We start from the raw sequence: 111,811 nt of genomic DNA, 5'->3' as shown, positions 1-111,811 counted from the left end.
ACCCTGGTCCCGCTGCCCTACCACCACGAGACCGAAGCGGTCGAGGTGGTGGAGCAGTCGCACGAGAAGGTCGACGCGATCCTCTTCACCGGCGTCGTCCCGTACACCATCGCCACCGAGGCCGGTGTGATCGACCGCCCGGCGATGTACGTCTCGTACGACGGCGCCACTCTGCTGCGCGCACTCGTCGAACTGCTCCGGCTCGGCCACAACGTCACCCAGTTCTCGATCGACACGCTGCGGCGCAGTGAGGTGCTGGAGACGCTGATCGAGGCCAAGCTGCCGACCGACCAGATCCACGTCCTCCCGTACCGGCCCGGCCTGACCTCGGACGACATCGTCGCGTTCCACCGCACCGCGCGGGAGAAGCACGACACCAAGGTCGCGATCAGCTGCCTCGGCTCGGCCTTCCACCTCCTCGAGAACGAGATGCCCTCGGTCCGGCTCGCGCCGTCGCGGTACTCGATCCGGTCGACACTGCAAGCCTTGGTCCTGACCACGACCGGCCAGCACGTCGGCGACGCCCAGGTCGCCCTCGGCGTGATCGACCTGCCCGAGCCCGACGACAACCTGGCCGCCGACCTGATCACCCTCGGCGGCAGCCTGGCCGCCCTCCCCGACGGCCGCCACCTGGTCGTCACCACCCGCGGCGTCCTCGAGCAGGCCACCGAACAGTTCACCCGAATGCCCCTCCTCGACCACCTCGCAGCCAGGCACAGCACGGCGTACGTCGGCTTCGGCGTCGGACGTACGGCGGCCGAAGCCGAAGCCCTCGCCCGTCGCGCGGTCAGCCGAGCAGCCTCGATCGGCACAGTCGCCGGCGTCGTCTCGATGTCCGACGACGTAGAGATCGTGATCGAACCCACCGGCGACCAACCCGCCACCGCCCGCGGCCCGGAAAGCCTCCCGCTCCTGGCCCGCCGCGTCGGCCTCAACACCCAAACCCTCGCCCGAATGCGCGAACTCGTCGCCACCCTCCCCGACGGCCTCACCACCCAAGACGTCGCCGACCACCTGGCCGTCCAACTCCGCACCGCCCGCCGAGTCCTCAAACGCCTGGAACGCGCCGGCCTGGCCGACCCCATAGGCAGCCAACAACACGGCCGCACCGGCCGCCCACCCACGGTCTACCTGATCCGCCTGTAGGTACTGCGGCCGACCCACACGCGCTACGCAGCCGCTACTCCGTCGCGGCCACTACGCGCGCTCCCACCCCCGGGCTCCTCGCCGGTGCCCCTTGCCGGCTACCTGCGGTGCTATCGCCCCGCGCTTTCGCGGGTGTATCCCCCGCAGCTTGCGGGCCTGTCGCCCACGATCGACTACTCGGCCGGCGCCCGTGCACGAGACGACTGCCGTCATGCCTTCCTGCTTCCTTGACAAGTTAACTGAGTGCACTCATTATTGAGTTAACTCAGATTAACTGATCCAGGTCACGTCATCAGAACGAGAAGGAAAGTCGCCATGCGAGCGTTCGTCGTCAATCGGTACAAGGGGCCGCTACAGCAAGCGGATGTCCCCGAGCCCGCGGTCGGAGAGCACGACGTGCTCGTACAGGTCCGGGCTGCCGGGCTCAACATGCTCGACGAGAAGATCCGGGCCGGCGAGCTCAAGCAGATCCTTCCGTACAAGCTGCCGCAGATCCTCGGCAACGACGTCGCCGGAACGGTGATCGGCGTCGGCCCGAAGGTGCAGGGATTCAAGCTCGGCGACGAGGTGTATGCCCGGCCCGACAAGGACCGCATCGGAACGTTCGCGGAGCGCATCGCGGTCGCCGAGTCCGACCTGGCGCTCAAGCCGGCATCGGTCAGCCTCGAGGCAGCTGCCTCGCTACCGCTGGTGGCCTTGACCGCATGGCAGGCGCTGGTCGAGCGGGGCAACCTGCAGCCGGGGCAGCGGGTCCTGATCCACGGCGGCGCCGGCGGAGTCGGGACGATCGCGATCCAGCTCGCCAAGCACCTCGGCGCCACGGTCGCCACCACCGTCAGTACCGGCAACGTCGACTTCGTGCGCGAGCTCGGGGCGGACTTTGTCATCGACTACCGCAGCCAGGACTTCGAACAGCTTCTCGACGGGTACGACCTGGTGCTGGACAGCCTCGGCGGGAAGAACCTCGAGAAGTCGCTCCGGGTACTGCGCCCCGGCGGCAAGGCGATCGGGATCGCCGGGCCGCCCGACGCGGCGTTCGCCCGCGAGCTCGGCGCGAACCCGGTGCTCCGGCTGGTGATGACCGTCCTCAGCAGCCATATCCGCCGCCAGGCCCGGCGCCTCGGCGTGAAGTACGAGTTCCTCTTCATGCGCGCCAGCGGTGATCAACTCCGTCAGATCACTGCCCTCGTCGACAGCGGCGCCCTGCGCCCCGTCGTCGGACGGGTCTTCGACTTCGACCAGACCGTGCGGGCAGTGCAGTCGCTGGCAGTGCCGTCGATGGAAGGGGGCGGCATCCGCGGCAAGGCCGTCATCAGCAGGACCTGACAAACCCATCTCATCAGGCACGAACCAGGAAACAGGAGAACACCATGAGCACGAACAGGCAACCACAGGACGACGTCATCACCGCCTACAAGGACGCGCCCGTCCGCACCGTCGACGCCGGCGGCGTCACCTACGCATACCGCGAGCTCGGGCCGAAGGGCGGGATCCCCGTCGTCTTCTTCGTCCATCTCGCCGCGAACCTCGACAACTGGGACCCCCGGATCATCGACCCCATCGCGGCCGAGCACCACGTCATCGCCTTCGACAACCGCGGCGTCGGAGCCTCCACCGGCAGCGTTCCCGACAGCATCGAGGCGATGGCCGACGACGCCGTGACCTTCATCAAGGCGCTCGGCTTCGCCAAGGTCGACATCTTCTCCTTCTCCCTCGGCGGCATGATCGCCCAGGCCCTCGTGATGAAGCACCCCGGCCTGGTCCGCAAGCTCGTCCTCACCGGCACCGGACCTGCGGGCGGGAAGGACATCGACAAGGTCGCCGGCATCACCTACTACGACATCCTGCGGGCGACCCTGACCCGGTCGGACCCGAAGGAGTTCCTGTTCTTCAACCGCAACGCCACGGGCAAGCCTGCCGCCCGCGCGTTCGTGGAGCGTCTCGAAGAGCGCACCGTGGACCGCGACGCACCGGTCTCGGTGAAGGCGTTCCAGACACAGCTCAAGGCGATCAAGAAGTGGGGACGCTCGGCCGCCGCCGACCTGTCGAAGATCACCCAGCCCACCCTGATCGCCAACGGAGACAACGACAGGATGGTGCCCTCGGTGCTCTCCGAAGACCTGCACCGCCGCATCAAGGGCTCGGAGCTGGTCATCTACCCCGACTCCGGCCACGGCGGCATCTTCCAGTTCCACGACAAGTTCGCCCCGGTCGCCGTCGACTTCCTCGCCCGCTGACCGTCACCGCAGCCGAACCAGCAAAGGAATGCGTGACATGAGCAAGTCACTGTCGAAAGCGCAGGTCAGACCGAGGAAGCAGTTCGCGTCCTCCATCCTGCTGTGGGTACGCGCCGATCAGCCTCGGGAAACCGGGATGGGCTACTGGAAAGGGCCGCACTCGAAGATCATCTCGGCGACCAAGGGCTTCCAGGAGTACCGGCAGATCCACCTCGCCGCCGTCAATCCGGGGCTGTGGCCGGCAACCCGCGGCGTCGAGACGGAAATACCCGTCGACCGCAAGATCGACGGAGTCGCGGAGGTCACGTTCCAGTCCGCACTGTCGCCGCTGCGGGGCCGGAAGCAGACCCGGCTGGCGTTCAAGGACGAAGTGAACGTCTTCCGTCGAACGCTGCTCTACCTCGGACCGCCGAACTCGTCGCGCCGGTACGACGTGGCCGAGCCCGGCGAGCAGGTCGGCGCCCGAGCCCTCATCTACCTCAGGCGGCGGGATGGCGTACGGGCCGGCGATTTCCGCAGACACCTCCTCGAACTCGCCAGCGCTCTCGCCGGAACGGGCGTGCTGACGGAACTCAGAACCCAGACGTTCCTGCCGTGGATCGAGAAGCTCTGGGACACCCCCAACGTCGCGCACGACAACCCGGCAGACCAGCGGTTCCACGCGTCGCTGATCCTGGGCTTCGCGGATCCGGCGGCGCGAGCGGCCTTCTTCACAAGCCCCGAGCTCGAGAGCCTGTCCGACGCGCTGGCGCCCTTCGCTTCCGCCGTACACGCCTACGAAGTGTCCGAGGCCCTGACCTTCGTGAAAGACGGCGCGGCACTTCCCCACTACCAGCAATAGTGCGGCATCGCTCACCCCCAACAGGAAGAAGCCGCCGTGGAAGAATGAGCGCCAGCACGTTCGAGCCCATACAGGAGCCCACAGCAGAGAAGGACAGCAGCCATGCCACTCGCCTCCCAACCAGCCGGGCGTCGCGAGCGGAACAAGCAGCAGAAGCTCGACCGCATCACCGCCGCCGCCCAAGAACTCTTCGCCGAGCGTGGCGTCGACGAGGTCACCACCCAGGAGATCGCCGACAAGGCCGACATCGGTGCGGGCACGCTGTTCCTCTACGCCAAGACCAAGGGCGAGCTCCTCCTGCTGGTGCAGAACTCCACCTACGCCGATGCGCTCGCACAGGGCAGGTCGGCGGCCGAGAGCATCCCCGACGTGGTCGACGCGGTGATGGCGATCGTCCGCCCGGTCGTGGAGTGCAACCGCAAACAGATCGACAACGGTCGGACCTACCTGCGGGAGATCGTCTTCGGCGACCCCGAGGAGCCCCACCACCGCGACGCGCTCGGCCTGACCGTACAGACCGAACAGGCGATCGCCGACGTACTGCAGCGAGACGAGCGCATCAACTCCACCGACGCCGCGACGCTCGCGCACATCGTCTCCGCGATCATGTTCCTCAGCATGGCCGCGACAATCAACATCGCCAACCCGGTCGACGCCGTAGTGCAGGAGATCCGAGAACAAGTCCGGGTTCTGCTCTCGACGTGATGCTTACGGAGACCGTCGCCCACGGCGGTGAGCGGGTGGTCCTGGTCGTCAGCATCCCGACGCATGAGGAGATGCTTCGTGGCCTCATGCGCAGGCAGGCGGATCTCGGTCGTAAGACCCTGCCGAAATCCACCAGCTACGGGGTCGAGTGGCCGATCTTCGGAAGGAAAGTACCGCCTGGTGGCGAAAAGTCTCCGCAAAGCCGACGCGACTTCGAGCGGAAGTGATGGCCGTTGCCGGGTGTCCACGTCCTGGTCCGCGCCGACCACCTGAGCGCGGTTTCGGCTCCGCGGCCCCAAAGAACAGCCGCCGCCGAAGGCGGTGGGCTCGTGCGTGGGGAGGCCTATCGGGAGCCGGTGGCGTCGAGGGTTGCTGCGATGGGCTCGAGGTCGGCGATGAGTTGGTTGAGGTCGCTTGGGTCCAGGGCGTCGTACGCCGGTGCGGCGAGTTCGTCGGTGCGTGACTCGATCTCCTCCTTGGTCTTTCGGCCGGCGTCGGTGAGCCAGCCGGAGTCGTCGATGAGGCCGCGGGCGTGCATCCCGTCCACGACCGCGGTCAGCTGGGCCGCGGGGAGGTGATGGACCCGGCCGAACTTCGCTGCGGGCGTTCCCTCGGAGAGTGCGTGGAGCACGTGGGCCTCTGTGCCGCCGATGCCCGCGGTGACCAGAGCGGCGATATGACCGTCCCCGCGGTGCTCGCGGAGCATGGTGGCCGCGTGCCACAGCCTGGCCACGGGATCTTCGGGGACGGGGAGCGCTCGGAGTGCGGCGTACAGGATCCGGCCCTCTGTCGGGGCGCTGGAAGCCGCCTTGGTGGCGAGTTCGGCGGCGCGGGCGAGGCCGAGGGTGTCGGCGAGATCGCCGAGAATCCGCCTCAGCGCGGCGACGCTGCCCTGCTCGCGAGCGGCGAGCGCGTCCTGGGGAGTGGCCGTCTTCCACACGCGAGGGATGTGACGCGCGACCTCGCCGTCGGCGAAGTTGTAGAAGATCGCATGGACCACCTCGGGCGGGACCATGCCCAGCGGTGCGGCCCGTCCGGCGAAGTAGCCGTCCCAGTAGTTCCGCAGGCCCAGCGCCATGAGCGCATCGGTCGGCTCGTCGGAGAAGTAGGTGACCAGGTGGATCGGCTCGACGAGCCGATGCAGGCGGCGGGCGGTGGACTCCATGGGGTTCTCCTCGGTCGAGCCGCCCCTCGTGGACGGCCACTCACCCTTGCTACGAACACGTCTGCCCCGATCCGACACCGCAACCTGCAACCAAAGTTCTGTACGGCGCACCACGTGACGGCGCGCTCTCGTGGGCCAGCGGTTCTCTGGAGGATCGCGCGCACGCGCGCGTAGCGACGGAGGAGGACCGCGTGGCACGCGTGGGTCAGGCGCGGATGATGGTGACGCCGGCGGGGGTGCCGTTGGAGAGGGCGGCTAGGGCGGTGGGGGTTTCGTCGAGCGTGATCGTGCGGGTGATCAGGTCGGCGGGTTTTAGGTTGCCGTTGGCAACTAGGGCGAGCATTTCGGGGTAGGCGTGGGCGGGCATGCCGTGGCTGCCCAGCCATTGCAGTTCCTGGCCGATCAGGCGGCTGACGTCGAGTTGGACGCCGGACGGGAGCAGGCCGACCTGGAGGTGGCGGCCGCGGGGGCGCAGCGACAGCAACGCCTGCTGGACGATGCCGTTCGCGCCGAGGGCGTCCATCGTCACGTGCGCGCCGCCGCCGGTGAGCTCGCGGATCTCCCGCACCGTGTCCGACGACGCCTGCACCGCATCCGAAGCGCCGTACGAACGGGCCAACCGAAGCGCGTCGGGGTTCATGTCGACCGCGATCACGCGCGCGCCGAGTTCGGCCGCGATCATCACTGCCGACAGGCCGACGCCGCCGCAGCCGAAGATCACCACGTTCTCGTCCGCCGCGACCCGGCCGACCTGCCGCACCGCTCGGAACGAGGTCGCGAACCGGCATCCCAGCCCGGCCGCGGTGTCAAAGTCCATCTCATCCGGCAGCCGCACGAGATTCACGGCCGCGTACGGCAGGGCGACGTACTCGGCGAAGGAGCCCCAGTAGTTGAAGCCGGGCTGGAGTTGGTTGGGGCAGACCTGGTGGTTGCCCTCCAAGCACTGTTCGCACGAGCCGCACGCGCAGATGAACGGTGTGGTCACCCGATCACCGATCTGCCAGCCGAGCACGCCGGCACCGACCGCGGCAATCGTTCCGGCCAGTTCGTGCCCAGGGACGTGGGGCAGGACGATGTCCGGGTCGTGCCCCATCCAGCCGTGCCAGTCACTGCGGCACAGCCCGGTGGCCTCGACCTTCAGGACGACACCACCGGGCTCCGGCTCAGGGGCCGCTACGTCAGCAACCGTCGGCAGGACGCCGTACTGCTCAACTACGACAGCGCGCATCCGGCAATGATGTCAGCCGCCTGCTACCGCGGGGATAATCGAGACCTCGCCGCCGTCCTTGATCGACGTCTGCAGGCCTTCGGCGAAGCGTACGTCGTCGTTGTCGACGTATACGTTGACGAAGCGGCGCAGTTCGCCCGACTCGTCCAGCACCCGGGCCTTGATGCCGGGGTAGGAGCTGTCGAGCGACTCCAGCACCTCGCTCAGCGTCGCCCCCTCGGCACTGACCGCGGACGCGCCCTGGGTGTAGGGCCGCAGGATGGTCGGGACGCGGACACTCACGCTCACTGCAGGCCTGCCTTCACGAAGGCGTCGTACGACGCGGGGATGGTCACCTTGGGGCCGACCCGGTCGGCCACGGCGTCGAGCGTCTTCAGCCCGTCGCCGGAGTTGATGATCACCGTCTCGGCCTCGGGGTCGAGTTGGCCGGACTCGATCAGCTTCTTCAGCGTCGCGACGGTCACCCCGCCCGCGGTCTCGGTGAAGATGCCCTCGGTCCGGGCCAGCAACTGGATGCCCTCGACGACCTCTTCGTCGCTGACGTCCTCGATCACTCCGCCGGTACGGCGGGCGACGTCCAGGACGTACGGTCCGTCCGCCGGGTTGCCGATCGCCAGCGACTTCGCGATGGTGTCCGGCTTCACCGGCTTCACCACGTCGTACCCGTCGCGGAACGCCTGGGCGACCGGCGAGCAGCCGGTGGCCTGGGCGCCGTACACCTTGTAGTCGGTCGCGTCGACCAGGCCGAGCTTGCCCAGCTCGGTGAAGCCCTTGTCGATCTTGGTCAGCTGCGAACCGGAGGCGACCGGGATGACGATCTGCTGCGGCAGCCGCCAGCCGAGCTGCTCGGCGATCTCGAAGGCGAGCGTCTTGGAGCCCTCGGAGTAGTACGGCCGGACGTTGACGTTGACGAACGCCCAGCCCTCCTCCTCGCCGGCGATCTCGGAGGCCAGCTTGTTCACGTCGTCGTAGTTGCCCTCGACGGCGACCAGCGTGCCGCCGTACACGGCGGTGGTGATCACCTTCGGGCGCTCGAGGTCGTGCGGGATGAACACGACCGAGCGGATCCCGGCCCGGGCGGCGGCAGCGGCCACGGCGTTGGCCAGGTTGCCGGTGGAGGGGCAGGCGAAGACCTTCATGCCGAGCTCGCGGGTGGCGCTCAGGGCGGACGCGACGACCCGGTCCTTGAACGAGTGCGTCGGGTTGCCCGAGTCGTCCTTCACCCACAGCTTGCGCAGGCCGAGCTCGCGGGCCAGGTTGCCGGCGTCGATCAGCCGGGTGTAGCCGGGTTCGGTGTTCGGGAAGCTGGCCACGTCGACCGGGACGGGCAGCAGCGGCTGGTAGCGCCAGATGTTCTTGGGGCCGGCCTCGATCTGCTCACGGGTGATGGTCGGGTACTCGTACCCGACCTCGAGCGGACCGAAGCACTCGGTACAGGCGTAGAACGGACCAAGTGGCGACTTCGCCCCACAGGCGCGACAGCTCAGGTGCGTACCGTTGCCGAAGGCACCTTCACGGATGGTGTGGGTGGTCGAGTCGGCGGTCAGGCTCATGGAGGTTCCCTCCTCATCTTCCCCGGCACCGGATCTCGGCGTGGGACGGATTTGGCACCGTTCCACCGCGAGTCACCCCCAGGACGGGGGCTCGACGGGGAGGGTTGCCGGGACTTCAACGGGCCGTTTCCCTCAGTCCCTCTGGATGAGCTCCCCCGAGGTTACCCAATCGGGTCCATATTGTGTCTTCGGTTCCCACCATCCGAGACAGTCGATCTCAGCCGTGCCGGGCCCGGAAGGTACGACGGTACGCCGACGGCGACGTGTGCAACTGCTTGGAAAAGTGGTGGCGGAGCGTGACCGGCGTGGCGAACCCGGCCGCCAACGCGATCTCCTCCACCGGCGCATCCCCGGTCTCCAGCATCGTCAGGGCCGCCTGGATCCGCTGGGCGATCAGCCACTTGCCGGGCGTCGTACCGGTCGCCTTCACGAAGTGACGCAGGTACGTCCGCGGCGACAGCCCGGCCTGCTTGGCCAGATCGGGTACGCCGATGGGCTCGGCGAGATGTTCGAGCGCCCAGCCGAGGCTCCGGGCGACCGAGGCGTCGTCGGGGTCGGGCGGCACCGGGGATTCGATGTACTGCGCCTGACCGCCGGACCGGTACGGCTGGATCACCAGTCGCCTGGCGACCGAGTTCGCCACGGCCGCGCCGTAGTCCTTGCGAACCAGGTGCATGGCCAGGTCCAGCCCGGCAGCACAGCCGGCACTCGTGAGTACGTCGCCTTCGTCGGTGTAGAGCGGCTCTGGATCCACGACGATCTTGGGGTAGCGCTTGCGGAGCATATCGGCGTACCGCCAATGGGTAGTCGCACGGCGGTCGTCGAGGAGGCCGGCGGCGGCGAGAGCGAACGCACCCGAGCAGATCGACACGATCCGGGCGCCGCGACGATGGGCCTCCTGCAGCGCGGCGATCAGCTCGGGAGAGGTCTCGCCGCGCGGGTCGGCGACGCTCGGGATGACGACTGTGTCGGCGGCGGCGAACTCCTCCAGGCCGTGTGGGCTACTCAGAGTGGCGCCGCCGAGTACGCGGATCGGGTCGGGTGTCTCGGTGCAGACCTTCAGCTCGTACCAGGGCTGGTCGATATCCGGCCAGGCCAGCCCGAAAACCTCGATCACGATGCCGGCTTCGAAGGCCGTCATGCCGTCGTACGCGAGGACTGAAACGCTGCGCTGATCCATGTGTCACAATCTTAGCGATAGTCGTCGTTCACGCCACTTCTGAGCGCGGCTCGACTCTCGGACGATGGAGTCATGTTCAAGGGATTGAAGGAATTCGCCGTCCAGGTCGCCGCCGGAGTCCACGCCGCCTCCGCGATTCGGCACGGCCTCGAGCCGCCGGCCGCCGCGCTCACGAAGTCCGGTCGCGGCGGAGGTCGAGCATCCGCATCAGAGGTGTCGCCGCAACGCCGTGAACAACCACGCTCAGGACGACGGTGAAGCCGACCGTCGCCCACAGCCACGGCAGGTCGGTGCTGAACTCGGCGCCTGCGTACGCCAGATAGAACACAGACCCGACGCCCCTGACCCCGAACGCCGCGGTCACCCACCGCTCGGAGCGGCGCATCGGTGCTCCGGCCAGGCCGATCCACGCGGTCAGGGGACGGATCACCAGCACCAGCAGGACCCCGAGCGCGGCACCGGCGAGGGTCAGCGGCTTCAGCAGCCCAGCCGTGATCGCGACTCCGAGCAGTAACAGGATCGCCCAGGTGAGGATGTGTTCGAGCTGCTCGATGAACCCGTGCAGCTCCTCGTGGAAGTCGTGGCTTCGCTCGGCCGCTCGCAGGCACAGGGCCGCGACGAACACCGCGATGAAGCCGTACCCGTGCAGCACCTGGGCGAGACCGTAGACGCCCAGTGTCATCGCCAGCGCCAGCACGGGTTCACGCTCACGCGAGTCGGCCAGGCGGAAGATCCGCGAGGGTGCGGAGAAGACCATCTTGCCGAGCAACCAGCCGACTCCGGCGCCGACTGCGACTCCGATCACGGTCCTGCCGATCAGATCCCAGGCGAACCACTCGAGTGCCCAGTTGCCCACCGCACCCTTGGTCGCCGCGAACACAGCGGCGTACACGAAGGGAAAGGCCAGACCGTCGTTCAGGCCGGCCTCCGAGGTGAGTGCGAAGCGGACCTCGTCGTCCTCTTCCGGCTCGGCGCCCGCACCGGTCGACGGTCCTTGCACCTGGACGTCCGAGGCCAACACCGGATCGGTGGGGGCGAGGACGGCACCCAGCAGCAGAGCGGTCGCGGGAGCCAGCCCGAGCAGCCAACCGACGCCGGCGACCGCGGCGATGCAGGCAGGCATGGCAACCAGCAGCAGACGCCAGGTCACCTTCCAACGGCCCCACCCGATCGGCCGGTCGATCGCCAGGCCGACGCCCATCAAGGCGACCAGGATGGTCAGCTCGGCGAAGTGCTTGGTCAGCCCGGGTTCGGCGATCGGGCTGAGGTGGGTGCGGTCCACGGCCAGGCCGAGCAACAGTCCGGCGCCGACGAACGCGATCGGCGCGGAGACGGCGTACCGGCGGAGCAGGCGTGGCAGTACGGCGCCCAGCAGGAGGGCCAGCCCCGCGACCAGGTAGAGGCCGTCCCCGTCAATCGTCATGGTGGCAGTCCGGTGCCCACAGCGGGCTACCTCAAGCGATGGGTTGCGCCCGGCGTGTGAGTGGGCAGGGCCTTGCGGGGGCCGTAACGCGGGTGGCCGATGCCGGTGAGTTCGAGGAGGCGCTGGACGCGGAAGCGGTGGCCGCGGTACGGCTCGATGAGCTCGGCGCAGCCGTCGTCGTCGAGTTCCTCGCCGATCAGCGCGTACGAGACGTTCCGGGACACGTGGTAGTCCGCGAACGAGAACGCATCCGCGTCACCATGCGCCCGCTGCCGCACCTCGGCCGCCGTCCACACTCCGACCCCGGGCAGCGACCGCAGCCGCCGCTCGATCTCCGCCGAGTCAGTCAGCTCCAGGGTCCGCTCCAGCGCCTTGGCCCGCGTTGCAGCCGTGATCACGACTCTCGACCGACGGCCCTCCACGCCGGCCCGCAACCACTGCCAGGACGGGATCAACCGCCACTCTTCCGGCGAAGGCGGGACCATCATCACGCGTCCGTCCGGTGGCTGCGGTCCTGGCGCCGGTTCGCCGTACTCGCGGAGAATCACCCGCCAGGCCCGGAACGCCTCCTTACCGGTGACGACCTGCTCGATCCCCGCGGCAGCCATCGCCTCGAAGACAGCCCGCGTCCGCGGCACCCGCACATGCGGGAACCGTCGCGCCGCATCCACCAGCGCCGTGTGCTCCGGCAACGGCTCGAACCCGTCCCAGCTGTCCGCCTCCCCCAACAACTCCGGCACCCCGTCCAGCGCCCACTCAGCCCCGGGCCCCCACGCCTCCGCCTCCACTTCCCCCAGCGAGGCGTACGGCGTCAGCCGCAAGAGCACCGGCCCTTCGGGCGTCCGCGTGGCCCGCCAAACACTCCGCCGTACCGGATCGAACACATACGCCGGATCCCCCGGCCCCTTCCGCAACCCCCCAATCACCGAATGCGGATCCACCACCCGCCCAGCCCGCCAGACCCGCACTCCCGAACTCACGCCCCAAGTCTGACTCACGCGACGGACACACATGGTGCCGCATCCAGGAAGGCTGAGGTTGTCACTGGTCCGGTCTGATTGGTGCAGTTCGACAGGAGGTGTCCGGCGATCGAGTCGGATACCCGGTGGGTTCAGGCGGGGAGAGGTCGGCAGTGGGCGTATACGTCCTGTCGATTTGTCCCTCACCGAGCCGTGGCTGAAACACGCGTGCCGGGCCAGGTCAGGTGGAACGGGTTACGACCCCACCTTTCTTGACGCGGCAACCGCCCCCATGTCCTAAGAATTGCGACATCGAGACATCGGGTGGGTGACGGGCCGATACTGAGGCATGACTGGGTGGCATTGGGTCAAGGTGGTGGGGAACTTCCTGAACTTGTCGACGGTCGCTGGGCTGTTGGTGGGGGTGATTGGGCGGGCCACGTTCAGCCGGGGGCCGCGGGGCCTGTTCTTCGCGAACGGGTACAAGGTGAAGTTTCCGGTGGCGGGGGCGTTCACGGTGGGGAACGTGGTGCTCAGCAAGTATGAGCGGGCGTATTTCGATGACGAGGCGCTGGTGCGGCATGAGGAGCGGCACTCGTGGCAGTACTTCTGCCTGATCGGGCTGCCGTTGTGGCCGTTGTACGTCGTCGGGGTCGTCGTCTCGTGGTTCCTGACCGGCGACCCGGCGTCGCGGAACCCGTTCGAGCGGCTGGCGAACCTCAAGGACGGCGGATACGTCGAGCGACCGATCCAGTCGTTCGGTCAGACCCTGACGCAGACGTTCAGCGCGCGGCGATCGCGTCAGAAAGAGCAGTAAGCACAGTCACGACGCCGGTCGGGTCGTCGACCACGATGTCCGCGGCCTCGATCAGCTCGGTCGCGTTCGAGGAGCGAGTGGCCAGCAGTACACCGCGCAGACCGGCCTTGCGCTGCTCGTCGATCGCCCGGTACGCCGCCAAGTCGCCAAGGTCATCACCGGCGTACAGGATCGACTGGGCACCGGTGGACTCGAGCAGGCGGCGCAGAGCGACCCCCTTGTCGATACCCGGCGGCCGCAGCTCTAGCACCAGGTTGCCCGGCTCCAGGCGCAGCTCTGCCGCCTCGGCCAGCTCGGTCAGCGGCGTACGCAGCGTCTCGAGTGCACCGACCGGATCGGCCAGCCGACGGGTGTGAACCGCCAGCGAGCTCTCTTTGTCCTCCACGAAGGCGTCCGGCAGCCCATGCTCCTGCAACAACCCTGGAAGCCGATCGCGAGCTTGGGCGACACCAGCCGGCACCGGGTCACTCGTGACCTTCCCGGTCGCCGCTTCCCACCGCTCCAGCCCGTAGTGCCCGAGTACGACGAGCTGCCCGAGGCCAGGGTGGCCGGTGACGCCCGTGAGCTCCGTGGCGACCAGGGCCGGGCGACCGGTGACGATCGCGACCTGGTTCACCGAGCGGGCCAGCCGGGCGAGCGCGTCGAGAGCGCCCTCCACCGGGCGGGACATGGCCGGGTCCTCGACCAGCGGCGACAGGACGCCGTCGAAGTCGGTCGAGATGACCGCGGTGGCCGGGTCGGCGACGATCGCCTCCCAGCCTTCGCGACCGGCCTCGGTCTGGATGGTCGGTGTGCTCATCCGGCGTAGTCCGAGGTGAGGATCACGGTGAGGCGGTCCTTCTTCATGTTGTCCAGCGCACCCTTGGTCCGGCCGACACCGATGTCCCGAGCGAGCTGGTTGGCGGCGGCGAGCATGCCCGGCGGGTAGTACACGGTGCTTTCGGCGATCTTCCCGTGCCAGTTGTCGGCACCGGCCACGGTCCAGCCCGCCTGCCGCGCGCGGCCCGCGACAGAGTCGGCCAGGCCTTTGCGCGCGGTGTTGTTGTAGATCTCGACCGCCGGACGCTGGGCCGGCGGGATCGTGGTCGGCTGCGTCGCCGGCGGCTGAGTGGCCGGGGGCTGGGTGGTGGCAGGAGGCTCGGTCGGCGTCGGGGTGGGCGTCGGCGTGGGTGTGGGCGTGGTGCCCTCCGCGGTCGGCTTGGGCACGCTGGCGACGACCGTCGACGGCCCACCGGTCGGCTTCGGTTTCGGCGAGGGGGTACTCGTACCGGCCCCTTCGTCCGCGGTGCTGTCGTTGCCGCGGGTGCCGAACAGCACCAGCAGGCCGGCGACGATCGCGACGACGGCGAGCACGGCGACGAGGGACGAGAGGACCTGGCCCTTGTCGTCCTTCGGGGAAGCCAAGATCAGACCTCGATACCCAAACGGCGTGCGGAGCGGGCTCGCTGCCGGGCGGCGCGCAATCGGCGCAGCCGTTTCACCAGCAACGGGTCGTGAGCGAGCGCCTCGGGCCGGTCGATCAGCGCGTTCAGCACCTGGTAGTACCGGGTCGCGGACATCTGGAACTGGTCCCGGATCGCCTGCTCCTTGGCACCGGCGTACTTCCACCAGTGCCGCTCGAAGGCGAGGATGGCACCGTCCCGCTCGGAGAGTCCCGAGACCATGTCCAACTCCCCCGCCCCGCCACCCCGGTCAGTCGACGGCGCAGCTTCGGCGGGGCCGGGAGAGCTGGCGTTGGCGCTGTCCATCTGCTGCTGACTCCTGTGCGGTCGGTGATCGTCCGTCCGCGCTCCACTGTACGTGCTGAACAACAGCGATGTCATTCACCGGTCAGGCGACACGGACCGTGTCGTCAGGCGGACTCCCGGACGCGCCCACTCTGGCAGGATCGAGGGGGTGAGCTCAACTCTCTCCAGCGTGGCGCTGGTGGAAGAGCTGCAGGCCAGGAGCCGTGAGGTGGACCCGCTGGTCAACGCCATCTGCACGCCCAACCCCGCCGCTCTCACCCATGCCGCCCAACTCGACACCGAGCGTGACGAAGGTCGAGTCCGTGGTCCGCTGCACGGCGTCCCGGTCCTGGTCAAGGACAACATCGACACCGCCGATCTGCTGACCACAGCCGGCTCACTCGCACTGGCCGACCAACCGCCGCCACCAAAGGACGCTCCACTGGTACGGCGGCTCCGTGAGGCCGGCTGCGTCGTACTGGGCAAGACCAACCTGAGCGAGTGGGCCAACTTCCGCGGCTCGGCGTCCTCGTCCGGCTGGAGCGCGTACGGCGGCCTGACACGCAACCCGTATGCCCTGAACCGCTCTGCCGGCGGCTCCTCGAGTGGATCGGGCGCAGCGGTCGCCGCCGGGCTGGCAGAGTACGCCATCGGCACCGAGACCAACGGGTCGATCGTCTGCCCGGCCGCACTCAATGGCATCGTGGGCCTGAAGCCCACAGTCGGCCTGATCCCGCAGCAGGGCATCGTGCCGATCTCCCACTCGCAGGACACCGCCGGACCGATGACCAGGACGGTCACCCAGGCTGCGGCCCTGCTGACCGTGCTGACCGGTGGCAGCACCGACTACACCGAGCACTGCCTTGGTGCAGACCTCACCAACGTGCGCATCGGCGTACCGCGGGGACCGCTGTGGGGGTACTCCCCTGGCCTCGATCAGGCCACCGAGCACGGGCTGGGGATCCTCAGCCGGTGTGGGGCCACGCTGGTCGACCACCTGTCGCTGCCGACCCCTGGTGGCGACGAGGACCAGTTGCAGGTGCTTGCACATGAGCTCAAGGTCGACATGGCGGCGTACCTGGCCACCCGCGTTTCCGGCGGCCCACGCACGCTGGACGATCTGATCGCCTTCAACAAGGAGCACGCGGACGTCGAGCTCCAGTGGTTCGGCCAGGAGCTGTTCGAGCGGGCCGCGGCCACCGAGGGCCTCGACGCCCCGATTTACGTGGCTTCCCGGCTGACAGCGCTCCGGGCGGGCCGGGACGGGATCGACAACCTGCTCCGGGACAACCAGCTCGACGCCCTCGTCACGCCGTCGTACTCCCCGGCCTGGACCATCGACCTGATCAATGGCGATCACGTGCTCGGCAGCTCGTCCTCCCACGCCGCGTTGGCGGGTTATCCGCTGCTCTCGGTGCCGTCCGGGCTGGTCGCCGGACTGCCGGTTGGGATCACGTTCAGCGGTACCGGCCGAAGTGATACCACGCTCATTCGCTTGGCTCACGCCTTCGAAACCGCGAGAATCAGGGCAGACGGACCGTTCCCGACCCCGGAGTTCACACAGTGGGTGTAGATCGCGTCAGGTGGGGTATCGTTGCTACTGGCAACATCTCCACGTCGTTCACGAGGGATCTGAAACTACTACCCGACGACGCCGTGGCGACCGCTGTCGCGTCCCGTTCACAGCACAACGCCGACCGGTTCGCCGCCGAGTTCGGTATCGAGCACGCGTACGACGACTATCGCCGATTGATTGAATCCGGCACGGTCGACGTGATCTACATCGGTACACCACATCCACAGCACTACGCGGTCGCCCGGGCCGCATTACAGGCCGGGATCGCGGTTCTCTGCGAGAAGCCGGTGACTTTGACAGCCAAGCAGGCGCGGGACCTGATCGCGGTCGCGACCGAGCACAAGACGCTGTTCGCCGAGGCGATGTGGATGCGGACCCACCCCGTCATCCAGGCGTTCTTCGCGGACCTGGAGACCGGCGTGATCGGCGATCCGCAGCAGGTCGTCGCGGACTTCGCCTTCCATAAGCCGTCGTTGCCCGCCCGGCTGCTCGACCCGGCCCTGGGCGGCGGCTCGCTGATGGACGGCGGCATCTATCCGATGACGTTCACGTACATGGCGCTTGGCCGTCCGGCCGAGGTCAAGGCGGTCGGCTCGCTCAACCAGGACGGTGTCGACCTCAACGTGGCGATGGCCTGGCGGTACGACTCCGGCGCGGTCGCCGCGCTGACCTGCGGCCTGCGCTCGCAGAACCCGTGGACCGCCGCGGTGAGTGGCCCGGACGGCAGTCTGTTGCTGCCGCACCGCTTCCACCACCCGGAGTACTACGTGCGCCGTACGGCGGCCGGCGACGAGCGGATCGACGTACCGACGCATGGGCTTGGGTACCACTATGAGGCGGGGGACGTGATGCGCGCGCTGCGCAACGGGCTCATCGAGGTCCCGTCGCTGCCGCATGCCGCGACGATCGAGATTCTCGAACTGCTCGACGAGACCCGCAGCCAGATCGGGGTGCGGTACCCCGGTGACGACGAAGACCTGGGTGGATGAGCACATATGCCTGACGGACGTAGTTCCTTCGTAGTGGTGGCCAACCGGCTGCCGGTCGACCGGATCGAGATGCCCGACGGCAGTACGGCGTGGCGGCGCAGCCCAGGCGGGCTGGTGACCGCGCTGGCACCGGTGATGCAGGGTCACCACGGTGCCTGGATCGGCTGGACCGGCAGCGCCGACGAGAAGGTCGATCCTTTTGACAACGACGGCATGCACCTGGTCCCGGTGATGCTGTCGGCCGAGGACGTGCAGCTGTACTACGAGGGGTTCTCGAACGCGACGCTCTGGCCGCTGTACCACGACGTGATCGTGGCGCCGGAGTTCCACCGGGAGTGGTGGGAGTCGTACGTCGCGGTGAACCGGCGGTTCGCCGAGGCGGCCGCGGACGCCGCCGACGACAACGCCGACGTGTGGGTGCACGACTACCAACTGCAGCTGGTCCCGGCGATGCTGCGCCGGCTGCGTCCCGACGTCCGGATCGGGTTCTTCCTGCACATCCCGTTCCCGCCGACCGAGCTGTTCGCGCAGATGCCGTGGCGGCGGCAGATCCTGGACGGGCTGATGGGCGCGGACCTGGTCGGCTTCCAGCGGCCGGGGGCCGCGTCGAACTTCGCCCGCCTCGCCCGCAACCGGATGGGCCTTCGCACCCGCGGCGACCGGATCCATCTACCCGACGACCGGATCGTCCGGGCCAAGGCGTTCCCGATCTCCATCGACGTCGGCGAGCTGGAGACCCTGGCCCGCAAGCCGGAGACCCTGGCCCGCGCCGCAGAAATCCGCCGGGAGGTCGGCGACCCAGCCCACATTCTGCTCGGGGTGGACCGGCTCGACTACACCAAGGGCATCCGGCAACGGATGCGCGCGTTCGGGGAGCTGCTGGACGAGAAGCGCGTCTCGGTCGACGACGCGGTGTTCGTCCAGGTGGCGACGCCGTCCCGCGAGCGGGTCGAGCAGTACCGCGTACTGCGGGACGAGATCGAGCTCCTGGTCGGCCGGATCAACGGTGAACACGGCCGGATCGGTACGCCCGCGATCAACTATCTGCACACGTCGTACTCGAGGACCGAGATGGCCGCCCTGTTCCGCGCCGCCGACGTGGCCGTGGTGACACCGCTGCGCGACGGGATGAACCTGGTCGCCAAGGAGTACGTCGCCTGCCGGTACGACGACACCGGCGCGCTGGTGCTGAGTGAGTTCGCCGGTGCGGCCGACGAGTTCCGGCAAGCGTTCCTGGTGAACCCGCACGACATCAACGGGATGAAGGACACCATCGTCGACGCGATGAACACCGACGACCGCCAGCTCGGCCGCCGGATGAAGGCGATGCGCAAACATCTGGCCGCACACGACGTGAACGTCTGGGCAGCGAGCTTCCTGAAGGCGCTGCATGCCGAAGACTGATGGCCGGATAGTCGCACTCGATCTCGGTACGTCGTCCGCCCGCGCGCTGGTGTTGTCGGCCGCCGACGCCAGCCCGGTCCCGGGAGCGCTGGCGCGGTACAAGATCTCGCCGACGTACGCGACCGGCGGCTCGGCGACGCTGGACCTGCACGAGTACGTCGAAGGGCTGCTGGGCTGCCTGGACGAGCTGCAGCAGAACGGTCATCTCGACGACATCGGCGCGATCGTGCTCTCCTCGCAGTGGCACTCGATCGTTGCCCTCGACAACAAGGGTGCGGCGCTGACCCCGGTCATCACTTGGGCGGACACGCGGTCGGTGGAGCTGGACCTGGGATCGTCGTTCGACGAGCACGCGTTCCACGCCCGCACAGGGTCCTGGCTGCACCGGCTCTACTGGACCCGGCGGATCCCGTGGCTGCTGTCCGAAGGCTCGCCGGCCGGCTTCGCTGGTCTGCCGGACCTGGTGCTGGAGCGGCTCACCGGCGAGCGGGTCACGTCGGTGTCGATCGCGTCCGGGACCGGGACGCTCGACCTCGCTCGCGGTGTGTACGACGAGGAGGCGCTGGAGATCGCCGGCGCCAAGGCCGAACTGCTGCCGCCGATCGTCCCGACCGGGTGGACCGGCTCTCTGTCTGCGGAATTTGCGCGTCGCTGGCCCGGATTGGTCGGCGTACCGGTGCATCCGCCGACCGGTGACGGTGCCGCGTCGAACGTCGGGACCGGTGGGTACGACGAGACGACTGCAGCGGTGACCGTGGGGACGTCGGCCGCCGTACGGGTGGTGCATCCGATCGCGGACGCGCCCGAGTTGCCGTGGGAGTTGTGGCGGTACCGGGTGGACGACAAGCGAGCGGTGACCGGGATGGCGTTCTCGGCCGCGGGGAATCTGCATGCGTGGCTGACCGGCGTACTGCAGCTGGAGTCCGACGAGCCGGCCGGGGTCGAGATCGGGTCGTCGCGGGTGATCGCGATCCCGCTCCAGGCGGGAACTCGGCCGCCGGCGACCGTACCGAGCGGCTCAGGCGCGTACTTCGGGCTGTCCTTCGACGACAGCGGCGAGGATCTGCTCGCGGCCTCTCTGCAGGGCGCGTCGCTGGAGATCGACCGCGGGTTGCGGATGCTGGATTCCCTCTTCGGCCTCGAGCTCTCCGTCGTACTCGGAGGGGGTGGGATCGACGCGTCCGCCTGGTGGCGGCGATGCCTGACCGCAACCTTCGCCCGGCCGACCACAGTGTGCGCGGAGGCCGAGGTCGGCGCCCGAGGCGCGGCAGCCGTCGCCCTCGGTCTGTCCCCCGAACCAGGCGGCGAACACCTGACGCCGGTCGACGCCGAAGTCTCTCGGGTGGCGGAGCTCCGGCCGCGCTACTCTGCGCTCCGGGAACTGGCTGTCCGAGCGTCGAGGGAGCTGGGTTGACGCCGTACCAAACCGCAAACATCTGGGAGCCACCTTCGGCCGTCCCAAGTGGAACGCGCCTGACACGCGTGTCTACGACGCAGTGGTGCTGCAGATCGTCCTGCTCTGGGAGCGAGCCGGCGTGGCCGGCCGGGCCCACGGCCGCTTCCTGATGCTGCTTCCGCGCGGTGCCCGCCTGCTCCAGGCTCCCGATCCGGATTCCGCTCTGCGCGAGCTGCTCTGACCGTCGTACTGCGTCCGCGGTACGGCGAGGATACGGCTGCTGGACGACGTGGTTTCGGTGCGTGACCACGTACTGTGAGGGAATGGGCGCGCTCCTGCGGTTCTGCCGCGACTTCAGGTGGCACCCGTTGGCGCTGGATCACGGCCTCGCACTGACTCTGCTGGCCATCACCCTGCTGGTGCCGGGCAGCCGGCACGTCGGTGAGCGGATCCAGTTGACGCCGACGGTCGTGGTGCTGTCCGTCGTGGCCGCGATCGCGCTCGCCCTGCGCCGACTCGCGCCGTTGGTGGTGCTCGGCGCGACCACGATCGTGACGATCGCCTACCAGGTGATCGAGCAGGGGAAGAGCCCGATCGTCCTGTTCATGGCGTGCGCGGTCTACACGGTCGTGATGGAGAAGGACCGAAGGACCCGTTCGATCGCGGTGGTAGTGGTGGCGGTGGTGACGCTGATCTCCGATGCCCCGGTCTCCGACGGCAATGTGCTCGACAACCTCGGAGTGATGCTCCTGGTCCTGTTCGCGGGCGCGACCGCTGAGGCGGTGCGGTATCGGCGGGCTCTCCAGCAGGAGCTGGAGGAACGGGCTCTCCGCGCGGAGCAGTCCCGTGAGGAGGAGGCGCAGCGGCGAGTGATGGAAGAGCGGCTGCGAATCGCGCACGAGCTGCACGACGTGATCGCTCACCACATCGCCCTGATGAACGTGCAGTCCGGGGTCGCCGCGCATGTGCTGCGCAGCCAGCCGGAGGAGGCCGAACGAGCCCTTGCCCTGGTCCGCGAAGGCGGCCGGACCGTCCTGCAGGAGCTCACTGTCCTTCTCGGCGTACTGCGACGTTCCGGTACGTCGTTGCCGACCGCACCCACACCGTCATTGCACGAGGTGGGTGCCCTGGTCGACTCGTTCGCGGCCGCCGGGGTCAAGGTCGACTGGCAAGTGCCGGACTCACTCGGCCAACTCCCCGACGTGATCGAACTGACGGCGTACCGCATCGTGCAGGAGTCCCTCACCAACGTCCTCAAACACGCCCCAGGCGCCGCCGCCCACATCCGCCTGACCCGCCACCCAACCGCCCTAACCGTAGACATCACCAACACCACCCCATCACCCCACGCCGCGCCCCCACCCCCCACCACCACCCGGCCCGGCCCCAGCCCCACACCTTCCACAGAACCGTCCGGCGCCACACTCAACGGCTCCCACCCCGGCCCCACAACCCCCGGGAGCCAGCTCAACGCGACCAACGCCGCAGGCCGCCCCGACACCGCACTCTCCGGGGACCACCCCGGCTCCACACCTTCCAGTGGGCAGCCCGGCGCCACACTCACCGGGGCCCAGCCCGGCTCAACAGCCACCGGGACTCGCCCCGGCTCCACACCCTCCGGGGGCACTGGCTCATCCCCCTCCGGACGCCCTTCCGGCTCCGCCTCACACCGTGCCGGCGCCGGGCACGGGTTGTTGGGGATGCGGGAGCGAGTCGAGGCTGTGGGTGGGGAGTTGCGGACCGGGCCGGAGGCGGGTGGGGGTTTTGGGGTGCATGCTGTTCTTCCTCTCGAGACGGGAGTCGTAGGTGACGATCCGGGTGCTGCTGGCCGACGACCAGACGCTGATCCGCAGCGGGTTCCGGGTGCTGGTGAGCTCAGCACCCGATTTGGAGGTCGTTGCTGAGGCGTCGAACGGCCGCGAGGCGATCGAGCGGGCCCGCAGCGAGCGGGCCGACGTGATCCTGATGGACATCCGGATGCCGGAGGTCGACGGGCTCGCGGCAACCAGGCTGATCACCGCGGACGAGGCGCTGGCCGGGGTGAAGGTGCTGATCCTGACCACCTTCGAGGTGGACGAGTATGTCTTCGAGGCGATCCGGTCCGGCGCCAGCGGGTTCCTCGGCAAGAGCGTCGAGCCGGCCGAGCTGATCAACGCGATCCGGGTGGTCGCCCGCGGCGACGCGCTGCTCTCACCGAAGGCGGTCCGCGGCCTGATGAACCGCTTCCTGGCCGAGCCCCGGATCGGCCAGGACCTCGGCCCGTCCGCTCTCGACGTCCTCACCGACCGGGAGCGCGAGATCGTCAGCCTGGTCGCTCTCGGGCTGACCAACGACGAGATCGCCGAGCGCCTGGTCTTGTCGCCCTCGACCGCGAAGACGCATGTCAACCGCGCGATGATGAAACTCGACTGCCGCGACCGCGCCCAGCTGGTCGTGCTCGCCTACCAGACCGGCCTGGTGCGTCCGGGGACGACGCTGCCGGCCGACGTACCGCAGACGCAGTAGTTCGTACGGCATCCGCAGTACGTCGAGAAGCCCACGACTGACCGACGCGGGCTACAACCCCCGGCCGGAACGATCGGCAGCATGGCTACCTTCCTCTACCGGCTCGGCCGGTTCGCTTTCCGCCGGCGTCGGCTGGTGGTGCTCGTATGGCTCGGTCTACTGGCCACCGGAGTCGCCGGTGCGGCCACGCTCTCCGGCCCGACGTCCGACGCCTTCTCGATCCCGGGGACCGAGTCGCAGCGCGCCGCCGACCTGCTCGGCGAGCGATTCCCGCAGGCCGGCGCCGACGCGGGAACGGCCCGGATCGTCTTCCAGGCACCCGACGGCCAGAAGCTGACGGACACGGCCAACGCCGCGCAGGTCCGGCAGACTCTGGACCGGATCACCGACGCCCCACAGGTGGCCAGAGTCCTGGATCCCTTTACCGCCAAGGCGATCTCCCCCGACGGCCGGACCGGCTACGCCCAGGTCACGTACGACGTACAGGCCCAGGAGGTGACACCCGAGGCCCAGGAAGCGGTCGCCACCGCGGTCGAGCCGGCACGCGCGGCCGGCCTCACAGTCGAGTACGGCGGTGACGCCATGCAGGTGCAGGACGAGCAGAGCCTGACCGAGGTGATCGGTCTGGGCGTGGCCGCGGTCGTCCTGCTGATCACCTTCGGCTCGCTCATCGCCGCCGGCTTACCGTTGCTATCGGCAATCATCGGGATCGGGATCGGGGTCACCGCGATCACCGCCGCGACCGGTTTCATGGACATCGGATCCGGTACGCCGATCCTGGCGCTGATGATCGGGCTCGCGGTGTCCATCGACTACGCCTTGTTCATCATGTCGCGTTACCGACACGAGCTGAGCACAGGTCTGGAGCCCGGGGAAGCGGTCGGGCGCGCGGTCGGCACGGCCGGGTCGGCGGTGGTGTTCGCCGGTCTGACCGTGGTGATCGCGCTGGCCGGGTTGTTCATCGTCGACATCCCGTTCCTCACCCAGATGGGGCTGGCGGCCGCGTTCACCGTCGTACTGGCCGTCGCGATCGCACTCACGCTGCTGCCTGCTCTGCTGGGCTTCGCCGGACGACGGGTCCTCGGCGGCCGGATCCCAGGATTGCGGTCCGGTGATCCCGAAGCCGCTGGTCGCATGTCCGCCGGGCGTCGGTGGGGTCGGTTCGTCACCCGCCGACCAGTGGCGGTGCTGCTGGTGACGGTGATCGGCCTCGGTACGCTGGCGATCCCGGCGACCGACCTCGAGCTCGGCCTGCCCGACGACAGCTCCGCAGCTCCAGACTCCACCCAGCGCAAGGCGTACGACCTGCTCTCCGAAGGCTTCGGCCCCGGGTTCAACGGTCCGCTGATGGTGGTCGTCAACGCCGGTGGATCAGCCGATCCTGGTACGGCGGCCAACGCTACGGCGACCGCCGTACGCGGGCTGCCGGACGTGGCGATGGTGACGCCGCCGACGTTCAACCCGGCCGGGGACACGGCGTTGCTGACGGTGATTCCGGCCAGCGGTCCGAGTACGACGCAGACGCGCGACCTGGTCCAGGCGATCCGGGCGTTGCCGGAGAACGACAGCACCGAGGTGGCCGTCACCGGCGCGACCGCGATCAGCATCGACGTCTCGGACAAACTCCGCGACGCATTGGTGCCTTACCTCGCGCTCGTGGTCGGACTCGCGTTCCTGCTGCTGATGCTGGTGTTCCGGTCGATCCTGGTGCCGCTGAAGGCGACTCTCGGCTTCCTGCTCACGGTTGCGGCGACGTTCGGTGCGGTGGTCGCGGTGTTCCAGTGGGGCTGGCTGGCCGGTCTCTTCGGGATCGAGGGCCAGACCGGGCCGGTGATGAGCATGCTGCCGATCTTCCTGATCGGCGTGGTGTTCGGCCTCGCGATGGACTACCAGATCTTCCTGGTCACCCGGATGCGGGAGGAACACGTCCACGGCGCCGAGCCGCGCGCCGCCGTCGTCGACGGGTTCGCCCACGGCGCCCGCGTCGTCACCGCGGCCGCGATCATCATGACCGCCGTCTTCTCCGGGTTCATCCTGTCCAGCCAGACCCTGATCCGCGAGATGGGCTTCGGCCTCGCGCTAGCGGTCGCCATCGACGCCTTCGTCGTCCGGATGACCCTCGTCCCCGCCGTCATGGCCCTCCTCGGCCGCTCCGCCTGGTGGCTCCCCCGCTGGCTCAACCGCCTCCTCCCCAACGTAGACGTAGAAGGCGAATCCCTCCGCCGCCAGCTCACCACCACCCCCCACGAACCCGAACTAATCTCCCGCTGATCCCACGGATTTCCGGAGGTTCAGTGCCACGTGGTGGCACTGAACCTCCGGAAACCGCACAGGTGCTGGGGGCCGCAAGCCATCAGGCTTAACCCGATAGATCCAGGGCGGGTGGCAGAGCTTTCCGTGCTTCCCGAAGACGATCCGGCTTGTCGCCTCATGGCTCCTGGTGCTGAGGCTCACGGCTCTGGCTGACGCAGTGGGTGATCCGTCCCTGGCACACCGGCGAGGAGTCGGCGCCCTGCCTGCTTCACCGCGCCAACACGAGCCCCTGTTATCGGGTGGCGAGGCGGCGGAGGGCGTTGGCGTAGCGGCGGGCGGCTAGGGATTGGGCTTTGCGGGTGGCGGGGCCGCCTAGGCGGGTGTACCAGGTGGCGGGGCGGCTGTAGGCGCGGATGGTGAAGTGGATGCCGTCGGGTTCGCGGGTGACGACGAAGGACTCCTCGCCGGACTCGGGGTGGCCCTGGAGGGTGCCGTAGGCGAAGCCGACGCGGTCGGGTTCGTCGACGATCCAGACCACGCGGCAGGGAACCGGAAGACCGAGCATGCCCAGGGGACTCACGGTGCGGAGGCGGCCGATCAGCATGCCGGCGCCGAGCCGGCCGAGCGAGTTGGCGCCGATGGCCACCGGGCTGTCCGTCGACTTCATCGGCAGGCCGGCGGTGCGGTGCATTCGCCAGTTCAGCAGGGCCTCACCCGCACGGCGGAACACCTCGTCACCCTCGCCGATCCGGGCCTTGTACTCCAGCCGGTGATAGCCGGGCGGCGTCTCGTCGTACCGGGTGGAGCCGACCACGTCGTACGAGAACCGCAGGCCAGTCAGGTCCTCGAGCTTCATCAGGTCCCTTCCGTCGTACCGAGTCGTCGCCAGGCCAGCAATCCGCACAGTGCGAAGCCGACAGCGTTCGCCAGCCCGTGGGTGGCGACCATCCACTCCAACGGTAGATAGGGCGTCGGAGCCACATGTCCCAGGGCCCAGCTCAACGCCAAGATCATGGTCACGACGAGCACAGCGGCGGAGATGGTGAGCAGTACGGCGGTAGCCCGGTCGGCCTGGCGGGCACGGCGCCAGAGGTTCCACCCGACCAGCCACATGCCGGCGGTCAGTACGGCGGCGCCGGCGAGTTCGACCGGGTCGCCGAGGAAGAAGCCGAGCAGGACGATCCCGGTGCCGAGCGGGACGCTGATCGCGGCCGCGTCACCGGCGGTCGTGCGCGGTCCGGCGATCAGGAAGGCGATCAGCGCGGCCGCGAACCCGGCGAAGTGGAAGTGGGCGACCGTAAGCGAGAGGACGGTCAGCTTGAAGCCGAACAGTTGGTACGACGATCGTTCGGCGACCAACGAGAGTGCGGCGATCGACGGAGTCGCGAGCGCGGTGTAGAGCGCGATCTCACGGGGCCGCAATCGCTTGTGTTGAAGGAAGTCGCGGGCGGCGAGCCCGATCAGGACGAGAGTCCCGGCCAGGTAGATCGACGCCAAGGTGATCGAGGCGGGACCACGGGGAAGCCAGAGGGCGATGACACCGGGCACAGCGAAAAAGAACCACCAGCGTGGGCCGGTGGTCCTGCCGAGGCCGAGCCGATCGGACAGCACGGTGAGCCCGAGCCGGTCCGACAGCACGGTGAGCCCAAGGCGGTCCGAGAGCACCGTGAGCCCGAGGCGGTCCGACAGCACGGTGAGGCCGAGGCGGTCGGACAGCAGGGTGAGCCCGAGCGGCACGATGACGAGCATGCCCAGGCTCACCACTGCATGGACAACAGCGATCAACTGCTCTTCAGACCGCTGGTCTTGTCCTCCTTGAGCGCCTGGAACAGCGCCTTGGCCTTGGCGGTGTCCCACTTGACCGAGGACCCCTTGTAGCTGGTGTCGGAGACCGGGACCGTGAGCGTGACGCCGTCACCGCCGCCGGAGACCGACTTCATCGCCATCGCGAACTTGACCAGGTCCATCGGGCCGGTGTCGTTGTCGATGGTCAGCGCGTCGGCGCTCGCCGTACCCAGCCGGTAGTAGCGGATCGGGTTCAGGAACGTCCAGGGCGACACCGCCTTGTCGGCGACCGCGCCGATCATCTCGCGCTGCCGCTGGACCCGGCCGAGGTCGCCGAGCGGGTCGGACTTGCGGGCCCGGACGTACCCGAGCGCGTTGGTGCCGTTGAGCTGCTGGCAGCCGGCCGGCAGGTCGATGTGCGCATCCTTGTCCTTCATTGCCTTAGGCAAGCACATCTTCACGCCGCCGACGCTGTCGATGATCCCGGCGAACCCGCCGAAGCCGATCTCGACGTAGTTGTCCACCCGCAGACCGGTGACGCCCTCGACCGTCTGGATCAGCAGCTTCGGCCCGCCGAAGGCGAACGCGGCGTTGATCTTGTTGTGGCCGCGTCCGGGGATCGGCACGTAGCTGTCCCGCGGCAGGCTGATCAGTGCGGTCGGCCCGGACTCGGGGACGTGCAGCAGCATGATCGTGTCCGTGCGCTGCCCGGCCGCGCTGCCGGTGCCCAGCTTGGCGCGCTCGGCCCGGCTGAGGCCCTCACGACTGTCGGAGCCGACCAGCAGGTACGTCGTACCGGGCGTCTCGGCGGGGCGCTCGCCGGCCGGCATGGCGTCGACCTTGTCGATCCGTCCCCACGCGTACAGGGGTACGCAGATCAGGGTGAGGATGAACAGCAGGACGATCAGACCGATGATGCGGCCGAACCAGTTGCGCCGCTTCTTCGGCTTGGCCGGCGGCCGCTGGTTCACGTAGCGCGGGTCGATGGGCTGCGGTTGACTCATACCCACGACCGTATCGGGGTCGGGCGTTCAACACGTCACCCCAGTGAACGAATCTAGCGGTCGGAAAGTAGCTCCCGCCTCCTTCAGAAGGAGGAGATCCGCCCGGAAATCGAACCAGACCGCCGGAACGCGCGTGGTGACAGGCCGACACGCGCGGTGAACAAACGGGTGAAGTACGCCGGATCGTCGTACCCAACCCGCCGTGCGACGGCGGCCACGGACAAGTCTTCCTCCGCGAGCAAAGCCTTGGCTGTGTTGAGTCTGGTGGTCAAGACCAGTTCCTGCGGTGTGGAGCCCGTAGTACCTCGTACGGCCTCGCGCAGCTCTCTCACACTGAGCCCAAGCTCTGCGGCATAGTCCTGAACGCTCAGCGCTCTGCACGCCAGGCCAGCCAGTCGAGCGGCCACATCGTCATCCGGCGGCGGTGCAGCCTGGGCGATGAGGTCATACAACGCAGCAACAGTCTGTACGGCGTTGTGCGTGGTGCTGACGCGTAGCAGCCGAGTGAAGGCTCGGTCGATCGGTCGTGGATCGGAGTACCGCCGTACAGGCTGACCGGGGTCCAGATGGCCCAGTGTGGTGAGTGCTGCCGTGGCTGGACCGCTGAAGAGCGTCCAGGCCTGCCGCCAGCGAGTAGTAGGTCGGTAGCCGTGCAGGACACCGGGGTAAAGCCAGAGCATCGCCGGTGCTTGTACCTCGAACAGTTGGCGGTCGGGACCATGCAACAGGTGGCCACGACCCTCCTTGATCCAGACGAGTGCGTGACAGCCGAGCGCGCGTTCCGGCACCTGTCCTCGCGGGTTCTCCTGCTCGCCGGCGCCTAGGCAGAAGAGTCCAAGTTGATGTTCAGGTTGACCAGGAGTCAGGTAGATCGACCAGTTCAGCACCTCACAAGAGTCCAAGAACCGGGTCGCTGGTGTCCATTCCGGCGTCCGCCAACTGTGGGTGGAATGGAGGTGTGCTGACTTCCAATGGCTATGTGCTTGACCAGAGTCGACTCGCGGAGCTGACCGTCGTACCGGACCGAGAGCGTGCGGACCGTCAGGCACTGCGGGAGCGGTTGTGGCGGGACGGGTACTTGTATCTGACCGGATTGCTGGATCCCGAGGTGGTGCTGGGGTTTCGGCGGTACTACTTCGAGTTGACCGGAGCTGTCACCGATCGAGCGTCGTACCGGAAGGTCCTGTTCGACCAGATCGTGCCGGGACCTGAGTACGCCGCCTTCTGTGCGCAGCCGCGACTCAGAGGATGGTTCGAGTGGTTCCTGGGTGGTGAGCCGTTCCTGCACAAGCGGAAGATCATCCGGCAGACCGCACCGGGTGAGAACGGCATCGGTACGGCGACACAGGCCCATTACGACCTGGTCTACCTCCGAGAGGGCAGCGACCAGGTGCTGTCCGCGTGGATCCCGCTAGGCGACTGCCCGGTCTCACGCGGCGGCCTGACGTACCTGGAAGGCAGTCACCACCGGGTGCTCGAGGAGGAGGCTGCAGGACGGCTGAAGCACCCGGCCGCATCGATGACCGCCGACCTGCCCGGACTAGCGGACGAGTACGACGCCCGGTGGCTGGTGACCGACTACGCAGCCGGCGACGTGGTCATCCACACCGCGCACACGATTCACGCAGCACTCGACAACGTCTCCACCGGCATCCGGCTGTCCACCGACATCCGCTATCAGCGATCCGCCGACGCTGTCGACAGCCGCTGGCAGAACCACTGGCATGACCAGGACGGGCTGTGATCGGTGCATCGACGACCGTGCGGACCGCAAAGTTCCCGCCATCACGCGGTTGACCGGAATGCGGGCGCTTCTCGCTAACGACAATCATTTCGGTTAAGGTGCTGGCGATCGACCGGGCCGCGTCTGAGCTGCGGCCCGGCGGCACGAGTCTGAGGAGAGCCGTGAATCGCAACGAGCTGGTCGCCGGCGTGGCGCAGAAGGCGGGCATTCCGCGGAACCAGGCCGAGAAGGTCCTCGACGCGCTGGGCGACGTCGTCACCGAGGCCGTGCACAAGGGCGACAAGGTGTCGCTCACCGGGTTGCTGAGCATTGAGCGGGTCCTGCGTGCGCCGCGCACCGGCCGCAATCCGCAGACCGGCGAGCCGCTCTCCATCCCGGCCGGCTACTCCGTCCGGCTGTCCTGCGGCAGCCGGCTGAAGGCCGCCGCCCGTGGAGACCTCCGCACCGTCTCCTGAGGTCAGCGCCGGACGGCGGTCACCCAGTACGGCGTCGTGGCCGTCGGCGGCGTGTTGAACCGGGCATTCGGCAGGTAGAGACGCTTGCCGAACGCGGCAACGGTCGTCGGTACGTCGAAGCCCGGGTCCTCGATCTCACGGACCAGTGAGCCGTGGGTCCCTGCCCGGTCGAGCCTGACGACCGCGACCTTGTTGAGCTGGTTCTGTACGACGTACAGCGTCCGGCCGATCGTCAGCAGGCCGTCGCCGTTCGTCATCGGGGCACTGAGGTCCACCCGCTGCGTCACGCCGTTCCGCGGGTTCACCTTGAACAGCAGCCCGGTCGCCGACTGCACGATGATCAGCGCACGATGGTCCGGCGTCAGCGTGATGCCGTTGGCATTGAACATGCCTGGCTGGTGCACGTAGTCGCCGGTCAACGGGATCGTGCGTACGGCGGACTGCCCTGGCAGCGAGCCGTTACGGCCGAGCGGGATCTTGTAGATCACCGCCTTCTGCGAGTCGGTGAACCACGCCGCGTTCCGGCCCAGGACCACGTCGTTGACGAACGTCGGAGCGCCCGCCGCCAAGGTGTACGACGCCAGCACCTCGCCGGTCCGGGTGTCGACCACCCGTGCGTTCCCGGCGGGACCACCGGCGACGAACAGCCGGCCGCGGTTGTCCACCTTCAGCCCGACCGACGGCGTACCCGGCCCCTGGCTGATCACCTCGCCCTCGCCCGTCCGCAGGCTGGCGGCATAGATGTCGCCATCGGCCAGCGAGCCGAAGTACGCCGTACCTCCGCGGATCGCAATGCCTTCGGGCCGGAACCCGTTCGGCAGGTCGATCCGGGCCGGGAAGGCGTGCGACGACGGGGCGGCCTTGGCGCTGAGGAAGCGGATCGGGTCGCAGATGCCGCCGTCGACCGAGTGTTTGACGGTTGATGGTCCCGATGCTGGGACCGCAGGGGCGCTGGTGGCGGCCGCCGACGCGGTGACGAGTCCCAGGATCAGTGCGGGCAGGCCGAGTGCGGCCGTGAGGCTACGGATGAACATGATGCGTCCTCCCCTGGAGAATTTCACCGTAGGACAACCGGCCGCACCCGGGAACGGTTCAGCGCGGGACCGCGGTGACCCAGTAGGGCGTGGTCGGAGTGGGCGTGGTGTTGAAGCGGGCGTTCGGTAGGTAGAGCCGGGACCCGAAGGCTGCCGCGGTGGTGGGCACGTCGAAGTCCGTGCTGGTGATCCGGTCGACCAAGTGACCCTCCGTGCCGGACGGGTTGATCTTGAGTACGGCGACGGTGTTGAGCCGGTTCTGGACGACATACAGCGTGGTGCCGATGACCAGCAGGCCGTCGCCGTTCGTCATCACGAGGTCGCCGATGTCGATCCGCTGGGTCACGCCGGTGCGCGGGTCGACCCGGAACAGGAAGCCGGTCGACGACTGGACGATGATCAGGGCTCGGCCGTCCGGAGTGAGCCCGATGCCGTTGGCGTTGTTGACGTCCGCGACGTGCTGGTAGTCACCGCTGTACGCGATGGTCTGGACTGCGGACTGGGCGGGCAGTTGGCCGTCGGGCCCGAGCGGGACCTTGTAGAACACAGGCTTCCGCGAGTCGGTGAAGTAGGCCGCGTCCTTGCTCACGATCACGTCGTTCACGAAGGTCGGGGCCGAGGTGGCGAAGGTGTAGCTCGCGAGCACCTCGCCGGTGCGGGTGTCGATGACGCGACCGTTTCCACCGGCGGCACCGGCCACGAAGAGCCGGGCGCGGTTGTCCACCTTCATACCGAGCGAGCCGGTGCCCGGTCCCTGGCTGATCACCTCGCCCTGACCGGTCTTCAGGTCGGCGGCGTAGATGTCGCCGTCGAGCCGCGAGCCGAAGTACGCCGTACCGCGGTCGATCGCGATGCCTTCCGGCTGGAACCCGGCCGGCAGTTCGAACCGGCTGGGGAAACTCGTCGGTTGTGCGGAGGCCGAAGTGCTGACGAGGCCGAGCATCAGCGCGGGGACGCTGAGTACGGCGGTGAGCCGACGGACGAGGCGTGGCATGGGCGGGTCCTCCTGATCCGGGTGTCTTTACCTGGAACAACGGCATCGCCCTGTGGATAGTTCAAAGCCGCCGCCGGATCTACCGGGTACTGTCGCTGGCAGCAACATCCCGCGACCGGGGTGGGGAACCGAGAACGGCTGAAGGAGCAGGCAGGAATGACAGTAGGGATCGACATTTCAGGTCTCTCCGACGACGTGCGGCCGCAGGACGACCTGTACCTGCACGCGAACGGGCCGTGGCTGGAACAGCACGAGATCCCGGCGGACAAGGCCATCTACGGCGCCTTCCACGCGCTGTCGGACACGGCCGAGCAGGACGTCCGCGCCATCGTCGAGAAGACGGTCGCCGCCGGTCATCCGGAGGGCAGCGAAGCACGCAAGGTCGCCGACCTGTACAGCAGCTTCATGGACGAGGAGACGATCGAGCGGCTCGGTGCCGAGCCGATCGCCGACCAGCTCACCCTGGTCCGCAAGATCCAGGACACCGGCGACCTGGTCGCCGCCCTCGGCACGCTCGAACTGCAGGGTGTGTCCGGCGTCTTCCACACCTGGATCGACGCCGACGCGAAGAAGTCCGACGAGTACGTCGTCTACCTCATGCAGGGCGGGATCAGCCTGCCGGACGAGGCCTACTACCGCGAGGACACCTTCGCCGAGATCCGTACGGCGTTCGTCGCCCACGTCGCGCGGATGCTCGAGCTGGCCGGGCTGCCCGACGCGGCCGGCGCCGCCGACCGGATCCTGGAGCTTGAGACGCGGATCGCGTCCGGGCACTGGGACCGGGTCAAGGATCGCGACGTCACGCTGACCTACAACAAGCTCGACCGGGCCGGGCTCGACGAGCTGACCCCTGGCTTCGACTGGTCACGCTGGCTCGAGGGTGCCGGCGTACCGGCGAGTGCGATCGAGCAGGTCGTCGTGCGGGAACCGGACTTCTTCACCGCGGCCGCCGGGGCGCTGCAGGAGATCGAGCTCGACCGGTGGAAGGAATGGCTGAGCTGGCAGATCGTGCACGACGCGGCACCGCTGCTGAGCAAGGCGTTCGTGGACGAGAACTTCGCCTTCTACGGCAAGACGCTGACCGGTGCGCCCGAGCTGCGCGAGCGGTGGAAGCGCGGTGTCGGCGTGGTCGAGTCCGCGCTCGGTGAGGCGCTCGGCAAGCTGTACGTCGCCGAGCACTTCCCGCCGGCCGCGAAGGCCCGGATGGTCGACCTGGTCGCGAACCTGGTCGAGGCGTACCGGCAGCGCATCGACGCGCTCGACTGGATGGGTCCCGACACCCGGCGGCGCGCGCTGGACAAGCTCGGCGCGTTCGTGCCGAAGATCGGCTACCCGGACAAGTGGAAGGACTACAGCGCGCTCGAGACCGACCCGGCCGACCTGTTCGGCAACGTCCGCCGGTCGATCGCGGTGGAGACCGCGCGCGAACTGGCCAAGCTCGGCACCCCGGTCGACCGGACCGAGTGGAAGATGACGCCGCAAACGGTCAACGCGTACTACAACCCGCGGATGAACGAGATCGTGTTCCCGGCCGCGATTCTGCGGCCGCCGTTCTTCGACCTGGACGCCGATGACGCGGTCAACTACGGCGCGATCGGCGCGGTGATCGGGCACGAGATCGGGCACGGGTTCGATGACCAGGGTTCCCGGTACGACGGTGACGGCAACATCAACGAGTGGTGGACCGACGACGACCGGGCCGCCTTCGAACAGCGGACCGACAAACTGGTCGCGCAGTACGAGGCCCTCGAACCGGCCGAGACACCAGGGCAGCACGTGAACGGCAAGCTCACCCTGGGGGAGAACATCGGCGACCTGGGCGGGCTGTCGATCGCGTACGTCGCCTATCAGCTCTCGCTGGACGGAGCCGAGCCGCCGGTGATCGACGGACTGACCGGAAGCCAGCGGTTCTTCCTGTCCTGGGCGACCGCCTGGTCGACCAAGACCCGGCCGGAAGAGGCGGCCCGACGGCTCGCGATCGACCCGCACTCGCCGCCGGAGTTCCGCTGCAACGCGGTGGTGAAGAACATCGACGAGTTCCACCAGACCTTCGGCATCACCGAAGGCGACGGCATGTGGCTGGCCCCCGAGGACCGCGTCCGCATCTGGTAAGCGCAGTCACCCGGCAGCTTTCCGCCGCAGGCGGTCAGCTGCCGGGTGTGGTGGTGTTCTAGGAAGCCATCCAGTTCTGCAGGCCCTCGACGTCGCGGGGCATGGCGTCGGAGAGGTTCTCGGCGCCGTCGTCGGTGATCAGGATGTCGTCCTCGATCCGGATGCCGATCCCGCGCAGGTCCTCCGGCACGGTCAGGTCGTCGGCCTGGAAGTACAGGCCCGGCTCGACCGTCAGCACGTACCCGGTCTGCAGGTTGCCCTTGCGGTACTTCTCCTCGCGCGCGGCCGAGCAGTCGTGCACGTCCAGCCCGAGCATGTGGCTGACGCCGTGCAGGGTGTAGCGCTGGTAGAGCATGCTCTCCGGGTCCAGGGCCTCCTCGGCGGACACCGGCAGCAGGTCCATCGCGTCGAGACCGTGCACGATGACCTCCATCGCGGCCTCGTGTGCGGTCCGGAACGTGACGCCCGGCCGGAGCGAGTCGATGCCGGCGTTCTGCGCGTCGAGCACCAGCTGGTACAGGTCACGCTGGCGCGGGGTGAACTCGCCGCTGACCGGCAGCGTGCGGGTGATGTCCGCGGTGTAGAGCTGACGGTTCTCCACACCCATGTCCAGCAGCATCAGGGTGCCGTCGTTGACCGCGCCGTCGTTCTCGATCCAGTGCAGCGTGGTCGCGTGCGGTCCGGCCGCGGCGATCGAGGTGTACCCGACGTCGTTGCCTTCGGCCCGGGCCCGGCGCCAGAAGGTGCCCTCGATCCAGCGTTCGCCGTACTCGCGGACCTTGTCCATCTCCGCGAGGACGTCGGAGAAGCCGCGGTGGGTGATCGCGACGGCGTTGCGCAGCTGCTCGATCTCGAACGGGTCCTTGACCAGCCGGAGCTCGGACAGCGTCGCGGCCAACTCCCGGTCCCGGTCGGTGTCGGTCTTCGCACCGCTCAGCAGCGTGGCGATCGACGCGTCCTCACCCCGCCGTACCCGGGTCGGTACGTCGCTCTTGAGCGCGTCCGCGAGCCGGTCGACGTGCCGGGTCTCGATGCCGAACTCCTTGGCGGTCTCGGTCAGCGACGGACGGCGGCCGGCCCAGAGTTCGCCGTACATCCGGTCGCGCCAGAATTCCTCGCCCTCGCTGCGGTCGGCGCGCGGGCGGAAGTACAGGACCGAGTCGTGGCCGCTGGCGCCGTTCGGCTCCAGCACCAGGACCGCGTCGGAGGTCTGGTCGCCGGCCAGCCAGACGTAGTCGGTGTGCGGGCGGAAGACGAAGTCGGTGTCGTTCGACCGGACCTTGTACGTGCCGGCCGGGATCACCAGCCGCTCACCCGGGAACGCCTGCGACAGCGCGTCCCGCCGCTTGGCCGCCCAGACCCCGACGTCGCTGAGCGTCACGTCCTGTCGCTCGGAATCGGCCCAGCCCGAGTTCATGAACGCCCGGAGCTTCGGGTTCGGCTCGTTGTCGTGCGACGCGGTCTTCGGCGCGGCGGCGGTGGCCTCGGGAGCGGTCGCCTCGGTGGTCTCGGCTGCGGTGGTCTCGGTCGTGTCGGTCATCGTCGACCAGTCCTCATCTCGGCGCGGGGTATGCGATTCAGGTGTGCAGTTGATCGCCGCGGAGCGTGCCGCTGTCGGGCAGCGCCTCGGCGGGGTCCGAGCCGATGCGGGTGATCGCATTGTGCTCGTCCACGAAGACTACGCTCGGCTCGAACACCTTCGCCTCCGCGGTGTCGAACATCCCGTACGCGATCAGGATGACCAGGTCACCCGGATGGATCAGGTGCGCCGCGGCCCCGTTGATGCCCACCACCCCGGACCCGCGCGGCCCTTCGATCAGGTACGTCGACAGCCGGTGGCCGTTCGTGATGTCGACGATGTCCACCTTCTCGCCGGGCAGCAGATCCGCCGCCTCCATCAGCTCGGCGTCCAGCGTGCAGGACCCCACATAATCCAGATCCGCCTGCGTCACCGTCGCCCGGTGAACCTTCGCCCGCATCATTTCTCTCAGCACAGGATCATCTCGCTCCACATGCCCGCCATGATCCAGCCCACCCCGCACCCCGTCAGTAACCCCCATCACCCAACCGGTTCAGCCCAAGGCAAAGGCCCCGCAAGCTCATACCTTTGCGGGGCCGCCACCTTTGTACCGTGGGTGGCAAACCGCAGGGTTGAGCGACACGCGAACAGTGGGTGACAACCCGGGATGCGTGCGGACCACGGGTGCTGCGAAACTGTGGCGGGTGAGTCCTAAGACGTTGACGGATCTGGTGGCGAACGACTGGGCCGAGGCGCTGGCGCCGGTCGAGGACACGGTCGCGAAGATGGGCGAGTTCCTGCGGGCCGAGATCGCCGCCGGGCGGCCGTACCTGCCGGCGGGTGAGAACGTACTGCGCGCGTTCCGGCAGCCGTTGCAGCAGGTGAAGGTCCTGATCGTCGGCCAGGATCCGTACCCGACGCCGGGGCACCCGGTCGGCCTGAGCTTCTCGGTCGCGCCGGACGTCCGGCCGATCCCGCGCAGCCTGGCCAACATCTACCGCGAGATGATGGCGGACGTCGGCGTACCGGCTCCGTCGAACGGCGACCTGACGCCTTGGACGGAGCAGGGCGTGTTGTTGCTCAACAGAGTGCTGACCGTGCAGCCGGGCAAGTCGGGCGCGCATCGCGGCAAGGGTTGGGAGACCGTGACCGAGCAGGCGATCCACGCGCTGGTGAAGCGCGGCGGGCCGCTGGTCGCGATCCTGTGGGGCCGCGACGCCCAGACGCTGAAGCCGATGCTGGGCAGTACGCCGTACGTCGAAAGCGCCCACCCGAGTCCGATGTCGGCCGATCGCGGCTTCTTCGGTTCCCGCCCGTTCAGCCGGGTCAACGCTCTTCTGGTCGAACAGGGCGCCACCCCGGTCGACTGGCGCCTGCCCTAGCCACAACCCTCCAGAGAACTCGCCGGATCCACGCGGTCACGGCGAGTTTTCGCATGCCCTTTTCCGAACTTGTTTGAATGATCCATTGCAGGATCGTTCAACAATCTCTTATGGTGGCCGAACGCGTCATCAAGCGCACACCGTCCGTCCCCGGGAGGAACCATGTGGGTTCTGCTCGCCATCGCGGTCGTCGTCATCGGGTTCGCCCTGCGGCTGAACTCGATGCTGGTCGTCACCGCCGCCGGTATCGTGGCCGGCCTGATCGGCGGCCTGTCACCGGTCAAGATCCTGAACGCCTTCGGCGACGGTTTCGCCGGCAGCCGGTCCGTCACCGTCTTCATCGTCACCCTGCCCGTGATCGGGCTGATCGAGCGCTACGGCCTGCAGCAGCAGGCCCGCAAGCTGATCGGCAAGCTGAAAGTCATGACCACCGGCCGGTTGCTGGCCATCTACCTGCTGATCCGGCAGGGTACGGCGGCCCTCGGCCTGACCAGTATCGGCGGCCCGGCCCAGGCGGTCCGGCCGTTGATCGCCCCGATGGCCGCCGGCGCCGCGGAGCGACGCTACGGCGGCCCGCTGCCGGAGAAACTGCAGGAGAAGATCAAGGGCTTCTCCGCCAGTGCCGACACGGTCGGGCTGTTCTTCGGTGAGGACATCTTCGTCGCGATCGGCTCGATCCTGCTGATCACCGGTTTCGTGGACGCGACGTACGGGCTGCACCTGGAGGCGATCGACATCGCGCTCTGGGCGATCCCGACCGGTATCTGCGCGCTGCTCATCCACGGCACCCGGCTGCTGCTGCTCGATCGCCAGCTGGACAAGCTGCACGCCGCCGCCAAGGCCGAGACCGAGCAGGTGATCCGATGATCAAGGTCGAGTGGTTCTACTGGCTCTGCGGACTGTTCTTCGCCCTGATCGCGCTGCAAGTGGTCAACGACCGCAGCAACCCGAAGCGCCTCGGCAGCGCGGCGTTCTGGGGCATCCTCGGGGTCTCGTTCGGCTACGGCACGTTCGTGGTCAACAAGCAGGCGCCGGCCTGGCTGCTCGGCATCGCGGTCATCGGTCTGGCCGTCCTGGCCGGCTCCGGTTTCCCGGGCCGTGGTCACGAGCAGACCACCACACCGGCCGAGCGGGTCCGCCTCGCCGACCGCTTTGGCAACAAGCTGTTCCTGCCCGCGCTGGTGATCCCGGTGGTCGCGGCGATCTTCGGCGCCTGGCTGGCGAAGGTGAAGCTCGTCGACGGCAAACTCCTGCTGCAAAGCGGATCCGCGACCATCATCGGACTCGGCGTCGCATCATTGCTGGCCCTCGCGGTCGGCATGGTGATCCTGAAACAGCGGTCGCCGGCCGTCCCGATGCACGAAGGCCGGCGGTTGCTCGAACACATCGGCTGGGCCGCGATCCTGCCGCAGATGCTGGCCACGCTCGGCCTGCTGTTCAACGCGTCCGGTGTCGGCAAGGCGGTCGGCCGCGTCACCGATCACCTGGTCCCGAAGGGCTCGCTGATCGCGGCGGTCGCGCTGTACTGCATCGGGATGGCGGTCTTCACGATCATCATGGGCAACGCCTTCGCCGCGTTCCCGGTGATGACGGCCGCGGTCGGCTGGCCGCTGCTGGTGCAGCAGTTCGACGGCACGCCGGCAGTCGTGTTCGCGATCGGCATGCTGGCCGGCTTCTGCGGCACCCTGTGTACGCCGATGGCCGCGAACTTCAACCTGGTTCCAGCGGCGTTGCTCGAGATGAAAGACCAGTACGGCCCGATCAAAGCGCAGATCCCGACCGCGATCCCTCTGCTGGCCTGCAACATCGCCCTGATGTACGTCTTCGCCTTCTGACCAAGGAGTCCCATGAAGTACGCCGCCGACTGGGCCGCGATCGCCTGCGAGGTGCTCGAAACCCCTTATCCGTACGGCGCCGCGCACGCGTCACTCGGTCCGGACGACGTGGACGTGACCCCGGAGCGGTTGCATCCCGCCTTCCACGGCTCGTACGACTGGCACTCCAGCGCACACATGCAGTGGTCCCTCGTCCGGTTGCTCACCCTCGCACCGGACCAGGTCGGCCCACGCCCGATCGAGGTCCTCGACCGGCGCCTGACTGCTGAGGCGATCGCGACCGAGGCGGCGTACCTGCGCGATCGGCCGTCGTACGAACGCCCGTACGGCTGGGCCTGGGCGGCGATGCTGGCTGCCGCGGGTCGGGACAAGTGGCCACTTGCCCCGCTCGCAGACACGATCGCCGACCTCGTCCTCGGCTGGCTGCCGCGGCAGGCCTACCCGGTCCGGCACGGCGTCCACCTGAACACCGCCTTCGCCCTCGCCTTGCTCCTCGAGGCGTACGGCGACCTCGGCCGGACCGACGTGGTCGACGCGATCCGCGGCCGAGCGATCGAGTGGTTCGGTCAGGACACGGCGTACGACTCGCGGTTCGAGCCGTCCGGGACCGACTTCCTGTCGCCCGCACTGACCGAGGCTGAGTTGATGCGTCGCGTGCTGCCGGAGGACGAGTACAAGACCTGGCTGACCTCCTTCCTCCCCGGCCTCGGCACCACGCAGCACCTGCATCTGCTCGAGGTGCCGACGACCGATGACTCCGGCGACGGCCAGCTGGCTCACCTGTCCGGTCTGGCGCTCTCGCGAGCCTGGCAGCTCCGCACGATCGCGCCGGTGCTCCCAGACGTTGCCGACGTACTACGGGCAGGTGCAGACCGTCAGGTCGAGGCTGTCCTGCCCACAGTGACCGAAGGCGACTTCATGTCGACGCATTGGCTGGTCTCGTTCGCCCTGCTGGCAACGCTGGCTGACTAGTACCCGTCCAGCTGTGCCACAGCTGGGCATACCGCCCACCGTCGGCCAGCAACGACTCATGCGTCCCGGACTCGACCACCCGGCCGTGATCGAGTACGACGATCCGGTCCGCCTGCTGGGCCTGCGTCAACCGGTGCGCCACGACCAGCGTCGTACGCCCCTCCGTTGCGGCAACACTGGCCCGCTCCAGCTCGCGAGCACCAGCACTGCCGGCCTCGGCGGTCGCCTCATCCAGTACGGCGATCGGCGGGTCAGCGAGCACGAGCCGAGCGAAAGCAACCTGTTGCGCCTGCGCACCGGTCAACTGATGACCGCTCTCACCCACGACAGTGTCCAACCCGTCAGGCAGCGCTCGTACCCACGCCAGCGCCCCGACGCGGTCCAGCGCCGCCTCAACCTCAGCAGCAGTCGCATCGGCCCGTGCCAGCCGCACGTCGTCCACCAGCGGCCCGGAGAATACGTGCACCTCTTGAGACAGCAGAGCCACCTGCGCACGAGTCCGATCCTCACCCAACGAGCGCAGATCCACTCCACCCAGCAGCACTGTGCCGGTAGAAGGCGTCAGGACCCCAGCCGCGATCGCAGCCAGCGTGGTCTTCCCAGCACCTGAAGCACCGACCAGTGCGACCCGCTCACCTGGTTCAAGCCGTAGCGACACCCCGTCAAGCACAAGTGGTCCGTCGTACGCGTGCCCAACGTCCACCAGCTCCAACGAAGCATCAGCCGGGGCAGGACCATCAGGCGGCTCTTGCACCGGCGGAATCTCCAGTACGCCGGCCAGCCGGGCGAGACCCGCGGACGCGGTCTGGATCTGGTCGAACTCCATCAACAGCATGCCGATCGGGTTGAACAGCCGGTGGAAGTACAGCGCAGCCGCCGTCACCGCACCGACGCTCACCGAATCGCCACGCACCAAGAAGAACCCAGCCACCAGGATCGAGGTCAGCCCGACGAACTCGGCGTGGTTGATCCGCGACGAGAAGAAGCTGAACAGCTTGAAGACCCTGAGCGACAGGTCTCGCGCGGCCGCCGACGTGTGCTCGATCTTGCCCAGCTGCACGTCTTCCAGCCGATACGCGCGGACGGTCGCACTACCCCGAAGCGACGCAATGATCGCCTCGGACCGCTCACCCATCGCCACCCGCTCGTCGCGGTAGAACGGCGCCGACCGCGGCAGGTACCACCGCAATGCCCACAAATACATCGGTACGGCAAGCAACCCGGCCAGCCCCAGTCGCCAGTCCAGCGCGAACATCCCGACCGCGGTCAATAGGATCGTCAGCGAGGCCGACAGCAACGCCGGCCCGACCTGGGTCAGCGCCGTCGCAACCGACGCCACGTCGTCGCCGACCCGGGACAGCAGGTCACCCGTGCGCACCTTGTCGAGCACCGGCGCGGGCAACTGCAGCACCCGGTCGATCACCTTCTCGCGGATCCGCGCCAGCACCGTCTCACCCACTCGCGCGACCAGCGTCACGCCAACAGCGGTGAGCAGTCCGGACACCAACGCGGCACCGCCGATCAACGCGACCACGCGTACGACGGCCGATCGGTCTGCACCACCGGCGATGTCGTCGACCAGTACGCCGAGCGCCCACGGCGCAACCAGACCGGCCGCACTCGCAATGGTGATCACCACAGACGCGAGGACAGACAACCCGGGCAGCCGGCGGAGCTCCTGCCACAGCACGGCCCAGGTCGCCCGGGGGCCCGGCGATCGGCAGCAAATTCATCGCAGCACCGCTTCCTGGTAGGCCGCGTCCTTGACCGCGAGGTCCGCATGGATGCCTTCAGCAACCACCGAACCGTCCGACACCACGATCACCCGATGCATCTTGCCGAGCAGTGCCGGACTACTGGTGAGCACCAACGTCGTCAGCCCGTCGCGCACCTCGGCAAGACCTTCCGCCAACAGCTCCTCGGTGACCGCGTCCACCGCCGTACTCGGGTCGTGCAGCACCAGCACAGGCGGCTCCGCCAGCAGTGCTCTGGCCAGGCCGAGCCGTTGACGCTGTCCGCCCGACAGTGACTGACCACGGTCGGCCAGCGGGCGGTCGAGTTCGTCGATCAGGTCTGCCGCGCCCGCAGCGGTCATCACCCGCTCCAACTCCCCCGACTCGACCAGCAGGTTGCTTCGAAGAGTCCCCTCGAACAGGTCCGTGTCGTGTTGCTCCAGCAGGACAGTCCGTCGTACGGCGTCGATGTCGAGCTCCTCGATCGCCGTACCACCGACAAGCAGCTTGCCCATGTGTTCCGGGGCACGGCCGGCTACGACTGCCAGCAGGGCATCAGCATCACGCGGGTCATAGCAGAGCACTCCCACGAGCTCTCCCGGTCGGAGAACGAGGTCCACCGAGGACAGGGACTTGTAGGACACCCCCACCAGCTCGAGCAGCGGTCTCGACGGGTCCAGCGTGGTCGCCGTACCGGAGGGGATCAGCGGGGGCGACGACAGCACAGACGCCAACCGGCCGGCAGATGCACGAGCCATAGCCGCTACCTGGCTCGCATACCCGAGTGACCCGACCGGCTCCGCGATGAACTGCGCCAGGCCGACCACCGTGATCAGCTCACCGATGGTGATCCGGTCAGTCAGCGCGAACCACCCAGACACACCAGCAACGGCTGCAAGCAGCAACCCGCTCAGTGCAGTGGTCACACCGTCCTGGAGCCCATTGGTGTTGGCTGCACGCAGAGTCGCGCGCAGTGTGTCCTGACTGGACCGCCGATACCGCGCTGCCGCATTGTGCTGCGCACCGATCCCCCGCAAGGTCCGCAGCCCGCCGACCAGGTCTGTAGCGAGCGCAGTGGTCTGCGCGACTGCCTCCTGCTGACTGGACGTACGACGGGTCAACAGCGGCGACAGAGCCTGAATCCCCAACACCAGCAGCGGTACGCCAATCAGCACACCAAGCCCCAGTGGTACGTCGACCAGCAGCAGCGACACCGACGACACCACCAGCGCCGTCGACGCGGCCAATCCGATCGAGACTGCCCGCATCACCAGAGCGGCCTTCTCTGCGTCCGACGTCGCGATCGACAACAGCTCACCGGACCGCAAGCCGGTGCGCTGCCCACGTGGGTCCAGCACCCGCTGGGCGACCTCGAGCCGCAACGCATGGGTCTCGTACTCGATCGCCCGCACCACCTGACGCGCACCGGTCTTCCACGCGTTCGACAGCACCGCGAACAGCACGACCATCATCAGCACGCACCACAGCAACGGCTGGACGTCGCCACTGGCCACCGCCCGGTCCACGAAGATGCCGATCGCCACCGGCACCGCTGCCTCGGTCGCCTGATGAAGCGACAGCACCAGGACTCCGGTGATCATCCGGCCGCGATGCCGTCGTACCGCCCGCCACAACAGTTCCCCACTCGACATAGTTAGGCAACCCTAACTCACGCGAATCCGTTGACACCGCCGTCTGTCCGCCGTACGGTCTCGCATCAATAGGAAACTTTCCTAACAGTTCACGTCATGAGCGCGGCATCGCCACGGACAGCGCGAAGGGAGGCAGGGTTATCCCATGGCCAAAACATCTGGGACACCTGGTACTCCCCGCCTGCTCCGCGCGATGAACGACCGCGCCGCCCTGGACCTGCTGCTCGCGCAGGGCCCGCTGTCCCGCACCACCCTCGGCAACCTCACCGGTCTGTCCAAGCCGACCGCGTCGCAGCTGCTCGCGCGGCTGGAAGCGGCCGGTCTGGTCCGCGCTAGCGGCACCACCGCCGGCCGTCCGGGCCCGAACGCCCAGCTGTACGAGATCAACGGCGGTATCGCGTACGTCGGCGGCCTCGACGTCACGCCGGCCCGGATCCGCGCAGCCGTGGCGGACCTGACCGGCAAGGTCGTCGGCAGCTACGAGCTGCCCACCCCGGGCCGCAGCGCCAAGGGCACGGTCGAGCGGGTGCTCAAGGCGATCGACGGCGCCGCCGGCGAGGCCGGCCTGAACCGCGGCCGGCTGCACCGCGTCTCGATCGGTACTCCGGGCGGTTTCGACCCGACCACCGGCCGGCTGCGGTACGCCACCCACCTGCCCGGCTGGCACTCGCCCCACCTGCTCGACGAGCTGGCGGCGGCGATCGCCGTACCGCTGGAGGTCGAGAACGACGTCAACCTCGCGGCCATCGCCGAGCAGCGGGTCGGCCACGCCAAGGACAGCGACAACTTCGTGCTGCTCTGGGGCGAGGAAGGCATCGGCGCCGCGGTCGTGATCAACGGCCGCCTGCACCGCGGTGCCACCGGCGGCGCCGGCGAGGTCGCCTTCCTGCCCCTTCCCGGTACGCCGCTCGTCCGCAACGTCAGCCGGAACAACGCCGGCGGCTTCCAGGAGCTGGCCGGCGGCGAACCGGTCCTCCGGCTCGCCCGCGAGCACGGCCTCAAGGCGCGGACGGCGGAAGCCGCGATCGCGGCCGCGTTGCAGACCGAGGGCGCCGGCGACGCCGTACTGACCGAGTTCGCACACCGGCTGGCCGTCGGCCTGGCCGCCATCGTCGCGGTCGTCGACCCCGAGCTGATCGTGCTCGCGGGCGGCGTCATCACCGCCGGCGGTGAGCGCCTGCGCGGCCTCGTCCAGGACGAGCTGGCCGAGCTCGCCGTACCGCGACCACGCCTGCTGATGACCGCGATCCAGGAGGATCCGGTCCTGGCCGGCGCTCTGCAGTCCGCCCTCACCACCACCCGAGACGAAGTCTTCGACACCGCAGGTCCACCCATCCCCTAGGAGTACGGATGCCACGCTTCAACCGCGCCCTACTGGCCACCGCCGCCGTCGCATTACTCGCGACCGCCTGTACTGGTACGTCGAACGCACCGCAAGCCAGTGACGACGCAACCAAGGACGTCACCATCACCTTCTGGCACGGCTGGAGCGCACCCAGCGAGGTGGCCGCGATCAACGCGAACATCAAGGCGTTCGAGGCGAAGCATCCGAACATCCATGTGAAGGCCGTCGGCAACATCAACGACGACAAGATCAAGCAGGCACTGCGGGCCGGCGGGGCGAACGCGCCGGACGTGGTCTCGTCGTTCACCACCGACAACGTCGGCACGTTCTGTGCCTCGAACGTGTTCGCCGACCTGAAGCCGTTCCTGGACAAGTCCGGCGTCGACCTGGACAAGACGTTCCCGAAGGCGCTGCAGGACTACACCCAGTTCGAGGGCAAGCGCTGCACGCTGCCGCTGCTGAACGACGCGTACGGCCTGTACTACAACAAGGACGCGTTCAAGGCCGCCGGGATCACCGCGCCGCCGAAGACACTGTCCGAATTCGACGCCGACGCGAAGAAGCTGACCAAGGTGAAGGGCGACTCGTACAGCCAGCTCGGCTTCATGCCGAACTTCCACGGCTACGAGTCGACCACCACGCACTTCGCCGCGCAGTGGAACCCGACGTACTTCACCGCCGACGGCAAGTCGAACCTGGCCGCCGACCCGGCGTTCGCCAAGATGCTCACCTGGCAGAAGAACCTGGTCAACTCCCTCGGCGGGTTCGCCAAGCTGGAGAAGTACCGGTCCACCTTCGGTGACGAGTGGGGCGCGAAGAACCCGTTCCACACCGGCCAGGTCGCGATGGCGATCGACGGTGAGTGGCGGCTCGGGATGGCCAAGGAGGCCGGCGTCAAGTTCGACATCGGTGTCGCGCCGTTCCCGGTGCCCGACGACCAGGCCGACAGCTACGGCAAGGGCTACCTGTCCGGCACCATCATCGGGATCGCCAGCACCAGCCAGAAGCAGAACGCGGCCTGGGAACTGGTCAAGTACATGACCACCGACACCGAGGCCGTGGTGAACTTCGCGAACGCGATCCACAACGTGCCGTCCACCCTGGACGCGCTGAAGTCGCCCAACCTGGACGCCGACCCGGCCTTCCGCACCTTCCTCGAGATCGCCCAGCACCCGAAGAGCAGCACCACCCCGGCCAGCCCGAACGGCGGCGCCTACCAGCTCACCCTCCAGGACTTCGGCTTCTCCTACGAGTCCGGCAAGGTGACCGACCTGGCCGCCGGACTGGCCAAAACCGACCAGCAGATCGACAAGGACCTCGCGCAGGTCAAGTGATGATCTCAACCGGCCTGCGACAGAAACGGCGCCGGGAGGCACTCCGCAACGTCGCCTTCCTCTCCCCCTGGCTGATCGGCGTCAGCGTCTTCTTCCTCTACCCGCTCATCTCCACCGTCTACTTCAGTTTCATGCGGTACGACGGTTTCACCGCACCGACGTGGACCGGCCTGAAGAACTGGCAGTATGTCTTCACCGACTACCCGTTCTTCTGGCCGGCGCTGCGGAACACGCTGTGGCTCGTCGTCGTGATGGTCACCCTCCGGGTGATCTTCGGGCTCGGCATCGGTCTGCTGATCACCAAGGTCAAGACCGGTGCCGGGTTCTTCCGGACCGCGTTCTACCTGCCGTACCTGGCGCCCCCGGTGGCCGCGACGATGGCGTTCGCGTTCCTGCTCAACCCGGGCACCGGGCCGGTGAACAACATCCTCGGCAGTATCGGGTTGCCGCAGCCGGGCTGGTTCAACGATCCGACCTGGTCAAAGCCCGCACTCACCATGCTGGCGTTGTGGGGTATCGGCGACCTGATGGTGATCTTCATGGCGTCGCTGCTCGACGTACCGCAGGAGCAGTACGAGGCCGCGTCCCTCGACGGAGCGGGCCCGTGGCAACGGTTCCGGTTCGTGACGCTGCCGAACATCTCGCCGATCGTGTTGTTCGCGGTCGTCACCGGCGTGATCCAGACGATGCAGTACTACACGCAGCCACTCGTCGCCGGGAAGGTGGCGAGTGGGGTGATCGGTGGCTCCGGGCAACAGTTCGAGCCGGGCTATCCGGACAAGTCGACGCTGACGCTGCCGCAACTCGTGTACCACCTGGGCTTCCAGCGGTTCGACACCGGCGGCGCGTCTGTGATCGCGCTGGTCCTGTTCGCGCTGGCGATGGTGTTCACCGCACTGCTGATGCGCCGCGGCAGCGGTTTCCTGGCGACCAACGACTGAGGGGCGGCAATGACTCTCTCGCTAACGGCGGCCCCGGTCCGACTTACCGCGGCCGGCCGGGCAGCACGTCGTACCAAGGCTCTGGAATGGGTCGCGGTGCACTCACTGGCGATCGCGGCGGCCTTGTTCTTCGTGCTGCCGTTCGTGTTCGTCTTCCTGACAGCGGTGATGAGTGACCAGCAGGCGCTCACCCGCGACCTGTGGCCGAACAGCTGGCACTGGGAGAACCTGCGGACCGTGTGGGAGACGCCGGGCTTCCTGACCTGGTGGAAGAACACGCTGTTCTATGCCGGTCTCGGTACGGCGCTGACGCTGCTGTCCAGCATCCCGGTCGCGTACGCGCTGGCGCGGTTCAAGTTCCGCGGCCGCAACCTCGCGTTGATGCTGGTCATCTCGACGATGATGCTGCCGCCGCAGGTGGTGATCGTGCCGATGTACTTGTTCTGGGCCAAGCAGATGCACCTGTCCGGGACGTTGTGGCCGCTGATCATCCCGATGGCGTTCACCGACGCGTTCTCGGTGTTCCTGTTGCGGCAGTTCCTGCTCACCATCCCGAAGGACTACGTGGACGCGGCGAAGGTGGACGGCTGCGGCGACTTCCGGGCTCTGGTCCGGATCGTCCTGCCGATGGCCAAACCCGCCATCGCCGCGGTCGCGCTGTTCCAGTTCTTCTACTGCTGGAACGACTACTTCGGGCCGCAGATCTACGCCAGCGAGAACCCGGCCGCCTGGACGCTCAGCTACGGCCTCGAGTCGTTCAAGGGCGCCCACCACACCAACTGGAACCTCACCATGGCAGCCACCCTGCTGGTGCTGGCGCCGGTGATCATCTTGTTCTTCTTCGCTCAGAAGGCCTTCATCGAAGGCGTCACACTCACAGGGGTCAAAGGTTGAAACTCACAGTCGTAGGCGGCGGATCCACCTACACTCCCGAACTCGTCGACGGCTTCGCCCGGCTGCGCGACACACTGCCGGTGACCGAACTCGTCCTGGTCGACCCGGCCGCTGACCGGCTCGAACTGGTCGGCGGCCTGGCCCGGCGGATCTTCGCCCGGCAAGGCCATCCTGGCCGGGTGATCACCACGTCCGATGTCGACGCGGGGATCGACGGTGCAGACGCCGTACTGCTGCAACTGCGGGTCGGTGGTCAGGCCGCACGCAACGAAGACGAGACGTGGCCGTTGGAGTGCGGCTGTGTCGGCCAGGAGACAACCGGGGCCGGCGGGCTGGCCAAGGCGCTGCGGACGGTCCCTGTCGTGCTGGACATTGCAGAGCGGGTACGACGTACCAATCCGAACGCGTGGATCATCGACTTCACCAATCCGGTCGGAATCGTGACGCGGGCGTTGCTGTCGCGCGGGCACAAGGCGGTCGGGTTGTGCAACGTGGCGATCGGGTTCCAGCGGCGGTTCGCCCAGTTGCTGGGGGTCTCGCCGGAGCAAGTGTCGTTGGACCACGTCGGACTCAACCACCTGACGTGGGAGCGCGCCGTACGGGTGGATGGCGAGGACATGCTGCCGAAGCTGCTCGCCGAGCACGCGGCTTCGTTGGCTGACGTCCTGAAGCTGCCGGCTGAGCTGCTTTTGCGGTTGGGCGTGGTGCCGTCGTACTACCTGCGTTACTTCTACGCGCACGACGAGGTGGTGCAGGAACTGCTGTCGAAGCCGTCGCGGGCGGCCCAGGTGGCTGCGCTGGAGAACCAGTTGCTCGACATGTACGCCGATCCGTTGCTGGACGAGAAGCCTGCACTGCTCGAGCAGCGCGGTGGGGCGTACTACTCCGAGGCGGCGGTCGCGCTGGCGTCGTCCCTGCTGAACAACACGGGCGATGTGCAGGTGGTGAACACACTCAACAACGGGACACTGCCGTTCCTGCCGGACGACGCGGTGATCGAAGTACCTGCTGTTGTTGATGCTCTTGGTGCTCGGCCGGTCGACGTGAGTCCGGTGGAGCCCTTGTACAGCGGGTTGATCAGCCATGTGACGGCGTACGAACAGCTGGCGTTGGACGCTGCTGTGCACGGTGGTACCGACCGGGTGTTCGACGCATTGCTGGCGCATCCGCTGGTCGGGCAGATCTCGTTGGCTCGTGAGTTGACCGACAAGCTGCTGGCGCACAACGCCGCCTACCTGCCGTGGGCGCAGTGATCGTCCCGGGCGGCGTGCTCGCCTTCGACGCCGGCAACAGCAAGACCGACGTCGCCCTGGTCGCCGCCGACGGATCAGTTCTCGGTACGGCGCGAGGCGGCGGATTCGAGCCACAGAACATCGGGGCCGCCGCGGCAGTCGCCGGACTCGAGCCACTGGTGATCGCGGCCGCGGCGTCGGCTGGGCTCGAGGTTGGCGACGTACCGCTGGTGCAGCACGTGTCCGCGTGCCTGGCGAACGCGGACCTTCCGATCGAAGAGGAGTGGCTGACCGCGGCCTTCGAGTCTTACGGCTGGGGGCAGTCGGTGTACGTCACCAACGACACGTTCGCGTTGCTCCGTGCTGGAGTCGACGAGCCGCGTGGAGTGGCGGTCGTGTGCGGGGCCGGGATCAACTGCGCGGGCTTGTTGCCTGACGGACGGACGGCGCGGTTTCCGGCGCTCGGGAAGCTGTCCGGGGATTGGGGCGGTGGGCAACAGCTTGCCGAGGAGGCGATCTGGGCGGCCGCTCGGGCGGACGACGGCCGGGGCCCGGCGACCGCGTTGGTCACGGCGCTGACCTCGCACTACGGCGTTGCGTCGCTGACCGACTTGCTCGAAGGCTTCCACCTTGGTGACATGCCTTCGACGCGGAAGCTCGAGGCGACTCCGGTGCTGTTCAATGTCGCCGCCGCGGGTGATGTGGTGGCTCGGGAGATCGTGCGACACCAGGCCGAGGAGATCGTCACGATGGCGACCGTCGCCCTCCGCCGCCTGGACCTGCTCGACGACCCGGTCCCGGTGGTGCTCGGCGGCGGGGTGCTGACTGCCGGACACCCGTTGCTGGTGGAAACCGTCGTACGCCTGCTGTTCGAGGCTGCTCCGAAGGCGGTCCCTCGCGTGATCGACGTACCGCCTGTTGTCGGAGCCGCTCTGCTGGGGTTGGACCACACTTCCGCATCGCCGTCGGCTCAGGCGGCCCTGCGGGCCGCGTTCGCGTCTCCGTCCGCAGCCTGAGAATCCGTCCTGGTGCGGTACCACCGCTGCGGTGGCTGCTTGAAAGGCGCTTTGCGTGGGTGTAATCATGATTACATGAGTACACAGACTGAGGTTGAGCGGGTCCGGGGCTGGTTGACCGGTCGATTGCCGGCTGAGTGGTTCGAGGGTGAGCCGGAGCTGACGATCGACCGGGACGAGATCCTGATCGTCGGGCGGATTCCCGCGCCGGAGCAGAAGGGCGACGTGAGCGCCGCCGAGCGGTCCGCCGCCGAGGAGGGCCGGATCAAGCAGTACCGGGAGGACACCCGGGAGCGCCGGATCGAGATCGCGCGCGAACTGGAGCACGCGACCCGCCGCAAGGTCGCCTGGGGCGTTCTGTGCGGCGACACCCGGACCATCTTCACGTCACTGTCCGCGCCGGTGATGACCCGGCTGCGCCAGCCCGAGCGCCAGGTCCTCGACACCCTGGTCGACGCCGGCGTGGCCCGCTCACGCAGCGACGCCCTCGGCTGGTGCGTGAAACTCGTCGCCCAGCACAGCGAAACCTGGCTCGCCGACCTCCGCGAAGCCATGACGAAGGTCGAAGACGTCCGCCGAGCCGGCCCGGACGCAGCGAACAGCTGACCACCCCCAGCCCCCGTCACACCTCATGCCTGAGCGCGCCTGCACCTGACGGCAGGTGGAGCGCCGTCGTATCGTCGACTGTGGGGAGATTGCCGCCAACGAGCGGTTACCGGCGACACGGTGGTCACAGTCGATGATGCACTAGGGGACAACCCACTACTCGCCATGTCTGGCTTTTGCAGCCGCACGCCTCCGCGTGGGGGGCGGAGGCGTGCGGGGTTGTGGGTTGTTGTTAGCGCTGGCCGGGCTGCCAGTTGCCGTCGGGGGTGGTGCCGTTGGACCAGCCACCGGACTGCGGGGCGGCGTGGGTGGCGGGGTGCTGCTCCTGCGGCGGGTAGTTGCCCTGCTGCTGGTAAGCACCCTGGTCGTAGCCGGTCTGCTGGTAGGTGCCGTTCGACGGCGCGGTGCCGTTGGACTGCGTCGTCGGCTTCATCATGGTGTCGCGGTCGAACAGGTTGCCGAGCGCCCGGCCCGCCATCTCACGACCGCCGAGACCGAAAGCGAGACCCATCGCCAGCGCGGCGCCGGCGAGCACGATCAGCAGGGTGTTGCCGGTCAGCTGGACCGCGATACCGAGCTGGGTCAGTGCGGCAAAGGCGGCGTACACCAGGATCGCGTACTTGCCCACCTTGGCCAGCGTTTCGTTGCCGGTGGCACCGCGGATGATCGCGGCCAGGAAGTTCGCGAACAGCGCGGCCAGGCAGATGATCACGATCGCGGCGAAGATCCGCGGGATGTAGCCGAGCATGTCGCTCATGAACGCCGAGATCTCCGGTACGCCGAGCGCAGAGGCGAACATGGTGAAACTGATCAGGAACACGAACCAGAACACGACCTTGCCCAGCATGTCCGAAGCGGTCAGCCCCGTGCCGGACCGCTGCAGGACGCCGGACACACCGGCTCGTTCCATCCACTGGTCGAAGCCGACCCTGCCGAGCAGTTTGCCGACGAGCTTCCCGAGCACCTTGGCGACGAAGTAGCCGACCACCAGGATGACGAGACCGCCGAGCAGGTTCGGGATGAATCCGAGAAGCTTGCCGAAGGCATCTTCAAAGGGCTGCGTGAAGTCGATCGCTAACGCGGACATCGAAACTTCCTTCCGGAAAAGGCCCGCATCCGCTGCCGCGCAACACCGCACACGACCCCGGCACGGGCGGATGCAGTGGTGTCTAGTATTCCCCGTGCCCTGCGCCGTGCACCCCAAACAGTTGTCTCAGGCATGTAAAGCCCTGATTGCAAAGGCAAAGTCCTTGCATAAGGCAACCGCACCGACACGGGTGTCTTTTGCATAAGGCAACGACCGTTACGGTGGTTTGCTGGTTACCCCGGCGGCTGAACCGGTCCAGCCGGTTGAGAAACTGGGCCCATGACCTCTGCCCAGCCCACAGCCGCCGTGATCCGGCGCGCCACCGCCGCCGATGTCGCCGGGATCGTCACCATGATCGCCGACGACCAGCTCGGCACCACCCGCGAGTCGGTCGACGACCTGGCGCCGTACCTGAAGGCGTTCGAGGCCATCGACGCCGACCCGAACCAGGTCCTCGTCGTTGCCGAACGCGATGACGCGCTGATCGGCACCCTCCAGCTCACCATCATCCCTGGCCTGTCCCGCCGCGGTTCTTCCCGCGGCCTGGTCGAGGCGGTCCGGGTGGCCGCCTCCGCCCGCGGTTCAGGTCTCGGTACGACGCTGATGGAATGGGCAGTCGAGGAGTCGCGAGCCCGCGGCTGCAGTCTGGTCCAGCTCACCTCGGACAAGACCCGCACCGACGCGCACCGCTTCTACGAACGCCTCGGCTTCACGAACTCCCACGAGGGCTTCAAACTCAAGCTCAACTGACCCGCTTCGCCGGGGCGGAGAAGGTGTTGCAGGAGGACGGGTTGGTGGAGTCGAAGGCGCGGAGGCTCCAGTAGCCGTGGTTCTTGCGGGAGCCGTGGTCGCGGATCTTGTCCGGGTTGTACTCGTCGCCGGTGTGCTTGACCATGTCTTCCCAGAGGTCGAGGCGTCCGCCGGTCAGCCGGAGCGACCGCTTGTGCGCGCCCAGGAAGGCCGCACCGAGACAACTCGCCTGCAGTTCCAGGCGTCGCTCGTCCTCGAGCTGCACCGCCTTGGATCCGCCGGGGTGGACGAACACGTACGTCCGCAGAATGTCGACCGTGTCCTGCAGATGGTGGCCGTACTCGTGCGCCAGCATCTCCTGGAAGTCGATCTGACTCCAGACTGGGTCGCTGTCCGGATCGGCGTACTCCTGCCACTCGAAACAGATCACGTTGCCCGAGCTGCGGTAGAACGCATCGGTGCTCCGGGGCGGATTCGCACAGAGCTGGGTGCCGGACGACTTTCCTGCCGCGTACGCCTCGATCCGCGGCGTCGGCAGGTAGAAGCCGGCCCGGAAGACCAGCGGGGTCCACGCTCTCTGCATGCAGCCCACCATGAGCTTCGCGTAGGTGAGCAGCCCCGCCTGCGTCCGCGTCATCTTGCTGGGCAGCTTGCAACTCACCGCCGGCACCCGGCCCGCCGTGTACAACCCGTTCTTGATCGGCACCAGCGTCGGATCGTTGGAGATCGACGGCGACGGTGACGGCGCCGACCGGGCCTTGGCCGACGGTGTCGGTGCCGAAGTGACGGTGGGCTCCGCGATGGCGGGTGACGCCGGGTGGGTGGCGACGCCGGCGACAGCGGCAACCAGTACGGCGACGATCGCCAGCCCGGCGCCCTTCGCCGTACGGTGCGTCAACTGACCTTCTTCGCCGGTGCGATGTAGGTGTTGCAGGAGGCGGGGCTCCCGGACTTGAAGGCGGGGCCGGCCCAGACCCACTGGTTCTTGCGGGAGCCGTGATCGCGGACCTTCTTCGGGTCGTACTCGTCGCCGGAGTGCTGCACCATGTACTCCCAGTAGCGCAACTGCTCACCGCGGAACCCGAGGCCCTGCTTGTTGGCGCCCAGGAAGGCCGCCGCGAAACAGCTGGCCTGCAGCTCCAGGCGGCGGCTCCACTCGAGCTTCGCGGCATTCGACTTCGTCCAGCCTTCGCGGGACTCCGACGAGATCATGATGTTCGTCAGCATCTGCACGTGGTGGCCGTACTCGTGGGCCAGCGTGTCCATCATGATCACCCGCGTCGCCCGCGCGTTCTGGCGGTAGGCCTTCACCGTGTCCTGCCACTGCATGCTGATGGTCTCGTCGGCCCCGCAGTAGAAGGATCGGTCGGTGACGCCCAGGCAGGACGACGTGTTCTTCGTGACCAACTGAAGCTTCGGCGGGCGGAACGGGTAGCCGGCCCTCTTGACCAGCGGTTCCCAGGCCTTGTTCAGGCACGGCAGCAGGGCTTGGTAGTACCGCAGGATCGCGGACTGCGAGGTCGGCTTGATCGTCGGTTCCTTGCAGTTGACCGCTGGGATCTTGCCGACGACGTAGATCTTGTTCTTCTGCAGGCGTTCCATGTCGGGGACGGGGGTGACCGTGACGGTCACGGTGGGGTCGGCCGGGACCGGGAGCGGAGCCTCCGACTCCTTCACCGAGGGATTGGTCATCGGCTTGTCGACGGTGTCGTAGGAGTCGATGAGCTTCAAGGCTGCGATGCCGCCGCCGGTGACCAGGAGCAGCGTGAGCGCGGACAGCCCGGCGATCACGGCCTTGGAGTACTCCCGGGACGGCGCGATCGGCGGCGGCTCGTCGGAGAACCGGCCTCCGGCTCCGGTCTGCGAGGACGGCGAGTGCCAGCCGACCGGACGAGTGCGGCCGGTACGACGGGTGCCGACCAGCGGCGTGAGAGGGGCGCCCGCCATCGGCGCGGGCGGGGGTGCACCGAAGCCGGGTTCCGTGCCGGGGTCGGACGGGAGCGGGCGTGCCTTCTTCCGCAGAGCCGGGTCGAGGGGTGCGGAGAGGGCGCGGGCCTTGCCCAGGTCGAGCGATTGCCGGCGCTCGGCGGCCCGCGCGCGGTCGCCGTCGGTCAGGATGTCGCCGGCGCCGCCCGGCAGGAAGTGCCCGGGCCTCGGCAGGCTGCCCCCGGACCGCACTGTCCCCGGGCCCGAGGTGGCACCGGCGGCAACGCCTGGGTCGGCCGGCGTGGATGCGCCGGCCCTGGACGATGGTTCAGTGTCCGGGTGCTCCTCAGGCATCGCTCGTCCCCATCGTTCGTTCCCGTTCCGTCAGCCGACCTTGGCGGATGCTGCCACGAAAGTGTTGCAGGTACCCGGATCGGCGCTGGCAAAGCCCTGGTTCATCCACAGCGCGAGACTCCTGGCGGACCCATGATCGCGGATCTTGTCCTCGGCGCGCTCGTCGCCGCCGTTCCTGATCAGCCTGGTCCACTGGGTGAGCAGTTCGCCGCGGAGCGGGAAACTCGCCTTCGCCGCACCGAAGAACGCGGCCGAGAAGCAACTGTTCTGCAGCGCCTGCCGCCGGTCCATCTCCAGCCGCGCGGCCTCGGTCGGCTCGGTGTCGCGCAGGTTCTCGGTCGCCTCGAAGATCCCGGTGAGGTTCTGCAGGTGGGCGCCGTACACGAAACCGAGGGACTGAGCCATGGCGACCCGAACGTACGCCTTGTGCTTCGGGTAGTCCTCGGTCAGCTTCTGCCACGGCATCGTGACACTGCCGCCCTGCTCGTCGGCGCAGTACGACGACACGTCCTTCTGGATGCCGCACGCCGTCTCGTCACCCTCGTCGAACACGATCAGCCGGGGCGAACGGAACTCGAACCCGGCCTCGGCGACGAGCGGTTGCCACGCTTTGTCCATACATGCGATCAGGGCCTGGTAGTACGACTCGACGTTCTCCTTCGAGGTCGGCCGGTACGCGGGCTCCTGGCACTTCACCGTGGCCAGCGGACCGGTGGCGTAGAAGGGGTTCTCTTTCTGTACGACGAGGTCCGGGGTCGGCTCGCCGGTCGGTGTGGGGATGCCGGACGGGTGGTACGACGGCGTCGCCCCGAGCGGGTTGGCGATGTAGTCGTCGTACGACGTGAACACCTTCGCGGCGAGGGCGACACCACCGCCGACGACCAGGAGCACGGCGACGACGATGACGGCGATCAGTGCCTTGGAGCGCTGTTTGGGGACGTACGGGAGCGGCTCAGGTGCGTAGACGGCTCGGAAGGCCGCGGCCGCCGGATCGTTGGGCGGCGGCGGGCCGAACCGGGTGCCGGAGAGCTGCACCGACCGGGGCGAATCGAGCCGGGACCCCGACAGTTGCGGCCCGGCCGGGGTGTCCGCTCCGAGCCGTGGCGTCGGCGCGGCCAGTGGAGCCGATCCCGGTGTGGATCCGCCGTCGGTCGAGTCTGTCGCGCCCGCACCTCCGGGCAAGAAATGGCCAGGCTTCGGCGCCGGCTTGTCCGCCATGATCCCCGCTTCTCCCCAGTCCCGGACTCCGCCGGTCCCCACCCATTCACCTCGACCGCGGTCCGAGACCCCCTCCCGGAACCGCCGCAAGATGGTAAGCCCTCTGACACCACCCCGTGTACTGGATTGCAGCTATTGACACCGTTTCGCTGACTTACTCCGAGTAACAACCACCGAGGAGCACTGGATGAACGCGCTGGACACCTTCCGCCTGACCGGCCGCCGGGCCCTGATCACGGGCGGCAACCGCGGCCTCGGCCGCGCCTTCGCCCTCGCGCTGGCCGAGGCCGGCGCGGATGTCGCGATCGCCGCGCGGGACGCCGAGAAGAACGCCTCGGTCGTCGCCGAGATCGAGGCGCGCGGCCGCCGGGGGATCGCCGTCGAGGCCGACATCACCGCCATGGACGACGTACGACGACTTGTCGCCGAGGTGACCGCTGAACTGGGCGGCATCGACGTACTGGTGAACAACGCGGGGATCGCGATCCACCGCCCGGCCCTGGAGGTACCGCCCGAGGAATGGCAACAGGTCCTCGACCTCAACCTGACCGCGCTGTGGAACTGCAGTACGGCGGTCGCACCCGGCATGATCGACGCCGGTGGCGGGGTGATCGTCAACGTCGGCAGCATGTCCGGCCAGATCGTCAACCGGCCGCAATGGCAGGCGTCGTACAACGCGTCCAAGGCCGGCGTGCACCACCTGACCAGGAGCCTCGCCGCCGAATGGGCGCCGTACGGGATCCGCGTCAACGCGATCGCGCCGGGCTACGTCAAGACCGAGATGGCCCCGGTGGATCGCCCCGAGTTCCGGCAGAACTGGATCCTCGACGCCCCACTCCAGCGCTACGCCACCCCCGAGGAGATCGCCCCCACCGTCGTCTACCTCGCCAGCCCCGCCACCTCCTTCATGACCGGCTCAGTAGTCGTCATAGACGGCGGCTACTCGGTCTTCTAGGGTGGCTCCCCATGGATCTGGGGTTCGTCTGTTCTTGTTGCGGTGAATCGCATTCGGAGCTGCCGATGGCGTTTCACATCGAGGCACCGGTGTACTGGACGCCCGAAATGGCCGACGCACCCGGCTGCGAGCTGGCCTCCGACCAGTGTGTGATCAATGGCGAGCATTTCTTCGTCCGCGGGCTGATCGACATCCCGGTGATCGACACCGGCGAAACCTTCACCTGGGGTGGTTGGGTGTCGCTCAGTCAGGAGAGCTTCAAGCACGCCAGCGACCACTGGAACACGGACGGACGCGAGCAGCACGAGCCGTACTTCGGGTGGTTGTCGGTTTTGCTGCCGTACGAACCGACCACCCTGAATCTGAAGACGAAGTTGCACAGCCGTCCGGTCGGTGAGAGGCCATTCATCGAACTGGAGCCGACCGAGCATCCACTGGCGGTCGAACAACGGCAGGGGATCACGCGGGCCCGCGTCCAGGAGATCGCCGAGCAAGCCCTGCATCCCTGACCTATATCTGGTTGCGGCGGGTGGCTTCTGGGCGGTTGGCTGGGCGCGTGGTCGAGCTGAAGCGGGACGCCTATTCCCGGTCCAATGGGTACGACGCTGAGTGGGTGCTGGCTGGGGACATGGGGCCGAATCCCTTGTGGATGCTGGAGGATCTGGCCAAGGATCTCGATCTTCAGCCCGGAATGCGGGTGCTCGATCTCGGGTCCGGGAAGGGTTCGACGTCGGTGTTCCTGGCGAAGGAGTACGGCGTCCAGGTGTGGGCGGCCGATTTGTGGATCGAGCCGTCCGAGGCTGCTGCGCACATCGCGACACAGGGCGTGGACGGCGTCGTACCGGTGAAGGCGGAGGCGCATGCGCTGCCGTTCGCGCACGGGTTCTTCGACGCGATCGTGTGCATCGACGCGTACGAGTACTTCGGGACGGCCGACGGTTATCTCGCGTACATCACCCAGTTCCTCAAGCCCGGTGGTCAGCTCGGTGTCGCGACGCCGGCACTGCGGACCGAGATCCGCGACCTCGGGTACATCCCCGGCCACATCAAGAAGGAGGTCGGCTGGGAGGCGATCGCCTGGCATACGGCCGACTGGTGGCGGTTCCAGTGGGAGATCACCGAGCTCGTCGAGGTCACCGCGGCCCGGCTGCAGGAGTCCGGCTGGCAGGACTGGCTGGCCTGGGCCCAGGCGGTCTCCGAGTACCGCGGCAGCCGTGACTCCGCGCTCGACATGCTCGAGGCCGACCAGGGTGAGCACGTGACATTCGCCCTGCTGGCAGCCCGGACTGTTGCCGGTGAACCCGGGTAGGGGATGCTGGGGTGCATGAGCTGGGCTGTGTACGCAATGCGAGGACCAGGAGGCGTACGCCGCCTCGACGACATTCCGGACGGATACGAGCCGCCTTCCGTCGGTACGTCGGAAGACGTGGTGGCGAAGGTCCGTGAGCTCGTTCCGGACGTCGACGCGAGCAAGCCGTCCTGGCTGCAGCTGCGGAGCGACGAGTTCGACGTCGAGATGACGATCGGCAAGGGCGTCGAGGTCCGCGACATCACCTTCTACCTGAACGACGGCCCGCGTTCGATCCCGATCGTGATGGAGATCAGCCGCCTGCTCGGCGTCACGCCGTACGACACCGAGTCCGGCAACTTCCTCACCGAGGAGTCCCGCCCGCCGGTTCCGCCGCCGCTGACCGACGACGAGATCAAGGCCAACAAACCCAAGTGGTGGAAGTTCGGCCGCAAGTAGTCAGGCCGGGCGGGTGGCGACCAGGGTGCCGATCTTGTTGATGCGGTGTTCGGGGTTGCCGAGGGCGTCGCTCCAGTAGTTGCCGGCGGCGTGGTCCTCGGGGGTGGCGCAGGTGGAGAGAGTGATCACGGCCTGGGTGGGAGTCACGCCCGGGCGGCCGGGGACAGCGGCGTTCTGCTGGGCTTTCTCGGCCGGCTTGCGGAACGAGATCGTCATCGTCCGGCTCACCACGTAGTCGTAGACGAACCCGTTCGCGGTGACCAGGATATGGTCGCCGTTCTTCAGCTCCGGAACCCGGCCGAACGGGCGGCCGTGCGTGGTCCGGTGCGCGGTGATGATGTAGTTGCCGATCTCGCCGGGCCCGACCCCGCCGGCCTTCCCCCGCGGACTGGCCGCGACCCCGCGATCCTGGATCACCGTCCCAGGCCGGTCGTCCGCTGTCCCGACGTACGGAACCACCCGAAGCCGCCGTACCCCGAGCGCCGGAATCGCCATACTCGCCACGGTCGTCGTCGTCCGCTTCGCCGTCGGGCTGGGCGTCCGCGGCACAGTCGGCGAGGTCGTGGGCGCTGACGCCGGCCCCGCGGTCGGCGTACCCGAGGGTGTCGCACTCGACGTACCGGCACTGGGCGTCACTCGACCGGACGCCTCACCCGCCGGGCCCGCAACATCAGCACACCCAACCAGCCCAGCCGCCGCGACAACCGCACCAACCATCCACCGCCCCACCTTCCGACGGTAACCCCACCCACCGAAAACCACCCGAAAACAGCTCAGTCGAGCACGGTGAGGGTGGCGGGGCCTAGGTGGAGAGTGCCGGAGGTTAGTGGGGTGGTTCGGATGCCGGCGTGGCCTCGGAGGGCTTTGAAGGCGCCGGGAGTGAGTACGGCGTCCATCCAGGCGCAGGGGTTGGCGGGGCGGTGGGCCTGGAACTCGATCGGCCCTGCTCCGGAGTCGAGGGTGAAGCGGCGGCCGGAGACTCGGGTGCCGTCCGGCGCGCGCTGGGCCGCGAGGGTGTCGACCGAGAATCCGCGCAGAATGATGTTGCGGCGGAGAAGCAGGGGATCCGGTGCTGCCGGCAGCTGCAGCGTCGCGGCCAGCTCGTCCATGGCTCCGGCGTCGAGGAAGGTGACTGCCGCGTTCCGGTGCACCGTCTGACCGAAGTACCGATCCCCCACGAGCCCGAGCCCGGCGCGCACCTCCACCTCCGAACGCGCCACCGACACCGGATCAGCCTGCGGACCGTCCTCCGGTCGCCCCTGGAACGCATGCACGGAGGAGACCATCAACCCGACGACCTCCACCGCGATCTGCACGTCCTCCACAGTACGACCTGGCTGCAGTTCGACAGGACGTATACGGCCACTGCCGGCGACGCACGACTGAGCAGACCGGCAACACGACTCGAATCGCCGGACACCTCCTGTCGAAATGCACACGTCACCCCGGGCTAGGCCACGTTGCGTCTGCTGCTTCCGTCCAAGCCCCAGCTGAGGATGCGCTCGGGGTAGATCCGGATGATCTCCCGGCTGAAGCCCTTCATCGGCGGTTCGACGTCAGAGATCGCCTCGGAGCGGCCGCGGATCTCGATCCCCCGGACCTGCCAGCCCTGCTCGGTGGAGAGGTCGTCGACCACCAGACTCACCTGCGGATCGGCCTGCACGTTGTGGAACTTCCGGCTGGCACCCATGCCGTGCCCACCGATGTCGATGTAGCCCTCCTCAGCGTTCACGAAGTACCCCACGGGGTTGTTCTGCAGCGCCCCGCCGGGCGCCTTGGTGGCGAGCCGGCCGAGCTTCTGCTCAGCCAGATACGCCAACTCCGATGCGGTGAAGATACTCATGCCGCAGAGTGTGCAACCTGAACCGAAGTTGAGGTCAAGTCCATCGGTCAGCCCCAGGTCAGGGGGTCCAGGAGGCGATAGAAATCCAGGCGGCGCTGGTCCGGCGAAGGGAGACCGTAGGCGGCGAGGAAGGGTGCGGGGTCGGCGGACCATTCGTCGTGGAGTTGGATCGTGGCGAGGGCGAGGTCGGAGTAGCGGTCGGCGATGCCAAGGCGGCCGAGGTCGATGAGGCCGGTGACTTCCAGCGTGTCCGGATCGAAGAAGACGTTGGGCAGGCAGGCGTCGCCATGACAGACGGCGAGGTCGGCACCCTCTTCGATATAGGGGCGCTCGGCAACCACTCGATCCAGCAGCTCTGCCGGAGAAAGCTTGCGCCACTCGTCAGTGAGGAAGGCAGGATTGACAGCATCCCATCGTACGACGTCCGCCGCCAACGCGATCACCGACGCCAGGGGCCGCTCGAAGGGGCAGTCGCGCAATGAGTGCAAGGATCGCAACGTCCGCCCGAGACTCTCCATTGCCTTCAAGTGAACGGATTCCGGCAAATCGTCGCCCGCCACCCCAGGCACAGCCGTCGTCACCAGGCACGCACCGTCGGACGACTCGACCCAGTCGGCAACCGTTGCCCCGGGCAACCCAGTACCGGCGAGCCACGAAATCCGATCCCGTTCGTCCCGCAACTCGGCGATGCCGGACGGCGCACAGCACTTGGCGAAAACGTCACCCCGCCGGTAGACCGAAGTGTCGGACTCGCCGATTGTCACCGGCTCCCAGTCATCACTGTTCAGCTGGAACACGAGACGAGTCTCGCACGATCAGTTGCCAGGGAAAATCGAATACCTCGCCGGGTGCACCCTCACGATCGCTCAGCCGGCCAACGATGATCCCGGCCAGCGCCTCGTTGAATCCCACCGGCCCGACCGTCGACAGCGACGGGTCCAGATGCTCGCCCTCAGGCGTGTTCCCGACGCCCACCACCGCCAGATCCCGAGGTACGTCGATCCGCAGCCGATGCGCAGCCCGGACCGCAGCGATCGCCGCGAAGTCCGTCGTGCAGTAGATCGCCGTCGGGCGGTCCGGCTTGGTCAGCAACGTCATCGCGGCCCGGTACGCCCCCTCCGGGTGACGCTCGAAGATCTCGATGTCCTCGTCCCGGATCGGCAGACCGGCCTTCCGGAGGGTGTTGACGTACGCGTCGTACCGAGCGAACCCCGACGTCCGCGAGGTCAGCGCGCCGACTCTGGTGTGGTGCTCGAGCAGATGCTCTACGGCCAGATGACACGTCGGCTCAGCGCCCGACCGGATCACGTCGAACCCACGCGGCTCGAGCGTCTCGCTGAACGCCACGATCTGTACGCCCTGCGCGGCAAAGGCCTCCAGTTCGGCGATCTGCGCCGGGTCCTGGCTGACGCTGTCGATGAAGATCACATCCGGGGTCCGGTTCGACAGCACCGTCCGCCAGTCACCGTCGGCGACGATCAGCGCGGTCTTGCCGAGCGGGCTGACCGCCTCGCTGACCGTGGCCGCGACGGCCTGCGACCACGGGTCGGCGAGCACGCTGAGCGACAGCAGGACGAGGTCCGACTTGCCGGTGCGGATCGCGCGCGCGGCGTCGTTGCGCCGGTAGCCGAGCCTGGTCGCCGCCTCGCGGACCCGGTCCGCGGTCGAGTCCTTGATGGTGTGGCTGCGATGCCGGCCGGACAGCACGTACGACACGGTCGCGACCGACACACCGGCCTCGGCCGCGACCATGCGCAACGTAGGCCGGTCAGCCGCAGAAGGTTGCCCCATCGCCATGTGATTGATTCTTGCAGAAGCCGTCAGACCCGGCCTAACCCTTGACGGCCCCGGTGATGACGCCCTTGGTGAAATGGCGCTGCAGGAATGGATAGACCAGCGCGATCGGCACCAGCGCGACCACCACGACCGCCATTTGCAGCGACTGCGGTTGTGGCAACGGTTCCACCCCGAGTTGGTCGGCCGACAACGACTTCCCCTGCAGCACGTACGTCCGCAGGATCACCTGGACCGGCCACTTCGACGTGTCGTTCAGGTACAGCAATGCGTTGAAGAAAGCGTTCCAGAACCCGACCGCATAGAACAGCCCGACCACCGCGATCACCGCCTTCGACAGCGGCATCACGATCCGCCGCAAGATGGTGAAATCGCTCGCCCCGTCGATCCGCGCACTCTCCAGCAACTCACCCGGCACGTTCATGAAGAACGTCCGCAGTACGACGAAATTGAACGCACCCAGTGCACCCGGCAGGATCAGCGACCACAGACTGTCGAGCAGCCCGAGTTGCTTGACCACCAGGAACATCGGGATGATCCCCGGCGCGAACAGCAACGTGAACAACACCATCAACAGCACCGGCCGCCCGAACAACACCGGCCGCGACGTGGCGTACGCCAACGCGATCGTGACGGCGAGAGCGATCGCCGTACCGACGACCGTCACGAAGACACTGACCAGGATCGCCCGGCCCATCAACCCGCCGCTGAACAACGTCTCGTAGGCCTTCAGCGTCGGATGCGACGGCCACAGCACATACCCGCCCGCGTCGATGATGTCGCCGTCACTGGCCAGCGACGTCGAGATCACCACCATGATCGGGATCACGATCACCAGCGCGAATCCACCGAGTACGACGGCCTTGACCGACTGGTAGAGCGGGGACGGGTTCTCTTTCCAAATGGGTCTCATGAGCGCCTCTGAAAGATCCCGGGCTCACCGAGCCGGTGAGCGAGCGAGTTGGCACCCCACAGCAGCAGCGCCCCGACCACACCCTTCGCCAGACCGGCCGCGGCTCCACTGCTCCAGTCGCCGCCGACGACACCCGCGTAGTACGTGAAGGTGTCCAGTACTTCGGCCGCACCCGGACCGACCGAGTCACGTTGCAGGATGAACTGCTCGAACCCGACGCTCAGGATGTCGCCGATCCGCAGGATCAACAGCAACACGATCACGGTCCGCATCGACGGCAGCGTGATGTGCCAGAGCCGTCGCCAGCGCCCGGCGCCGTCCGCCGCGGCCGCCTCGTAGAGCGAGACGTCCACGGCGGTGAGCGCGGCGAGGAAGATGATCATCGCCCAGCCGGCGTCCTTCCAGATCAACTGCGCGACCACCAGCAGCGGGAAGGTGTCCGGGTTCGTCATGAACGGGATCGGGTCCAGCCCGGCCTGCCGAAGCAGGTTGTTCACGAACCCGGCCCCGCCGAGCGACTGCTGGAACAGCGTGATCACCAGCACCCAGGACAGGAAGTGCGGCAGGTACGCGATGGTCTGGAACCAGCGCCGGAGCCGGTTGCTGACCAGGGAATCCACGATCAGGGCGAGCGCCAGCGGCACCGGGAAGAACAGCAGCAACTGGACGGCCGCGAGCAGCAACGTGTTGCGCAACGCGTCCCAGAAGTCGGGGTTGCCGTACAGGTTGACGAAGTTCTGCAGACCGTTCCACTCGCTGTGCATGATGCCGAGGTACGGCTGGAAGTCCTGGAACGCGACCACGTTCCCGATCACCGGGAGGTAGAAGAACACCAGCAGGAAGACGACGCCGGGGATCATCAGCAGGACCATCTGCCAGTCCCGCCGCCATCGCACCGCGAGCGGCAGGTGGCCCTTGACCTGCCGCCGGGTGACCGCTTTCTTCAGCATCTATCAGGACCCCGTGACCGGGACGCTCGACGGCAGCACCGCCTCGAACTCGCCGCGCATCTTGTCGCCGCCGCCGCTCTTCCAGCGCTTGAGTGCTTCGTCGTACGCCGAGATCTTCTGCCGGCCGGTGACGATGTCGACGATGGTGTCGCGGAACGCCGCGGTCAGCTTCGGCCCGACCTTGCTGGAGGTGTCGGAATACGTGCCCGCGGTCGGGTTGCGCATCGCGTACTCGAGCAGCTTCTGCTCGGTCGCGTAGATCTTCTGGGTGTCCTCGGGGAACGCCGGGTTGAAGATCACGCTCTCCGGCGACGTCATGATCTGCAGCGCGCTGACCAGGCCGGGTGCCTGCTGGGTGCCGGCCTTGGTCAGCACCGGGTTCTTCTTGGCGTCCAGCTGGTACTGCTGGCCGGCGACCCCGAAGTTCTTCTGCAGATACTCCTTGGTGCCGAACGGCGCGGACAGGTAGTCCATCAGCGCGAGCAGCTCGCGAATCCGGCCCTCGTCGGTCTTCTTGAACGGCGTGAAGCCGACTGTACCGTAGCCCATGTCGTAGACCGGCTTCGCCTTGCCGTCGTGGCCGAACGGGATCAGCGTGTCGACGAACAGGGTCGGGTCGAGCGCCCGGAAGTCCGCGGTCGCCCGCGGCCCCACCACGACCTGCGCGGCGATCTGGCCGTTCACGGTCTTCGGGGTGGCGTCGGCCAGGTTGAGGTCGGGGTAGAAGACCTTGGCCGCCCACAGCTTGGCGGCGTACTCGACCGCGGCCTTGTAGTTGTCGGTCTCGTACAGGTGCGTGAGCGAGCGGTCCTGGTTCACCCGCCAGCCGTTCGGGGCGCCGAACCACTCGCCGAACATGTGCAGCATGTTGATGATGGCCGGCTCGAGCGCGTAGTTCGTGCCGTTGGTCAGTTCCTTGCACTTGGCAAAGAACTCGTCCGCGCTGGTGCTCTGCAGACCGCCGACCTTCTGCCAGGTCCGCGGATTGCCCATCATCACCTGGCCGAACGGCGTCGACGGGATCGGGGCGCCCCAGATCTTCCCGTTCACCACCGCGGTCCGCCACGACGCCGGCTTCAGCGCGGCGAGGTTCGGATACTCCAGTACGGCGTCGCCGGACAGGTACTTCGTCAGGTCCTGGAACTTGGCCTCGAGCATCGGGCCGACGTTCGGGATGCCCTGGTTCGGCGGCAGCCACATCAGGTCCGGCAGCGAGTCGCTGGCCAGCAGGGTGGCGAACTTCTCCGGGTAGCCCGGGTCGGTGCCGATGGTGAGACGTAACTCGGCGCCGAGGGCCTGGTTGAGTGACTGCCACATCGGGTTGCTGCCCATCGGGGGCGGCGGCGTCGCGAACGTCTCGGTCAGCGCGCTCACCGCGTTCTTCAGCGGCGGCGCCTTCACACTCGAGATCGCGTCCGGCGGGAACTGCAGGAAGCCGGGCTCCAGGCCCGACTCGGCACCGGCCAGATCGGGCCGGAGGCCCTCGAACGGCTTGTACGTCGGCAGCGTGAGCTCACTCGACGCCTTCGCGCCACCGTTCGCCGTACCGCCGTCGCCACAGGCCGCCAGCGCGGGTCCGGCGACCGCGGCGCCGACCACGGCACCGCCCAACCGCAGGAACCGCCGACGACTGACCTGCTCACCCACTGACATCGATGGAACCTCCGTGCCGATCGTTGATGGTGTTTTGCGTCCAGTAGCAATCACTTATGATCACTTAAACGTTAACCCGGACCGTAAACCCCGCCCGGCCCCGGACGCAAGGCATCAGCACGAAAAGAGCCGGCGGCCGCGGGGTACGACTCCCGCGGCCGCCGGCCGGACACCAGGTCTCGCGACCTGATGGAGCTGGATCAGTCGATCAGCACCTGACGATCAGGCTGGTGAGCGCGGTGCAGCTACGGCTCGCCTCGTCGTTCGCCGCATTCGGGTCGCTCGGCGAGCTCGCCGTACGCGCGGCCGTCGCGACCAGGGATCCGACCGTGAGCAGGCCGGCGTCGGCCGCGAACGTCCGGGTGGTGCTGGCACCGCTGGCCAGCGCCGGAATGTCACAGTTGACCGTCCTGGTCCCCGCGACCCGGGTGCAGGCCGACGACCCGGCATAGGCCAGACCGGCCGGGTAGGTGGCGGTCACCCGGATGCCGGTGGCATCGGAGGGGCCGTCGTTCCGCACGGTGATCGTGTACGTGATGCGCGAGACGAGCAGCCCGCGCGCCGCCGCGTTCAGGGATACCGCGATGTCGGCGTCCGGTGGCACGAAGGTGAGCGTCGGTCCCTCGAAGAGTTCGAAGGCGTACTCGTCACCGAGGAACTGATGCTGCAACGTGACCGATCCGGGCGCGATGGTGTCCTTGACCCTGAAGGTGAAGACCACCGTCCGGCTTTCACCGCTCGGCACGTTGCCGAGGGCACCCCGGAACTCGATGTCCAGCGGGAAACAGATCACCGCACCCGTACAGGACACCAGGTCGAACATGTCCGGCAGCGATACTCCGCCCTTGCCGAACAGCGCGGCCTTGCCGCCCACGATCGTGAACGACGCGGCGTTGTAGACCGTGTGCGTGACGGTGAACTCGTCCCCCGGACCCAGCGAGGTCGAACTGACCTCGATCGCACTCGTAGGCGGTGCCGCCGAGGCGATCCCCGGCACCGCGACCAGACCCGCACCGACGACAGCCGTCACCAGCGCAGCACGAAGCATCCTCAAGGCATGCATAGCAAAGCCCCCCACTCCCACAGATAAACCCCAGTTGTGCCCCCACGGACCGCCGACGGCGGTGACAAGAGTATGGAGGGCTGATCCGGAGAGGGCAACAACTCGGGTCCGGAAATGCAGGTTGCGGACAGCAAGTATCCCGATTACGCCGGAGCCGCCGACGAATGGTGTTCGACGATCAGCCACCGGCCGTCGATCTTCTCGTAAACGTAGGTGAACCGGGCCCCGACCGAGGGTCTTGCCGCCGTCCTTGCCGGTCAGGCTGAACCGGTAGTTCCCACTGTGTACGGCGTTCTCGTCGTCGAGAATCCGGATATGCGACTCGGTGATGGTCCCCTGCGGCTTCTTGAGCAGGGAGTCGTCCTCGAAGTACTCCTTGATCTGGTCCCGGTTCGACCGGACGACCGGGCTCAGCGTCGGCAGGAGTACGCCGTCCGCCGCATAGAGATTCGCCACGGTTCCAGAGTCACCGCTGGCCAGGGCCGCGTTCCACTGGTCGAAGAGGCCGGCGATCTCCTGCTCGGTCGGACGGTCGTTGCTGCTGCACCCGGTCACGGCGATCGCCAAGGCGGCGGCAACTGTCAATGGGCGGAGGTTTCGCATCAAGCTGCTCTTTCTGGAGGGCGGTCGGTACACCATCCAGATTGCTGTTGCCTACAGCAACAGCATGCAAGGAGAGAGTCAGGTTTACGTCAGCGTTTGGCAGGACGCAGTACGACGTGCACCGCAAGACCTCCGCCGGATGCCTCGCGCAGCTCGACCTGGCCGCCGTCGTGCTCAACCAACTGCTTCACGATAGCCAGTCCGAGACCTGTACCGGTGCCCGGCGGACCGGCCAGCCAGAACCGGTCGAACGCGCGACTGCGCTGCTCCGCGGTCATCCCAGGACCTTGGTCGCTGATCACCAATTCCCCTGTTTTACGGGCTTTAAGGCTGATCTTGCTGGCCGCCGGAGCCGCCGCCAGCGCGTTGCTGAGCACGTGTCGAGCACCTGCTCCATCGCCCCCGGCGTCGCGGTGATCCAGCAGGGCCGATCGAGGTCCACGACCAACTCGACCCCGGTTTCCTTCAAGGCTGCCGACCAGGTCGAGACTCGCTGGTCGATGATCGCGGCCAGGTCGATCGGCTGCGGAGCCGCAGTCGATCCCTTGGCGGTGGGGTCGTTGCGGGTCTTGAGCAGGCTGGCGACGACGACGATCACCAGGATCGTGATGATCACACCGAGGCTCAGCGGGGTGGGGACCTCGGGGATGCGGTCGTCGATGTCGACGTGGGCCCAGTGCAGGATCAGCTTGACGCCGATGAAGGCGAGGATGACGGCCAGTCCGGCGGATAGGTAGACGAGCCGGTCCAGCAGACCCTTGACCAGGAAGAACACCCACGCCGGCTCGCTGCACGCCCACCGTGACGTGCAGCACGCCCCAGCCGAGCGGCCGGGGCGTGCTGACGCTGACTGATCAGCTGATGGTGAGGATCTTGTTCACGGAGAACGCCTGCGCGTGATCCGCATCGGCCGGGAACCAGACCCGGTAAGCGATCTGACCGCGGATGGCCGGCTTGATCCCGAACGCATACGCGCCCGAACTGCTCAGCTTCACCGAGGCGATCGACTTCCACGTCCTGTTCGCGTACTGCTGCAGGTACACCGGCTTGCCATAGTGCGCCGGAGCGACGTACCCACTGAACTTCGTGATTCCGCCCAGCCGGATCGAGGCCGGTGACAGCGCCGCCGAGATCGTCGGCGCCACGTTCACGGTGATGTCCGCGGTCCGCGTCCCCATCAGGTCGGCGTTACCGGGGAACGTCAGCATGTACACCGACGACACCAACGGCTTGTGGACAATCGACACGGTCCCGGTCGAGGACGTCTTCAGCGCCGCCAGCAGCTTGAACGTGGACACGTTCTTCGGCCGCACATACACGTTCACCGGCAACCCGGCATACGCGACGTTGTCGATCCGCAGCGTGCTGCCCTTGATCGTGATCGATCCGCCGTACTTGATCAACGTCGACGTCGTCGCGATCCCGGACTTCATCCCGAGCAGCCGCGTCACCGCCACCGGGCTGACCTTGCCACTACGATCCTTCACCCAGGCAGCAAAGGTGTACGTCGTCCCCTGCGCCAACCCGGTGTTCTTCACCGCGGACGCCGTACCCGCGTACACCAACGTCCCGGTCGTCAGCGTCGGCACCGTGGAACCGGCGTTCCGCCGCACGATCACCTGATCGAGATCCGGGGTCGCCGGAATCGTCCAGGCCAGGTTCGCCGCCAGGTACGCACCACTCGCATCGAACGCGCCAACCGGCTGCGGCGCCAAGTCGACCGTGGTGAACACGCTGCTGAACGGTTCGAGCGGCGTACCGTCAGCCTCGTCGACCCCGTCGACGACGATCCGGTACGACGTGTTGTCCAGCAGCGGCGTGGTCGGCGTGATCACGGCTTGCTGGGTTGTGGCGTCGAAGCCGACCGTCCCGGCGATCGAAGCGCCGGACTTGGCGTTGACCAGCCGAACGGTGTCGGCGTCGACCGTGTCGGCATCGACGGCTCGAGCGAACGTCACCGACGGCTTCGTGGCAAATGCCGCACCGGACGACAGGTCGGCCGGGGCGACGTCCCGAACGGGATAGGCGTCACCGGTCACCGGACCGGGGTTGGTTGCGCTCACCAGTTCCAACTTGTAGTTGCGACTGTCCCGCGAACCGTTGTAGTTCCGTACGGCGATGTAGGCGGTCCCAGCCGGCAGTGCCACATCCTGCTCGGCCAGCAGGTCCATCGGAATCTCGTAGCCGTCGGAGTCAAGCGGAGGCACCGGACGCTCGGCGTGCCCGACCGGCTTCAGGTCGCTTCCGAACACCGTGAAGACCGGGCCGACGTTCTGCGCAGAGGTAGCAGAGTCGTAGAACGGGCCCTGCAGATACACCCGGACGACCCGGGCCGCGTCGGAGTGGACGGAGTACCAGTCGACATCGCCCTCGGTACCGAAGTTCGACGACGCGATCGTCGTCAGCGGCGTCGCCCGGCTCGGCTGGTCGTTGCCATCGGCGGCACCGCCCGGGAAGTCCGGAGCGAACCGGCCGCCGAGAGCCGCGTAGGCGTCGAGGATGCCGGCGCCGTAGTACGGGTCGGTGCCGCGCGGACCTGCGTCCCGGGACAGGACCTTGAGCCGCGTCGCGACCTGGGCCGGGGTGAAGGTCGGCCACCTGTTCTTCACCAGGGCGGCCACACCCGCGACGATCGGCGCCGAGCAGGACGTGCCAGTGCAGTACCAGTACGGGTCGTAGCCGGCCGGGGTCATCGACCGCACGCCCGTGCTGAGGATGTCCCAGCCCGGCGCCGCGATGTCGACCCAGTCGCCGTACGAGCTGAAGCTGGTGAGCGCGCCGCTCGCGTTGGTGGCGGCGACCGCGATCACCTCCGGGTACGACGCCGGGAACTGGACCTCTTCGCTGCCGTCGTTGCCGGCCGCGGCGACGACGACTACGCCCTTGGATACGGCGTACTTGACCGCGTCGTGCAGGACGACGTTGTCGCCGGGACCACCGAGGGACATGTTGATCACCTTGGCGCCGTGATCGGTTGCCCAGGTGATGCCTTCGGCGATGTCGGCGTCGTACCCGGAGCCGTCGGCGGCGAGGACCTTGACCGGCATCGCCTTCGCGGACCAGCCGACGCCTGCGACGCCGATGCCGTTGTTGGCCGAGGCCGCGATGATGCCGAGCGTCATGGTGCCGTGACCGTTGTCGTCGATCGGGCCGCGGTTCGGCGAGGTCGCGTTGTAGCCCGTGACGAGCCGGCCGACCAGGTCGGGGTGACCGGCGTCGACGCCGGTGTCCAGGACCGCGATGATCTGGCTGCCGGTCGTCTTGGAGAGATCCCAGGCCTGCGGGACCCGGACCGTGTTCAGGGGCGCCGCCTGGTCTTCGGCGTACCACTCGTCGTTCGGGACGGCCGAGATCCGGCGCTTGTAGTTGAGCGACGCCAGCTCGACCGTCGGATCGGCCTTGACCTTCTTCAGCAGGTCGGGCGCCGACAGCTTGCCGGTGAGCCGTACGACGCTCGAGGTGACCGACTGCTCGGCGGTCGCGCCGGCCTTCGACACCGCGGCCTTGCGGGCCGCGGTGGTGGCCTTCTTCTTGAACTTGACCAGCACCGCGTTCGGCTCGAACTCTGCCTTCGCGGTGTTGTGATGGGCCTTGAGCGGCGGGCGGTATGGACCGGGCTCGGCCGCGGAACCGGACGAACCGGTCACGACGACCAAGCCGGCCGCGACCAGAGCCGCGGGCACGGCCAGGCGCAGCAAACGGGCAGGGCGGGACAACAACGGAGGAACCCCCAAGAGCCTGAAACGGGCGGTAGCCGGACCGCGGGTCCGGTGGACCGCCAGACAGCGGCCCGCCTCTAGATCGTTCGAATACCTCTCGGCGTTACATCGTTGGTCAGGTGAGTTCGCGCTGGATCATTGTGACCAGGGCGTCGACGTCGGCGGCGGCCATCGGCTCGCCGGTCATGCCCATCCGGTGCAGCAGGGTGCCGATGACGACGTCGACGAAGAAGAGGACCCGCTGCTCCGATTCACCCAGGGCCTCCTGGAGGACGAGCCGGTAGGGGTCCTGCAGCTGGGTGGACAGGATCTCGCGCAGGGCCGGATCGCCGATCGCGTCGGTGAACACGCCCGCGAACGCCGCGGCGATCCCGGGTTCGGTGATCCTGGCGGCGCCGTACCGGATCGCCGTCTCCATGACCTCGGCCCGACTGGCGCCCTCTTTCAAGGGCAACGGGCCGAACGCGTCCACCAGGCAGGCGGTGATCAGCGCGCCCTTCGACGGCCAGCGCCGGTAGATCGTGGTCTTCGCAACGCCTGCCTCAGCGGCGATCCGGTCGACGGTGGCGCGGGTGTACCCGAGCTCGTGGACCGTGCTCAGCGTTGCCGCGAAGACCGCGGCGTCGACGCTGGAGCGGGGGCGGCCGGGTGATCGGCTGGGGGTCGTTGCTCGGGCCATGGTCCCACCCTAGCGAGTTATGCTACTTTCGGTATCGATACTTCTAGTAGCGAAATCCCCGAGGAGCAGAGATGAGCGACACCGCTGCCGTGCGGCAAGCACCGCTGGGCATCCGATTGCTGCACGCGCTGAGGAAGCAGCCAGACTGGTTGACGATGCCGGCCGACGCGCTGGTCGCCTTCCGCGACGCGGAGAATCGCAGGCGCGCTTCTGGTCTGATGCGCGTGATCACCGGTTTCCCGGACCGCGGGGTCACCATCGGCTGGCAACAGGTGGCGCTGCCCGACCGAGTGGTCAAGGTCCGGGTGTACCGGCCGTCGCGCGGCGGCCCGGAGGCCGGCTTGCCGCTTGTGGTTCACGTCCACGGTGGCGGATTCGTCGGCACCGCGGCCCAGAGCGACTGGATCAACAGCCACCTCGCTGCACAACTGCCCGCAGTGGTCGTGTCGGTCGAGCACCGTCTCCTCGGCCCGGACACTCCGATGTCAGCGGCTGTCGACGACGGCTGGGAGGTACTGCGTCACGTGATGCGGCACGCCGCGCAGTGGGGAGTCAACCCGGCCTGGACCGCAGTCTTCGGAGAGAGTTTTGGTTCGATGGTCACTGCGCTGGCCGCGATCCGGGCCAGGGAGTCCGGGCTGCTTCTGCGTGCGCAGGTGCTGGTCAATCCCTGTGTCGATCTGTCCCCGATGGCGTTCGACTACGTCTCGATGTCCGAACACGCCGACAGCCCGACCCTGACCATGCCGCAGATGGAACTGCTCATCCGGTTGGCCGTTCCGCAAGGTTCGGATCCTCGTGCGGTGTCCCCGCTGTACGCCGACGACCTGAGCGGCCTCGCCCCGGCACTCGTGGTGGTGCCGACACTCGACCCGCTGGCCGATCAGGGACGTGCGTACGCCGATCGACTGGATGACGCCGGGACACCGGTGCAGTTGTCCGAGCACCCTGGGGCGGGGCACGCGTTCGTGAGCATGCCGGGAGTGGTGCCGCAGGCCAAGGCGGCACGGGCGCGGATCACTGAATTCCTCCGCGCCCGTCTCGCCGGCTGACGAGTCTGTTGATCCTGCAGGTCAGTGCAGGACCTTGACGACCGTGCGGCCGTAGATGAGGAGCAGGTGGCCGTCGTCCCGGACTTGCGCAACGCTTCCGGGGCGGCGGGTGTCGAAGACGTAGGTTTCCTCACCGTTCTTGTTCAGGACACCGAACCTGCCGCCCTGCGAAATCCAGGCGGTCGATTCCGGATGGCCCGCAGTGTTCGAGCTCCACAGCACAGTCGTGCCGTTCCGCAGCAGCACCAGGTTGCCGTCGGTGCGCATCTGCAGCGTGTACACGCGGTTCACCGAGTACATGGTCACGTCGCGGCCGTAGGTATCCACAGGCCGGATCTTGCTGCCCGGCATGAGGGTCCCGATCACCATGTGACGGTTCCAGACGGCCTTGCCACGGGTGTTGTAGATCGCCAGGTTGCCGGTGTCCGGCAACACCAGCTTCGCCCCCGGGCTGTAGGCACCGATCGACCAGATCCTCGTCCGGCCGTAGATGACCTCCAGACTGCCGTTCTTCCCCATCACCAGGACGGAACCCGGCTTGGTGGTCCCCGAATTCCAGAACTGCACCGTGTATCCGCGCCTGGTCAGCGTGACGTCGCCGTACCGGCTCATCTGCAGCGTGTACTGCCCGTTCTTCGAGCGGATGTACTGCGTGGCCATCAACTTCTGGCCTGGCAGCAAAGTGTCGGAGACCGCCGCTGCCTGCGTCGCCTGATCAGTCGAGGCGTTGGCCGATCCGGCACTCACGAGCGCACCGGCGGCCACGATCCCCACAGCTGCGCACAGCCGAGCGAGCTTGTTCATGTATCCCCCTCATCGAGTCAAAAGCCCTCGGAGGATACGACGCACCCGGCTCAGCGGTTGGCTACCTCGAAGGCAACGACCGCAGCGGCGATGGCGACGTTGAGGGACTCGACGCCGGGGTGGAGGGGGATCTGGAGGTCGGAGTCGGTGGGAACGGTGAGGCCGTTGGTCTCGCCGCCGAGGACGTAGACGGCGCGCGGCGCCAGGTCGGCCTTGAAGAGGGACTCGTGCGAGCGGGCCGAGAGTCCGTAGATGTGGTAGCCCGCGGTACGGAGCAGGTCGACGGCCGTCTTCGCGGTGGACGTGTTCACGATCGGCGCCTGGAAGGCGACCCCGGCCGACGCTTTGATCACGAGTGGGCCGACGTGCGGCGTACCGGCGCGCGGCAGGATCACCCCGTCGAATCCGGCACCGGTCGCGGTCCGCAGGATCATGCCGACATTGCCCGGGTTCGTCACCCCGTCGAGCAGAAACACGTTCGTCGGCCGCTTGCCGCGGGACCGGACGAACTCCTCCAGCGGCGTCATCCGCGGCGCGTCGACGTCCGCGACCACGCCCTGATCGTGCTTCCCGTTGCCGGCCAGCCACTTCACCCGGCTCGCCGTCGCCCGCTCGACCGGTACGTCGACCTTCGCGGCCGCCCGGAGGATCTCCTGCAGCGAGCCGCCGGTCGCGTTGTCCGCCACGACCACCTTCGCCACCGACAGCGACGAGTCGTGCAGTGCCTCGAGGACCGGCTTGCGCCCGTAGATGGTGATCCACTTGTCCCGCGGCGACCTCTTCTCTTCCACTCAGACATCTTCACACCACGGCAACAGGCGGGCAATCTGCGTCCGTCACGCTGAGTGGCATGGAACAGTTGCGTACGGCGCTCATCGGCGGAACCGCCTGTGAGGTGTGTGGGCGACTCCCGCATCCACGGCGGCTGCGGTTGACCTTGGCCAAACTCCTCGCGATCTTCCCGGTGGAGTTCGCCCTGCATGCGCTCGTCTTGGCGCTGCACCCGCCGTACGTGGTGGCGGTCACTGTTTTGGTGGTCGCGACGACGGCGCTGGTGATCTGGGTGATCGAGCCGTCGACGATGCGGCTGCTGCGGTCGTGGTTGCACGCGCCGCGGACCCAGCCGGCGTCCGGGATCGACGCGCTGTGGCGGATCCGGGTCACACTCGCGGACCGGACCGGCGCGCTGGAACGGCTGACCCATCAGCTGGCCGAGCTGGACGCGAACATCCTCGGGCTCCACGTCCACCCGGTCGACGACGGCGTACGCGACGAGCTCGTCGTCTCGACCCCGGACACGGTCGACCCACAATCGTTGCTGGAGGCAATCGAGGCGGCCGGCGGGCGCGAGGTGCACGTCTGGCCGACGACCACGCTCGCACTGGTCGACGGCCAGACGAAGGCGCTGAGCCTGTCGGCGCAGGTGGTCAGCGACCCGAGCGAACTCCCGCACGCGGTCGCCGAACTCCTCGGCGCCCAGCTCGTCACCGACCGGGTCGCCCTGGCCGGTCCACTCCCCGCCGACGGCACCGTCCTCAAGATCCCGTCCCCCTGGACTGGCCTGTTCGCCTTCACCCGCCCCGGCGAACCGTTCACCCCGGCCGAATCCGCCCGAGCCCACCGCCTCGCCCAACTGGCGGAACTGACCCTGCTCAACCGGCTGGGTTAGTCGCCTTGCCGTCGAGCCAGAGAACGTTCGACGGGTCGCTGTGGGTGCCCTTGCTGCCGACATGCTTGTCGCTGATCACCGGACCGTTCTTGATCACGTGCACCAGCGCCATCGCGTGTCCGCGGCCGAGGTCGTAGTCGGCCTTCAGCCAGTCACAGATCACACCGGCCTTGACGTCCGGAGCGTCGTACCCGAGCTGCTTCGCCTGCTCGACCAACGCCCGCGGGGTCCGGCCGGTCTTCTCCTCGATCTTGTCCAAGTACGCCTGGAACGACATCTGGTGCCTCCTTCAGAAGTGTCTTCACCAGTGCGTCGATCAGCGGGGCCGGAAATCGACACCCTCAGTCGCCGGTTTGCAGACCGTACTTCCGCAGCGCCTGGGACAGCTGGCCCTGGTTCTGGGCCTCCACCAGGTCGGAGGACAGTTGGCGGAGCTTGATGTTGGCGTCCTGCGAGCCGCGCTTGAGTACGTCGAAGGCCACGCCGGACGGGATGCCGTACCGGTGCATCAGCAACCCCTGAGCCTGACCGATGACTGTCCGGGTGCTGATCGCCGTACGCAACTGCTCGACCAGCGTCCGGCTGTCGTTGAACAGCTGTATGTTGTCGAACGCGACCCCGGCGTGCATGGCGAACAGCAGGACGATGTCGTACGACGTACTCCCGAAGGCATCCGGCTTCATCGAGAAGAGGCTGAACGCGGCCGCGGATTCGGTCACCCCGGGCAAGGGGAGGAACAGGCAACTGCGGTACCCCGCGTTGATCGCCGCCGCGTCGAACTCCGGCCAGCGCTGGTCCGAGGCCAGATCGGTGATCCGGCGCGGTTCGCCGTAGGTGAGCGTGTCGAGCATCGGCCCGCCCGGCTTGACCAGTTGCTCGGCCAGAGTCGCCCGGACCGGCTCGGAGAGGTCGTCCGCGGTCTTGTGGTAGCGCGCGACGATCTCGGCCTCGCCGCCGGCCAGCACGGTGATCGAGGCCTCCTCACAGTCCGGCACCGTCCGCACCACGCGACTGACGATTCGGCCCAGCGTGGTGGCGACATCATCGTCCTCCACCAGCCGGCTGACCTCGACCAACTCCTGCGCCAGCTCCAGAATCCCCTCACCCATGGATCCATCATGCGCCATCGACAGCGTTCTGGGTTGGAGAACCCAGACGGCGCTACGCTCGATCTCATGGACGAGCACCGCCTGACTGCGAAAGGTCGGGCGACCCGTGAGCGGATCCTCGCTGTTGCGGCCGATCTGGTCCAACGGCAGGGCGTCGCCGGCACCCAGCTCGACGACGTACGACGGGCCGCCGGGGTGAGCGGTTCGCAGTTGACGCATTACTTCCACGACAAGCGGACTCTGATCGACGACGTCATCGCGTGGCAGGCTGACACCACCTTGGAACGCGAGCCGGTGCTCAACTCGTTCGCCGCCTGGCACCGCTGGGCCGACCACGTGGTCGCCCGGCAGACGGCGCGGAAGTTCCGGGGCGGTTGCGAGTTCGGCTCACTCGCCGGTCAGCTCGCCGAGACGAGCCCGGAGACGCGCGCCCACCTCGCCGACGGCTACGACCGGTGGCTGGAACAGTTCCGGTACAACCTGCACATCATGCGCGACCAGGGCCTGCTCCGCCCTGACGCCGACCCCGATTCTCTCGCCAACACGTTGCTCGCAGCGATGCAAGGCGGCGTACTCCTGTCCCAAACCCTCCGCCGCCCCGAGCCGCTCCGCGACTCCCTCGACGCGGCGCTGGCCCGGTTAGAGTCTTTCGCTTAAACACTTGAGTACGGCGGCTGCCGAGCGGTCGATGTCCTCTTCGTTCGTCGTCCAGTTGCTGACCGAAATGCGCATGGCGGCCTTTCCTTGCCAAGTCGTGCCGGACATCCAGCACGTGCCCTCCTGCTGCACGGCCCGCACAACAGCCCGGGTGAGCTCGTCGTCGTCCCCGAAGCGGACGAGTGCCTGGTTGAGGACGACGTCGTTCAGTACGGCGACCCCGTTGGCGGCCAGCGTGTCCGCGAACCGGCGGGCCATCGTGTGACACCGCTCGACGATCTCGGCGATCCCTTCCCGCCCCAGTGCCCGGATCGCGGCGTACACCGCGAAACCCCGCGCCCGGCGGGAGAACTCGGGGTTGAACTCGAGCGCATCGCGTTCCCCATGCTCGTCATGGATCAGGTACGACGCTCGCACGGACATCGCGGCGTGGTGGGCTTCGGGATGGGCGCAGAGGACGAGGCCGGAGTCGTACGGGACGTTCAGCCACTTGTGCGCGTCGGTCGCCCAGGAGTCGGCCTGGTCAATGCCTTGTGTCAGCGGCTGGAGCGCCGGGCTGACCGTGGCCCAGAGGCCAAAGGCCGCGTCCACGTGCACCCAGGCCCCCTTTGAATGCGCTATGTCGCAGATCTCCGCGATGGGATCGATCGCGCCGGTGTTCACGTTGCCGACCTGGGCGCAGACGATGGTTGGTGTGGTTGCTTCGGCTAGGGCTTCGGCGAGCGCGTCGGCCCGCATCCGGCCCTGGTCGTCGACTTCGATCGGCACGATGCAGCTCGTGCCGAGGCCGAGGAAGCGCAGCGCCCGGTCGACCGTGTCGTGCCGCTCGGCGCCGGCCAGTACGCGGATCGCCGGGGCACCGCTGAGCCCGTCACGCTCGACGTCCCAACCTTCTCGTCGGAGTACCTCATGCCGGGCCGCTGCGAGTCCGGTGAAGTTCGCCATCTGCGCTCCGGTTACGAAGCCCACCGTCGTACCGCGGGGCAGTCCGAACAGCTCGACCAGCCAGCTCGCCGCGATCTCCTCGACCACGGCCGCTGCGGGTGAGGCGGCGTATAGACCCGCGTTCTGGTCCCAGACCGTGGTGAGCCAGTCGGCCGCGAGCGCGGCGGGTGTCGCGCCGCCGAAGACGAACCCGAAGAAGCGGCCGCTACCGCTCGGCAACAGGCCATCCTCGACGCCTTTCGCGAGGTGTGCGATCACCTCTTGCGGGTCCGTTGGCTGCTGCGGCAACTCGCCGCCGAGCGCGTGACGCAGCTCAGCCGCCGTGGCACGCGGCCCGACCGGACGCTCCGGGAGATCTTTGAGATATGTCGTTGCCCGCTCGAACGCTTCCCCGAGCGGCCCTTCCCAATCCGTCGTACTCATGGTCCTTTTTGTACGCCGATCGCGTGTGATCCGGCGTGTGACGGCACTACAGTTCGCTCAGGCCGGGCTTTGGGAGGACGTGGATGGCGCGATCGGTGACCGGGAGTCGCTGGGCGGCGATCGTCGGTTATTCCCTGGTCGGCGCGGCCACCCAGCTCGTCTGGCTCAACTTCGCCGGCGTGACCACCGTCGCGGCCTCGCACTACGGCGTCTCCGAGAGCGCGATCGGCTGGCTCGCCCAGGTGTTCCCGCTGCTGTACGTCGTACTCGCGATCCCCTGCGGTCTGGTGCTGGACCGGTGGTTCCGGGGCGGCCTGATCGCCGGCGCTGTGTTGACGGCAGTCGGTGCCGCGGTGCGGTTGATCGGCGACGACTACGGGTGGCTGCTGGCCGGACAGATCGTCGCCTCGGTCGCCCAACCGCTGGTGCTGAACGCGGTCACCGGCATCACCGGCCGCTACCTCGACGAGAAGGACCGGCCGACCGGGATCGCCGTCGGCACCGCCAGCATCTTCGCCGGGATGGTGATCGCCTTCCTGCTCAGCGCGGTCTTCCCGTCCTCGGTTGATCCCATGTTGACGGTCACCGCCGCCTTCTGCGTTGCCGCGGCCGGTGTGCTGATCGTTGCCCTTCGCACTGAGGGCGTCTATGAAGCGACCCGACCCCTCGAGCGCGGTGCGCTGCGGATCGCCTGGGGCGACTCCCTCATCCGCCGGCTGTGCGTGCTGGCGATCTTCCCGTTCGGCGTCTTCGTTGCCCTTAGCACCTTTGCGCAGGCGCTGCTGGAGCCGGCCGGGGTCAGCGGCGGTACGGCGAGCACCATCCTGCTCGTCAACGTCGTCGCCGGTGTACTGGGCAGCGCGGTGATCCCGATCCTCGTCGTACGGCGCCGGGCCGAGTCGACCCTACTCATGGTGAGTTTGGGGACGACCGCGATTGCGTGTGTGGTGTTGGCGGTTGCTCCAGGGGTGGTCACGGGCTTCATTGCGATCACGCTGATCGGCCTGCTCCTGCTCCCGGCGCTCCCGATCGTCCTCGAACTCGTCGAACGCCGTACCGGCGAGGCCGAAGGAACCGCGGCCGGCCTGATCTGGATGGCCGGCAACCTCGGCGGCCTCCTCGTCGCCGTCGTCGTCGGTCTGCTCGTCGACCACCCGTTCGCGGCCTTCGTCGTGATGGCCGGCATCGCGCTGGTCGCCGTACCGGGCGCACGTGCACTCAACCGGCCGATCGCCGAACTCCGATCGCTGTCGCGGCTGTAGCCAGCAGCCCACCGATGCCCGCGGCAACAAACGTGACCCTCGCGTCAGTTTGTTGAAGAAGGAGCCCGCCGAAGACGTACGACACCCCGGCCGCCAGCCCGACGGCGCCGTACAGGTTCCCGAAGACGCGGCTCAGCATGCTCGCCGGCACGATGCGTTGCAGATGGGTGTTGATCGCGACGTCGAGGGCCGCGATGCCGAGGCCGCGCAACACCTGCAGCGCGAGCGCCGCCCACACCGCCCAGGCGAGGCCGGTGAACAGGTTCCCCGCGCTGCTCACCGCGAACCCGGCCAGCATCAGCGCGGGCATCCGGAAGCGGCTCGCATACCTGGTAAGTACGGCGAACCCGACCACGAGCCCGATTCCGACACCGGCGTACAGCGTCGCCGTCGCCGAGTCGCCGCCGTGGAGCTCGTCCTTCCCCAGGAACACCATCGCGACGTCGTCCACCCCACTGAACGCAACCACGCCGAAGAACCCCAACCCGATGACCCGAACAGCCTTGGTCCGCCAGATGTACCCGAGCCCGTCCTTCGCATCTTTGATCAAACTGTGCCCCGACGGCTGCTTCTTCGGCAGCTTGGGCAGCCCGCTCAGCAGCACTGCCGACACCAGGAACGTCGCCGCATCGATCAACAGAATCCCGCGCACGTCGATCACCAGGAACAGCAGGGCAGCCACCAGCGGCCCGATCGCCTCCAGCCCATACGTCCCCGCCCCCAGCGCCGAGTTCGCCCTCTCCAAGTCCTCGTCTTTGACCAGCGCCGGCACCGCACTCCGCGAACTCGCCTGGAACACCTGCGCCACCAAACTCCGTACAGCGACCAGCACGAGCAGCACCGGCAGCGGCGGCAACGCGACCGCCATGGCAAACACCAGCCCACCCTGCACCACATCACAAACCACCATCACCCGCCGCAGATCGAACCGATCCCCGACAGCCCCCGCGAACGCCCCGAACAACCCCGGCGTAAAGTCCCCCGCCAATAAGAGGAGCGCCACCGCAAGCGCGGCCCCCGTCGACTCCTCGACGTACAACAACAACGCCACCAACCCCAGCGAGTCCCCCAGAAACGAAACCGCCCGAGCCACCCACAACCGCCGAAACCCCGCCCCCAACGCCCCCACGCCCCCATCCTCTAAGATGGTCCGGCACGTTACACCCAGCCGGTGTGGCGCAACTGGCAGCGCACCGCTCTTGTAAAGCGGTGGTTAGGGGTTCGAGTCCCCTCACCGGCTCTCTCACCAGGCAATATGCCTATCCAGGCATGGAGTTTTGGGCCTCCACTCATCACTTACTCATCACATTGACCTTTCGACGCCCATCGAGTCGTCGTCAAAAGCTCAGGCCCTTCCGTCTCTTGCCGATGTTGATCGTGGATGCCTCGAAAGGCTTCCTCGAGGTGGCCGGCCGCCTCCGAGTTGCGCGCCCTCCGCGCACGTAGTCGTTCATGGCGGTGCTGGTGAAGGCGTGGCCCAACTGATCGGCGATCTGCCTCGGCGTCTGCCCAGAGCTCTCCAGAACAGTCGCGATCGTCTTGCGGAAGATGTGCGATGTGACCCACGCCAGTTCGTCGGCCAGCGACCTGAGTCCCGCGAGTTCGGCCAACTCCATCAACGCTGCTCGTTCACCTCCAGAGACGCCGTACAGGGCTGCCAGTTCATCCAACCCGGATGGTTCCACTGCGACTCGGGCGGTCTCGATCAGGCTGATGCGAGTCTTTCGCCAGCCGAGTTTCTCGACGACGGCTGTTTGGATCATCCCGGCCTCGCGCCTGAGAGTGCGGAGTGCTTGACCCAGCTCTACTCGCCGCTTGTCGCCGACCGGTCTGCGGACGTCGCGGATTGCCTTCCGGACATTGTGAGGATCGCGGAATCCGCCAGTGGCGCTGGGGAAGATTGGCGAGGTCAGCGGCGTGTCAGGTGTCCATCGTGCACGCAACATCTCCAAGCACCACTGGGGTAGCGACAGGACTCGTTCACCCGCCAGCGACTTTGGACGGCGCCGTACCAGCCCCTGCCCTTTGATCCGCTGAATCTGGTGGCTGCAGTCGATCTCACCAGTCTCCCAGTTGAGGGCCTCCCAGATCACCGCGAGGCATTCCCCGATCCGCTCGGCAGTGGAAAGCATGAATTTGCATAGGTCGACAAGGTCCGCACGGACAGCCCGTTCGTCCTGGGCCAGCAACTCGCACCATTGCTCGACCTCTCCTCCTTCGAGCGCCCGCGGAGGTTTTCGTTTGCTCTTGCGCCCCGACCTGAATCTCGCGGACAGGATTCGATTCCAACGCGCCATGGCGAACGGCCAGACCAAACGTCCCGGTGAGGATGCTCTTGCATGTCCTCGCCGTCGCGGCGCCGACCTCGTTCAGCGCTGCGATCAATCAGCACATCAACGCGCCGGGCACACGCATGATTCAGGGCACCTACCGCGGACAGTCGGTGACGCACCACATGGATCCGGCAACAGGCTTGGACGTAATCTCGCGTAATGGCGAGTTCGTCAGCGGCTGGCGGCTGAATCCGGATCAGCTCGCCAACGTCCTCAGCAATGGGAGCCTCGGCGGTGGCTAACGAGATTTCGATCGTGTTGACCAGAGACCAAGCACTCGTGCTCTTCGAGTGGCTGGGGCGCACCGGCGCGGCCGAGCAGCCAGCTGCCTTTGAGGACCAAGCCGAGCAGCGTGTGCTCTGGGACCTGGAGGCGGCACTGGAGTCAGTTCTGACCGAACCGCTCCGCGATGACTACCAGGAGCTAGTGGAGACCGCCCGCGCTCGTCTCCGCGACTCTGTCGACTGACCCAGCCGGTGATGAGGCGGGCCGTGGTCTTGGTGACGAGGGCGTCGATGACGTTGGTGATGGTGGCATCAATGAATGCAGGTCCACGACGGTCACGCCTACTGAGCGTGGGTTCGCAGGCGGTGTTTGGCTGCTCGCTCGACGAACAGTGGCACGAAGTCACGGATCGGAGCCTGCTCGAACTCGGGCCGACTCGCCCGTACGGCGACCGCCACCTCGTCGACCGCTCGGTCGGGGAACTGCTTGGCCAGCCGCTCCACGACCTCGGAAATTGCACGGTTCTCCTCTGACCTGTCCATTCCCCCACCATCGCGCGCACCCCCAGCCCAGACAACCCACTCGACGGTCCTACGCTGCGGCCTCGTCCTCGCTGGATCGGGCCTGGCCGATGAGCAGGCCGCGTGGGGTGTCCGGGAAGCGGTCCAGCATGGCGCGGACCTCGCTGGCGCGGACGTTCGCGCCGAACAGTTCGGTGTCGGGTCCGAACCGCACGCCCTCGGCCAGCGGTCCGGCGACGACCGGGTCGAACCCGAGTGCGTCGACGATCGTCGCGACCGCCGCAGCGTCGTCGGCTTCGCCCGCGATCGCGATCGCCTTGCGGTCCGGTGCCCCGGCCGGGCGGGCGCCGTCCTCGAGGTCGTGGTAGCCCATGTGGTTGAACGCCTTCACCACGCGCGCCCCGGGCAGGAAGGCCTGGACGATCTCGCTGGACGACGTGCGCGGATCAGTGAGATCGTCGCGGATGCCGTCGACCTCCCACCAGTAGTTCATCGCGTCGATGACGAGCTTGCCGCGCAGCGCCTCGGCCGGGATGGTGCGGTGCTTGCCGAGTGGGAGCGCGAGGATGACGACGTCGGCCCGCGCGGCTGCGTCGGCCGCCGTGGTCGCGACGGCTCCGGGTGTGACGACGTCGACGATCAGCGCGATCTTCGACACCTCACCCGAGCCGGCGATGAGCACTTCATACCCGGCAGCGACCGCGAGACGGGCGAGCACCGTGCCGACCTTGCCCGCGCCGAGGATGCCGATCGTGGCCTTCATGATTGGCTCCGGAACGACTGCTCCGTGCGCGCGTCGGCGAGCAGGTCGCGGACCATCGGGATCACCTTCGTGCCATACAGCTCGACCGCCCGCAGCCGGGCACTGACCGGCAGCGAGCCGGACGTGTAGATCAGGTCGAATCGGCCGACCCCCAGCGTCTGTACGGCGCCGGCGATCCGGCGGGCCACGGTCTCCGGCGAGCCGACGTACATCGAACCCTGAGCCACCTCCGCGTCGAACTCCTCGCGACGAATCGGCGGCCACCCGCGCAACGCTCCGATCCGGTCACGGACCACCTTGAACCGCGGATAGAACAGCTCCTTCGCCTCCTCGTCGGTGTCCGCGACGAAGCCCGGCGAGTGCATCCCGACTGGGTGCGCGACCGTGCCGAACTGCTCGGCCGCACGCTGGTAGAGATCGACGTACGACGCGAAGCGGCCAGGAGATCCACCGATGATCGCGAGCATGAGCGGCAGACCGTAGTACGCCGTACGCACCACCGACTGCGGGGTACCGCCGACGCCGACCCAGGTCGTCAGACGGCCGGATTCGGTCTTGGGGTAAACATCGGCGTTGTCCAGCGGCGCCCGGGTGGTTCCGCTCCAGGTGACCGGTTTCTCGTCGAGCAGTTGGGCGAACAGCTGTAGCTTCTCCTCGAACAGGACCTCGTAGTCCTGCAGGTCGTAGCCGAACAACGGGAACGACTCGGTGAACGAGCCTCGGCCGAGGATGACCTCGGCGCGCCCGTTCGAGATGGCATCCACCGTCGCAAAGCGCTGGAACACCCGGACCGGATCATCCGAGCTCAGCACGGTCACACCGGACCCGAGCTTGATCCGCGAGGTGCGAGTGGCGATCCCGGCCAGGACCGTCTCCGGCGTGGAGATCGAGTACTCCGGGCGATGGTGCTCACCGAGCGCGATGGCGTCGACACCGAGCTCGTCCGCGAGCACCGCCTCCTCGACCACCTGACGGATCGCGGCGGCATCCGAGACGAGCCGGCCCTCGTCGTCCTCCGGAATGTCACCGAAGGTGTCGAGGCCGAACAAGAGGTCGCTCATCAACGTCACTTCCCATCTGAACTGCCATGTCAACACGTGAACTAGGTTGACATGTCAACACAGATCGGTGTCAGGTTCATTCCCCGCACGTCGCACACCCAGGGGAGTCCACGGTTCGATCGAGTGTGACGGTCTCGACGATCCTCCGGGCCAGCAACCGGGCCGGGTCGACGACCGGGACGCGGCGATGCGGGTCAGAGGACGTAGAGGCCGGTGACTGCGGTTGGGAGGAGGCCGGCGAGTAGCCAGAAGGACAACAGCGAGCGTTGGAAGATGAGGAGTATGCCGGCGATCGTGAGGAGTCCGATGACTCCGGACATGATCCACAAACCGACGCCCTTTCCATAGTCGGTCTCTGCGACCCCGATGCTGTAAACGGCCAGCGTGATGGCGGGGACGGCTGCCGACGTGGAAGAGGACGGCAGAGGCGACCCATCTCTGAACCGTCTCGATCCTCATCGGTCTTCTCCGACTCATGGTGGTCTCCTGTGTGCAAGGCGACGCTGTGAACATCAGGCCGATGCTCAGTTCTGTGGGCGGGTCCATCGTGCGGCGACGAGACGACCGCGACCGGGCTGATCGATGCAACAGCCCGGTCGGCGACTGAACACGAGCAGGGCAGGATGGTGGCCTGGGCTACCTACGCGAGCTCTGTTCTGCACAACGGTCACGGCCGCTACGAGGCGGCCCGTGACGCCGCCCGGAAGGTGTTCGACCAGGACATCGTCGGGTACGGCGTCCTGGTGGTCGGTGAATTGCCGGAGGCCGCGTCCCGGACCGGTGACACCAAGCTGGTCGAGAGCACACTCAGCTGGCTGACCGAACGCACCGCGGCCACACCGACGGACTGGCGCCACGGCCTGGAGGCGCGCGTCCGGGCACTGTTGCACTCCGACGAGGACTCCTACCGCCGATCGATCGAGGTGCTCGGCAGGACCAGCCTTCGGATCGAGCAAGCCCGTTCGCAGCTCGTGTACGGCGAATGGCTACGACGCGAGGGACGTCGCATGGACGCGCGCGAGGCGCTGCGCACAGCCCACCAGCGGCTGGACCAGATGGGGCTCGAAGCGTTCGCCGAACGGGCTCGTCACGAACTCCTCGCGACCGGCGAGACGGTCCGCAAACGCAGGCCGGAAACGCTCAACGACCTCACCGCGCAGGAGGCACAGATCGCCGGGCTGGCCCGCGACGGCCTCACGAACTCCGAGATCGCGGCCCAGCTGTACATCAGCCCACGCACCGTCGAGTGGCACCTGCGCAAGACGTTCTCCAAGCTCGGCATCACCTCGCGCCGGCAGCTACGCGGCGCACTGGCCCACTCCGCCTGACGCGGGTGCCTGGGAGCGGACCAGGGTGTTCACTGGTGCGACCAGTCGGGTCGCGAGTGAACCTTGAGCACCATGCGCTCTTGCGCATGAGCAGGTTGAACGTTCTGCGGCCCGGTCGCGTTCAACCTAGCTTCGTGAACGCGATGCGCATCCATGGCTCCCAGGTGCGCCCGTCCGGGGAACGCTCCCAGAGCGCCGTCATCGAGCCGCCACCTGCGGCGAGCGTCAGCGTCGATCGGACGCCTGCGTCTCTCCGTCGGCCGGGCGCGCTGCCGGGGCGACTTCGGGGCCGCCGGCGAAACGGAACACGCCCTCGTCATCGATGGTCACCCGCATGATCTCCCAGGTCCCGGTGTTGTCGAACGATCTGGCGAGGAAACCATCGCTCGAGGGGTCCGGCTCACCGATTATCTCGATCGCCTGCACGGACTGGTCGCCGACCTGCACGTCAACGTGGTGAACCAGGAAGTATCCACCGGCGAGGACCTCGTACGTATCGAAGCCGGTCACCGGCACCGGAGGGTCAGCGATCACATAGCCGTCGGTCGCCCACCGACCGGCAATACTCCAAAGCCGGTCGTGGTGGCGGCCGGCGCCCCCTCGCCGAGTCGTGGCCATCGTGGCCCTCCTTCCCCGGGTGGCTGGGTTGCCGCAGGCTGTCTCCGGCCGCCGCATGACCATTGACCGTGAGCGGCCTGGGATCACGTCCAGCATCCGGCCGCGGCTCGTGCCCCGTCCATACTGCGGCGATGTGCTATGTCCTCCATAGACGCCGTCGGACGCCCTGACATCGGCATGACCGCTCGGATCGCTGCTACTTGTTGACTTTCGAAGCTGCCCGGGTCGGAGAGGCTCGGGTGAGGTGCCCTGCCGGACGCTCCTATTGCGGCTGCTGCCCGCCCGGTTGGTGTGGCTCTTCCGTGGCGTGCGTCCTGATCGGGTGCCATGGCGAGCCGTTGCTCAAGAAGGGTCTGCTCAGCTCGAAGTAGCGTTGCCCGTCCTCGCCGACAGTCGGGTTGCTGCCGCCATCCGCCACCTTGAGCACGGCCATGCGAGCGGCAAGGTCGTCATCACCATCTGAACGTCAGTCAACCCGACCAACCATGTCCGGGGTCGCGCCGTGGCGGGTCGACTTTGTCAGATCGGTCGGCCGGCGGGTGTTCGCCCGCTCGCAATCGCGCCTCCACGCCGTCGGCGATGGCCAGCAGGTACGGCGCGCGGAACCGGTGCACGGCGGCGTTGGGTGAGTCGGGCCCGCGGCGGCGCAGCATATCCGCCAGCCGGTCCGCAATGGGCAGCGGCTCGCCCCGGGCGCCGACCGTCTGATCGGCGTACGCGAGTGCATCGGACACAGCGGAACGCTCGTCCGGGTTCGCGCCGATTGGCGTCGGTGAAGGCGCTGCTGACCATGTGCAGACCTGTGTGTCAGGGTGGGGTTTCGCCGGGGCGTATGAGGCCGTTCTGGTAGGCGATGACGACGAGTTGGGCGCGGTCGCGGACGGCGAGCTTGGTCATCGCGCGGTTGACATGGGTCTTGGCGGTCAGCGGTGACAGGCGGAGGCGGTCGGCGATGTCTTCATTGGACAGGCCGTGGGCGACGAGGACGACGACCTCGCGTTCGCGATCGGTGAGCTGGTCGAGTGCGGCGGTCGGCTGAGGGACGGTTTCCGGCTGGTCGAGTACGTGCTGGACGAGTCCTCGGGTGGCCTTCGGTGAGAGCAGGGCGTCACCGGCGGCGACGACGCGGACGGCGTGGATGAGTTCGTCCGGGCCGACGTTCTTGCCGAGGAAGCCGCTGGCGCCGGCACGGACCGCGTGCAGGACGTTCTTGTCGTTCTCGAACGTGGTCAGCACGAGGATGCGCACGCCGGCGAGGTTGTCGTCGGCGGCGATGCGGCGGGTGGCCTCGATGCCGTCGACCTCGGGCATGCGGATGTCCATCAGCACGACGTCGGCGCGGGTGGTGCGGGCCAGGAAGACGGCATCGCGCCCGTTGACGGCCTCGCCGACGACCTCGAGATCGGGTTCGGCGTCGAGGATCATCTTGTAGCCGGCGCGGATGAGGGCCTGGTCGTCGGCGAGCAATACCCGGATGGTCATTCTGCGGCTTTCAGTGCTGGGGCGGGCAACTCGGCGTGCACGGTGAACGGGCCGTCGGGCCGGGCGTGCGCGTCGAGGGTGCCGCCGGCGGTGGCGGCGCGTTCCTTCATGCCGAGGATCCCGTACCCGGACCCAGTGGGGATGTGTGCGGCGATGGAGTTGACGACATCGAGGGTGACGGCGTCGGTGGTGTAGGTGATGGTGAGGCAGGCGGTGCCGGTGCCGTACTTGTGGGCGTTGGTGAGCGCCTCCTGCAGGATGCGGTACGCGGCGAGGTCGACCACGGCGGGCAGTTCCCGTGCCTCGCCGAGCTGCTTGCGCTCCACGGTGAGCCCGGCGGCGGCGAGCGCGTCGAGCATGTCGGTGAGGCGGGCCAGCCCACGCACGGGTTCGGTGGTCGGGTCGGGGTCGTCTGCCTCGCGCAGGATACCGACGATCGAGGCGAGTTCGGCGAGCACGGTTCCGCACGCGGCACGAATGTGGGTGAGTGCCCGGTCGGCCTGTTCGGGCTGTCGGTGCAGGATGTGGCTGGCGGCGCCCGCCTGGACGTTGATGACCGCGATGTGGTGGGCGACCACGTCGTGCAGCTCCCGCGCGATCCGCACCCGCTCCTGGACGACGCGCCGCGCGGCCTCCTCCTCGCGGGTCTGCTCCGCGCGCCGGGCCCGCTCCTCCACCGCGGCGACGTAGGCACGGCGGCTGCGGACGGCGTCACCGGCAGCGGTGGCCATGCCCATCCAGGCCACCAGCGCCGCGCTCTGCGGGGACCACGCCGAACCCGTGCTGACGAATGCGTCGACGAAGTACAGGCCGACCGCGATCGGGCCGGCCAGCAGAACTGCGGAGCGGCGATCGGTGCTAGACGCCATGGTGAACGTGACGATCACCATGGCCGCGAACAGCGCAGGCTGCTCGACCTCGGTCACCACCAAGAGCACCGCCGCGGCGACGGCCGTGGCCACCAGGGTGCGACGCGGCCGCACGCGACGGGTGAGGATGGCAACCAGCGCGATGGCCAGCGCCGCGACGTCGCGGGTGTTGATGACACCATCGGTCTGGCCACGCATCCCGCTCAACTCGCCGACCACACCCGCGGCCACCACGGCGCAGGCCAGCACGACGTCCAGGTGCAGGGGATGGCACCCCACCCACCGCCTGACCGCCGTCTGATCCATACCCGTCAAGGTAGACGTTCGCGGTGGTCCGCGTCGTCGTCCGGCCGTGGTAGCCCGCACCGCGCGGCCTACCATGAACGTCGTACTCCAACCGTGCGAAGTGTCCGCAGCGAGACGACGCGGACCAGCCCCGGTCTCCCGCACCGTTGGAGACATGATCGAGCTAGAGCAACTCACCAAGAAGTACGGCGACAAGACAGCCGTCGACGGCATCACCGCGACCATCAAGCCGGGCATCATCACCGGGTTCCTCGGGCCCAACGGGGCCGGCAAGTCCACCACCATGCGCATGATCGTCGGCCTGGACCGGCCGACCTCCGGCACCGCACTCGTCAACGGGCACCCCTACGCCGCGGCGCGCGCACCGCTGGCCGAGGTCGGCGCGCTGCTCGACGCCAAGGCAGTCGACGGCGGTCGCAGCGCCCGCAACCACCTCCTCGCCCTCGGCGCCACCATCGGCATCGGCAAGCGCCGGGTCGACGAAGTACTCGCGTCGGTGGGACTGACCGAGGTGGCCGACCAGCCGGCGAAGTCGTTCTCCCTCGGGATGGGACAACGCCTCGGCATCGCCGCCGCGCTGCTCGCCGACCCGGCCGTCCTGCTCCTCGACGAACCCGTCAATGGCCTCGACCTCGACGGCATCCAATGGATCCGCGACCTGCTCGGCGACCTCGCCGCCGAGGGCCGCACCGTGCTCCTGTCCTCCCATCTGATGAGCGAGATGCAACTCGTCGCCGACCATTTGCTCGTCATCGGCCAGGGCCGCATCCTCGCCGACACCTCGATCCAGGACTTCATCGAGGAGTCCGGGGGCGGCGGCGCGGTCGTCGTGGTATCCCCCGACGCCGGCACGCTGGCGCCGCTTCTCGCCGACGACGGCGTGGCCCTGACCACTCGCGAACCCGGCCGATTCGAGGTCCGCGGCCTGACCGCCCCCGAGATCGGCGACATCGCCACCGAGCACCGCCTCCGCATCCACGAACTGACCCCGATCACGGCCTCGCTCGAGTCCGCCTACCTCGAACTCACCCGCGACAGCGTCGAATACACCGGCACCACCAGGAGGGCTGCCTGATGACCACCAGAGTCGAACGACCGACCCGCCCAATCGAGAAGGCGGCGACCACCACTCATCACCCCCAGACACTAGCCCGGGCCATCCACGCGGAGTGGATCAAGATCCGCAGCCTGCGCAGCACCTGGATCGGCATGGCCTCCATCGCCGCCATCATGATCGGGTTCGGTGCACTCGCCGCGGGCATGACCACCGGCTCCGTCGCCGCTCCGCAGGACGGCGACGGCCCGTTCGGTGCCGAGGGCCCGCTCGCGACCGTCCTCACCGGCGCCAACTTCGCGGTGCTGCTGATCGGGGTGCTCGGAAGCCTGGCCGGCGCCCGAGAGTACGGCTCCCGAATGATCACTGCCACGGTCGCCACCGTGCCCCGGCGCTGGCAGGTCGTCATCGCCAAGACCGTCGCGCTCGCCGCCGTGGTGACCCCGACCGCCCTGATCGCGGTCTTCGGCGCCTACGGCGCCGGCATGGGCATCCTGTCCGCCAACGACTCCGCCACCGTGGCCCTCACCGACGACGGCGTCGTGACCTCACTTCTCGGCATGGCCGGCTACCTCACCGCGATCGCGTTGCTGGGCCTGTGTCTCGGCATCCTGCTGCGCAGCGTGGCAGGCAGCATCGGCACCGTCGTCGGCGGCATCCTGATCCTGCCGAACCTGGCCGGAGCACTGCTGCCGGACAGCTGGGACACGATCCTGAAGTTCCTCCCCAGCTCCGCCGCCGCCTCATTCACCGAGGTCATGGCCGCAGGCGACAGCACACTCAGCGCAGGCGCCGGGGTCGCCGTCCTCGCCGCCTGGGTCGCCGCCGTCACCGCCGCCGCCATCCTCACCATCCACCGAAAAGACGTGTAAGTGCCCGAAGCCGGGGGCACGTCGCGGAAGACCTGGCCCCGGCTTCGGTGACACTTGCGAGTCACGCTGTCCGGCTGCGGCGCTGACGGTCGATCAGCCGAGCCCCGGGCGACCCAGCGACTGCCAGAAGCCGCATCGGTGTTCGCCCGGTCGTCCGGCATGACCGAGATGTTGTTCGGCCGAGCTGCGGCGAGAACCCGCGCTCACCGGGCCGGCGACGGACGGCTCTAGACCTCGACAAGCCCCAGGACCGCGCCCGCAACAGTCAGGGCCGACGACTTGACCGCGATGAGCAAGGTCGCAAGGGCTATCGAGTCCCTTGACGTAGGCTTTGGCGTTCTGGCGGATCGCGTAGCGCCCAGCCGCCATCCGATGGGAGCGCCGAAGCCCTGGACGCTACGGAGCCGCCCTCGACGGGCTGTGCAGGAATAGTTGACCGGAACGTCATCCCGCCGTCATGACTGGATGAATTCCAGCAGGTCCGCGTTGATCGTCTCCGCCTGGGTCGTCGGCATGCCGTGCGGGAACCCGGGGTAGGACTTCAGCGTGCCGTTGGACACCAGCTTCACGGCACGGGGCGCCGTGTCCGCGTACGACACGATCTGGTCGTCCTCGCCGTGCATCACCAATACAGGCACGCTGATCCTGGCCAGGTCCTCGGTGTAGTCCTCGCGCGCGAAGGCGAACACGCAGTCGTACTGGGCGTTGGCGGCACCCATCATGGCCTGGCGCCACCAGTTGTCCACGATCGCGTCGACGGTCTCGGTGCCCGGGCGATTGAAGCCGTAGAACGGGCCGGCCGGCAGCTCCCGGAAGAATGTCGCCATTCCGGCGGCGAGCTGGGCCTGCAGCCCCTCGAACGCCGACTGCGGCAGGCCATCCGGGTTCGCGTCGGACAGTGCGGTCGAGGGGGTGGCGGCGCTGATCAGCACCACCTTCGCGACCCGACCCTCCCCGTGGCGGCCGATGTAGCGCGCCACCTCTCCGCCCCGCGGAGTGCCCGACGTGGACGGCGTCGCGAACGTCGAGGTGCTCGGCGAGCGCGGCCAGGTCGTCGGCATAGTGGTCCATGTCGTGCCCAGCGGCAGGTTGGGCCGACCGCCCGTGACCGCGCCGGTCATGGGCGATCACGCGGAACCCGTGGTCCTTGAAGAACAACATCTGGTTGTCCCAGTCATCCGCGGACAACGGCCACCCGTGGCTGAAGATGATCGGCTGTCCGGAGCCCCAGTCCTTGTAGAAGATCTCCGTGCCGTCCGGGGTCGTGAAGGTGCTCATCGTCGTGCCTCTCTCGTGGTGCGCCCGGACCGGCGGTCCTCGGCTCTGCTCGCCCATCGTGGGAGGCCGCTGTTGACGGCCGGTGGACCCCGCGGTGGAAGAGGAGCTACAGACCCCGCCGGGTGAGCCAGTCCAGAGCCGCGTCCGCGAGCGTGCGCCAGCCCTTGTCGAACGGCGCACTGTGCCCGCGTTCGGGGTACTCGACCAGCTTCGTGTCCGCGGTCGAGGCGGAGTAGAGCTTGTACGCGGCCCTGACGACGACGGCGGGCACGGTGTGGTCCTTGCCGGCGGCCATCAGCAGCAAGGGTCCGCGGTCAGCCCGGCGCGAGTCGACCGTCGTGGGCGCGTGACGAGTGAAGTTGGCCGACGCCGCCTCGAACAGCGGACGCCCCGGCCCGGGGATGGCGACCCGCCGGTGAAGCTGGTCCGACTCGGCCCGGGGCAGAGCGTTGCCGAAGGAGTAGGCGAACTGGTTCTCGGTCAGCGCGACCGTGCGATGCCTGTTCCGCGGATCGGACAGCACCGGAAAGCTGGACCGCAACTGGCTCAGCGGCAGCACCCGGATGCCCTTGATCGGCGCCGGAGAGATCGCAACGGCAGCTGCCGCCTGGCCTCGCTCGAGGAGCTTCTGGGCGACGAGCCCCCGAACGAGTGCCCGACGACAATCGGCGGAGCCCCTAGGCCGGCAATCACTTCGGTGTAGGCGTCGGTGATCCGGTCGACACCGACGTCGATCATCCCGGTCGGGTCGGAGTGTCGGCCCGGTTCGGTCCGTCGGCGACCGACGGTTCGCGGGCGAGGCCGCCAAGTTGCTGCTGGCAACCAATTCGCAGCATGCGGACATCGCGCCGAACGCCCCGGGTTCGGGCCTGATGGGCGCGGATACGAGGTGGAGATCCACCCGAACATTCCGGGCACCAGAAAGCAGCCTGACTTCTTGGTCCATGCAGACGTGCCGTTCTATCTGGAAGCGGTAGCGGTGAGTGCTCGGCCCGAACGGAAGGCTAGAGAGCGTCGCCTAGCTCAGGTGCAGGCCATCCTGGACGAGGTGCGGGTGGACGGCTGGTCCTTGAGCTTCGACTGGTACGTCATCGGGTCAGCTCCCATCAAGAGCACCAAGCTGCGTGACGGCCTTCTGCGGTGGCTCGATGGACTCGACCCGGCAGACATTGCCTGGCGGCTCGGCCGGGCGCATGACGACGAAGACGACGCAGGCTGCTTTCCGTTCATAGAAGGCGGGTGGCACTTGGAGTTCAGGGCTCTGCCAACCGGGTTCCAAGACTCACCTCTCGTTCTCATGCGTGGAACGGGTCGAGCTGCCGGTGTCGACAATGTGACCGGGGTGACCAGGGCGCTCGACAGCAAGGCCAACCGCTACGGCCGCAACCTGCCGCACCCGCTCGTTACAGCCGTACTGAGTAACACTGAGGCGCGCACGAAGGACTTCGAGTTCAGGTCGGCGCTCTACTGAGACCCGTTTCTGCCGCCGACTCAGATCCGTGACGCCGATCTCCATGCGGACGCTCACTGGCGCACGGCGCGTGGCTGGCGGCGCGCTCACAACCCGAACGTCGTTTCTGCTTCCTGGTTGACCTGGCGGTCTCTGATCAAGCAGGTGCCTCGTCTCTGGGCCACCGCGGAGCCGGGCATCTCATCAATTCCACCCCTCTCGTGGGCCGACACTGCGGATGTATGTGGCTCGGAGGCCCCAGAGCCGGCCATCGAACCCGCACTGCGGGCGCTGGGCAAGTTGCGTCCAGCAGAGTGGTGTACGGCGAGATCCCGGTGGCGCGTCGCGGGAACGTGAACGCGGTCATCGGGTGATCCTTCGAGTGATCTCTCACAACCGACTCGAAGAAGGAAACCGCGATGACCGCTGGCTCCAGTATCGACCCTGCCGACTTCTTGCACGAACACCTGGCCGAGGCCAGCCCGGATCTGCTGCGTGAGCTGATGCAGGGCTTCGTCAACACGTTGTTGTCCGCGGATGCTGATCGGGTCTGCGGAGCCGCGTTCGGGACCCGCGATCCGGAACGGGTGAACAGCCGTAACGGGTATCGCCACCGCGAGCTCGACACCCGGATCGGGACGTTGGATGTCGCGGTGCCGAAGCTGCGAGAGGGCAGCTACTTCCCGGACTGGCTGCTCGAGCGGCGTCGCCGTGCTGAGGCGGCACTCACGTCGGTGGTGGCGACGTGTTACCTGCTCGGGGTGTCGACACGCCGGATGGACCGGTTGGTGCAGTCGCTGGGCATCACCGGGTTGTCCAGGAGTCAGGTGAGTGTGATGGCCAGGGACCTCGACGAGCTCGTCCGCGACTTCCGCGAACGGCCGCTGGACGCCGGGCCCTACACGTTTGTGGCCGCGGATGCGTTGACGATGAAGGTCCGCGAAGGCGGCCGGGTGATCAAGATCGCGGTCATGGTCGCCACCGGTGTCAACGCCGACGGGTTCCGCGAGATCCTCGGCGTCGCCACCTCCACTGCCGAGTCCGGGGCGGGCTGGAACACCTTCTTCAAAGACCTGGTCGCCCGCGGCCTGAACGGCGTCGCCCTGGTCACCTCCGACGCTCACGCCGGCCTGGTCGACGCCATCGGCGCGGCGCTGCCCGGGGCCTCCTGGCAGCGCTGCCGCACCCACTACACCGCGAACCTGATGGCGACCTGCCCGAAACACGCCTGGGGTGGGGTGAAGGCGATGCTGCACTCGGTGTTCGACCAGATCGATGCCGAGGCCGTGCACTCGCAGTACGACAAACTGCTGGACCAGGTCGAGCACACCCTGCCCGAGGTCCATGCCCACCTCGACGCTGCCCGCGAGGAGATCCTGGCCTTCACGACGTTCCCCAAGGCCGTCTGGCGACAGATCTGGTCCAACAACCCCAACGAACGCCTCAACCGCGAGATCCGGCGCCGCACCGACGTCGTCGGGATCTTCCCCGACCGCGGCTCCATCATCCGCCCCGTCGGCGCCGTCCTGGCCGAACAACACGACGAATGGGCCGACGGCCGCCGCTACCTCGGCCTCGAAGTACTCCACCGCAGCCGACTCGTCCTCATCACCACCAAGCCAGAGGAGAACCAACCCGCCGACGCGATCAGCGCCTAACCAAACACGACGAAGGACCAGACGTCGTACACCACTCATTTGGACTTGACCGCTGGGCATCCCAGCCGATTGGTGCGCCGGCGAGCCGGACTTCGCCCGACGAACCTCTACCTAGCTGCTTCATCTCAGCACGTTGTTGCCGCAACCCGCCCTCATCGCGGCGATGTGACGCTGGCCGGATCCGCGTGGGTGGCGGCACAGAGCGGGCCAAGGTCCCCAGGGTCACAGGTCCACCGACCCTGGCCCGGAGCCGTCTGGAGAGTCAGGCTGAACGTGAGGGCATGATCGATGTGCCGCGCCTCGGAGGAGGTCTGGACGACCGGTCCGTCCCTCGGAGGAGGTCACGATGGCGACCACGATCAAACGACTGCCGGAGACGCTGCCTCCTGAGGCTCCAGAGAGTCCCAGGAGGAGGATCGTCCCCTTCATCAGGCGACACGCCGTGGCGACGTACTACGCCCTCACGTTCGCCATCTCGTTTGGAGGGTTCCTCCTCGTCCTTGGTCCCGATGGGTTCTTCGCAACGGGTTCAGCGATCGCCGGCGGCGGCGCGGTAGCACTCATGGGGCCGGCCGTCGCAGGCGTCCTCCTGACGGGTCTGGTCGATGGAAGGAGGGGCCTTCGCCGACTCGTATCTCGACTCCGGCGGTGGCGGGTCGGCGCCCGCTGGTACGCGGTGGCGCTCCTGACCGGTCCGCTCGTGATGGGCGCGTCGGTGTTCGCACTGTCCCTTGCGTCCCCGGACTTCCGCCCTGACATCGTCACGGCCGACAACAGGCTGAGCATCGTTGCGGTCGGGATCGCGCTCGGGCTCGTGGGTCCCTTCCTGGAAGAACTCGGCTGGACCGGGTATGCCCTGCCGCGGCTGCGGGAACGTTACGGCGTTCTCACCACCGGGCTCGTGATGGGCCTGCTGTGGGGGGCGTGGCACTTCCCACTCTTCGCGGGGGAAAGGGATCCGGAAGGCTCGGTGCCGGCTGCTCTCTTGGTCGGGGTGCTCCTGCTCGCGTGGCTGCCTCCGTACAGGGTGCTGATGGTGTGGGTCTACGACCGGACCCAGAGCCTGCTCGTGGCATACCTGATGCACGTACCCATCAGCACAACCACGATCATCCTGGCCTCCGACGCGACACCGGGCGACGCAACCGTGACCAAAGCGCTGGTGTGGGGCGCGGCGTTCTGGGCGATCCTCGGAGTGGTGGCGTGGGCGAACAAAGGCCACCTCACCCGACGTCAGCATGGCGTGCCGCACGAAGCCTTGCCGGGCTGACGCGGAGTGCCCACCGAAACGGCGGCCTCGTCGAGCACGGTGTTGGTCACGGGCTTCGCCAGCAACCGGTAGCGCGGCGGCCTGGCGACCCTGAGGACCCGGCACCTCAGTCTTCCAACTGATTCGCCAGGCTCGATCTGATCGATCATCTCGGGCCGGGCGGATGAGATGGTCCCAGATGCGGTGCGCTTCTCGGGACCAACGGACCGGGCGCGGGAGGACAGTTGCCCCTGTCGCCGGACGGGCATGGGGGACGACGCTGAGATCATCGACCGCATGGTCGTTGGTGAAGGGATGTGATCGACATGGTCACCAGGCGAGGGCCTTCCACGCGCCAGCTGCTTGCCGAAGTCGGCGATGTCGTGCACGACGTACCGTCCTTTCTCACCTCGCCGCTGTACCGACGCTGGCACCGGCACTGGGGTTCCACGCCGGCCGAGCGGACCGGGTCCATGCCCGGCGACGAGCTCCTCCGGCATGCCCAGTTCCGCGCGACCCGAGCGATCACGATCGCCGCGCCGCCGCAGGCGGTCTGGCCATGGCTGGTTCAGGTCGGCGCTCTTCGGGCCGGCTGGTACAGCAACGACCTGCTCGACAACCTCGGCCATCCCAGCGCGACCGTGATCGTGCCAGAGCTGCAGCACCTCGAGGTCGGCCAATGGGTGCCTATGGCGCCCTCGGGGCCGCCCTCGGACCGCAACGCGTTCAAGGTTCACTCCTTCGAGGTCAACCAGTGGCTGCTGTGGACCAAGCCCGACAGCACGTGGGCGTGGCGGCTGACGCCGACCGCAGGCGGCACCCGTCTCTTGACCCGGGTCCATGCCGTCTACGACTGGCGTCGCCCGCTGGACGCGGTGCTGGGTGTGGTGCTCATGGAGTTCGGGGACTTCGCGATGCAACGCAGGATGTTGCGCGGCATCAAGGCGCGGGCCGAGGCCATGGTCGGGAGCGACGGATGAGGCCCGCCTCCAGCCCCGCTCGTGTGGCCAGGGGTGGCTCGCCGAGTCGGCTAGCGCATAGCAGGTCTCCGCAGCGGCGCAGCGGCCAGCTGCGTCGTACTTCTGCGGTGGCCCTCTTGGGCGGCTTCATGGTGCTGGCGTCGGTGTTGTACGTCGTCTCCGACGTCATCGAGGTGATCCAGGGCGGATTCTCGGATGGCCAGTTGTGGCTCACGCTTCTTGCCGAGGCGGCGATACCGATCTTCGTCATGGGGCTCGCCGTCTGGCAACGGCCTCACCTGGGACGACTCGGTGTGCTCGCAGCCGCGGGCTACGCATACAGCTATGTCGTCTTCACCGGGACGGTGGTTTACGCGCTCGTGAACGGCACCAAGAACTACGAGTCGCTGACCGACCAGCTCGGTCTTGTGATGACCGTGCATGGCGGGTTGATGGTGGTTGCCGGCCTCGGACTCGGCTACGCCGTACTCCGCGCGCGAACGCTGCCGGCGTGGACAGCTCTCGCGTTGATGGCCGGGGTCGTGCTGGTCGCGGTCACTCAGACCATGCCTGAAAGCACGCAGCTCGCAGCTGCCGGTGTCCGCGCCCTGGGCTTCATCGGCATGGGCGCTGCGATGCTGCGGGCACCGAGAGCCGGGCCTCCAGCCCGATCGCAGACCTAGCTCGTCGATTGGGATGGGTATGGAATTCACCGCCATCGCTCGCCGTTTCGGAATCACTTGCGCTGCCGCGACAGTAATCCTGGTTGCCGTCTACGCGGTCACACTCGTCGTGGGGCTTCTGTCGCTCGAATCGCAGGATGACCCGATCGGGGACCCGATGTTCACGATTCTCGAGGTCCTGATCATGGTCATGATGCCGGCCATCGTGGGCCTCATGATCGCGGTGCACGCCTTCGCGCCGACCCGGATGAAGGCACTCACTCTGACGGCCGTCGTCTTCATGGGCCTGCTCGCCGGGCTTACCCTCAGCATCCACTTCGTCATCTTGACCGTCAGCCGTGAGCCCGAGTTCGCAGGCCAGCAGTGGCTGCCGCTCGTCCTGGAGTTCGAGTGGCCCTCGGTCGTCTACGCGCTCGACATTCTCGGATGGGACGCCTTCTTCGCGCTTTCGATGTTGTTCGCAGCCCCCGCGTTCCAGGGGAGCCGTCTGGCGGGCTGGATCCGGTGGCTGATGGTGACCTCAGGGGTGCTCGCGCTCGCCGGGTTGAGCGGTGTCGCGTTCGGTGACATGCATCTTCGAAACATCGGCATTGTGGGTTACGTCCCCGTGTTCCTCGTCGTGGCCGTGCTGCTCGGCGTCCTCTTCCATCGGACGACGCCCTCCGATGGACCACCCGTGTCCGAGAGCCTCTCCGGACAGCGCTGACCGCGCCGCACCGTCAATGGAGCAGGCGTTCCTCGACGCACAACGTCGAGCCTCGTGCTGCCACCCCATGACGAGGCCAGCTGACCAGCCCGGGGGGCGGCCATTCTCGGGCGGGCGGATGGTCTTCATGCCGATGATCAGACCAGGCAGTTGCCGGGACAGCGCCAGCGGTTTGTCGGAGCGTGGTGCGTCAAAATGGGCGAAAGGACACGAGACATCCCGTGGATGATCGGTGACCGTCCGATGCAAGCCCGCTATCGGCAAGTCCGGACGGGCGGGCCTCGGTACTCGACGTGGGCAGGTGGCTGGTTGCGCCGCGGGCTTGGGGGTTGTCGGGAGCACCGGGGCCGCAGCTCCTCGACGGCGCCCGCCACGTTCTCATGAACGGAGGTCGCAATCTCGAGCTGGCAGGCCGGGAGCTCGGGCTTCACCCGCGGGTCACCGATACCCGCCACCACGGCGGCGACATCCACCGGCAGCCAGCTCTCCCGCCCCACCAGCAGTAGCTCCTCCTCGAACCCCACGGTGCCCGCGACGGTGCCGGAACACAGCGACCGGAGCGGATCGCTCAGCCCCGTCCCCGCTGTGGAATCGACAGACTCGACGTCGGCCACGCAAGCCTCCTGCACATGCCGGGCGCAGGGCGCACCGGTGTTCCTGAGGCTGCCGTCTGAACCCGCGGTCCCCGGTTACCCTCGATGCGAAACTCAACCCTCGATGCCCCGCCGGGTTCCGCTCCGCAGGACTGCTTCGACCTTCCGACGAACGCCGCAGGCACGATCAGGACACCTCCCGAACCGAGAGTGTCACTTTCCTGTCCATGGCCGCGTCGAAGCCGGACCAGTAGGTCGGAGTGTCGACCACCACCAGCCCGGTCACACAGACCGCTGACACGGCGGTGAACAAGGCCGGCACGGGACCGGTGGCTTCCCCGCTCTCGGCCGCGATCGGAAGCATCAAGAGAACGGTCCCGAACACCGTGGCCAGCGCGAACCCGGCCACGACCACCCTGCCGGGGTACCGCCACTTCATCCAGTCCTCCTTGTCGCATCCCGCCGGAGGGCAGTCCAGAGCCTGCCTCCAGGCGTAGCGGCCGCGGTCGGTCGGTCAGGCCCCACCCCGGCGTCTTGACCTCCCCGGGCTGTCCACGTCGCACGGGCTCGCTAGTCGAGATAGGTGGCGCTCACCAGGCCAAGTACCAGTCCCGTGACGATGAATATCGCACTGAGGATGGCTCGAGCGCGCAGCGCACAGACCACTCCAGCGACAGTCAGGATGAGCGCGACAACCCAGAGCGCCAATGCGAACTGCACCGATGCACCGTAACCGCAGCACCCTTCACGCGGGAGTTCTTCTCACAAGTCTCTAACACCCGGACTTCCTCACGTCAGTGCGCTCCTTCTGGGACGTCCGGGCCGCCGGCACTCTGCAGGCGATCCAAAAGCCGGACGATCAGCGTGCCGGCCAACTCGGTGGACTTCTCGTCGGACGAGAGGCCGATGTACTCCTCGAGGAGGTGCACTGTATCGAGCACCTCGGCGCGAGTGAGCACCGGCAGGATGGCGGTCTCGTTGTCCCGGGCAACATCCATCGCACCGGTGCGGTCGACGGTTAGATCCGCGGAGATCTGCGGGGTCGGCTTTCTGCGGAACATGTGGACTCCTCGGGAACAGCCAAGGGTGGGCGCTCGTGCACTACACGCCGATGACGCGCACGCGGTGATGAGCGAGGCGGTCGGCGATCATCCGGTTGGATTCGCGTCCTGCCGCCGTACGGTCGGCAGACAGCAGGCCACCGGACGACTGCATCCACAACCGGGTGCCGTCATGGAGACGAAACGCCCACAAGCCGTTGTTCGAGTTGAAGGACGCTCTTTTCACCTCGGCCAGGCTGACGACCAGGCTCCTGCCGGTGGCGCTCCCCTCGATGGTCATCAGGTCGCCGTTGAGGATCAGTTGGGCCTTCCAGCCGCCGAACGTGATCGGGCCGCGCAGTACTTTCACGCTGCTGGTGTGCATGGCATCGCAACCTTTCTGGAACGACAAACTCGCTGCCGACCAGACTTCCCGGCACACCTCGAGTCAGTCGCTGGAGCACGATGCTGCCGACACCGGAGTGCCTCGGGGCCACTCCGGTACGACGGACTCACCCGTACTATCCGTCAGCCGACCTCCCGTGTTACACCTACCAGGCCTGCATGTCGAAACGGCTGAGGGAGGTGCGCGGTGGCAGGCCGAGTGGATTGGCCAGGGCGCGGCCCGACATGGCTGGGAGTTCCAGCCCTCCTCGTTGCGATCGTGGGCGCACTGATCTTCACAGACATCCATGAACGCCAGGCAACTAGCCGGTACCTGCTGTCGAACGGCATCAGCACCACTGCCGACAGCGTCGAACTGAACGTCTACCCCGGCAAAGGCAGTCCTTTCGTCGGCGAGATCTTCATCAAGTTCCGGGACCGGAGCAGCCAACCGGTTCAAGGCCAACTGTTGTATTTCCAGGACGACGACCCTCACGGCCTGTCCGAGCACGCCACGGTGCCCGCACCACCGGGCACCCGGTACGCGGCACCGCTCACCATCGCCTACGACCCGGCCACCGTGCTCGCGACTGTCGACGCACAGCTCTGGCTGGCGGACCGCCGTACTCCCCGCATCGGCGTGAGCATGGCGGGCGGCGGCCTGGCGATCACGTTGGTCGCGTTAGGCCTGTTGACCAGAGACGCTCGTCGACGCGGCGTCGCCTGGTGGCAGTGGTACACCGACGTACCCGATCGTCGCGGCTGAGGTCGACGCTGAGTGCGGCCGGGCGGTTGCTCGCGGCAATCGAATGTCCCGGCCGCTTGGATGGCGGAGGCGTTTGCGCCTGTGCCACCGGATGAGGGAAGCTGGGGCCCGGTGCGCCGGGAAGTCTGGTCGGCAGTGCTCGTCCCCGACTGGGGTGCGGGCTGGTCGACGACTCCGGAGGCAGCGTGACCCAGACGGCAGCGCATGTTCACAGTGACGGCAGGCCGACGCTGGGTAGCCGAGGCGCGCCCGGCGTATCGTGCAACCATGCACGGAGAGCAGATGGCCGAAGCGTTTCCGGTGGTGAGTCTGGACACGGACGCTCGCGAGGCGGTCGAGTTGCTCGCGTCCCGGCGGCTGCCGGGTCTGATTGTGGTGGACGAGAAGGGCAAGCCGCACTCGGTGCTGCCGGCCTCTCAGGTGGTGCGGTTCCTGGTGCCGAGCTACGTGCAGGACGATCCGTCGCTGGCACGGGTGATCGACGAGTCGCTGGCCGACCAGGTGGCCGACAAGCTGGCGAATGTCACCGTCCGGAAATTGCTGCCGTCGGAGCCGGTCGAGCTGCCGGTGGTCAATCACGACGACACCGTGCTGGAGGTGGCCGCGATCATGGCGCGGCTGCGGTCCCCGCTGGTCGCGGTCATGAAGGACAAGGAGATCGTGGGCGCGATCACCGCGTCCCGGCTGCTGGAGCTGGTGGTCGCACCGCACTGATCGACGGCCGGGTGGTCACATGACCGTGATCGCCGTCGTCGTCTTCGTCGTGGCCTATGTGCTGATCGCGACTGAGTGGACCCACAAGCTGTTCGCGGCCCTGGGCGGTGCGGCCGTGCTGCTCGCACTAGGTGTGACCGATTCCGAGCACGCGTTCTACTCGCATGACACCGGGGTCGACTGGGATGTCATCTTCCTGTTGCTCGGGATGATGATCATCGTCGGCATCCTTCGCCGTACCGGGGTCTTCGAATACATCGCGATCTGGGCCGCCAAACGCGCCAAGGGATCGCCGCTGCGGGTAATGATCCTGCTGACCCTGATCACGGCCGTGGCCTCGGCATTCCTCGACAACGTCACCACCGTGCTGCTGATCGCGCCGGTCACGCTGCTGGTCTGCGACCGGCTCGGAATCAACCCGGTGCCGTTCCTGATCGCCGAGGTGATGGCGTCCAACATCGGCGGTGCCGCCACCCTGATCGGCGACCCGCCGAACATCATCATCGCCAGCCGGTCCGGCCTGACCTTCAACGACTTCCTCGTCCACATGGCTCCGCTGGTCGTGGTCGAGCTGATCGTCTTCACGCTCGTCCTGCCGCGGATGTTCAGGGGCTCGTTCGCCGTCGACCCGGCCAAGGTCGAGAACGTCCTGCGGCTGAACGAACGCGAGGCGATCCAGGACACCCGGCTGCTGATCAAGTGCGGCGTCGTCCTGCTGGCCGTGTTCGCCGGGTTCATCGGGCACTCGGTCTTCCACGTCGAGCCCTCGGTCGTGGCTCTCCTCGGCGCCGGTCTGCTCGTGCTGATCTCGAAGGTGCCTACCAAGGACTACATGAGCAGCGTCGAATGGCAGACGCTGCTGTTCTTCGCCGGTCTGTTCGTGATGGTCGGCGCCCTGGTGAAGACCGGCGTCATCGGCGACCTCGCCGACCAGATCGGCACCGCGACCGACGGCAGGCCACTGCTCGCCACGATGCTGATCCTGGTCGTGTCTGCTGTCCTGTCCGGCATCGTCGACAACATCCCGTACGTCGCGACCATGAGCCCGGTGGTTCTGGAACTCACCAGCAACCTCACCGACCCCAGCCACGTCCACGCGCTCTGGTGGGCACTGGCCGCGGGTGCGGACTTCGGCGGCAACGCGACCGCGGTCGGGGCCAGCGCGAACGTCGTCGTGATCGGCATCGCGCTGCGTTCAGGCAATCCGATCAGCTTCTGGGAGTTCACTCGCAAGGGCGCGGTGATGACCGCGATCACGATCGCCGTCGCCGCGCCGTACCTGTGGCTGCGCTACTTCGTACTGTCCTGACCAGGCTGGAGCGCCGATGCTTTTGATGTGTTTCGCCGCCGTGCTCCTCCTGGCGGTCCTTGTTTCGAGCCTTGCGGGCCGCACGATCCTGTCGACCGCTGTCCTGTTCCTGGTCGCCGGGTTCGTCCTCGGCCCAGAGACCACTGGTGTGCTCGACCTCCAGCCTGATTCACCGGTGGTCTCCGTCCTTGCCGAACTCGCCCTGTTCGCCGTGCTGTTCACCGACGGGATGCGAGTCGGCTGGACCGATCTCCGCTCGGCCTGGCACCTCCCGGGCCGGGCGCTGGGATGGGGCCTGCCGCTGACCTTGGGCATCACCGCGCTCGCTGCGCACTTCATCGTGGGTCTGGGCTGGCCGGAATCGTTGCTGGTCGGCGCGATCCTGGCCCCCACCGATCCGGTCTTCGCCTCGGCTCTCGTGGGCAACGACAAGGTGCCGAGGCGGCTCCGGCACCTGCTGAACGTCGAGTCCGGTGTCAACGACGGGTTGGCCCTCCCATTCGTGATGGTCTTCCTGGCTGTGGCGGCCGGAGCCGGGGACCTTCATCTCGGTGAGCTGGCGCTCGAGCTCACCCTCGGTGTCGTCATCGGTGTCGCTGTGCCGTGGATCGCGATCCGCTTGGAACGGAGCCGCTTCTTCTCCGCCTCGACGCAGTACGAGCCGCTCAACGCGATGGCGATCGGTCTCCTGGTCCTCGCCCTGGGTAAGACCATGCACGGCAACCTGTTCCTGGCCGCCTTCGCCGCCGGCATCACTGTCGCCACCTTCGGCCCGGCGCAGCGCGCTACCTTCGAGCACTTCGGCGAACTGATCTCCGAAGGCCTGAAACTCGCGGCTTTGCTCGTCTTCGGCGCACTCATCTCGTTCGAGTTCCTTGGCGAGATCTCCTGGCAGGGCTGGGTCTTCGCGGTCGTCGCGCTCATCCTCGCGCGGCCGCTCGCGCTGGCCGTCTCGTTCCTGCGCTCCGGGCTCGGCGCCCGCGAACAGTTCGCGGCCATGTGGTTCGGGCCGAAAGGCTTCGCCTCGGTCGTGTACGGCCTGATCGTGCTCGAATCCGGCATCCCGGCCGCCGACGAAGTCTTCCATCTCGTCGCGCTGACCATCGTGTTGTCGATCCTGGCCCACTCGTCCACCGACATCGTCGTAGCCCGCTCCTTCGAAGGCGCCGACCTCGCACCCGAACCCGACCGCTCAGGCTGACGGCCGGGCCGGAGACACTCGGCAACGTTCAATCGGTGTTCGATGTCTCCCCCTGAGCACAGTGGCTTGAGCGATCGCTGTGTCGGCGGCTATGTCCAGCGCCATCAACGCGGACGGATACCTCACAGATGGCCACGCTGGAACCACCCCCGCCCGAATTGCAACAACTCCTGGCTGCCTCAGCACCAGCAGGACTCGATGGACGGATTCGTCAGCGTCATCTCCGGCGCACTCTCCCCGGCGGAGTACTTCTCCGCCCACCCCCGAACCTGGCGTTCCGAACTGGGCTGGACAACGAACCGAGATAGGTAGTCCTGCCGATGCACATCGCTTGGTCGTCGAGCGAACGTAGTAACGCGGGGCAGCGGGGAATCGGCCTGTATTCGACAGGAGTTGGAATGGCGACGGCAACAGTGAATCGGGTCAACCTCTACCACTCGACCGTGGGGTCGGGACCCAGTCTCGTCCTCGTTCATGGTTCGTGGGGTGATGCGGACAACTGGGCGCCGGTCGTACCCCTGCTTGCCAGGCGTTGCAGGGTGATCTCCTACGACCGTCGAGGTCACAGCCGCAGCGAACGCCCGCCCACACAAGGATCGGTGCACGAGGATGTCTCGGATCTCGCTGCGCTGATCGAGGCGCTCGACCTTGCGCCGGCCTTCGTTTGCGGCAACTCCTACGGCGCGCTGATCACGCTGCGACTTGCCGCCGCCCACCCCGACCTGGTTCGAGGCATCGCCGTACACGAGCCGCCCGGACTGCAGCTGTTGTCCGACGATCCTGCGTTCGCATCCGTGGCGGAGGCCTACGGGCAACGCATCGCGCCGGTGCGCAGACTGCTCGAGGCGCAGGAGCACGCCGCCGCGGCGGAACTGTTCGTCGAATCGATCGCGCTCGGCCCAGGACAGTGGGCCAAGCTCCCGGAGCCAGTACGCCGGACATTTGTCCGGAACGCACCGACGTACCTCGACGAACTGCGCGATCCCGATTGCCTGTCTGTCGATCTCGACCCGCTGGCGACGTACGCGAAGCCCGCGCTGCTCACTCAAGGGGACCAAAGTCCGCCGATGTTCGCGCCGATCCTCGACCGCATCGCAAGGTCGTTGCCGCACGCCGAACGGCATCTGTACGTTGGCGCAGGGCATGTGCCCCACCTGACGAACCCCGACGACTACGTACGGGTGACCATGGATCGCGCCTTGCACTGATCGCCGGGGCACGTCGAACGCGATCCCACGGAGTCCCGCCAGGCGATATCACCCAGGCAGACGGGGGCGCTGCACACCACCCTGCAGATGACTGGTCAGGATGATGCCACCACCATCCGGTGGCGATCAGCCGTCCACTCAAGGCGACACCTGGAGAAGGCATGGGCACGACAGTCGAGATCAATGGCACCGTGCGGCGGTGGCGGGAGGACAAGCCAGGAGGACTTGCCGTGGTCGATATACCGGCAGAGCTGGTCCCAGAACTTGGCGGGCGCCGGCAGCGACGCGTCGCCGGGACCCTGAACGGCCCACGTTCACCGGCAGCACCATGCTTGTCGCAGGCGGCGGCTTCTGCGTGGGTGCGAGCAAGGCAGCCCTGAAGTCTGCCGGCGCAGAGGTCGGTGACCAAGTGCAGCTGCTGCTGGAAGCATAGGCGGGTCTGAGCATTGCCTTAAGCAACGACAGTGCGCCGTCAGGCAGGGGCTGCTTTGCCGGCCGTGGTGACGGCGAGCCACAGGCCGCCGAAGCCCTCGACGTTATGGCACTTCACCTCGTTCTTGGCCTCGTGGGCGTAGAAGTACAGCGGATGCCCGCCATAGGTGACCTGGGTGGTGCCGTCAGTGCGCTTCGTCGTACCGAGCAGCGACTGCTGCACCGCGCCGAGCGCCTTCGGATGGCCCTTCGTCAGCACCGGCGGCCTGGCCTCCGCGCAGGCGTCGTAGCACGCCGAGGTCGCCGACTTCTCCTTGTCGAACAGGTAGATCGCCTGCCCCGCACTGTCGAACAAGATCACCCCGAAGTCGCTGGCGGCAGTCTTCACACCAGTCCCGGCGGGCGCGGGCGAGGTGGGTCGTTTGCTCGGCGAAGTCGAACTGACACTCGGCGACGGCTGAAGTGATGACGGCAGCGTGGCCGATGACGGCGTCGCCGCTGGTGGGGACCCCGCTCCGGAGTCGCTGCCACAACCGGCCAGCAGCAGTCCACTGACAGCAAGTACGACGACCACGCGCACGGAACCAACTCCGATCTAAAGCACTCTCAATGCTCACGGTAGTAGCGAAATGACCGCCTGCCCGATTCCGTCATCGGTCCGTAAGGCCGTACGACGGGCGTAGCCTGGGGTAGTGCAGTACACCGACTGGGGTGAGCGCGCCGATCGCTGGTCCGGGATTCGCAGCGCGACAGTCGATGTGCACGGCACGAGGGTGCACTACCTGGTAACGGATCAGACGCGGACGTCGGAAGTGCCGGTTCACCTGCTCGTGCCCAACCCGGCCAACAGCGCCTCGAACTGGCTCGACGTACTCGCGGAACTGCGACCACACGCGTACGCGATCGCGGTAGACCTGCCCGGCACGATCGCCGGCCACACCGCGCTGCCGGACCGGCGCGCGGCGAGCATCGAAGCCAACGCGCTTTTCCTGCGCGATTTCGCCGACGCACTCGCACTGGATCGGGTCACGGTTCATGGCTGGTCGGCGGGCGGGATGATTGCGTTGCTGTTCGCCGACCAGGCACCCGAACGGGTGGACGGGCTCGTGTTGGTGGTGCCGGCACTTCCTCCGCCGCTGAGCGACGGCGAGGCGCGCAGGTGGCAAACCCTCGGAAGGGTGGGGTTGGCCATCGGCGCACCGGTCGCCCGGGTGCTGCTCCGCGTTTCGGGGCGGCGCATTCTCGCTGCGCGGCTGCGGGTCCTGGACGATCCCGCGTCGATTGCGGGCAGCAAGTGGAATACGGGCGGTGATCTGACGAGAATGTCGCCGGAAATCGCCGGTCTGATGCGGGACGAGATGTCGGCGGTCGAGCCGATGCGTCTGGGCAGCGCGGTCACGGTGTACGCCTCGCTGATGTCGCTGATGTTCGTCCGGCGGCGACCCGTGCTCGACGCGATGCGCCGGGTCGCGTCGCCGACTCTCCTTGTCTGGGGCGACGAGGATCGCCTCACTCCCCGCGCGTCGATCGATGACTGGACGGCGCAGCGGCCCGACTGGAACCTGGTGGTCCTCCACCGCGTGGGTCACGCGCCCCCGTTCGAAGCCCCCGCCGACTACGCTCGCACGGTCATCGACTGGTGTGATCCCCGGGTTCACGACCAGTAGACACGAGGTTGTCGTACTCGGCGAGCACGAAAGCGCCGACTGGCGGCGTCCTCCATGGTCATCAGGTCGCCGTCGAGTGTCAGCTTGGCCTTCCAACCACCGAAGGTGAGCGGGCCGCGCAGTACTTTCACGTTGCTGGTGTGCCTGACATCGGAACCTTTCTCGGACAGCAGACAATCGCTGCCGACCAGGCTTCCCGGCACACCTCGAACCGATTCCGGAGCTCCAAAGACTGAAGCTCCGAGACAATGGCCCAGGCCGTCGACGCCCGAAGGCTGGTCGGGCAGGCGATCGGAATCCTGACGGAACGCTTCGACGTCGACCAAGACCGCGCGTTCTCGATCCTCAGGCGCTACTCCCAAGGCACCAACACCAAGCTCCACGACGTCGCCCAGCACCTCATCGACACCCGCAAGCTCCCCGACCCTGACCAGTAAATGGCCGACGAGCGTGCGCTGAGCGCCTCGGATTGACGGCCGGGTCCGACGGCTGCCTCAGGGTAGGTCGAGATCGCGCCGATGGAAGTTGATGCTTCCAGCAACTGTCAACGCGACGGCCAGTGCGAAGAGCACGATGAGAGGTATCGCCTCGATGCTGGACAGCGGCATCGCGATCGTGTGGCCGAAGGGAGAGAGATCCGCGAACAGGTCCGGCAGGCTCAGCAGCGCGCCGAACATGCCGAAGAAGAACGCGTAAGCGACCACGAACCACGCCCACGTGGATGCACCCGGCCGCAGCCCGAACAACGCCGCGCCCACCCCGATCACGACCAGCACCGCCGGAAGGTAGGCGAGCATCGCCACAGTCACCTCGAGTACGACGCTGCCGTTCGCAGCACCGGTGACCGCGCCGATCCCGACACCGAGACCGCTGACAAGCAGCAGTACGACGGAGCCAAGGGCCGTGAACCCCAGCCACGAGGCGATCCACCGCCGTCGGCTGACGGCGGTGGCCAGCGCGGCTTCCGCGTGACCCGAGCGTTCTTCCGACTTCAACCGCAGTACCGAGGTAACCGCGAACGCGGCGACCATCAAGGCGAAGAACAACGCCATCGCCCCGAAGAACCCGTCGGTCGGGTCCTGCCCGTTGGCCGCGAACACCTCCCCCATGTCCGGGTTCTCCGCCACCGCCTCCGAGATCGAGTCACTCAACGATCCGCTGCCCAGCGCGAACACGAACAAGCCGATCCCCCACCCGATCAGGCCGGTCCGCTGCTGACGGACCGCCAGGCCGAACGGAGACGACAACGACGGCGCGGCGTCCGCCTTCCCCAACCGCGCCGGCAGCAGACCGGCACCGACATCCCGCCGGCCAGACAGCGCATAGCCGATCGCCACCGTGCCGACGACGACGCCGATCGACAACAGCAACGGCCACCACCGCAGGTCGACGAACGGCCGCATCTGCTGCGTCCAGGCGAGCGGCGAGAGCCAAGAGATGACGTTGCCACCGGGCTGCGAGGCGTCCCCGATCGCACGGAGCAGAAACGCGCCACCGACGACTGCCATCGCGAGGCTGGACGCCGCCCGGGCGTGCTCGGTCAGCTGAGCCGTCACCGTCGCCACACCGGCGAACACCAAGCCGGTCAACCCCAGACCGAGACCGACCGCGAACGAATCCGCGGTGGACAAGCCGCCGCTCATCATCGCCAGCGCACACAGCAATGCGACGCCGACGTTGGCGATGACCGCGACGATCAGCGCAGCCAGCGGAGCCGCGTGCCGGCCGACCACGGCTGACCGGATCAGCTCCGCACGGCCGGTTTCCTCTTCGGCGCGGGTGTGACGGACCACCAGGAAGATGCTCATCATCGCGGCCGGTACGGCGAGCCACAGCACCATTTCGTTGGTGATCATCGCGCCGAGCGTGTAGTCGTCCAGACCGTACCCAGGGCCCGACATCATCGTCGCCGCCGGCGAATCCATCAGCTCGGCCCGCACCTGACGCTGCTCCGGCGTCGAATACACGGTCGGCAACGCGGTCACGGCGTACAGCATGCCGAGTCCGATCGCGCCGACCCAGATCGGCAACTTCACCCGATCCCGGCGCAACGCGAGCCGGACCAGGTCAGGCGTCGCGGTGAGGCTCTCACGCCGGGTCGTCATGACTCCGCCCCGACCAGCTCGTCGCCGTACTGACGAAGGAACAACTGCTCCAGCGATGGCGGAGCACTGGTCAGGCTGCGTACGCCGAGACCGCCAAGGACCTGTACGACGGACGCGATCTCGTCGTGATCGACATCGAAGCTGACGACGCCGTCGACGGCCCGCAGATCGTGGACGCCGGGGATCGATGCCAACCGGCTCGCGTCGCCATCGAGGGACGCGATGATCGTCGTACGGGTCAGATGCCGCAGCTCGACGAGAGTGCCGGACTGCACAGCCTGGCCCGCGCGGATGATCGTCACGGTGTCACACAACTTCTCCACCTCGGCCAGAATGTGGCTCGACAGCAGGACCGACCGTCCGTCCGCTTTGGCTTCGGCGATGCACTCCTGGAACACCGTCTCCATCAAGGGATCAAGACCGGACGTGGGTTCATCCAGCACCAGCAGCTCGACGTCGGAGGCAAGCGCCGCGACCAGCGCGACCTTCTGCCGGTTGCCCTTGCTGTACGTGCGCCCCTTCTTCGTCGGATCGAGCTCGAACCGCTCCAGCAGTTCGGCCTTGCGCGACTTCGCGGCACCGCCACGCAACCGCGCCAGGAGATCGATCGCCTCGCCGCCGGTCAGGTTGGGCCACAGGCTCACATCGCCTGGCACATAGGCCAACCGCCGATGCAACGCGACCGCGTCGTCCCACGGGTGCAGACCCAGGACCTCGACGTACCCGGAGTCGGCCCGTAGCAGGCCGAGAACGACCCGGATCGTGGTGGACTTGCCGGCCCCGTTCGGGCCGAGGAACCCGGCCACCTGGCCGGATTCGACGGTCAGGTCGAGACCGTCGAGCGCCTTCACCTGACCGAAGGACTTGTGCAGTTGCTGAATCGTCAGGGCAGCAGTCATCGCTGAACCTCTTCGCAGTGTTTCCGGGATGTCCCGGCGTGGATGTCGTCTGGTTGCGCCTGCGCTGCGGCAGGGCTGGATCGGCCTACGGCTTCGCTTCGCCGACCGGCGGATCGCAGACGTACATCAGGTACTCGTCGAGCATCTTCCGGTCGACGAACAACCCGTCGGTGAACAACTCGAGCGCAGGCAAGGTGATCGCGTCCGAGA

Annotated in this window: 118 protein-coding genes, 1 tRNA gene, 2 pseudogenes and 1 riboswitch (2 of these 122 only partly in view); of the genes and pseudogenes, 57 read left to right on the top strand and 64 right to left on the bottom strand. The window is 67.7% G+C overall.

Annotated features, from left to right (window positions below; all coding sequences use genetic code 11):
• The 6 genes from V9K99_RS23700 to V9K99_RS23675 form a co-directional block, all read left to right on the top strand.
• Positions 1–1,146: the 3' portion of a helix-turn-helix domain-containing protein gene (locus V9K99_RS23700; RefSeq protein WP_337006508.1), read on the top strand. The gene continues 78 nt to the left of window position 1, outside the view; only the last 1,146 of its 1,224 coding nucleotides appear in the window; its start codon lies beyond the left edge, outside the window; the stop codon is at positions 1,144–1,146.
• A gap of 315 nt (positions 1,147–1,461) precedes the next feature.
• Positions 1,462–2,472, top strand: coding sequence for an NADP-dependent oxidoreductase (locus V9K99_RS23695; RefSeq protein WP_337006506.1), 1,011 nt, complete (start codon positions 1,462–1,464; stop codon positions 2,470–2,472).
• A 44-nt stretch (positions 2,473–2,516) separates the two neighbouring features.
• On the top strand, positions 2,517–3,383 hold the full coding sequence (locus tag V9K99_RS23690) for an alpha/beta fold hydrolase (protein ID WP_337006504.1): 867 nt from the start codon (positions 2,517–2,519) through the stop codon (positions 3,381–3,383).
• A gap of 37 nt (positions 3,384–3,420) precedes the next feature.
• Positions 3,421–4,224 (top strand): hypothetical protein, encoded by an 804-nt coding sequence (locus tag V9K99_RS23685; RefSeq protein ID WP_337006502.1) that lies wholly within the window; start codon positions 3,421–3,423, stop codon positions 4,222–4,224.
• Positions 4,225–4,326: 102 nt separating this feature from the next.
• The gene (locus V9K99_RS23680) at positions 4,327–4,929 is read left to right on the top strand and encodes a TetR/AcrR family transcriptional regulator (protein WP_337006500.1); all 603 of its coding nucleotides are present in this window, start codon (positions 4,327–4,329) and stop codon (positions 4,927–4,929) included.
• Positions 4,929–5,156, top strand: a complete 228-nt coding sequence (locus V9K99_RS23675) for a hypothetical protein (protein WP_337006498.1) — start codon at positions 4,929–4,931, stop codon at positions 5,154–5,156. Before V9K99_RS23680 ends, V9K99_RS23675 begins: the two co-directional genes overlap by 1 nt.
• Before the next feature lie 116 nt (positions 5,157–5,272).
• Here V9K99_RS23675 and V9K99_RS23670 read toward each other — a convergent pair whose 3' ends face one another.
• The 7 genes from V9K99_RS23670 to V9K99_RS23640 all read right to left on the bottom strand — a co-directional run bounded on the left by V9K99_RS23670 (position 5,273) and on the right by V9K99_RS23640 (position 12,458).
• Positions 5,273–6,094, bottom strand: a complete 822-nt coding sequence (locus V9K99_RS23670; protein WP_337006496.1) for an SCO6745 family protein — start codon at positions 6,092–6,094, stop codon at positions 5,273–5,275.
• A 205-nt stretch (positions 6,095–6,299) separates the two neighbouring features.
• Positions 6,300–7,322: a zinc-dependent alcohol dehydrogenase family protein gene (locus V9K99_RS23665; protein ID WP_337006494.1), complete on the bottom strand. Its 1,023-nt coding sequence runs from the start codon at positions 7,320–7,322 to the stop codon at positions 6,300–6,302.
• A 12-nt stretch (positions 7,323–7,334) separates the two neighbouring features.
• Positions 7,335–7,610, bottom strand: coding sequence for a ubiquitin-like small modifier protein 1 (locus V9K99_RS23660; protein WP_337006492.1), 276 nt, complete (start codon positions 7,608–7,610; stop codon positions 7,335–7,337).
• Positions 7,607–8,875, bottom strand: a complete 1,269-nt coding sequence (thrC, locus tag V9K99_RS23655; protein WP_337006490.1) for a threonine synthase — start codon at positions 8,873–8,875, stop codon at positions 7,607–7,609. Before thrC ends, V9K99_RS23660 begins: the two co-directional genes overlap by 4 nt.
• Positions 8,876–8,885: 10 nt before the next feature.
• A riboswitch (SAM riboswitch) is annotated at positions 8,886–9,027 on the bottom strand.
• Positions 9,028–9,092: 65 nt separating this feature from the next.
• Positions 9,093–10,055 (bottom strand): helix-turn-helix domain-containing protein, encoded by a 963-nt coding sequence (locus V9K99_RS23650; RefSeq protein ID WP_337006487.1) that lies wholly within the window; start codon positions 10,053–10,055, stop codon positions 9,093–9,095.
• 169 nt (positions 10,056–10,224) lie between these two features.
• Positions 10,225–11,478, bottom strand: a complete 1,254-nt coding sequence (locus tag V9K99_RS23645; RefSeq protein WP_337006485.1) for a cation:proton antiporter — start codon at positions 11,476–11,478, stop codon at positions 10,225–10,227.
• Between the two features lie 26 nt (positions 11,479–11,504).
• A complete protein-coding gene (locus tag V9K99_RS23640; RefSeq protein ID WP_337006483.1) occupies positions 11,505–12,458 on the bottom strand; it encodes a DNA-3-methyladenine glycosylase family protein in 954 nt (317 codons plus the stop codon).
• A 328-nt stretch (positions 12,459–12,786) separates the two neighbouring features.
• Here V9K99_RS23640 and V9K99_RS23635 point away from each other — a divergent pair, with 328 nt between their 5' ends.
• Complete coding sequence (locus V9K99_RS23635; RefSeq protein WP_337006481.1) at positions 12,787–13,254, top strand: hypothetical protein; 468 nt, start codon at positions 12,787–12,789, stop codon at positions 13,252–13,254.
• Here V9K99_RS23635 and otsB read toward each other — a convergent pair.
• From otsB to V9K99_RS23620, 3 genes are read right to left on the bottom strand one after another with little or no spacing between them, the layout of a single operon-like run.
• On the bottom strand, positions 13,220–14,053 hold the full coding sequence (otsB, locus tag V9K99_RS23630; protein ID WP_337006479.1) for a trehalose-phosphatase: 834 nt from the start codon (positions 14,051–14,053) through the stop codon (positions 13,220–13,222). The genes V9K99_RS23635 and otsB overlap by 35 nt on opposite strands.
• Entirely contained in the window at positions 14,050–14,658 is a 609-nt protein-coding gene (locus tag V9K99_RS23625; RefSeq protein WP_337006477.1) for a LytR C-terminal domain-containing protein, read from the bottom strand. Before V9K99_RS23625 ends, otsB begins: the two co-directional genes overlap by 4 nt.
• 2 nt (positions 14,659–14,660) lie before the next feature.
• On the bottom strand, positions 14,661–15,002 hold the full coding sequence (locus V9K99_RS23620) for a DUF3263 domain-containing protein (protein ID WP_442914744.1): 342 nt from the start codon (positions 15,000–15,002) through the stop codon (positions 14,661–14,663).
• Positions 15,003–15,150: 148 nt separating this feature from the next.
• Here V9K99_RS23620 and V9K99_RS23615 point away from each other — a divergent pair, with 148 nt between their 5' ends.
• From V9K99_RS23615 to V9K99_RS23580, 8 genes are all read left to right on the top strand, one after another.
• Positions 15,151–16,554 (top strand): amidase, encoded by a 1,404-nt coding sequence (locus tag V9K99_RS23615; protein WP_337006473.1) that lies wholly within the window; start codon positions 15,151–15,153, stop codon positions 16,552–16,554.
• Positions 16,545–17,546, top strand: a complete 1,002-nt coding sequence (locus V9K99_RS23610) for a Gfo/Idh/MocA family protein (protein ID WP_337006471.1) — start codon at positions 16,545–16,547, stop codon at positions 17,544–17,546. Before V9K99_RS23615 ends, V9K99_RS23610 begins: the two co-directional genes overlap by 10 nt.
• A gap of 6 nt (positions 17,547–17,552) precedes the next feature.
• A complete protein-coding gene (locus V9K99_RS23605; protein WP_337006469.1) occupies positions 17,553–18,950 on the top strand; it encodes an alpha,alpha-trehalose-phosphate synthase (UDP-forming) in 1,398 nt (465 codons plus the stop codon).
• Positions 18,937–20,364, top strand: a complete 1,428-nt coding sequence (locus tag V9K99_RS23600; protein ID WP_337006466.1) for an FGGY family carbohydrate kinase — start codon at positions 18,937–18,939, stop codon at positions 20,362–20,364. The genes V9K99_RS23605 and V9K99_RS23600 overlap by 14 nt, the downstream gene beginning before the upstream one ends.
• 85 nt (positions 20,365–20,449) lie before the next feature.
• Positions 20,450–20,587, top strand: coding sequence for a hypothetical protein (locus tag V9K99_RS23595; RefSeq protein WP_337006464.1), 138 nt, complete (start codon positions 20,450–20,452; stop codon positions 20,585–20,587).
• An 82-nt stretch (positions 20,588–20,669) separates the two neighbouring features.
• On the top strand, positions 20,670–22,250 hold the full coding sequence (locus V9K99_RS23590) for a sensor histidine kinase (RefSeq protein WP_337006462.1): 1,581 nt from the start codon (positions 20,670–20,672) through the stop codon (positions 22,248–22,250).
• Complete coding sequence (locus V9K99_RS23585) at positions 22,153–22,851, top strand: response regulator transcription factor (RefSeq protein ID WP_337006460.1); 699 nt, start codon at positions 22,153–22,155, stop codon at positions 22,849–22,851. The genes V9K99_RS23590 and V9K99_RS23585 overlap by 98 nt, the downstream gene beginning before the upstream one ends.
• Before the next feature lie 81 nt (positions 22,852–22,932).
• Complete coding sequence (locus V9K99_RS23580) at positions 22,933–25,122, top strand: MMPL family transporter (RefSeq protein WP_337006459.1); 2,190 nt, start codon at positions 22,933–22,935, stop codon at positions 25,120–25,122.
• A 274-nt stretch (positions 25,123–25,396) separates the two neighbouring features.
• Here V9K99_RS23580 and V9K99_RS23575 read toward each other — a convergent pair whose 3' ends face one another.
• The 4 genes from V9K99_RS23575 to V9K99_RS23560 all read right to left on the bottom strand — a co-directional run bounded on the left by V9K99_RS23575 (position 25,397) and on the right by V9K99_RS23560 (position 28,780).
• Positions 25,397–25,960, bottom strand: a complete 564-nt coding sequence (locus V9K99_RS23575; RefSeq protein WP_337006457.1) for a DUF1990 family protein — start codon at positions 25,958–25,960, stop codon at positions 25,397–25,399.
• Entirely contained in the window at positions 25,960–26,853 is an 894-nt protein-coding gene (locus V9K99_RS23570) for a YndJ family protein (RefSeq protein WP_337006455.1), read from the bottom strand. The genes V9K99_RS23575 and V9K99_RS23570 overlap by 1 nt, the downstream gene beginning before the upstream one ends.
• A gap of 32 nt (positions 26,854–26,885) precedes the next feature.
• Positions 26,886–27,893: an LCP family protein gene (locus V9K99_RS23565; RefSeq protein ID WP_337006454.1), complete on the bottom strand. Its 1,008-nt coding sequence runs from the start codon at positions 27,891–27,893 to the stop codon at positions 26,886–26,888.
• Positions 27,894–27,976: 83 nt separating this feature from the next.
• Positions 27,977–28,780: a helix-turn-helix domain-containing protein gene (locus V9K99_RS23560; RefSeq protein WP_337006451.1), complete on the bottom strand. Its 804-nt coding sequence runs from the start codon at positions 28,778–28,780 to the stop codon at positions 27,977–27,979.
• Between the two features lie 92 nt (positions 28,781–28,872).
• Here V9K99_RS23560 and V9K99_RS23555 point away from each other — a divergent pair, with 92 nt between their 5' ends.
• Positions 28,873–29,637, top strand: coding sequence for a phytanoyl-CoA dioxygenase family protein (locus V9K99_RS23555; RefSeq protein WP_337323589.1), 765 nt, complete (start codon positions 28,873–28,875; stop codon positions 29,635–29,637).
• Between the two features lie 161 nt (positions 29,638–29,798).
• On the top strand, positions 29,799–30,092 hold the full coding sequence (locus V9K99_RS23550) for an HU family DNA-binding protein (protein ID WP_337006447.1): 294 nt from the start codon (positions 29,799–29,801) through the stop codon (positions 30,090–30,092).
• 2 nt (positions 30,093–30,094) lie between these two features.
• Here V9K99_RS23550 and V9K99_RS23545 read toward each other — a convergent pair whose 3' ends face one another.
• Both V9K99_RS23545 and V9K99_RS23540 read right to left on the bottom strand, forming a co-directional pair.
• Positions 30,095–31,126 (bottom strand): SMP-30/gluconolactonase/LRE family protein, encoded by a 1,032-nt coding sequence (locus tag V9K99_RS23545; RefSeq protein WP_337006445.1) that lies wholly within the window; start codon positions 31,124–31,126, stop codon positions 30,095–30,097.
• A 58-nt stretch (positions 31,127–31,184) separates the two neighbouring features.
• Positions 31,185–32,120 carry an SMP-30/gluconolactonase/LRE family protein gene (locus V9K99_RS23540; RefSeq protein ID WP_337006443.1) on the bottom strand — a complete coding sequence of 312 codons (936 nt, stop codon included), beginning with the start codon at positions 32,118–32,120 and terminating at the stop codon, positions 31,185–31,187.
• A gap of 156 nt (positions 32,121–32,276) precedes the next feature.
• On the opposite strand from V9K99_RS23540, the gene V9K99_RS23535 reads away from it, so the two are divergent.
• A complete protein-coding gene (locus V9K99_RS23535) occupies positions 32,277–34,232 on the top strand; it encodes a M13 family metallopeptidase (RefSeq protein WP_337006441.1) in 1,956 nt (651 codons plus the stop codon).
• A 58-nt stretch (positions 34,233–34,290) separates the two neighbouring features.
• Here the strand turns inward: V9K99_RS23535 and V9K99_RS23530 are convergent, their stop codons facing one another.
• Together V9K99_RS23530 and panD are read right to left on the bottom strand one after the other, a co-directional pair.
• Positions 34,291–35,772: an aminopeptidase P family protein gene (locus V9K99_RS23530; RefSeq protein WP_337006439.1), complete on the bottom strand. Its 1,482-nt coding sequence runs from the start codon at positions 35,770–35,772 to the stop codon at positions 34,291–34,293.
• Between the two features lie 37 nt (positions 35,773–35,809).
• Positions 35,810–36,214, bottom strand: a complete 405-nt coding sequence (panD, locus tag V9K99_RS23525; protein ID WP_337006437.1) for an aspartate 1-decarboxylase — start codon at positions 36,212–36,214, stop codon at positions 35,810–35,812.
• Positions 36,215–36,455: 241 nt separating this feature from the next.
• Between panD and V9K99_RS23520 the strand changes: the two genes are divergently transcribed.
• The 4 genes from V9K99_RS23520 to V9K99_RS23505 all read left to right on the top strand — a co-directional run bounded on the left by V9K99_RS23520 (position 36,456) and on the right by V9K99_RS23505 (position 39,940).
• Positions 36,456–37,133 (top strand): uracil-DNA glycosylase, encoded by a 678-nt coding sequence (locus V9K99_RS23520; protein ID WP_337006435.1) that lies wholly within the window; start codon positions 36,456–36,458, stop codon positions 37,131–37,133.
• A gap of 162 nt (positions 37,134–37,295) precedes the next feature.
• Positions 37,296–38,000 carry a DUF969 domain-containing protein gene (locus V9K99_RS23515; RefSeq protein ID WP_337006433.1) on the top strand — a complete coding sequence of 235 codons (705 nt, stop codon included), beginning with the start codon at positions 37,296–37,298 and terminating at the stop codon, positions 37,998–38,000.
• Complete coding sequence (locus tag V9K99_RS23510) at positions 37,997–38,968, top strand: DUF979 domain-containing protein (RefSeq protein ID WP_337006431.1); 972 nt, start codon at positions 37,997–37,999, stop codon at positions 38,966–38,968. The genes V9K99_RS23515 and V9K99_RS23510 overlap by 4 nt, the downstream gene beginning before the upstream one ends.
• A 12-nt stretch (positions 38,969–38,980) precedes the next feature.
• Positions 38,981–39,940, top strand: coding sequence for a DUF2891 family protein (locus V9K99_RS23505; RefSeq protein WP_337006429.1), 960 nt, complete (start codon positions 38,981–38,983; stop codon positions 39,938–39,940).
• Here V9K99_RS23505 and V9K99_RS23500 read toward each other — a convergent pair.
• Both V9K99_RS23500 and V9K99_RS23495 read right to left on the bottom strand, forming a co-directional pair.
• The gene (locus V9K99_RS23500) at positions 39,885–41,579 is read right to left on the bottom strand and encodes an ABC transporter ATP-binding protein (RefSeq protein ID WP_337006427.1); all 1,695 of its coding nucleotides are present in this window, start codon (positions 41,577–41,579) and stop codon (positions 39,885–39,887) included. The two genes, V9K99_RS23505 and V9K99_RS23500, sit on opposite strands and share 56 nt — an antisense overlap.
• 90 nt (positions 41,580–41,669) lie before the next feature.
• Positions 41,670–43,325, bottom strand: a complete 1,656-nt coding sequence (locus V9K99_RS23495; protein WP_337006425.1) for an ABC transporter ATP-binding protein — start codon at positions 43,323–43,325, stop codon at positions 41,670–41,672.
• A 145-nt stretch (positions 43,326–43,470) separates the two neighbouring features.
• Here V9K99_RS23495 and V9K99_RS23490 point away from each other — a divergent pair, with 145 nt between their 5' ends.
• The 7 genes from V9K99_RS23490 to V9K99_RS23460 all read left to right on the top strand — a co-directional run bounded on the left by V9K99_RS23490 (position 43,471) and on the right by V9K99_RS23460 (position 50,693).
• Positions 43,471–44,667 (top strand): ROK family transcriptional regulator, encoded by a 1,197-nt coding sequence (locus V9K99_RS23490; RefSeq protein WP_337006423.1) that lies wholly within the window; start codon positions 43,471–43,473, stop codon positions 44,665–44,667.
• 8 nt (positions 44,668–44,675) lie between these two features.
• On the top strand, positions 44,676–46,004 hold the full coding sequence (locus V9K99_RS23485; RefSeq protein WP_337006422.1) for an ABC transporter substrate-binding protein: 1,329 nt from the start codon (positions 44,676–44,678) through the stop codon (positions 46,002–46,004).
• Positions 46,004–46,945 (top strand): carbohydrate ABC transporter permease, encoded by a 942-nt coding sequence (locus V9K99_RS23480; protein WP_337006420.1) that lies wholly within the window; start codon positions 46,004–46,006, stop codon positions 46,943–46,945. The genes V9K99_RS23485 and V9K99_RS23480 overlap by 1 nt, the downstream gene beginning before the upstream one ends.
• A 9-nt stretch (positions 46,946–46,954) precedes the next feature.
• Positions 46,955–47,839 carry a carbohydrate ABC transporter permease gene (locus V9K99_RS23475; protein WP_337006419.1) on the top strand — a complete coding sequence of 295 codons (885 nt, stop codon included), beginning with the start codon at positions 46,955–46,957 and terminating at the stop codon, positions 47,837–47,839.
• Complete coding sequence (locus V9K99_RS23470; protein ID WP_337006417.1) at positions 47,836–49,092, top strand: 6-phospho-beta-glucosidase; 1,257 nt, start codon at positions 47,836–47,838, stop codon at positions 49,090–49,092. The genes V9K99_RS23475 and V9K99_RS23470 overlap by 4 nt, the downstream gene beginning before the upstream one ends.
• Complete coding sequence (locus V9K99_RS23465) at positions 49,080–50,087, top strand: N-acetylglucosamine kinase (RefSeq protein WP_337006415.1); 1,008 nt, start codon at positions 49,080–49,082, stop codon at positions 50,085–50,087. The genes V9K99_RS23470 and V9K99_RS23465 overlap by 13 nt, the downstream gene beginning before the upstream one ends.
• Positions 50,088–50,162: 75 nt before the next feature.
• Complete coding sequence (locus V9K99_RS23460) at positions 50,163–50,693, top strand: hypothetical protein (RefSeq protein WP_337006413.1); 531 nt, start codon at positions 50,163–50,165, stop codon at positions 50,691–50,693.
• A gap of 232 nt (positions 50,694–50,925) precedes the next feature.
• Here the strand turns inward: V9K99_RS23460 and V9K99_RS23455 are convergent, their stop codons facing one another.
• Positions 50,926–51,780 (bottom strand): mechanosensitive ion channel family protein, encoded by an 855-nt coding sequence (locus tag V9K99_RS23455; protein WP_337006410.1) that lies wholly within the window; start codon positions 51,778–51,780, stop codon positions 50,926–50,928.
• Between the two features lie 279 nt (positions 51,781–52,059).
• Between V9K99_RS23455 and V9K99_RS23450 the strand changes: the two genes are divergently transcribed.
• On the top strand, positions 52,060–52,530 hold the full coding sequence (locus V9K99_RS23450; protein WP_337006408.1) for a GNAT family N-acetyltransferase: 471 nt from the start codon (positions 52,060–52,062) through the stop codon (positions 52,528–52,530).
• Here V9K99_RS23450 and V9K99_RS23445 read toward each other — a convergent pair.
• The 3 genes from V9K99_RS23445 to V9K99_RS23435 are packed head-to-tail and all read right to left on the bottom strand — an operon-like array spanning position 52,523 to position 56,070.
• Positions 52,523–53,428: a neutral zinc metallopeptidase gene (locus V9K99_RS23445; protein WP_337006406.1), complete on the bottom strand. Its 906-nt coding sequence runs from the start codon at positions 53,426–53,428 to the stop codon at positions 52,523–52,525. The genes V9K99_RS23450 and V9K99_RS23445 overlap by 8 nt on opposite strands.
• Positions 53,425–54,810: a neutral zinc metallopeptidase gene (locus tag V9K99_RS23440; protein ID WP_337006404.1), complete on the bottom strand. Its 1,386-nt coding sequence runs from the start codon at positions 54,808–54,810 to the stop codon at positions 53,425–53,427. Before V9K99_RS23440 ends, V9K99_RS23445 begins: the two co-directional genes overlap by 4 nt.
• 30 nt (positions 54,811–54,840) lie before the next feature.
• Positions 54,841–56,070: a neutral zinc metallopeptidase gene (locus V9K99_RS23435; protein ID WP_337006402.1), complete on the bottom strand. Its 1,230-nt coding sequence runs from the start codon at positions 56,068–56,070 to the stop codon at positions 54,841–54,843.
• A gap of 145 nt (positions 56,071–56,215) precedes the next feature.
• Between V9K99_RS23435 and V9K99_RS23430 the strand changes: the two genes are divergently transcribed.
• The 4 genes from V9K99_RS23430 to V9K99_RS23415 are packed head-to-tail and all read left to right on the top strand — an operon-like array spanning position 56,216 to position 58,730.
• On the top strand, positions 56,216–56,983 hold the full coding sequence (locus V9K99_RS23430) for an SDR family NAD(P)-dependent oxidoreductase (protein WP_337006400.1): 768 nt from the start codon (positions 56,216–56,218) through the stop codon (positions 56,981–56,983).
• 11 nt (positions 56,984–56,994) lie between these two features.
• On the top strand, positions 56,995–57,492 hold the full coding sequence (locus V9K99_RS23425; RefSeq protein WP_337006398.1) for a DUF2199 domain-containing protein: 498 nt from the start codon (positions 56,995–56,997) through the stop codon (positions 57,490–57,492).
• A 47-nt stretch (positions 57,493–57,539) separates the two neighbouring features.
• Positions 57,540–58,292 carry an SAM-dependent methyltransferase gene (locus V9K99_RS23420; RefSeq protein ID WP_337006396.1) on the top strand — a complete coding sequence of 251 codons (753 nt, stop codon included), beginning with the start codon at positions 57,540–57,542 and terminating at the stop codon, positions 58,290–58,292.
• 15 nt (positions 58,293–58,307) lie between these two features.
• The gene (locus tag V9K99_RS23415) at positions 58,308–58,730 is read left to right on the top strand and encodes a hypothetical protein (protein WP_337006395.1); all 423 of its coding nucleotides are present in this window, start codon (positions 58,308–58,310) and stop codon (positions 58,728–58,730) included.
• Here V9K99_RS23415 and V9K99_RS23410 read toward each other — a convergent pair whose 3' ends face one another.
• The 13 genes from V9K99_RS23410 to V9K99_RS23350 form a co-directional block, all read right to left on the bottom strand.
• Positions 58,731–59,447: a class E sortase gene (locus V9K99_RS23410; RefSeq protein ID WP_337006394.1), complete on the bottom strand. Its 717-nt coding sequence runs from the start codon at positions 59,445–59,447 to the stop codon at positions 58,731–58,733. It lies immediately after the preceding gene.
• A 56-nt stretch (positions 59,448–59,503) separates the two neighbouring features.
• Positions 59,504–60,046: a molybdenum cofactor biosysynthesis protein gene (locus tag V9K99_RS23405; protein ID WP_337006392.1), complete on the bottom strand. Its 543-nt coding sequence runs from the start codon at positions 60,044–60,046 to the stop codon at positions 59,504–59,506.
• Positions 60,047–60,180: 134 nt separating this feature from the next.
• Positions 60,181–60,573 (bottom strand): PPOX class F420-dependent oxidoreductase, encoded by a 393-nt coding sequence (locus tag V9K99_RS23400; protein ID WP_337006390.1) that lies wholly within the window; start codon positions 60,571–60,573, stop codon positions 60,181–60,183.
• 47 nt (positions 60,574–60,620) lie between these two features.
• Positions 60,621–61,370 carry an aminoglycoside 3'-phosphotransferase gene (locus V9K99_RS23395; protein ID WP_337006388.1) on the bottom strand — a complete coding sequence of 250 codons (750 nt, stop codon included), beginning with the start codon at positions 61,368–61,370 and terminating at the stop codon, positions 60,621–60,623.
• Complete coding sequence (locus V9K99_RS23390; protein ID WP_337006386.1) at positions 61,351–62,370, bottom strand: LacI family DNA-binding transcriptional regulator; 1,020 nt, start codon at positions 62,368–62,370, stop codon at positions 61,351–61,353. Before V9K99_RS23390 ends, V9K99_RS23395 begins: the two co-directional genes overlap by 20 nt.
• A 34-nt stretch (positions 62,371–62,404) precedes the next feature.
• Positions 62,405–63,280 carry a carbohydrate ABC transporter permease gene (locus V9K99_RS23385; protein WP_337006385.1) on the bottom strand — a complete coding sequence of 292 codons (876 nt, stop codon included), beginning with the start codon at positions 63,278–63,280 and terminating at the stop codon, positions 62,405–62,407.
• A complete protein-coding gene (locus V9K99_RS23380) occupies positions 63,277–64,230 on the bottom strand; it encodes an ABC transporter permease (RefSeq protein ID WP_337006383.1) in 954 nt (317 codons plus the stop codon). The genes V9K99_RS23385 and V9K99_RS23380 overlap by 4 nt, the downstream gene beginning before the upstream one ends.
• 3 nt (positions 64,231–64,233) lie before the next feature.
• Positions 64,234–65,883 carry a sugar ABC transporter substrate-binding protein gene (locus V9K99_RS23375; RefSeq protein ID WP_337006381.1) on the bottom strand — a complete coding sequence of 550 codons (1,650 nt, stop codon included), beginning with the start codon at positions 65,881–65,883 and terminating at the stop codon, positions 64,234–64,236.
• Positions 65,884–66,091: 208 nt separating this feature from the next.
• Positions 66,092–67,549, bottom strand: coding sequence for an SgcJ/EcaC family oxidoreductase (locus V9K99_RS23370; RefSeq protein ID WP_337006378.1), 1,458 nt, complete (start codon positions 67,547–67,549; stop codon positions 66,092–66,094).
• An 89-nt stretch (positions 67,550–67,638) separates the two neighbouring features.
• Positions 67,639–67,926, bottom strand: coding sequence for an ATP-binding protein (locus tag V9K99_RS23365; protein ID WP_337006376.1), 288 nt, complete (start codon positions 67,924–67,926; stop codon positions 67,639–67,641).
• Entirely contained in the window at positions 67,848–68,324 is a 477-nt protein-coding gene (locus tag V9K99_RS23360) for a hypothetical protein (protein WP_337006375.1), read from the bottom strand. Before V9K99_RS23360 ends, V9K99_RS23365 begins: the two co-directional genes overlap by 79 nt.
• A gap of 79 nt (positions 68,325–68,403) precedes the next feature.
• Complete coding sequence (locus V9K99_RS23355) at positions 68,404–71,247, bottom strand: S8 family serine peptidase (protein WP_337006373.1); 2,844 nt, start codon at positions 71,245–71,247, stop codon at positions 68,404–68,406.
• Positions 71,248–71,383: 136 nt separating this feature from the next.
• Complete coding sequence (locus tag V9K99_RS23350; protein ID WP_337006371.1) at positions 71,384–71,947, bottom strand: TetR/AcrR family transcriptional regulator; 564 nt, start codon at positions 71,945–71,947, stop codon at positions 71,384–71,386.
• Between the two features lie 71 nt (positions 71,948–72,018).
• Between V9K99_RS23350 and V9K99_RS23345 the strand changes: the two genes are divergently transcribed.
• On the top strand, positions 72,019–72,999 hold the full coding sequence (locus V9K99_RS23345) for an alpha/beta hydrolase (protein WP_337006369.1): 981 nt from the start codon (positions 72,019–72,021) through the stop codon (positions 72,997–72,999).
• 21 nt (positions 73,000–73,020) lie between these two features.
• On the opposite strand, the gene V9K99_RS23340 is transcribed toward V9K99_RS23345, so the two are convergent.
• Positions 73,021–73,803: a hypothetical protein gene (locus V9K99_RS23340; RefSeq protein WP_337006367.1), complete on the bottom strand. Its 783-nt coding sequence runs from the start codon at positions 73,801–73,803 to the stop codon at positions 73,021–73,023.
• 50 nt (positions 73,804–73,853) lie between these two features.
• The gene (locus V9K99_RS23335; protein WP_337006364.1) at positions 73,854–74,594 is read right to left on the bottom strand and encodes a TrmH family RNA methyltransferase; all 741 of its coding nucleotides are present in this window, start codon (positions 74,592–74,594) and stop codon (positions 73,854–73,856) included.
• 59 nt (positions 74,595–74,653) lie between these two features.
• Between V9K99_RS23335 and V9K99_RS23330 the strand changes: the two genes are divergently transcribed.
• Positions 74,654–75,472 (top strand): ACT domain-containing protein, encoded by an 819-nt coding sequence (locus V9K99_RS23330; RefSeq protein WP_337006362.1) that lies wholly within the window; start codon positions 74,654–74,656, stop codon positions 75,470–75,472.
• On the opposite strand, the gene V9K99_RS23325 is transcribed toward V9K99_RS23330, so the two are convergent.
• Together V9K99_RS23325 and V9K99_RS23320 are read right to left on the bottom strand one after the other, a co-directional pair.
• Complete coding sequence (locus V9K99_RS23325) at positions 75,456–75,749, bottom strand: DUF4287 domain-containing protein (RefSeq protein ID WP_337006360.1); 294 nt, start codon at positions 75,747–75,749, stop codon at positions 75,456–75,458. The two genes, V9K99_RS23330 and V9K99_RS23325, sit on opposite strands and share 17 nt — an antisense overlap.
• Positions 75,750–75,813: 64 nt before the next feature.
• Positions 75,814–76,581 (bottom strand): GAF and ANTAR domain-containing protein, encoded by a 768-nt coding sequence (locus V9K99_RS23320; protein ID WP_337006358.1) that lies wholly within the window; start codon positions 76,579–76,581, stop codon positions 75,814–75,816.
• A gap of 66 nt (positions 76,582–76,647) precedes the next feature.
• On the opposite strand from V9K99_RS23320, the gene V9K99_RS23315 reads away from it, so the two are divergent.
• Positions 76,648–77,238: a TetR/AcrR family transcriptional regulator gene (locus tag V9K99_RS23315; RefSeq protein WP_337006356.1), complete on the top strand. Its 591-nt coding sequence runs from the start codon at positions 76,648–76,650 to the stop codon at positions 77,236–77,238.
• Here V9K99_RS23315 and V9K99_RS23310 read toward each other — a convergent pair.
• Positions 77,221–78,606: a pyridoxal phosphate-dependent decarboxylase family protein gene (locus V9K99_RS23310; protein ID WP_337006354.1), complete on the bottom strand. Its 1,386-nt coding sequence runs from the start codon at positions 78,604–78,606 to the stop codon at positions 77,221–77,223. The genes V9K99_RS23315 and V9K99_RS23310 overlap by 18 nt on opposite strands.
• A gap of 83 nt (positions 78,607–78,689) precedes the next feature.
• Here V9K99_RS23310 and V9K99_RS23305 point away from each other — a divergent pair, with 83 nt between their 5' ends.
• Positions 78,690–79,868, top strand: a complete 1,179-nt coding sequence (locus V9K99_RS23305) for an MFS transporter (RefSeq protein WP_337006352.1) — start codon at positions 78,690–78,692, stop codon at positions 79,866–79,868.
• On the opposite strand, the gene V9K99_RS23300 is transcribed toward V9K99_RS23305, so the two are convergent.
• Positions 79,825–80,961: an MFS transporter gene (locus V9K99_RS23300; protein ID WP_337006553.1), complete on the bottom strand. Its 1,137-nt coding sequence runs from the start codon at positions 80,959–80,961 to the stop codon at positions 79,825–79,827. The two genes, V9K99_RS23305 and V9K99_RS23300, sit on opposite strands and share 44 nt — an antisense overlap.
• A 74-nt stretch (positions 80,962–81,035) precedes the next feature.
• Between V9K99_RS23300 and V9K99_RS23295 the strand changes: the two genes are divergently transcribed.
• Positions 81,036–81,108 (top strand) — tRNA-Thr (locus V9K99_RS23295).
• Positions 81,109–81,205: 97 nt separating this feature from the next.
• Here the strand turns inward: V9K99_RS23295 and V9K99_RS23290 are convergent.
• Entirely contained in the window at positions 81,206–82,057 is an 852-nt protein-coding gene (locus tag V9K99_RS23290) for a helix-turn-helix domain-containing protein (protein ID WP_337006350.1), read from the bottom strand.
• Positions 82,058–82,197: 140 nt separating this feature from the next.
• On the opposite strand from V9K99_RS23290, the gene V9K99_RS23285 reads away from it, so the two are divergent.
• Both V9K99_RS23285 and V9K99_RS23280 read left to right on the top strand, forming a co-directional pair.
• Entirely contained in the window at positions 82,198–82,443 is a 246-nt protein-coding gene (locus tag V9K99_RS23285; protein ID WP_337006348.1) for a colicin D domain-containing protein, read from the top strand.
• On the top strand, positions 82,436–82,669 hold the full coding sequence (locus tag V9K99_RS23280) for a hypothetical protein (protein WP_337006346.1): 234 nt from the start codon (positions 82,436–82,438) through the stop codon (positions 82,667–82,669). The genes V9K99_RS23285 and V9K99_RS23280 overlap by 8 nt, the downstream gene beginning before the upstream one ends.
• Before the next feature lie 98 nt (positions 82,670–82,767).
• On the opposite strand, the gene V9K99_RS23275 is transcribed toward V9K99_RS23280, so the two are convergent.
• The 4 genes from V9K99_RS23275 to V9K99_RS23260 all read right to left on the bottom strand — a co-directional run bounded on the left by V9K99_RS23275 (position 82,768) and on the right by V9K99_RS23260 (position 85,091).
• Positions 82,768–82,968, bottom strand: a complete 201-nt coding sequence (locus V9K99_RS23275) for a three-helix bundle dimerization domain-containing protein (RefSeq protein ID WP_337006344.1) — start codon at positions 82,966–82,968, stop codon at positions 82,768–82,770.
• Positions 82,969–83,017: 49 nt separating this feature from the next.
• Positions 83,018–83,710, bottom strand: a complete 693-nt coding sequence (locus tag V9K99_RS23270) for an NADPH-dependent F420 reductase (RefSeq protein WP_337006342.1) — start codon at positions 83,708–83,710, stop codon at positions 83,018–83,020.
• Positions 83,707–84,771 carry an LLM class flavin-dependent oxidoreductase gene (locus V9K99_RS23265; RefSeq protein WP_337006340.1) on the bottom strand — a complete coding sequence of 355 codons (1,065 nt, stop codon included), beginning with the start codon at positions 84,769–84,771 and terminating at the stop codon, positions 83,707–83,709. The genes V9K99_RS23270 and V9K99_RS23265 overlap by 4 nt, the downstream gene beginning before the upstream one ends.
• 194 nt (positions 84,772–84,965) lie before the next feature.
• Complete coding sequence (locus tag V9K99_RS23260) at positions 84,966–85,091, bottom strand: hypothetical protein (protein ID WP_337006338.1); 126 nt, start codon at positions 85,089–85,091, stop codon at positions 84,966–84,968.
• A gap of 303 nt (positions 85,092–85,394) precedes the next feature.
• Between V9K99_RS23260 and V9K99_RS23255 the strand changes: the two genes are divergently transcribed.
• Positions 85,395–86,099 (top strand): LuxR C-terminal-related transcriptional regulator, encoded by a 705-nt coding sequence (locus V9K99_RS23255; protein ID WP_337006336.1) that lies wholly within the window; start codon positions 85,395–85,397, stop codon positions 86,097–86,099.
• A gap of 225 nt (positions 86,100–86,324) precedes the next feature.
• Here V9K99_RS23255 and V9K99_RS23250 read toward each other — a convergent pair whose 3' ends face one another.
• The 4 genes from V9K99_RS23250 to V9K99_RS23235 form a co-directional block, all read right to left on the bottom strand.
• The gene (locus V9K99_RS23250) at positions 86,325–86,717 is read right to left on the bottom strand and encodes a hypothetical protein (RefSeq protein WP_337323592.1); all 393 of its coding nucleotides are present in this window, start codon (positions 86,715–86,717) and stop codon (positions 86,325–86,327) included.
• A gap of 470 nt (positions 86,718–87,187) precedes the next feature.
• Positions 87,188–87,451, bottom strand: coding sequence for a hypothetical protein (locus V9K99_RS23245; RefSeq protein ID WP_337006332.1), 264 nt, complete (start codon positions 87,449–87,451; stop codon positions 87,188–87,190).
• A 73-nt stretch (positions 87,452–87,524) separates the two neighbouring features.
• On the bottom strand, positions 87,525–88,199 hold the full coding sequence (locus V9K99_RS23240; protein ID WP_337006330.1) for a response regulator transcription factor: 675 nt from the start codon (positions 88,197–88,199) through the stop codon (positions 87,525–87,527).
• A complete protein-coding gene (locus tag V9K99_RS23235; RefSeq protein WP_337006328.1) occupies positions 88,196–89,374 on the bottom strand; it encodes a sensor histidine kinase in 1,179 nt (392 codons plus the stop codon). Before V9K99_RS23235 ends, V9K99_RS23240 begins: the two co-directional genes overlap by 4 nt.
• A 154-nt stretch (positions 89,375–89,528) precedes the next feature.
• Here V9K99_RS23235 and V9K99_RS23230 point away from each other — a divergent pair, with 154 nt between their 5' ends.
• Both V9K99_RS23230 and V9K99_RS23225 read left to right on the top strand, forming a co-directional pair.
• Positions 89,529–90,449: an ABC transporter ATP-binding protein gene (locus tag V9K99_RS23230; protein WP_337006326.1), complete on the top strand. Its 921-nt coding sequence runs from the start codon at positions 89,529–89,531 to the stop codon at positions 90,447–90,449.
• Positions 90,449–91,300 carry a hypothetical protein gene (locus V9K99_RS23225; RefSeq protein WP_337006324.1) on the top strand — a complete coding sequence of 284 codons (852 nt, stop codon included), beginning with the start codon at positions 90,449–90,451 and terminating at the stop codon, positions 91,298–91,300. The genes V9K99_RS23230 and V9K99_RS23225 overlap by 1 nt, the downstream gene beginning before the upstream one ends.
• Positions 91,301–91,755: 455 nt before the next feature.
• Here V9K99_RS23225 and V9K99_RS23220 read toward each other — a convergent pair whose 3' ends face one another.
• From V9K99_RS23220 to V9K99_RS23215, 3 genes and pseudogenes are all read right to left on the bottom strand, one after another.
• A complete protein-coding gene (locus V9K99_RS23220; protein WP_337006321.1) occupies positions 91,756–92,361 on the bottom strand; it encodes an alpha/beta fold hydrolase in 606 nt (201 codons plus the stop codon).
• Positions 92,348–92,461: pseudogene (locus tag V9K99_RS42755) on the bottom strand (alpha/beta fold hydrolase); the annotation flags it as partial. The pseudogene V9K99_RS42755 and the gene V9K99_RS23220, both read right to left, overlap by 14 nt.
• A gap of 223 nt (positions 92,462–92,684) precedes the next feature.
• Positions 92,685–93,137 carry a hypothetical protein gene (locus V9K99_RS23215; protein WP_337006319.1) on the bottom strand — a complete coding sequence of 151 codons (453 nt, stop codon included), beginning with the start codon at positions 93,135–93,137 and terminating at the stop codon, positions 92,685–92,687.
• A 330-nt stretch (positions 93,138–93,467) separates the two neighbouring features.
• On the opposite strand from V9K99_RS23215, the gene V9K99_RS23210 reads away from it, so the two are divergent.
• From V9K99_RS23210 to V9K99_RS23185, 6 genes are all read left to right on the top strand, one after another.
• The gene (locus tag V9K99_RS23210) at positions 93,468–94,049 is read left to right on the top strand and encodes a hypothetical protein (protein ID WP_337006317.1); all 582 of its coding nucleotides are present in this window, start codon (positions 93,468–93,470) and stop codon (positions 94,047–94,049) included.
• Between the two features lie 398 nt (positions 94,050–94,447).
• Positions 94,448–95,686: an IS256 family transposase gene (locus V9K99_RS23205; RefSeq protein WP_337006315.1), complete on the top strand. Its 1,239-nt coding sequence runs from the start codon at positions 94,448–94,450 to the stop codon at positions 95,684–95,686.
• A gap of 346 nt (positions 95,687–96,032) precedes the next feature.
• Positions 96,033–96,956, top strand: a complete 924-nt coding sequence (locus V9K99_RS23200) for a CPBP family intramembrane glutamic endopeptidase (RefSeq protein ID WP_337006313.1) — start codon at positions 96,033–96,035, stop codon at positions 96,954–96,956.
• 305 nt (positions 96,957–97,261) lie between these two features.
• The gene (locus V9K99_RS23195) at positions 97,262–97,915 is read left to right on the top strand and encodes a hypothetical protein (RefSeq protein ID WP_337006312.1); all 654 of its coding nucleotides are present in this window, start codon (positions 97,262–97,264) and stop codon (positions 97,913–97,915) included.
• Between the two features lie 107 nt (positions 97,916–98,022).
• Positions 98,023–98,577: a hypothetical protein gene (locus V9K99_RS23190; RefSeq protein ID WP_337006310.1), complete on the top strand. Its 555-nt coding sequence runs from the start codon at positions 98,023–98,025 to the stop codon at positions 98,575–98,577.
• A 19-nt stretch (positions 98,578–98,596) separates the two neighbouring features.
• Complete coding sequence (locus tag V9K99_RS23185) at positions 98,597–99,283, top strand: hypothetical protein (RefSeq protein ID WP_337006308.1); 687 nt, start codon at positions 98,597–98,599, stop codon at positions 99,281–99,283.
• Positions 99,284–99,537: 254 nt separating this feature from the next.
• On the opposite strand, the gene V9K99_RS23180 is transcribed toward V9K99_RS23185, so the two are convergent.
• From V9K99_RS23180 to V9K99_RS23160, 5 genes are all read right to left on the bottom strand, one after another.
• On the bottom strand, positions 99,538–99,897 hold the full coding sequence (locus V9K99_RS23180) for a hypothetical protein (RefSeq protein WP_337006306.1): 360 nt from the start codon (positions 99,895–99,897) through the stop codon (positions 99,538–99,540).
• A gap of 166 nt (positions 99,898–100,063) precedes the next feature.
• Positions 100,064–100,315, bottom strand: coding sequence for a hypothetical protein (locus tag V9K99_RS23175; RefSeq protein WP_337006304.1), 252 nt, complete (start codon positions 100,313–100,315; stop codon positions 100,064–100,066).
• Positions 100,316–100,446: 131 nt separating this feature from the next.
• Positions 100,447–100,596 (bottom strand): hypothetical protein, encoded by a 150-nt coding sequence (locus tag V9K99_RS23170; protein WP_337006302.1) that lies wholly within the window; start codon positions 100,594–100,596, stop codon positions 100,447–100,449.
• 74 nt (positions 100,597–100,670) lie between these two features.
• On the bottom strand, positions 100,671–100,937 hold the full coding sequence (locus V9K99_RS23165) for a hypothetical protein (RefSeq protein WP_337006300.1): 267 nt from the start codon (positions 100,935–100,937) through the stop codon (positions 100,671–100,673).
• A 40-nt stretch (positions 100,938–100,977) separates the two neighbouring features.
• Entirely contained in the window at positions 100,978–101,301 is a 324-nt protein-coding gene (locus tag V9K99_RS23160) for a hypothetical protein (protein ID WP_337006298.1), read from the bottom strand.
• A 279-nt stretch (positions 101,302–101,580) separates the two neighbouring features.
• Here V9K99_RS23160 and V9K99_RS23155 point away from each other — a divergent pair, with 279 nt between their 5' ends.
• The 5 genes from V9K99_RS23155 (at position 101,581) to V9K99_RS23135 (ending at position 106,498) form a co-directional block, all read left to right on the top strand.
• On the top strand, positions 101,581–102,066 hold the full coding sequence (locus tag V9K99_RS23155) for a hypothetical protein (RefSeq protein ID WP_337006297.1): 486 nt from the start codon (positions 101,581–101,583) through the stop codon (positions 102,064–102,066).
• Positions 102,067–102,333: 267 nt separating this feature from the next.
• A complete protein-coding gene (locus V9K99_RS23150) occupies positions 102,334–102,780 on the top strand; it encodes a CBS domain-containing protein (RefSeq protein ID WP_337006295.1) in 447 nt (148 codons plus the stop codon).
• 19 nt (positions 102,781–102,799) lie between these two features.
• The gene (locus tag V9K99_RS23145; RefSeq protein WP_337006293.1) at positions 102,800–104,089 is read left to right on the top strand and encodes an ArsB/NhaD family transporter; all 1,290 of its coding nucleotides are present in this window, start codon (positions 102,800–102,802) and stop codon (positions 104,087–104,089) included.
• Positions 104,090–104,105: 16 nt separating this feature from the next.
• Complete coding sequence (locus tag V9K99_RS23140) at positions 104,106–105,290, top strand: cation:proton antiporter (protein ID WP_337006291.1); 1,185 nt, start codon at positions 104,106–104,108, stop codon at positions 105,288–105,290.
• A 320-nt stretch (positions 105,291–105,610) separates the two neighbouring features.
• Positions 105,611–106,498 (top strand): alpha/beta fold hydrolase, encoded by an 888-nt coding sequence (locus tag V9K99_RS23135; protein ID WP_337006289.1) that lies wholly within the window; start codon positions 105,611–105,613, stop codon positions 106,496–106,498.
• 472 nt (positions 106,499–106,970) lie between these two features.
• Here V9K99_RS23135 and V9K99_RS23130 read toward each other — a convergent pair whose 3' ends face one another.
• Positions 106,971–107,318 (bottom strand): COG4315 family predicted lipoprotein, encoded by a 348-nt coding sequence (locus V9K99_RS23130; RefSeq protein WP_337006287.1) that lies wholly within the window; start codon positions 107,316–107,318, stop codon positions 106,971–106,973.
• Between the two features lie 304 nt (positions 107,319–107,622).
• Between V9K99_RS23130 and V9K99_RS23125 the strand changes: the two genes are divergently transcribed.
• Positions 107,623–108,597 carry an alpha/beta fold hydrolase gene (locus tag V9K99_RS23125; RefSeq protein WP_337006285.1) on the top strand — a complete coding sequence of 325 codons (975 nt, stop codon included), beginning with the start codon at positions 107,623–107,625 and terminating at the stop codon, positions 108,595–108,597.
• Positions 108,598–108,839: 242 nt separating this feature from the next.
• Positions 108,840–109,034 (top strand): annotated as a pseudogene (locus V9K99_RS23120) (ANTAR domain-containing protein); the annotation flags it as partial.
• A 57-nt stretch (positions 109,035–109,091) separates the two neighbouring features.
• Here the strand turns inward: V9K99_RS23120 and V9K99_RS23115 are convergent.
• The 3 genes from V9K99_RS23115 to V9K99_RS23105 form a co-directional block, all read right to left on the bottom strand.
• A complete protein-coding gene (locus V9K99_RS23115; RefSeq protein ID WP_337006281.1) occupies positions 109,092–110,702 on the bottom strand; it encodes an ABC transporter permease in 1,611 nt (536 codons plus the stop codon).
• On the bottom strand, positions 110,699–111,601 hold the full coding sequence (locus tag V9K99_RS23110) for an ABC transporter ATP-binding protein (protein WP_337006279.1): 903 nt from the start codon (positions 111,599–111,601) through the stop codon (positions 110,699–110,701). Before V9K99_RS23110 ends, V9K99_RS23115 begins: the two co-directional genes overlap by 4 nt.
• An 85-nt stretch (positions 111,602–111,686) precedes the next feature.
• On the bottom strand, positions 111,687–111,811 hold the 3' end of the coding sequence (locus V9K99_RS23105) for a TetR/AcrR family transcriptional regulator (protein WP_337006278.1). It continues 559 nt past the right edge of the window; only the last 125 of its 684 coding nucleotides appear in the window; its start codon lies beyond the right edge, outside the window — the gene reads right to left on this strand; it ends in the stop codon at positions 111,687–111,689.

Source organism: Kribbella sp. CCNWLW201 (assembly GCF_037203805.1).
Lineage (GTDB): Bacteria > Actinomycetota > Actinomycetes > Propionibacteriales > Kribbellaceae > Kribbella.
This window is presented reverse-complemented; position numbering and strand designations above follow the sequence as displayed.

Coding starts and splice junctions, on each gene's coding strand:
- V9K99_RS23695 (WP_337006506.1), top strand. CDS start 1,462: ATGCGAGCGTTCGTCGTCAATCGGTACAAGGGGCCGCTACAGCAAGCG.
- V9K99_RS23690 (WP_337006504.1), top strand. CDS start 2,517: ATGAGCACGAACAGGCAACCACAGGACGACGTCATCACCGCCTACAAG.
- V9K99_RS23685 (WP_337006502.1), top strand. CDS start 3,421: ATGAGCAAGTCACTGTCGAAAGCGCAGGTCAGACCGAGGAAGCAGTTC.
- V9K99_RS23680 (WP_337006500.1), top strand. CDS start 4,327: ATGCCACTCGCCTCCCAACCAGCCGGGCGTCGCGAGCGGAACAAGCAG.
- V9K99_RS23675 (WP_337006498.1), top strand. CDS start 4,929: ATGCTTACGGAGACCGTCGCCCACGGCGGTGAGCGGGTGGTCCTGGTC.
- V9K99_RS23670 (WP_337006496.1), bottom strand. CDS start 6,094: ATGGAGTCCACCGCCCGCCGCCTGCATCGGCTCGTCGAGCCGATCCAC.
- V9K99_RS23665 (WP_337006494.1), bottom strand. CDS start 7,322: ATGCGCGCTGTCGTAGTTGAGCAGTACGGCGTCCTGCCGACGGTTGCT.
- thrC (WP_337006490.1), bottom strand. CDS start 8,875: ATGAGCCTGACCGCCGACTCGACCACCCACACCATCCGTGAAGGTGCC.
- V9K99_RS23650 (WP_337006487.1), bottom strand. CDS start 10,055: ATGGATCAGCGCAGCGTTTCAGTCCTCGCGTACGACGGCATGACGGCC.
- V9K99_RS23645 (WP_337006485.1), bottom strand. CDS start 11,478: ATGACGATTGACGGGGACGGCCTCTACCTGGTCGCGGGGCTGGCCCTC.
- V9K99_RS23635 (WP_337006481.1), top strand. CDS start 12,787: ATGACTGGGTGGCATTGGGTCAAGGTGGTGGGGAACTTCCTGAACTTG.
- otsB (WP_337006479.1), bottom strand. CDS start 14,053: ATGAGCACACCGACCATCCAGACCGAGGCCGGTCGCGAAGGCTGGGAG.
- V9K99_RS23620 (WP_442914744.1), bottom strand. CDS start 15,002: ATGGACAGCGCCAACGCCAGCTCTCCCGGCCCCGCCGAAGCTGCGCCG.
- V9K99_RS23605 (WP_337006469.1), top strand. CDS start 17,553: ATGCCTGACGGACGTAGTTCCTTCGTAGTGGTGGCCAACCGGCTGCCG.
- V9K99_RS23600 (WP_337006466.1), top strand. CDS start 18,937: ATGCCGAAGACTGATGGCCGGATAGTCGCACTCGATCTCGGTACGTCG.
- V9K99_RS23590 (WP_337006462.1), top strand. CDS start 20,670: ATGGGCGCGCTCCTGCGGTTCTGCCGCGACTTCAGGTGGCACCCGTTG.
- V9K99_RS23580 (WP_337006459.1), top strand. CDS start 22,933: ATGGCTACCTTCCTCTACCGGCTCGGCCGGTTCGCTTTCCGCCGGCGT.
- V9K99_RS23575 (WP_337006457.1), bottom strand. CDS start 25,960: ATGAAGCTCGAGGACCTGACTGGCCTGCGGTTCTCGTACGACGTGGTC.
- V9K99_RS23570 (WP_337006455.1), bottom strand. CDS start 26,853: ATGCTCGTCATCGTGCCGCTCGGGCTCACCCTGCTGTCCGACCGCCTC.
- V9K99_RS23565 (WP_337006454.1), bottom strand. CDS start 27,893: ATGAGTCAACCGCAGCCCATCGACCCGCGCTACGTGAACCAGCGGCCG.
- V9K99_RS23545 (WP_337006445.1), bottom strand. CDS start 31,126: ATGTTCATCCGTAGCCTCACGGCCGCACTCGGCCTGCCCGCACTGATC.
- V9K99_RS23540 (WP_337006443.1), bottom strand. CDS start 32,120: ATGCCACGCCTCGTCCGTCGGCTCACCGCCGTACTCAGCGTCCCCGCG.
- V9K99_RS23535 (WP_337006441.1), top strand. CDS start 32,277: ATGACAGTAGGGATCGACATTTCAGGTCTCTCCGACGACGTGCGGCCG.
- V9K99_RS23530 (WP_337006439.1), bottom strand. CDS start 35,772: ATGACCGACACGACCGAGACCACCGCAGCCGAGACCACCGAGGCGACC.
- panD (WP_337006437.1), bottom strand. CDS start 36,214: ATGATGCGGGCGAAGGTTCACCGGGCGACGGTGACGCAGGCGGATCTG.
- V9K99_RS23515 (WP_337006433.1), top strand. CDS start 37,296: ATGTGGGTTCTGCTCGCCATCGCGGTCGTCGTCATCGGGTTCGCCCTG.
- V9K99_RS23510 (WP_337006431.1), top strand. CDS start 37,997: ATGATCAAGGTCGAGTGGTTCTACTGGCTCTGCGGACTGTTCTTCGCC.
- V9K99_RS23505 (WP_337006429.1), top strand. CDS start 38,981: ATGAAGTACGCCGCCGACTGGGCCGCGATCGCCTGCGAGGTGCTCGAA.
- V9K99_RS23495 (WP_337006425.1), bottom strand. CDS start 43,325: ATGTCGAGTGGGGAACTGTTGTGGCGGGCGGTACGACGGCATCGCGGC.
- V9K99_RS23490 (WP_337006423.1), top strand. CDS start 43,471: ATGGCCAAAACATCTGGGACACCTGGTACTCCCCGCCTGCTCCGCGCG.
- V9K99_RS23485 (WP_337006422.1), top strand. CDS start 44,676: ATGCCACGCTTCAACCGCGCCCTACTGGCCACCGCCGCCGTCGCATTA.
- V9K99_RS23480 (WP_337006420.1), top strand. CDS start 46,004: ATGATCTCAACCGGCCTGCGACAGAAACGGCGCCGGGAGGCACTCCGC.
- V9K99_RS23475 (WP_337006419.1), top strand. CDS start 46,955: ATGACTCTCTCGCTAACGGCGGCCCCGGTCCGACTTACCGCGGCCGGC.
- V9K99_RS23460 (WP_337006413.1), top strand. CDS start 50,163: ATGAGTACACAGACTGAGGTTGAGCGGGTCCGGGGCTGGTTGACCGGT.
- V9K99_RS23455 (WP_337006410.1), bottom strand. CDS start 51,780: ATGTCCGCGTTAGCGATCGACTTCACGCAGCCCTTTGAAGATGCCTTC.
- V9K99_RS23450 (WP_337006408.1), top strand. CDS start 52,060: ATGACCTCTGCCCAGCCCACAGCCGCCGTGATCCGGCGCGCCACCGCC.
- V9K99_RS23440 (WP_337006404.1), bottom strand. CDS start 54,810: ATGCCTGAGGAGCACCCGGACACTGAACCATCGTCCAGGGCCGGCGCA.
- V9K99_RS23430 (WP_337006400.1), top strand. CDS start 56,216: ATGAACGCGCTGGACACCTTCCGCCTGACCGGCCGCCGGGCCCTGATC.
- V9K99_RS23425 (WP_337006398.1), top strand. CDS start 56,995: ATGGATCTGGGGTTCGTCTGTTCTTGTTGCGGTGAATCGCATTCGGAG.
- V9K99_RS23415 (WP_337006395.1), top strand. CDS start 58,308: ATGAGCTGGGCTGTGTACGCAATGCGAGGACCAGGAGGCGTACGCCGC.
- V9K99_RS23410 (WP_337006394.1), bottom strand. CDS start 59,447: ATGGTTGGTGCGGTTGTCGCGGCGGCTGGGCTGGTTGGGTGTGCTGAT.
- V9K99_RS23400 (WP_337006390.1), bottom strand. CDS start 60,573: ATGAGTATCTTCACCGCATCGGAGTTGGCGTATCTGGCTGAGCAGAAG.
- V9K99_RS23390 (WP_337006386.1), bottom strand. CDS start 62,370: ATGGCGATGGGGCAACCTTCTGCGGCTGACCGGCCTACGTTGCGCATG.
- V9K99_RS23385 (WP_337006385.1), bottom strand. CDS start 63,280: ATGAGACCCATTTGGAAAGAGAACCCGTCCCCGCTCTACCAGTCGGTC.
- V9K99_RS23380 (WP_337006383.1), bottom strand. CDS start 64,230: ATGCTGAAGAAAGCGGTCACCCGGCGGCAGGTCAAGGGCCACCTGCCG.
- V9K99_RS23375 (WP_337006381.1), bottom strand. CDS start 65,883: ATGTCAGTGGGTGAGCAGGTCAGTCGTCGGCGGTTCCTGCGGTTGGGC.
- V9K99_RS23370 (WP_337006378.1), bottom strand. CDS start 67,549: ATGCGAAACCTCCGCCCATTGACAGTTGCCGCCGCCTTGGCGATCGCC.
- V9K99_RS23350 (WP_337006371.1), bottom strand. CDS start 71,947: ATGGCCCGAGCAACGACCCCCAGCCGATCACCCGGCCGCCCCCGCTCC.
- V9K99_RS23345 (WP_337006369.1), top strand. CDS start 72,019: ATGAGCGACACCGCTGCCGTGCGGCAAGCACCGCTGGGCATCCGATTG.
- V9K99_RS23340 (WP_337006367.1), bottom strand. CDS start 73,803: ATGAACAAGCTCGCTCGGCTGTGCGCAGCTGTGGGGATCGTGGCCGCC.
- V9K99_RS23330 (WP_337006362.1), top strand. CDS start 74,654: ATGGAACAGTTGCGTACGGCGCTCATCGGCGGAACCGCCTGTGAGGTG.
- V9K99_RS23325 (WP_337006360.1), bottom strand. CDS start 75,749: ATGTCGTTCCAGGCGTACTTGGACAAGATCGAGGAGAAGACCGGCCGG.
- V9K99_RS23320 (WP_337006358.1), bottom strand. CDS start 76,581: ATGGGTGAGGGGATTCTGGAGCTGGCGCAGGAGTTGGTCGAGGTCAGC.
- V9K99_RS23315 (WP_337006356.1), top strand. CDS start 76,648: ATGGACGAGCACCGCCTGACTGCGAAAGGTCGGGCGACCCGTGAGCGG.
- V9K99_RS23310 (WP_337006354.1), bottom strand. CDS start 78,606: ATGAGTACGACGGATTGGGAAGGGCCGCTCGGGGAAGCGTTCGAGCGG.
- V9K99_RS23305 (WP_337006352.1), top strand. CDS start 78,690: ATGGCGCGATCGGTGACCGGGAGTCGCTGGGCGGCGATCGTCGGTTAT.
- V9K99_RS23285 (WP_337006348.1), top strand. CDS start 82,198: ATGCTCTTGCATGTCCTCGCCGTCGCGGCGCCGACCTCGTTCAGCGCT.
- V9K99_RS23275 (WP_337006344.1), bottom strand. CDS start 82,968: ATGGACAGGTCAGAGGAGAACCGTGCAATTTCCGAGGTCGTGGAGCGG.
- V9K99_RS23270 (WP_337006342.1), bottom strand. CDS start 83,710: ATGAAGGCCACGATCGGCATCCTCGGCGCGGGCAAGGTCGGCACGGTG.
- V9K99_RS23265 (WP_337006340.1), bottom strand. CDS start 84,771: ATGAGCGACCTCTTGTTCGGCCTCGACACCTTCGGTGACATTCCGGAG.
- V9K99_RS23260 (WP_337006338.1), bottom strand. CDS start 85,091: ATGTCCGGAGTCATCGGACTCCTCACGATCGCCGGCATACTCCTCATC.
- V9K99_RS23255 (WP_337006336.1), top strand. CDS start 85,395: ATGGTGGCCTGGGCTACCTACGCGAGCTCTGTTCTGCACAACGGTCAC.
- V9K99_RS23250 (WP_337323592.1), bottom strand. CDS start 86,717: ATGGCCACGACTCGGCGAGGGGGCGCCGGCCGCCACCACGACCGGCTT.
- V9K99_RS23240 (WP_337006330.1), bottom strand. CDS start 88,199: ATGACCATCCGGGTATTGCTCGCCGACGACCAGGCCCTCATCCGCGCC.
- V9K99_RS23235 (WP_337006328.1), bottom strand. CDS start 89,374: ATGGATCAGACGGCGGTCAGGCGGTGGGTGGGGTGCCATCCCCTGCAC.
- V9K99_RS23230 (WP_337006326.1), top strand. CDS start 89,529: ATGATCGAGCTAGAGCAACTCACCAAGAAGTACGGCGACAAGACAGCC.
- V9K99_RS23225 (WP_337006324.1), top strand. CDS start 90,449: ATGACCACCAGAGTCGAACGACCGACCCGCCCAATCGAGAAGGCGGCG.
- V9K99_RS23220 (WP_337006321.1), bottom strand. CDS start 92,361: ATGCCGACGACCTGGCCGCGCTCGCCGAGCACCTCGACGTTCGCGACG.
- V9K99_RS23205 (WP_337006315.1), top strand. CDS start 94,448: ATGACCGCTGGCTCCAGTATCGACCCTGCCGACTTCTTGCACGAACAC.
- V9K99_RS23200 (WP_337006313.1), top strand. CDS start 96,033: ATGGCGACCACGATCAAACGACTGCCGGAGACGCTGCCTCCTGAGGCT.
- V9K99_RS23195 (WP_337006312.1), top strand. CDS start 97,262: ATGGTCACCAGGCGAGGGCCTTCCACGCGCCAGCTGCTTGCCGAAGTC.
- V9K99_RS23185 (WP_337006308.1), top strand. CDS start 98,597: ATGGAATTCACCGCCATCGCTCGCCGTTTCGGAATCACTTGCGCTGCC.
- V9K99_RS23175 (WP_337006304.1), bottom strand. CDS start 100,315: ATGAAGTGGCGGTACCCCGGCAGGGTGGTCGTGGCCGGGTTCGCGCTG.
- V9K99_RS23165 (WP_337006300.1), bottom strand. CDS start 100,937: ATGTTCCGCAGAAAGCCGACCCCGCAGATCTCCGCGGATCTAACCGTC.
- V9K99_RS23160 (WP_337006298.1), bottom strand. CDS start 101,301: ATGCACACCAGCAGCGTGAAAGTACTGCGCGGCCCGATCACGTTCGGC.
- V9K99_RS23150 (WP_337006295.1), top strand. CDS start 102,334: ATGCACGGAGAGCAGATGGCCGAAGCGTTTCCGGTGGTGAGTCTGGAC.
- V9K99_RS23145 (WP_337006293.1), top strand. CDS start 102,800: ATGACCGTGATCGCCGTCGTCGTCTTCGTCGTGGCCTATGTGCTGATC.
- V9K99_RS23140 (WP_337006291.1), top strand. CDS start 104,106: ATGCTTTTGATGTGTTTCGCCGCCGTGCTCCTCCTGGCGGTCCTTGTT.
- V9K99_RS23135 (WP_337006289.1), top strand. CDS start 105,611: ATGCACATCGCTTGGTCGTCGAGCGAACGTAGTAACGCGGGGCAGCGG.
- V9K99_RS23115 (WP_337006281.1), bottom strand. CDS start 110,702: ATGACGACCCGGCGTGAGAGCCTCACCGCGACGCCTGACCTGGTCCGG.
- V9K99_RS23110 (WP_337006279.1), bottom strand. CDS start 111,601: ATGACTGCTGCCCTGACGATTCAGCAACTGCACAAGTCCTTCGGTCAG.